Origin of the sequence: Streptomyces sp. NPDC047515 (genome assembly GCF_040643055.1) — a bacterium.
GTDB lineage: Bacteria > Actinomycetota > Actinomycetes > Streptomycetales > Streptomycetaceae > Streptomyces.
Window position 1 is genome coordinate 114,289 of sequence record NZ_JBEYTM010000004.1, and the last position, 115,343, is coordinate 229,631.

At 70.9% G+C, this 115,343-nt stretch carries 105 protein-coding genes, 3 pseudogenes and 1 riboswitch (2 of these 109 only partly in view); of the genes and pseudogenes, 40 read left to right on the forward strand and 68 right to left on the reverse strand.

Annotated elements, in window-relative coordinates; genetic code table 11:
* Together gltB and ABZ826_RS04690 are read right to left on the reverse strand one after the other, a co-directional pair.
* On the reverse strand, window positions 1-3,270 hold the 5' portion of the coding sequence (gltB, locus tag ABZ826_RS04685; RefSeq protein WP_361442102.1) for a glutamate synthase large subunit. It extends 1,326 nt beyond the left edge of the window; only the first 3,270 of its 4,596 coding nucleotides appear in the window; the start codon lies at window positions 3,268-3,270; the stop codon falls past the left edge of the window.
* 442 nt (window positions 3,271-3,712) lie between these two features.
* Window positions 3,713-4,447: a VIT1/CCC1 transporter family protein gene (locus ABZ826_RS04690; RefSeq protein WP_361442105.1), complete on the reverse strand. Its 735-nt coding sequence runs from the start codon at window positions 4,445-4,447 to the stop codon at window positions 3,713-3,715.
* A 262-nt stretch (window positions 4,448-4,709) separates the two neighbouring features.
* Here ABZ826_RS04690 and ABZ826_RS04695 point away from each other — a divergent pair.
* The 7 genes and pseudogenes from ABZ826_RS04695 to ABZ826_RS04725 all read left to right on the forward strand — a co-directional run.
* Window positions 4,710-5,765 (forward strand): annotated as a pseudogene (locus tag ABZ826_RS04695) (ADP-ribosylglycohydrolase family protein); the annotation flags it as partial.
* Between the two features lie 396 nt (window positions 5,766-6,161).
* On the forward strand, window positions 6,162-7,340 hold the full coding sequence (locus ABZ826_RS04700; protein ID WP_361442481.1) for an ADP-ribosylglycohydrolase family protein: 1,179 nt from the start codon (window positions 6,162-6,164) through the stop codon (window positions 7,338-7,340).
* The gene (locus ABZ826_RS04705) at window positions 7,282-8,469 is read left to right on the forward strand and encodes an ADP-ribosylglycohydrolase family protein (protein ID WP_361442108.1); all 1,188 of its coding nucleotides are present in this window, start codon (window positions 7,282-7,284) and stop codon (window positions 8,467-8,469) included. The genes ABZ826_RS04700 and ABZ826_RS04705 overlap by 59 nt, the downstream gene beginning before the upstream one ends.
* Window positions 8,466-9,839: an ADP-ribosylglycohydrolase family protein gene (locus tag ABZ826_RS04710; RefSeq protein ID WP_361442111.1), complete on the forward strand. Its 1,374-nt coding sequence runs from the start codon at window positions 8,466-8,468 to the stop codon at window positions 9,837-9,839. Before ABZ826_RS04705 ends, ABZ826_RS04710 begins: the two co-directional genes overlap by 4 nt.
* Entirely contained in the window at window positions 9,836-10,720 is an 885-nt protein-coding gene (rbsK, locus tag ABZ826_RS04715) for a ribokinase (protein WP_361442114.1), read from the forward strand. The genes ABZ826_RS04710 and rbsK overlap by 4 nt, the downstream gene beginning before the upstream one ends.
* Window positions 10,717-11,916, forward strand: coding sequence for a CoA transferase (locus tag ABZ826_RS04720; RefSeq protein ID WP_361442117.1), 1,200 nt, complete (start codon window positions 10,717-10,719; stop codon window positions 11,914-11,916). The genes rbsK and ABZ826_RS04720 overlap by 4 nt, the downstream gene beginning before the upstream one ends.
* Window positions 11,917-11,921: 5 nt before the next feature.
* On the forward strand, window positions 11,922-12,725 hold the full coding sequence (locus ABZ826_RS04725) for an aldolase/citrate lyase family protein (protein ID WP_361442484.1): 804 nt from the start codon (window positions 11,922-11,924) through the stop codon (window positions 12,723-12,725).
* A 104-nt stretch (window positions 12,726-12,829) separates the two neighbouring features.
* Here ABZ826_RS04725 and lgt read toward each other — a convergent pair whose 3' ends face one another.
* The 11 genes from lgt to hisI all read right to left on the reverse strand — a co-directional run bounded on the left by lgt (window position 12,830) and on the right by hisI (window position 21,803).
* Window positions 12,830-13,870, reverse strand: a complete 1,041-nt coding sequence (gene lgt / locus ABZ826_RS04730; protein ID WP_361442120.1) for a prolipoprotein diacylglyceryl transferase — start codon at window positions 13,868-13,870, stop codon at window positions 12,830-12,832.
* A 100-nt stretch (window positions 13,871-13,970) separates the two neighbouring features.
* A complete protein-coding gene (locus ABZ826_RS04735; protein ID WP_361442123.1) occupies window positions 13,971-14,789 on the reverse strand; it encodes a thioredoxin domain-containing protein in 819 nt (272 codons plus the stop codon).
* Between the two features lie 74 nt (window positions 14,790-14,863).
* Window positions 14,864-15,676: a tryptophan synthase subunit alpha gene (trpA, locus tag ABZ826_RS04740; protein ID WP_361442126.1), complete on the reverse strand. Its 813-nt coding sequence runs from the start codon at window positions 15,674-15,676 to the stop codon at window positions 14,864-14,866.
* A complete protein-coding gene (trpB, locus tag ABZ826_RS04745; protein ID WP_361442129.1) occupies window positions 15,673-16,953 on the reverse strand; it encodes a tryptophan synthase subunit beta in 1,281 nt (426 codons plus the stop codon). The genes trpA and trpB overlap by 4 nt, the downstream gene beginning before the upstream one ends.
* A 137-nt stretch (window positions 16,954-17,090) precedes the next feature.
* Window positions 17,091-17,309, reverse strand: coding sequence for a tryptophan synthase subunit(beta) (locus tag ABZ826_RS04750; protein WP_361442132.1), 219 nt, complete (start codon window positions 17,307-17,309; stop codon window positions 17,091-17,093).
* 9 nt (window positions 17,310-17,318) lie between these two features.
* Window positions 17,319-18,128 carry an indole-3-glycerol phosphate synthase TrpC gene (gene trpC, locus ABZ826_RS04755; RefSeq protein WP_361442135.1) on the reverse strand — a complete coding sequence of 270 codons (810 nt, stop codon included), beginning with the start codon at window positions 18,126-18,128 and terminating at the stop codon, window positions 17,319-17,321.
* 115 nt (window positions 18,129-18,243) lie between these two features.
* Window positions 18,244-18,690: a DUF2752 domain-containing protein gene (locus tag ABZ826_RS04760; protein ID WP_361442138.1), complete on the reverse strand. Its 447-nt coding sequence runs from the start codon at window positions 18,688-18,690 to the stop codon at window positions 18,244-18,246.
* 177 nt (window positions 18,691-18,867) lie between these two features.
* Entirely contained in the window at window positions 18,868-19,116 is a 249-nt protein-coding gene (locus ABZ826_RS04765; RefSeq protein ID WP_361442140.1) for an HGxxPAAW family protein, read from the reverse strand.
* A 127-nt stretch (window positions 19,117-19,243) separates the two neighbouring features.
* Window positions 19,244-19,900, reverse strand: coding sequence for a TIGR02234 family membrane protein (locus ABZ826_RS04770; protein ID WP_361442143.1), 657 nt, complete (start codon window positions 19,898-19,900; stop codon window positions 19,244-19,246).
* A 17-nt stretch (window positions 19,901-19,917) separates the two neighbouring features.
* Window positions 19,918-21,408, reverse strand: coding sequence for an anthranilate synthase component I (locus ABZ826_RS04775; RefSeq protein WP_361442146.1), 1,491 nt, complete (start codon window positions 21,406-21,408; stop codon window positions 19,918-19,920).
* 11 nt (window positions 21,409-21,419) lie between these two features.
* Window positions 21,420-21,803 carry a phosphoribosyl-AMP cyclohydrolase gene (gene hisI / locus ABZ826_RS04780; RefSeq protein WP_361442149.1) on the reverse strand — a complete coding sequence of 128 codons (384 nt, stop codon included), beginning with the start codon at window positions 21,801-21,803 and terminating at the stop codon, window positions 21,420-21,422.
* An 84-nt stretch (window positions 21,804-21,887) separates the two neighbouring features.
* Here hisI and ABZ826_RS04785 point away from each other — a divergent pair, with 84 nt between their 5' ends.
* Window positions 21,888-22,520: a TIGR03085 family metal-binding protein gene (locus tag ABZ826_RS04785; protein WP_361442152.1), complete on the forward strand. Its 633-nt coding sequence runs from the start codon at window positions 21,888-21,890 to the stop codon at window positions 22,518-22,520.
* Between the two features lie 16 nt (window positions 22,521-22,536).
* Here the strand turns inward: ABZ826_RS04785 and ABZ826_RS04790 are convergent, their stop codons facing one another.
* The 10 genes from ABZ826_RS04790 to hisD all read right to left on the reverse strand — a co-directional run bounded on the left by ABZ826_RS04790 (window position 22,537) and on the right by hisD (window position 30,389).
* A complete protein-coding gene (locus ABZ826_RS04790; protein ID WP_361442155.1) occupies window positions 22,537-23,781 on the reverse strand; it encodes an MFS transporter in 1,245 nt (414 codons plus the stop codon).
* A 23-nt stretch (window positions 23,782-23,804) separates the two neighbouring features.
* Window positions 23,805-24,392 carry a helix-turn-helix domain-containing protein gene (locus ABZ826_RS04795; protein WP_361442158.1) on the reverse strand — a complete coding sequence of 196 codons (588 nt, stop codon included), beginning with the start codon at window positions 24,390-24,392 and terminating at the stop codon, window positions 23,805-23,807.
* A 230-nt stretch (window positions 24,393-24,622) separates the two neighbouring features.
* The gene (hisF, locus tag ABZ826_RS04800; protein ID WP_361442161.1) at window positions 24,623-25,378 is read right to left on the reverse strand and encodes an imidazole glycerol phosphate synthase subunit HisF; all 756 of its coding nucleotides are present in this window, start codon (window positions 25,376-25,378) and stop codon (window positions 24,623-24,625) included.
* On the reverse strand, window positions 25,375-25,773 hold the full coding sequence (locus ABZ826_RS04805) for a RidA family protein (protein ID WP_361442164.1): 399 nt from the start codon (window positions 25,771-25,773) through the stop codon (window positions 25,375-25,377). The genes hisF and ABZ826_RS04805 overlap by 4 nt, the downstream gene beginning before the upstream one ends.
* Complete coding sequence (priA, locus tag ABZ826_RS04810) at window positions 25,770-26,495, reverse strand: bifunctional 1-(5-phosphoribosyl)-5-((5-phosphoribosylamino)methylideneamino)imidazole-4-carboxamide isomerase/phosphoribosylanthranilate isomerase PriA (RefSeq protein WP_361442167.1); 726 nt, start codon at window positions 26,493-26,495, stop codon at window positions 25,770-25,772. Before priA ends, ABZ826_RS04805 begins: the two co-directional genes overlap by 4 nt.
* Window positions 26,495-27,148: an imidazole glycerol phosphate synthase subunit HisH gene (hisH, locus tag ABZ826_RS04815; protein ID WP_361442170.1), complete on the reverse strand. Its 654-nt coding sequence runs from the start codon at window positions 27,146-27,148 to the stop codon at window positions 26,495-26,497. Before hisH ends, priA begins: the two co-directional genes overlap by 1 nt.
* Window positions 27,149-27,158: 10 nt before the next feature.
* The gene (locus ABZ826_RS04820; protein WP_361442173.1) at window positions 27,159-27,326 is read right to left on the reverse strand and encodes a hypothetical protein; all 168 of its coding nucleotides are present in this window, start codon (window positions 27,324-27,326) and stop codon (window positions 27,159-27,161) included.
* Window positions 27,323-27,925, reverse strand: coding sequence for an imidazoleglycerol-phosphate dehydratase HisB (hisB, locus tag ABZ826_RS04825; protein WP_351086611.1), 603 nt, complete (start codon window positions 27,923-27,925; stop codon window positions 27,323-27,325). Before hisB ends, ABZ826_RS04820 begins: the two co-directional genes overlap by 4 nt.
* Window positions 27,922-29,070: a histidinol-phosphate transaminase gene (locus ABZ826_RS04830; RefSeq protein ID WP_361442177.1), complete on the reverse strand. Its 1,149-nt coding sequence runs from the start codon at window positions 29,068-29,070 to the stop codon at window positions 27,922-27,924. Before ABZ826_RS04830 ends, hisB begins: the two co-directional genes overlap by 4 nt.
* On the reverse strand, window positions 29,067-30,389 hold the full coding sequence (gene hisD / locus ABZ826_RS04835; protein ID WP_361442180.1) for a histidinol dehydrogenase: 1,323 nt from the start codon (window positions 30,387-30,389) through the stop codon (window positions 29,067-29,069). Before hisD ends, ABZ826_RS04830 begins: the two co-directional genes overlap by 4 nt.
* Window positions 30,390-30,539: 150 nt before the next feature.
* Between hisD and ABZ826_RS04840 the strand changes: the two genes are divergently transcribed.
* The 4 genes from ABZ826_RS04840 (at window position 30,540) to ybaK (ending at window position 34,761) form a co-directional block, all read left to right on the forward strand.
* Complete coding sequence (locus ABZ826_RS04840; RefSeq protein ID WP_361442183.1) at window positions 30,540-32,141, forward strand: oxidoreductase; 1,602 nt, start codon at window positions 30,540-30,542, stop codon at window positions 32,139-32,141.
* Window positions 32,142-32,442: 301 nt separating this feature from the next.
* On the forward strand, window positions 32,443-33,480 hold the full coding sequence (locus ABZ826_RS04845) for a hypothetical protein (protein ID WP_361442186.1): 1,038 nt from the start codon (window positions 32,443-32,445) through the stop codon (window positions 33,478-33,480).
* Window positions 33,481-33,485: 5 nt separating this feature from the next.
* Window positions 33,486-34,229 carry an LON peptidase substrate-binding domain-containing protein gene (locus ABZ826_RS04850; protein ID WP_361442189.1) on the forward strand — a complete coding sequence of 248 codons (744 nt, stop codon included), beginning with the start codon at window positions 33,486-33,488 and terminating at the stop codon, window positions 34,227-34,229.
* A gap of 28 nt (window positions 34,230-34,257) precedes the next feature.
* Window positions 34,258-34,761 (forward strand): Cys-tRNA(Pro) deacylase, encoded by a 504-nt coding sequence (gene ybaK / locus ABZ826_RS04855; protein WP_361442192.1) that lies wholly within the window; start codon window positions 34,258-34,260, stop codon window positions 34,759-34,761.
* A 152-nt stretch (window positions 34,762-34,913) separates the two neighbouring features.
* On the opposite strand, the gene ABZ826_RS04860 is transcribed toward ybaK, so the two are convergent.
* The 4 genes from ABZ826_RS04860 to ABZ826_RS04875 all read right to left on the reverse strand — a co-directional run bounded on the left by ABZ826_RS04860 (window position 34,914) and on the right by ABZ826_RS04875 (window position 39,082).
* Window positions 34,914-35,648 (reverse strand): ABC transporter permease, encoded by a 735-nt coding sequence (locus tag ABZ826_RS04860; protein WP_361442195.1) that lies wholly within the window; start codon window positions 35,646-35,648, stop codon window positions 34,914-34,916.
* 34 nt (window positions 35,649-35,682) lie between these two features.
* Window positions 35,683-36,411 (reverse strand): ABC transporter permease, encoded by a 729-nt coding sequence (locus ABZ826_RS04865; protein ID WP_361442487.1) that lies wholly within the window; start codon window positions 36,409-36,411, stop codon window positions 35,683-35,685.
* A 256-nt stretch (window positions 36,412-36,667) separates the two neighbouring features.
* Complete coding sequence (locus ABZ826_RS04870; RefSeq protein ID WP_361442489.1) at window positions 36,668-37,642, reverse strand: ABC transporter ATP-binding protein; 975 nt, start codon at window positions 37,640-37,642, stop codon at window positions 36,668-36,670.
* A 156-nt stretch (window positions 37,643-37,798) separates the two neighbouring features.
* Window positions 37,799-39,082 (reverse strand): NYN domain-containing protein, encoded by a 1,284-nt coding sequence (locus ABZ826_RS04875; RefSeq protein ID WP_361442198.1) that lies wholly within the window; start codon window positions 39,080-39,082, stop codon window positions 37,799-37,801.
* 390 nt (window positions 39,083-39,472) lie between these two features.
* Here ABZ826_RS04875 and ABZ826_RS04880 point away from each other — a divergent pair, with 390 nt between their 5' ends.
* Complete coding sequence (locus ABZ826_RS04880; protein WP_361442201.1) at window positions 39,473-39,652, forward strand: hypothetical protein; 180 nt, start codon at window positions 39,473-39,475, stop codon at window positions 39,650-39,652.
* 102 nt (window positions 39,653-39,754) lie between these two features.
* On the opposite strand, the gene dnaE is transcribed toward ABZ826_RS04880, so the two are convergent.
* Window positions 39,755-43,294 carry a DNA polymerase III subunit alpha gene (gene dnaE, locus ABZ826_RS04885; protein ID WP_361442204.1) on the reverse strand — a complete coding sequence of 1,180 codons (3,540 nt, stop codon included), beginning with the start codon at window positions 43,292-43,294 and terminating at the stop codon, window positions 39,755-39,757.
* Window positions 43,295-43,577: 283 nt separating this feature from the next.
* Here dnaE and ABZ826_RS04890 point away from each other — a divergent pair, with 283 nt between their 5' ends.
* The 5 genes and pseudogenes from ABZ826_RS04890 to ABZ826_RS04910 form a co-directional block, all read left to right on the forward strand.
* A complete protein-coding gene (locus ABZ826_RS04890) occupies window positions 43,578-43,931 on the forward strand; it encodes a hypothetical protein (RefSeq protein ID WP_361442207.1) in 354 nt (117 codons plus the stop codon).
* A gap of 247 nt (window positions 43,932-44,178) precedes the next feature.
* A complete protein-coding gene (locus tag ABZ826_RS04895; protein WP_361442210.1) occupies window positions 44,179-44,838 on the forward strand; it encodes a hypothetical protein in 660 nt (219 codons plus the stop codon).
* Window positions 44,839-44,892: 54 nt separating this feature from the next.
* Complete coding sequence (locus ABZ826_RS04900) at window positions 44,893-45,711, forward strand: thioredoxin domain-containing protein (RefSeq protein WP_361442213.1); 819 nt, start codon at window positions 44,893-44,895, stop codon at window positions 45,709-45,711.
* A gap of 133 nt (window positions 45,712-45,844) precedes the next feature.
* Window positions 45,845-46,059, forward strand: a pseudogene (locus ABZ826_RS04905) (alkaline phosphatase); the annotation flags it as partial.
* Window positions 46,042-46,854 (forward strand): annotated as a pseudogene (locus tag ABZ826_RS04910) (zinc metalloprotease); the annotation flags it as partial. The pseudogenes ABZ826_RS04905 and ABZ826_RS04910, both read left to right, overlap by 18 nt.
* Window positions 46,855-46,860: 6 nt before the next feature.
* On the opposite strand, the gene ABZ826_RS04915 reads toward ABZ826_RS04910, so the two are convergent.
* Window positions 46,861-47,439 carry a dienelactone hydrolase family protein gene (locus ABZ826_RS04915; protein ID WP_361442492.1) on the reverse strand — a complete coding sequence of 193 codons (579 nt, stop codon included), beginning with the start codon at window positions 47,437-47,439 and terminating at the stop codon, window positions 46,861-46,863.
* A 37-nt stretch (window positions 47,440-47,476) separates the two neighbouring features.
* On the opposite strand from ABZ826_RS04915, the gene ABZ826_RS04920 reads away from it, so the two are divergent.
* Window positions 47,477-48,601, forward strand: coding sequence for a mechanosensitive ion channel domain-containing protein (locus ABZ826_RS04920; RefSeq protein WP_361442495.1), 1,125 nt, complete (start codon window positions 47,477-47,479; stop codon window positions 48,599-48,601).
* Between the two features lie 57 nt (window positions 48,602-48,658).
* Here ABZ826_RS04920 and ABZ826_RS04925 read toward each other — a convergent pair whose 3' ends face one another.
* Window positions 48,659-50,245 (reverse strand): Na+/H+ antiporter, encoded by a 1,587-nt coding sequence (locus ABZ826_RS04925; protein ID WP_361442216.1) that lies wholly within the window; start codon window positions 50,243-50,245, stop codon window positions 48,659-48,661.
* A gap of 241 nt (window positions 50,246-50,486) precedes the next feature.
* On the opposite strand from ABZ826_RS04925, the gene ABZ826_RS04930 reads away from it, so the two are divergent.
* The gene (locus tag ABZ826_RS04930; protein WP_361442219.1) at window positions 50,487-52,805 is read left to right on the forward strand and encodes a glycoside hydrolase family 95-like protein; all 2,319 of its coding nucleotides are present in this window, start codon (window positions 50,487-50,489) and stop codon (window positions 52,803-52,805) included.
* Window positions 52,806-52,959: 154 nt separating this feature from the next.
* On the opposite strand, the gene ABZ826_RS04935 is transcribed toward ABZ826_RS04930, so the two are convergent.
* Genes ABZ826_RS04935 through ABZ826_RS04950 form a run of 4 tightly spaced genes read right to left on the reverse strand, consistent with a single transcriptional unit; the run spans window position 52,960 to window position 55,849 of the window.
* Window positions 52,960-53,442, reverse strand: coding sequence for a GNAT family N-acetyltransferase (locus ABZ826_RS04935; RefSeq protein ID WP_361442222.1), 483 nt, complete (start codon window positions 53,440-53,442; stop codon window positions 52,960-52,962).
* Complete coding sequence (locus ABZ826_RS04940; RefSeq protein ID WP_361442225.1) at window positions 53,439-54,380, reverse strand: RluA family pseudouridine synthase; 942 nt, start codon at window positions 54,378-54,380, stop codon at window positions 53,439-53,441. Before ABZ826_RS04940 ends, ABZ826_RS04935 begins: the two co-directional genes overlap by 4 nt.
* Window positions 54,381-54,404: 24 nt before the next feature.
* Window positions 54,405-54,995 (reverse strand): signal peptidase II, encoded by a 591-nt coding sequence (lspA, locus tag ABZ826_RS04945; protein WP_361442228.1) that lies wholly within the window; start codon window positions 54,993-54,995, stop codon window positions 54,405-54,407.
* 59 nt (window positions 54,996-55,054) lie between these two features.
* Entirely contained in the window at window positions 55,055-55,849 is a 795-nt protein-coding gene (locus tag ABZ826_RS04950) for a TraR/DksA C4-type zinc finger protein (protein WP_361442231.1), read from the reverse strand.
* A gap of 540 nt (window positions 55,850-56,389) precedes the next feature.
* Here ABZ826_RS04950 and ileS point away from each other — a divergent pair.
* Complete coding sequence (gene ileS / locus ABZ826_RS04955) at window positions 56,390-59,572, forward strand: isoleucine--tRNA ligase (RefSeq protein WP_361442234.1); 3,183 nt, start codon at window positions 56,390-56,392, stop codon at window positions 59,570-59,572.
* A gap of 440 nt (window positions 59,573-60,012) precedes the next feature.
* On the opposite strand, the gene ABZ826_RS04960 is transcribed toward ileS, so the two are convergent.
* The 16 genes from ABZ826_RS04960 to rsmH all read right to left on the reverse strand — a co-directional run bounded on the left by ABZ826_RS04960 (window position 60,013) and on the right by rsmH (window position 77,973).
* Window positions 60,013-61,167 (reverse strand): DivIVA domain-containing protein, encoded by a 1,155-nt coding sequence (locus ABZ826_RS04960; protein ID WP_361442237.1) that lies wholly within the window; start codon window positions 61,165-61,167, stop codon window positions 60,013-60,015.
* Between the two features lie 49 nt (window positions 61,168-61,216).
* Entirely contained in the window at window positions 61,217-61,501 is a 285-nt protein-coding gene (locus ABZ826_RS04965; RefSeq protein WP_361442240.1) for a YggT family protein, read from the reverse strand.
* 70 nt (window positions 61,502-61,571) lie between these two features.
* A complete protein-coding gene (sepF, locus tag ABZ826_RS04970; RefSeq protein ID WP_361442243.1) occupies window positions 61,572-62,183 on the reverse strand; it encodes a cell division protein SepF in 612 nt (203 codons plus the stop codon).
* Between the two features lie 126 nt (window positions 62,184-62,309).
* Entirely contained in the window at window positions 62,310-63,029 is a 720-nt protein-coding gene (locus ABZ826_RS04975; RefSeq protein WP_361442246.1) for a YggS family pyridoxal phosphate-dependent enzyme, read from the reverse strand.
* Between the two features lie 6 nt (window positions 63,030-63,035).
* On the reverse strand, window positions 63,036-63,746 hold the full coding sequence (gene pgeF, locus ABZ826_RS04980) for a peptidoglycan editing factor PgeF (protein WP_361442249.1): 711 nt from the start codon (window positions 63,744-63,746) through the stop codon (window positions 63,036-63,038).
* A 44-nt stretch (window positions 63,747-63,790) separates the two neighbouring features.
* The gene (ftsZ, locus tag ABZ826_RS04985) at window positions 63,791-65,005 is read right to left on the reverse strand and encodes a cell division protein FtsZ (protein WP_361442252.1); all 1,215 of its coding nucleotides are present in this window, start codon (window positions 65,003-65,005) and stop codon (window positions 63,791-63,793) included.
* 277 nt (window positions 65,006-65,282) lie between these two features.
* Window positions 65,283-66,077 carry an FtsQ-type POTRA domain-containing protein gene (locus ABZ826_RS04990; protein WP_361442255.1) on the reverse strand — a complete coding sequence of 265 codons (795 nt, stop codon included), beginning with the start codon at window positions 66,075-66,077 and terminating at the stop codon, window positions 65,283-65,285.
* Window positions 66,078-66,130: 53 nt separating this feature from the next.
* Window positions 66,131-67,225, reverse strand: coding sequence for an undecaprenyldiphospho-muramoylpentapeptide beta-N-acetylglucosaminyltransferase (gene murG / locus ABZ826_RS04995; protein ID WP_361442258.1), 1,095 nt, complete (start codon window positions 67,223-67,225; stop codon window positions 66,131-66,133).
* Window positions 67,226-67,231: 6 nt separating this feature from the next.
* Complete coding sequence (gene ftsW, locus ABZ826_RS05000; RefSeq protein WP_361442261.1) at window positions 67,232-68,677, reverse strand: putative lipid II flippase FtsW; 1,446 nt, start codon at window positions 68,675-68,677, stop codon at window positions 67,232-67,234.
* Window positions 68,678-68,790: 113 nt separating this feature from the next.
* Window positions 68,791-70,218, reverse strand: a complete 1,428-nt coding sequence (gene murD, locus ABZ826_RS05005; RefSeq protein ID WP_361442498.1) for a UDP-N-acetylmuramoyl-L-alanine--D-glutamate ligase — start codon at window positions 70,216-70,218, stop codon at window positions 68,791-68,793.
* Window positions 70,215-71,285 carry a phospho-N-acetylmuramoyl-pentapeptide-transferase gene (gene mraY, locus ABZ826_RS05010; RefSeq protein ID WP_361442264.1) on the reverse strand — a complete coding sequence of 357 codons (1,071 nt, stop codon included), beginning with the start codon at window positions 71,283-71,285 and terminating at the stop codon, window positions 70,215-70,217. The genes murD and mraY overlap by 4 nt, the downstream gene beginning before the upstream one ends.
* Window positions 71,282-72,688: a UDP-N-acetylmuramoyl-tripeptide--D-alanyl-D-alanine ligase gene (gene murF / locus ABZ826_RS05015; RefSeq protein ID WP_361442267.1), complete on the reverse strand. Its 1,407-nt coding sequence runs from the start codon at window positions 72,686-72,688 to the stop codon at window positions 71,282-71,284. The genes mraY and murF overlap by 4 nt, the downstream gene beginning before the upstream one ends.
* Before the next feature lie 4 nt (window positions 72,689-72,692).
* Window positions 72,693-74,273, reverse strand: coding sequence for a UDP-N-acetylmuramoyl-L-alanyl-D-glutamate--2,6-diaminopimelate ligase (locus ABZ826_RS05020; protein ID WP_361442501.1), 1,581 nt, complete (start codon window positions 74,271-74,273; stop codon window positions 72,693-72,695).
* A 164-nt stretch (window positions 74,274-74,437) separates the two neighbouring features.
* Window positions 74,438-76,420, reverse strand: a complete 1,983-nt coding sequence (locus ABZ826_RS05025; RefSeq protein ID WP_361442270.1) for a penicillin-binding transpeptidase domain-containing protein — start codon at window positions 76,418-76,420, stop codon at window positions 74,438-74,440.
* A gap of 4 nt (window positions 76,421-76,424) precedes the next feature.
* A complete protein-coding gene (locus ABZ826_RS05030; protein WP_361442273.1) occupies window positions 76,425-76,958 on the reverse strand; it encodes a septum formation initiator family protein in 534 nt (177 codons plus the stop codon).
* A gap of 49 nt (window positions 76,959-77,007) precedes the next feature.
* On the reverse strand, window positions 77,008-77,973 hold the full coding sequence (gene rsmH / locus ABZ826_RS05035; protein WP_361442276.1) for a 16S rRNA (cytosine(1402)-N(4))-methyltransferase RsmH: 966 nt from the start codon (window positions 77,971-77,973) through the stop codon (window positions 77,008-77,010).
* Between the two features lie 379 nt (window positions 77,974-78,352).
* Between rsmH and ABZ826_RS05040 the strand changes: the two genes are divergently transcribed.
* The 4 genes from ABZ826_RS05040 to ABZ826_RS05055 all read left to right on the forward strand — a co-directional run bounded on the left by ABZ826_RS05040 (window position 78,353) and on the right by ABZ826_RS05055 (window position 84,048).
* Window positions 78,353-78,916: a carbonic anhydrase gene (locus tag ABZ826_RS05040; RefSeq protein ID WP_361442279.1), complete on the forward strand. Its 564-nt coding sequence runs from the start codon at window positions 78,353-78,355 to the stop codon at window positions 78,914-78,916.
* A gap of 268 nt (window positions 78,917-79,184) precedes the next feature.
* A complete protein-coding gene (locus ABZ826_RS05045; RefSeq protein WP_361442282.1) occupies window positions 79,185-80,234 on the forward strand; it encodes a MoxR family ATPase in 1,050 nt (349 codons plus the stop codon).
* Window positions 80,234-81,628, forward strand: coding sequence for a DUF58 domain-containing protein (locus ABZ826_RS05050; protein WP_361442285.1), 1,395 nt, complete (start codon window positions 80,234-80,236; stop codon window positions 81,626-81,628). The genes ABZ826_RS05045 and ABZ826_RS05050 overlap by 1 nt, the downstream gene beginning before the upstream one ends.
* Window positions 81,625-84,048 (forward strand): DUF3488 and transglutaminase-like domain-containing protein, encoded by a 2,424-nt coding sequence (locus tag ABZ826_RS05055; RefSeq protein WP_361442288.1) that lies wholly within the window; start codon window positions 81,625-81,627, stop codon window positions 84,046-84,048. Before ABZ826_RS05050 ends, ABZ826_RS05055 begins: the two co-directional genes overlap by 4 nt.
* Window positions 84,049-84,302: 254 nt before the next feature.
* Here the strand turns inward: ABZ826_RS05055 and ABZ826_RS05060 are convergent, their stop codons facing one another.
* From ABZ826_RS05060 to ABZ826_RS05070, 3 genes are all read right to left on the reverse strand, one after another.
* Complete coding sequence (locus ABZ826_RS05060) at window positions 84,303-84,698, reverse strand: DUF3040 domain-containing protein (protein ID WP_361442291.1); 396 nt, start codon at window positions 84,696-84,698, stop codon at window positions 84,303-84,305.
* 295 nt (window positions 84,699-84,993) lie between these two features.
* A complete protein-coding gene (locus ABZ826_RS05065; RefSeq protein WP_361442294.1) occupies window positions 84,994-85,752 on the reverse strand; it encodes a methyltransferase in 759 nt (252 codons plus the stop codon).
* Between the two features lie 102 nt (window positions 85,753-85,854).
* Entirely contained in the window at window positions 85,855-86,382 is a 528-nt protein-coding gene (locus tag ABZ826_RS05070) for an SAV_6107 family HEPN domain-containing protein (protein ID WP_361442297.1), read from the reverse strand.
* Window positions 86,383-86,549: 167 nt separating this feature from the next.
* Here ABZ826_RS05070 and ABZ826_RS05075 point away from each other — a divergent pair, with 167 nt between their 5' ends.
* The 5 genes from ABZ826_RS05075 (at window position 86,550) to ABZ826_RS05095 (ending at window position 92,623) form a co-directional block, all read left to right on the forward strand.
* Entirely contained in the window at window positions 86,550-87,338 is a 789-nt protein-coding gene (locus ABZ826_RS05075; RefSeq protein ID WP_361442300.1) for an ATP-binding cassette domain-containing protein, read from the forward strand.
* On the forward strand, window positions 87,310-89,397 hold the full coding sequence (locus ABZ826_RS05080) for a YhgE/Pip domain-containing protein (RefSeq protein WP_361442303.1): 2,088 nt from the start codon (window positions 87,310-87,312) through the stop codon (window positions 89,395-89,397). The genes ABZ826_RS05075 and ABZ826_RS05080 overlap by 29 nt, the downstream gene beginning before the upstream one ends.
* Window positions 89,398-89,426: 29 nt before the next feature.
* Window positions 89,427-90,038: a TetR/AcrR family transcriptional regulator gene (locus ABZ826_RS05085; RefSeq protein ID WP_361442306.1), complete on the forward strand. Its 612-nt coding sequence runs from the start codon at window positions 89,427-89,429 to the stop codon at window positions 90,036-90,038.
* Between the two features lie 419 nt (window positions 90,039-90,457).
* On the forward strand, window positions 90,458-91,075 hold the full coding sequence (locus ABZ826_RS05090; RefSeq protein WP_361442309.1) for a DUF4126 domain-containing protein: 618 nt from the start codon (window positions 90,458-90,460) through the stop codon (window positions 91,073-91,075).
* A gap of 30 nt (window positions 91,076-91,105) precedes the next feature.
* Window positions 91,106-92,623: an NAD(P)/FAD-dependent oxidoreductase gene (locus ABZ826_RS05095; RefSeq protein ID WP_361442312.1), complete on the forward strand. Its 1,518-nt coding sequence runs from the start codon at window positions 91,106-91,108 to the stop codon at window positions 92,621-92,623.
* Between the two features lie 96 nt (window positions 92,624-92,719).
* Here ABZ826_RS05095 and ABZ826_RS05100 read toward each other — a convergent pair whose 3' ends face one another.
* The 6 genes from ABZ826_RS05100 to ABZ826_RS05125 form a co-directional block, all read right to left on the reverse strand.
* Entirely contained in the window at window positions 92,720-93,655 is a 936-nt protein-coding gene (locus ABZ826_RS05100; RefSeq protein WP_361442315.1) for a hypothetical protein, read from the reverse strand.
* A gap of 50 nt (window positions 93,656-93,705) precedes the next feature.
* Window positions 93,706-94,623: a methylenetetrahydrofolate reductase [NAD(P)H] gene (metF, locus tag ABZ826_RS05105; RefSeq protein WP_361442318.1), complete on the reverse strand. Its 918-nt coding sequence runs from the start codon at window positions 94,621-94,623 to the stop codon at window positions 93,706-93,708.
* 99 nt (window positions 94,624-94,722) lie between these two features.
* Window positions 94,723-95,376 (reverse strand): thiamine phosphate synthase, encoded by a 654-nt coding sequence (gene thiE / locus ABZ826_RS05110; protein WP_361442321.1) that lies wholly within the window; start codon window positions 95,374-95,376, stop codon window positions 94,723-94,725.
* 101 nt (window positions 95,377-95,477) lie between these two features.
* A complete protein-coding gene (locus ABZ826_RS05115) occupies window positions 95,478-95,843 on the reverse strand; it encodes an Rv2175c family DNA-binding protein (protein ID WP_361442324.1) in 366 nt (121 codons plus the stop codon).
* A 71-nt stretch (window positions 95,844-95,914) separates the two neighbouring features.
* On the reverse strand, window positions 95,915-97,168 hold the full coding sequence (locus ABZ826_RS05120; RefSeq protein WP_361442327.1) for an FAD-dependent oxidoreductase: 1,254 nt from the start codon (window positions 97,166-97,168) through the stop codon (window positions 95,915-95,917).
* 9 nt (window positions 97,169-97,177) lie between these two features.
* Complete coding sequence (locus ABZ826_RS05125; protein ID WP_361442330.1) at window positions 97,178-97,540, reverse strand: hypothetical protein; 363 nt, start codon at window positions 97,538-97,540, stop codon at window positions 97,178-97,180.
* Between the two features lie 51 nt (window positions 97,541-97,591).
* Window positions 97,592-97,705: riboswitch (TPP riboswitch) on the forward strand.
* Between ABZ826_RS05125 and thiO the strand changes: the two genes are divergently transcribed.
* The 5 genes from thiO (at window position 97,703) to ABZ826_RS05150 (ending at window position 102,849) form a co-directional block, all read left to right on the forward strand.
* Entirely contained in the window at window positions 97,703-98,884 is a 1,182-nt protein-coding gene (gene thiO / locus ABZ826_RS05130) for a glycine oxidase ThiO (RefSeq protein WP_361442333.1), read from the forward strand. It overlaps the preceding riboswitch by 3 nt.
* Entirely contained in the window at window positions 98,881-99,135 is a 255-nt protein-coding gene (thiS, locus tag ABZ826_RS05135; RefSeq protein WP_361442336.1) for a sulfur carrier protein ThiS, read from the forward strand. Before thiO ends, thiS begins: the two co-directional genes overlap by 4 nt.
* 56 nt (window positions 99,136-99,191) lie before the next feature.
* Window positions 99,192-99,932: a thiazole synthase gene (locus ABZ826_RS05140; RefSeq protein WP_361442504.1), complete on the forward strand. Its 741-nt coding sequence runs from the start codon at window positions 99,192-99,194 to the stop codon at window positions 99,930-99,932.
* A 142-nt stretch (window positions 99,933-100,074) separates the two neighbouring features.
* The gene (pknB, locus tag ABZ826_RS05145; protein ID WP_361442339.1) at window positions 100,075-101,985 is read left to right on the forward strand and encodes a Stk1 family PASTA domain-containing Ser/Thr kinase; all 1,911 of its coding nucleotides are present in this window, start codon (window positions 100,075-100,077) and stop codon (window positions 101,983-101,985) included.
* Window positions 101,986-101,991: 6 nt separating this feature from the next.
* The gene (locus ABZ826_RS05150) at window positions 101,992-102,849 is read left to right on the forward strand and encodes a deoxyribonuclease IV (protein ID WP_361442342.1); all 858 of its coding nucleotides are present in this window, start codon (window positions 101,992-101,994) and stop codon (window positions 102,847-102,849) included.
* Window positions 102,850-103,105: 256 nt separating this feature from the next.
* Here ABZ826_RS05150 and ABZ826_RS05155 read toward each other — a convergent pair whose 3' ends face one another.
* Window positions 103,106-103,738: a sulfite oxidase-like oxidoreductase gene (locus ABZ826_RS05155; RefSeq protein WP_361442345.1), complete on the reverse strand. Its 633-nt coding sequence runs from the start codon at window positions 103,736-103,738 to the stop codon at window positions 103,106-103,108.
* Between the two features lie 154 nt (window positions 103,739-103,892).
* On the opposite strand from ABZ826_RS05155, the gene bfr reads away from it, so the two are divergent.
* Window positions 103,893-104,372 carry a bacterioferritin gene (gene bfr, locus ABZ826_RS05160; protein ID WP_361442348.1) on the forward strand — a complete coding sequence of 160 codons (480 nt, stop codon included), beginning with the start codon at window positions 103,893-103,895 and terminating at the stop codon, window positions 104,370-104,372.
* A 69-nt stretch (window positions 104,373-104,441) separates the two neighbouring features.
* On the opposite strand, the gene ABZ826_RS05165 is transcribed toward bfr, so the two are convergent.
* Window positions 104,442-104,759: a (2Fe-2S)-binding protein gene (locus tag ABZ826_RS05165; protein WP_361442351.1), complete on the reverse strand. Its 318-nt coding sequence runs from the start codon at window positions 104,757-104,759 to the stop codon at window positions 104,442-104,444.
* Between the two features lie 159 nt (window positions 104,760-104,918).
* Window positions 104,919-106,265 carry a class II 3-deoxy-7-phosphoheptulonate synthase gene (locus ABZ826_RS05170; RefSeq protein ID WP_361442354.1) on the reverse strand — a complete coding sequence of 449 codons (1,347 nt, stop codon included), beginning with the start codon at window positions 106,263-106,265 and terminating at the stop codon, window positions 104,919-104,921.
* 103 nt (window positions 106,266-106,368) lie between these two features.
* Between ABZ826_RS05170 and ABZ826_RS05175 the strand changes: the two genes are divergently transcribed.
* Both ABZ826_RS05175 and ABZ826_RS05180 read left to right on the forward strand, forming a co-directional pair.
* A complete protein-coding gene (locus ABZ826_RS05175) occupies window positions 106,369-106,425 on the forward strand; it encodes a trp operon leader peptide (RefSeq protein ID WP_078513512.1) in 57 nt (18 codons plus the stop codon).
* Window positions 106,426-106,516: 91 nt separating this feature from the next.
* Complete coding sequence (locus ABZ826_RS05180) at window positions 106,517-108,457, forward strand: anthranilate synthase family protein (RefSeq protein WP_361442357.1); 1,941 nt, start codon at window positions 106,517-106,519, stop codon at window positions 108,455-108,457.
* Window positions 108,458-108,497: 40 nt separating this feature from the next.
* On the opposite strand, the gene ABZ826_RS05185 is transcribed toward ABZ826_RS05180, so the two are convergent.
* The 5 genes from ABZ826_RS05185 to ABZ826_RS05205 form a co-directional block, all read right to left on the reverse strand.
* Window positions 108,498-109,499, reverse strand: coding sequence for a 2-hydroxyacid dehydrogenase (locus ABZ826_RS05185; RefSeq protein ID WP_361442360.1), 1,002 nt, complete (start codon window positions 109,497-109,499; stop codon window positions 108,498-108,500).
* A 198-nt stretch (window positions 109,500-109,697) separates the two neighbouring features.
* Window positions 109,698-110,726, reverse strand: a complete 1,029-nt coding sequence (locus ABZ826_RS05190) for a 6-phosphofructokinase (protein WP_361442363.1) — start codon at window positions 110,724-110,726, stop codon at window positions 109,698-109,700.
* A gap of 143 nt (window positions 110,727-110,869) precedes the next feature.
* Window positions 110,870-111,562: a response regulator transcription factor gene (locus ABZ826_RS05195; RefSeq protein WP_361442366.1), complete on the reverse strand. Its 693-nt coding sequence runs from the start codon at window positions 111,560-111,562 to the stop codon at window positions 110,870-110,872.
* Window positions 111,559-112,782, reverse strand: coding sequence for a DUF5931 domain-containing protein (locus tag ABZ826_RS05200; protein WP_361442369.1), 1,224 nt, complete (start codon window positions 112,780-112,782; stop codon window positions 111,559-111,561). Before ABZ826_RS05200 ends, ABZ826_RS05195 begins: the two co-directional genes overlap by 4 nt.
* 50 nt (window positions 112,783-112,832) lie before the next feature.
* On the reverse strand, window positions 112,833-113,576 hold the full coding sequence (locus ABZ826_RS05205; protein ID WP_361442372.1) for a lysophospholipid acyltransferase family protein: 744 nt from the start codon (window positions 113,574-113,576) through the stop codon (window positions 112,833-112,835).
* A gap of 194 nt (window positions 113,577-113,770) precedes the next feature.
* Here ABZ826_RS05205 and ABZ826_RS05210 point away from each other — a divergent pair, with 194 nt between their 5' ends.
* Together ABZ826_RS05210 and ABZ826_RS05215 are read left to right on the forward strand one after the other, a co-directional pair.
* Complete coding sequence (locus tag ABZ826_RS05210; RefSeq protein ID WP_361442375.1) at window positions 113,771-114,550, forward strand: alpha/beta fold hydrolase; 780 nt, start codon at window positions 113,771-113,773, stop codon at window positions 114,548-114,550.
* The gene (locus ABZ826_RS05215; RefSeq protein ID WP_361442378.1) at window positions 114,543-115,244 is read left to right on the forward strand and encodes a hypothetical protein; all 702 of its coding nucleotides are present in this window, start codon (window positions 114,543-114,545) and stop codon (window positions 115,242-115,244) included. Before ABZ826_RS05210 ends, ABZ826_RS05215 begins: the two co-directional genes overlap by 8 nt.
* A 66-nt stretch (window positions 115,245-115,310) precedes the next feature.
* Here the strand turns inward: ABZ826_RS05215 and ABZ826_RS05220 are convergent, their stop codons facing one another.
* Window positions 115,311-115,343: the 3' end of an endonuclease/exonuclease/phosphatase family protein gene (locus ABZ826_RS05220; protein ID WP_361442380.1), read on the reverse strand. 726 nt of this gene lie beyond the right edge of the window; the window shows 33 of its 759 coding nt (coding positions 727-759); its start codon lies beyond the right edge, outside the window; its stop codon occupies window positions 115,311-115,313.

Here is a 115,343-nt window from a genome sequence, read left to right on the forward strand (position 1 = left end):
GTTGAGCAGCAGGGTCTGCTGGGTCTCGGCGAGGCCGAGCTCCCAGGGGCCGCCCGCGTGCTTGAGCGAGGTGAGCGGGGAGGCGCCCGTTCCGCCGTCGTGGCCGGAGATCAGGACGACGTCCGCGTGCGCCTTGGAGACACCCGCCGCGACCGTGCCGACACCGACCTCGGAGACCAGCTTCACATGGATGCGGGCCGCCGGGTTGGCGTTCTTGAGGTCATGGATCAGCTGGGCCAGGTCCTCGATGGAGTAGATGTCGTGGTGCGGCGGCGGCGAGATCAGGCCGACACCCGGGGTGGAGTGCCGGGTCCTGGCGACCCAGGGGTAGACCTTGTGGCCGGGCAGCTGGCCGCCCTCGCCGGGCTTGGCGCCCTGAGCCATCTTGATCTGGATGTCGTCCGCGTTGACCAGGTACTCGCTGGTCACACCGAAGCGGCCGGAGGCGACCTGCTTGATGGACGAACGGCGCGCCGGGTCGTAGAGCCGGTCCGCGTCCTCGCCGCCCTCGCCGGTGTTGGACTTGCCGCCCAGCTGGTTCATGGCGATGGCGAGGGTCTCGTGCGCCTCGCGGGAGATCGAGCCGTACGACATGGCGCCGGTGGAGAAGCGCTTGACGATGTCGGAGACGGACTCGACCTCGTCGATGGAGATCGCCTCGCGGTCGCTCCTGCCGTTCTCATTTGTCTTGAGGGTGAACAGGCCACGGAGCGTCATCAGGCGCTCGGACTGCTCGTTCACCCGGTCCGTGTACTTCTTGAAGATGTCGTAGCGCTTGGTGCGCGTGGCGTGCTGGAGGCGGAAGACCGTCTCCGGGTCGAACAGGTGCGGCTCGCCCTCGCGGCGCCACTGGTACTCGCCGCCGATCTCCAGCGCGCGGTGCGAGGCGGCGATACCGGAGGCCGGGTACGCCTTGGCGTGGCGGGCGGCGACCTCCTGGGCGACGACGTCGAGACCGGCGCCGCCGATCTTGCTGGCGGTGCCGTGGAAGTACTTCGCGACGAAGTCCTCGTTCAGGCCGACGGCCTCGAAGACCTGGGCGCCGCGGTAGGAGGCGACTGTCGAGATGCCCATCTTGGACATGACCTTCAGGACGCCCTTGCCGAGCGCGTGGATCAGGTTGCGGATGGCCTTCTCGGGCTCGATGCCCTCGATGAACGTACCGGCACGGACCAGGTCCTCGACGGACTCCATCGCCAGGTACGGGTTGACCGCGGCGGCGCCGTAGCCGATGAGCAGCGCGACGTGGTGGACCTCGCGGACGTCCCCGGCCTCGACCAGCAGACCGACCTGGGTGCGCTGCTTGGTGCGGATGAGGTGGTGGTGGACGGCGGAGGTGAGCAGCAGCGACGGGATCGGCGCGTGCTCGGCGTCGGAGTGCCGGTCGGAGAGGACGATCAGGCGGGCACCGTCCTCTATGGCGGCGTCGGCCTCGGCGCAGATCCGCTCGATCCGCGCGGCGAGGGCCTCACCGCCGCCGCCGACCCGGTAGAGACCGGAGAGTGTGGCAGCCTTCATCCCCGGCATGTCGCCGTCGGCGTTGATGTGTATCAGCTTGGCCAGCTCGTCGTTGTCGATCACCGGGAACGGCAGCGTGACGCTGCGGCACGACGCGGCGGTCGGCTCCAGCAGGTTGCCCTGCGGGCCGAGCGTGGAGCGCAGCGAGGTGACGAGCTCCTCGCGGATGGCGTCCAGCGGCGGGTTGGTGACCTGCGCGAACAGCTGGGTGAAGTAGTCGAAGAGCAGCCGGGGGCGCTCGGACAGGGCGGCGATCGGCGAGTCCGTACCCATGGAGCCGAGCGGTTCGCCGCCGGTGCGGGACATCGGCGCGAGGATGACGCGCAGCTCTTCCTCGGTGTAGCCGAAGGTCTGCTGGCGGCGGGTGACGGAGGCGTGCGTGTGCACGATGTGCTCCCGCTCGGGGAGGTCCTCCAGCTCGATCTCGCCGGCCTCCAGCCAGTCCTGGTACGGCTGCTCGGCGGCGAGGGCGGCCTTGATCTCGTCGTCCTCGATGATGCGGCCCTCGGCCGTGTCGACGAGGAACATCCTGCCGGGCTGGAGGCGGCCCTTGCGGACCACCTTCGCGGGGTCGATGTCCAGGACACCGACCTCGGAGGAGAGCACGACGAGGCCGTCGTCGGTGACCCAGTAGCGGCCGGGTCGCAGCCCGTTGCGGTCCAGCACCGCGCCGACCTGGGTGCCGTCGGTGAAGGTGACGCAGGCCGGGCCGTCCCAGGGCTCCATCATCGTGGAGTGGTACTGGTAGAAGGCGCGGCGGGCCGGATCCATGGCATTCAGGGATTCGGGGCTCTCCCACGCCTCGGGGACCATCATCAGCACCGAGTGCGGCAGCGACCGGCCGCCGAGGTGGAGCAGCTCCAGGACCTCGTCGAAGGAGGCGGAGTCGGAGGCGTCGGGTGTGCAGACGGGGAAGATCCGGTCCAGCTGAGCAGCCCCGAAGAGGCTGGTGACGAGCTGGGACTCGCGGGCCTTCATCCAGTTGCGGTTGCCCTTGACCGTGTTGATCTCGCCGTTGTGCGCGACGAAACGGTACGGGTGGGCGAGCGGCCAGCTCGGGAAGGTGTTCGTGGAGAACCGCGAGTGCACCAGTGCGACGGCGGTGGCGAAGCGACGGTCGGAGAGGTCCGGGAAGAACGGCTCCAGCTGCCCCGTGGTGAGCATGCCCTTGTAGACGATCGTGCGGGCGGAGAGCGAGGGGAAGTACACCCCGGCCTCCCGCTCGGCGCGCTTGCGCAGCACGAAGGCCTTGCGGTCGAGCGCGATGCCGGTGCTCTCGCCGTCCGTGACGAAGAGCTGGCGGAATTCGGGCATGGTGGCGCGGGCGCCCTTGCCGAGGATGTCCGGGGTGACCGGGACCTGGCGCCAGCCGAGGATCCTGAGGCCCTCCTCGGCGGAGATCTTCTCCAGCTTCCGGACGGCCTCGGTGGAGTCGTCCGCGGGCAGGAAGGCGATTCCGACGCCGTAGGCACCGGCCTCGGGGAGGTCGAAGGCGACCTTGTCGCGGAGGAAGGCGTCCGGCACCTGGAGAAGGATTCCGGCACCGTCGCCGGAGTCGGGCTCGGACCCGGTGGCACCGCGGTGTTCGAGGTTGCGCAGTACGGTCAGCGCCTGCTCGACCAGCTCATGGCTGGCCACACCGGTCAGGGTGGCCACGAACCCGACACCACAGGCGTCGTGCTCGTTACGGGGGTCGTACAGCCCCTGCTGGGCGGGGCGACCGTCCATGGGCGACCAGGCGTCGGTACGCATGGGCTCTCCCGTCGTCGTCGTGGCATATGCAGTGCCGAGGGACGACGTTGGCCCTCTGCGAAATTTCGTGCAATTTACATGATGGGGCGCTTCTCAAGAAGCGGATAGTCCGTTCCAACATCCGGACACCGCCTGAGGCGGTGGGGGTGGGTCGCAGTCGGAGGATCGGCGCCCGGGGGACCGCAGAGAGCAGGCGTCGTTGCCTGCGGTGTGTACGGCTCTTGCCCGGCGGCAAAGGAAATGAAACCGCCGGGTAACGGCTACTTATGTGCAGCCCTGCATAGAGACTCATTTTACGCCGCGCGGAACCGGTCCGCCCAGAGGCGGACCCCAAGACGTGCGTCACACCCATGGCGGACACGTCACGCAAGGGAGCCCGCCCGGCACGCGAGGACGACACCTCCGGCCGGACGGGCTCCATGTCATGTCCCGGTCTACGTGGTCAGCCTCCGACGGCCACACCGAACAGCATGCCCAGACCGTAGGTGATCGCCGCGGCGGCCCCGCCGAGCGCCAGCTGGCGCAGCCCGCTGTACAGCCAGCTGCGCGCCGTCACCCTGGCCACCACCGCACCGCAGGCGAACAGCCCGACCAGGGCGAGCAGCACGGCCGGCCACATCGCGCTCGCGCCGAGCAGATACGGCAGTACGGGCAACAGGGCCCCCAGCGCGAACGCGCCGAACGACGACACCGCGGCGACGAGCGGCGAGGGCAGGTCGCCCGGGTCGATGCCTAGCTCCTCGCGGGCGTGGATCTCCAGGGCCTGCTCCGGATCGCGCGACAGCTGGCGCGCGACCTCGCGGGCGAGACGGGGCTCGACGCCGCGCGACTCGTAGAGCGCGGCGAGCTCCCGCTCCTCGTCCTGGGGGTGCTTGCGCAACTCGCGCCGCTCGACGTCGAGTTCGGCCTCGACGAGCTCACGCTGCGAGGCGACGGAGGTGTATTCGCCGGCCGCCATGGAGAAGGCACCGGCGGCCAGGCCCGCCAGACCGGTGATCACGATCGTCTGCTGGGAGACGGCGCCACCCGCGACGCCGGTCATCAGCGCGAGGTTGGAGACGAGCCCGTCCATGGCGCCGAACACCGCCGGGCGCAGCCAGCCGCCGTTCACATCGCGGTGGGTGTGGTTGTCACGGTGCGCCTCGTGCAGTACGGCGTCGGTCTCGATGATGGACACAGCTCTCCCCTTCTCCGGCAGCGGGTTTCACGCGCTCCGCCCCCGCTCAGCTCCATCGAAAGTACGCACGAAAAAGGGCGCCCGCCAGCAAGGCAGGCCGTACTTACCTGCCCTGTGACCAGGTAAGTACGGCCTGCCTTGCCACGTCCGGGCCATCATCCGACTGGCCCTTTTGTTGTGATTTCGGCCTCTGCCGAGGCTTCGCGTGGCACATATCGAGGAGGCACGAGAACGGGCCCGGTGCGAGCGAAGGGTCGACGCGATGGAGTCGATTGCAGGAAGTCCGGTGGAGCCTCGGACGCATGGCGCCCGGGCGGCGGTGCGGGGCGGCGCGCCCCGGGGGGACCTGGGGGACCGGGCCCGGGGCGCACTGCTCGGCCTCGCGGTCGGTGACGCGCTGGGCGCACCGGCGGAGAACCTGCGGCCGTCCGAGATCCGTCGTCGCTGGGGCCGGATCGAGGGCTTCGTGAGCGACGACCCCGCGGGCACGGACGACACGGAGTACGCGATCTTCTCCGGGCTGCTCCTCGCGCGGCACGGTTCGGCGCTGACGGTCACCCAGGTGGAGCGGGCGTGGCACCTGTGGATCGCCGACCTGGACGAAGGGCCGTTCCGCGGTGCCGGGTTCAGCGAGCGGGGCACGCTGGAGAATCTGCGCCGGGGCCTGGCCGCCCCGATCTCCGCCCAGCACCGGCACGCCTGGAGCGACGGCCTGGCGATGCGGGCGGCGCCGTTCGGCGTCTTCGCGGCGGGCCGGCCGGACGAGGCGGCGCGTCTGGTCGCGGTCGACGGGCGGGTCAGCCATGACGGGGAGGGGATCTACGGCGGCCAGGCGGTGGCGGCCGGGGTGGCCGCCGCGATGGCGGGCGCCGGGGTCGCGTCGGTGATCGCCGCCGCGCTGTCCGTCGTCCCCATGGACTCCTGGACGGCGCGTTCGCTGCGGCGCGCCGTGGCCGCCGCGCAGCGCACGTACCCCGACCGGCTCACCGGGGAACGCGCGGTGCGCTCCGCGGTGGTGGTCGGCGGCTACCCGTGGACGGACCTGGCGCCCGAGGCGGTCGGCCTGGCCTTCGGAGCGTTCGCGGCGGCGCGCGGCGACTTCCGCACGGCGGTGCTGACCGCGGTCAACATGGGCCGCGACGCGGACACGACGGCCGCGGTGGCGGGGGCCCTGGCCGGCGCCCTGCACGGGGCGTCGGCGATTCCGCGGCACTGGGGGGAGGCGATCGGTCCGGTCCGGGGCAGCTGCCTGCCGTCGATGCGGGGCTACCACGTCCTGGACATCGCGGAGTTGCTCACCCCGGACGAGGCGGACGACGCGGACGAGACGGACGAGGGCGGCCGGGGTGCAGCCCGCACACCGGAAGGCGGGCGGGATGCAACAGCCCGTGCACCGGAAGGCGGCCGGGCGCACCCCGCCGACCCCGAGCACGCCCCGTCCGCCGCCGGCCAGGAGGGCCCGACACGGGACCACCCGCGTACGGACCCGGGCGGCACGCCTCGGGCGTCCGCCGCCGGACCGGCGCACAACTCCCCCGTCGCACCCGCCACCGCACGCGAAACACACCGGACCGCCCCGCGCGACACCTACCGCGAAACCCCCGAGGAAGCCCCGCGCGACACCTCCGACGACGCCCCCGACGACGCCCCGCGCACCCCCGCTTCCCCGCCCGCCCGGCTACGCGCCCACCCCTCCCCGGGTCATCGGGCCCGGATCGAGGGGCTGTTGCTCGGGCTCGCCGCCGGGGACGCCGCCGGGTGGCCCGCCGCACGGCACCGGGCCGCCCGGATGCCCGAATGGACCCGGCGCCTCACCCGGGAGCTCGACACCTTCGCCGAGCAGAACGCCACAACCACGCTGCCCGTCCCCATCGCCCTCAACCAGCCGCCCGAACCCCTGCGGCTCGGGCCGTCCGACGACGCCGAATGGGCGGCGTTCGCCGCCGGGACCGTGCTCGCCTCGACGGCCGTTCCGCTGCACGGGCTGTCCCCCGGACACCGGATGCGGGCCGCCGTCGACGTCGCCTGGAAGGCGCTGGCGGCCGAGGTCGCCGCGGCTGCCGCCCGCGCCCCCGAGGTCGAGTCCGCGGTGCTCCCGCTGCGCGCCCGGATCTCGGTACGAGCCGGACTCGGCAATCTCGCCGCCGGGTTGCGCCCGCCCGCCACCGGCCACGACAACCCGCACTACTTCGACGACGCGGCCTGCGTACGGGCCGCCGTGCTCGCCGTCGTCCACCCCGCCGACCCGGCGGCCGCCGCCGACCTCGCCGAGTTCGACGCCCGCTACACCCAGGACGGCGACGGAGTGCACGGCGCCCGCGCGATGGCGGCCGCGATCGCCGAGGCGCTGGGCGGCGCGGACGTGGACACCGCGGTGAACGCCGCGCTCGCACAACTCCCCGACGGCACGGAGATCGCCCGCAACGCCGCCCACGCCGTGCGGATCGCCCGTGACTTCGTCGGCGAGGCGGCGGGCGCGTTCGCCCTGGTACCGGTGCTGGAGCATCAGATCGTGGACCACGTCTACAGCTACGGGATCGCCGCCGCCGAGACCGTCCCGGTCGCGCTCGCCCTGGCCACCGCGGCCCGCGGCCAGATCGCCCAGGCCGTTCCCGCGGCGGCGTGCCTGTCACGGGTGGCCGACTCCGCGCCCGCGCTGGCCGGCGCGCTGACCGGCGCGCTCTGCGGCGTCGGCGCCGTCCCGGACGGCTGGCGCGAGGCCTGCCGCACCTTGGCGGGGTGTGCGCTGCCCCGTCTCGCGGGGACCGACCTGATCGAACTCGCCGGGCTCCTGGCAGCCACGGAACCGAAGCCCACGGGTGGACAATTCGGACATGACATCCATGACGCCCGTGCGGTCCGGGGCGAGAACCACGGCACTCACACTCGATGAGCGGATCACGGGAGCGCTCGTCGGCGCCGCGGTCGGCGACGCGCTCGGCGGTCCGGTCGAGGGCCGGCCCCCCGAGCAGATCGTGGCCCGCCACGGCGGGCGGATCAGCGGCATCGTCGGCCCGTGGGACGGCGACGACTGGCGTACGGCCCGCCCCATCGCCCCATACCACAAGGGCGACGGACACGTCACCGACGACACCTTGATGAGCCATGCGCTGGTACGGGTGTACGACGCCGTGCGCGACCATCTCGACGCGTACGCGGTCGCCGACCACCTCGTGCCGGAGCTGATCTCCACCCCCCGCTGGATTCCGGAGCTGGAGGCCGACGCGCTGCCGCTCCAGCGGATCTTCCTCGCCGAGAAGTGGATCGTCGCGCGGCTGCACTACGGCCATGTCGATCCGCGCGAGGCGGGCTCCGGAAACATCGTCAACTGCGGTGCGGCGATGTACATGGCTCCGGTCGGCCTGGTCAACGCCGCCCACCCGGAGGCCGCGTACGCCGAGGCGCTGGATGTCGCCGGCGCCCATCAGTCCTCCTACGGCAGGGAAGCGGCCGGAGTCTTCGCCGCGGCCGTCGCCGCCGCCTGCGCCCCGGACGCGACGCCCGCCGGCGTCGTCGACACCTGTCTGTCGCTCGCCAAGGACGGCACCCGGTCCGCCATCGAAGCGGTGTGCGAAGTGGCCACCCGTCACCACGACTTCGAGACCGCGCTCGCTCCGCTGCGCGCCGCCGTCGCGCCCTTCGACACCGTGGGCCCCGACTACCGCGCCCCCTCCCTCGGCGCCCGCCGGCCGTCCCGGCTGCACGCCATCGAGGAACTCCCGATCGCGCTCGGCATGCTGCTCGTCGCGGACGGTGACTACCGGCACGCGGTCCTCGGCTCGGTCAACTACGGCCGGGACTGCGACTCGATCGCCACCATGAGCGGCGCCGTCGCGGGCGCGCTCCACGGCGAACCGGCGATCCCCGCCGACTGGGTGAGCACGGTCGCCGAGGCCAGCCGGCTCGATCTGCACGCCCCCGCCCGGGCCCTGGCGGGCGTCGCCCGCGAAGTGTTCGCACGGGACACGGCCCGGCGCCGCGCCCACGAGTCGGCGTTCAGCGCGCTGGCGGGTACGCCATGACCCTCCGGGTGACGTGGGTGCAGCCCGAGGACCTGGTCGGGCACGAGCTGCGCCAGGCCGCCGAGGACGGGCGGGACGCGCGGGCCATCGCCCGCCGGTGGTACGAGGCGGGCGGCGCCCCCGCTCCGGAGCGGGCGGGCGCGTCAACCCCTCCGGCCCCGGAGCTGCGCGCGCTGGCCGAGCGACTGCTCGACGAACTCGCCCTGCTGGACTCGCCGTTGGCGGCGGACGAACCGACGGACCTGGCCGCCGTCCGGGCCGCCTGTCCGAACTGGCCGGCCTCCCGCACGGGCCCGACACCGGTGAGCCACGAACGGCTGCACGCCGCCTGGCTGGGCCGGGCCGCCGGCTGTCTGCTCGGCAAACCCGTCGAGAAACTGCCGCTCGCCGGTATCCGCGCACTGGCCCGTGCCACCGGCAACTGGCCGCTGACCACCTGGTTCACCGCCAAGGGGCTGCCCGCCGAGCTGGCCGCCACCTACCCCTGGAACCGCCGCTCCGCGTCCACTTCCCTGGCCGAGAACATCGACGGCATGCCGGAGGACGACGACCTCGACCACCCTCTGCTCACCCTGCTGTTGCTCCAGCGGTACGGTCCGTCCTTCACCACCGGCGATCTCGCCCGGCTCTGGCTCGACGAACTCCCGGCCGGCCGCACGTTCACCGCCGAGCGGGTCGCGTACCGCAATCTGCTCGACGGGATCGAGCCCCCGAGCACCGCCCGGTACCGCAATCCGTTCCGGGAGTGGATCGGTGCGCAGATCCGGGCCGATGTGCACGGCTGGACGCATCCGGGCGACCCGTCGGCCGCGGCGGAGCAGGCCCACCGGGACGCGGTCCTCACCCACACCGCCAACGGGGTGTACGGGGCCATGTTCGCCGCCGCCGCACTCGCCGAAGCGGCCGGCGGCGCGCACGACGTGCACGGCTGTCTGGCCGCCGGGCTGCGCGTCGTGCCGCCGCGTTCGCGGTTCGCGCACGCGGTGCGCTTCGGCATCGCGGCGGCCCGTGGCGAGAGCGGCTTCGACGCGGTGGCCGACCGGCTGCACGCCGAGTACGGCGGGTACCACTGGGTCCATGTGCTGCCCAACGCCGCCCTGCTGGCCGCGGCCCTGACCCACGCCGACGGCGACTACTCCGACTCCATCTGCCGTGCGGTGTCGGGCGGCTGGGACACCGACTCCAACGGTGCGACCGCCGGCTCGCTCGCCGCACTGCTGGCCGGGAGCCCCGGCGCGCTGCCCGACCACTGGACCGCCCCGCTGAAGAACCGTCTCGCCACGTCGGTCGCCGGATTCGACTCCATCGGCTTCGACGCCCTCGCCGAACAGACCCACCGGCTCACCCTCAAGGAGGCACTCCGCCCATGACCGGCATCGCGGTGCTCGGCAGCACCAATATGGATCTCGTCGCGTACGTCGCACGGGCGCCGGAGCGAGGAGAGACCGTCACCGGACGGGAATTCCGTACCGTTCCCGGCGGCAAGGGCGCCAACCAGGCCGTCGCTGCAGCCCGTGCGGGCGGCGACGTGACGATGATCGGCGCGGTCGGCGACGACGAGTACGGCGCCCTGCTGCGGTCCAACCTGGAACACGCGGGCGTCGACACCGATCTGCTGCAGACGGCCGAAGGCCCCAGCGGCACCGCGCACATCGTCGTCGACGAGCTGGGCGCCAACTCCATCGTGGTGATCCCCGGCGCCAACGGCGCCGTCACCGCTCTCGGCCCCGGCGAGATGGCCGCCATCGCCGGGGCCGATCTGCTGCTCCTCCAGCTGGAGCTGCCGCTGTCCGCCATGCTGGAGGGTGCGCGCGTGGCCCATGCCCAGGGCGTACGGACCATCCTCACCCCGTCCCCCGTACAGCCTCTGCCCTCCGAACTCCTCGACTGCGTCGACCTGCTGATCCCCAACGAGCACGAGGCGGCCGCGCTCACCGGCGCCACGGACCCCCACGCGGCGGCGCAGCTGCTGCTCGGCCAGGTCCCCGCGGTCGTGGTCACACTCGGCTCGAAGGGCTGCCTGTACGCCGCCCGGGGCGGCGAGCCCGTTCTCTTCCCCGCCCCCGAGGTCACCGCGGTCGACTCCACCGGGGCCGGGGACACCTTCGTCGGGACGCTCGCCGTGGCGCTCGGCGAACGACGGCCCGTACCCGAGTCGCTGGCCTGGGCGTCGGCCGCCGCCGCGCTGTGCGTACAGCGGCCGGGCGCCTCGACCTCCATGCCGTACCGCAGTGAGATCGACGCGGCATGAACACCACCGCGCAGGCGCCGCTGACCGGGCTGCGGGTCATCGACCTCGCCACGCTCTTCGCGGGCCCCCTCGCCGCCACCATGCTCGGTGACTTCGGCGCCGAGGTGATCAAGGTGGAGCATCCGCGCAGGCCCGATCCGTCACGCGGACACGGGCCCACGAAGGACGGCGTCGGTCTGTGGTGGAAGCTCCTCGGCCGCAACAAGCGCAATCTGACCCTCGACCTGTCCAGCCCCGGCGGGCGCGACATCCTCCTCCGGCTGGCCGCCGGGACCGATGTGATCATCGAGAACTTCCGGCCCGGAACCCTGGAGCGCTGGGGTCTCGGCTGGGCGGAGCTGCACGCCGTCAATCCGCGGCTGGTGCTGGCCAGGGTCACCGGCTTCGGTCAGTTCGGTCCGTACGCGCACCGTCCCGGCTTCGGCACCCTGGCCGAGGCGATGAGCGGGTTCGCCGCGATCACCGGGGAACCGGACGGGCCGCCCACGCTCCCGCCGTTCGGGCTCGCCGACTCGATCGCGGCGCTGGCCACCGCGTACGCCGTGATGGCCGCGCTCGCCGGACGCGACAGGACCGGGGAGGGGCAGGTCGTCGACATGGCGATCATCGAGCCGATCCTGACCGTGCTCGGCCCGCAGCCGGTCTGGTACGACCAGCTCGGCTACGTACAGCCGCGCACCGGCAACCGCTCCCGGAACAATGCCCCGCGCAACACCTACCGCACCTCGGACGGGCACTGGGTCGCCGTCTCCACCTCCGCGCAGTCGATCGCCGAACGGGTCATGCGTCTGGTCGGCCGGCCCGAGCTGATCGACAAGCCCTGGTTCGGCTCCGGCACCACCCGCGCAGAGCACTCCGACGAACTCGACGAGGCGGTCGGTGACTGGGTCGCCCGGCACACGCGTGAGGAGGCGGTCTCCGCGTTCGAGAAGGCGGAGGCGGCCATCGCGCCCATCCACGGCATCCAGGACGTGATGGAGGACCCGCAGTACCGGGCCCTGGACTCCGTCACCGAGGTGGACGACCCGGAGCTGGGACCGCTGCGGATGCAGAACGTCCTGTTCCGGCTCTCGGCGACACCGGGCGCGATCCGCTGGGCGGGCCGGCCGCACGGTGCGGACACCGACGAGATCCTCACCGCCCTGGGTCTGTCGGGCCCGGAGATCGCCGCGCTGCGGGCGGAGAGCGTCCTGTGACGGCGATGGTCCCCCTCACCTTCCTGTACGTGCCCGGGGACCGGCCCGAGGTGGTGCGCAAGGCACGCGACGCGGGCGCGGACGTGGTGATCGTCGATCTGGAGGACGCGGTCGCGCCGGACCGCAAGGAGTACGCGCGGTCGGCCACCGCCGAGCTGTTGTCCGAACCGGCCGAGGACACGGACGTGCCGCTCCATGTCCGGGTCCACACCGAGGCGGATGTCGTCGCCCTGGCCGGACTGCCGGGTCTCGCCGAATTCCGGCTGCCGAAGATCACGCACGCGGCCTCCGTGCACCACATCGCGGCCGTGGCGCCGGGGGTCGCGCTCTGTCCGCTGCTGGAATCGGCGCTCGGCATCGAGCACGCCTACACGGTCGCCGCCGCCCATCCCCAGGTGCGCTCCATCGCGCTGGGCGAAGCGGACCTCCGGGCCGATCTGGGGGTACGGGACGACACCGGGCTCGACTGGTCGCGCAGCCGGGTCGTGGTCGCCGCCCGCGCGGCCGGTCTCGCGCCGCCCGCCCAGTCGGTGTTCACGGACGTACGGGACCTGGACGGCCTGTGGGCGTCCTGCGCGCGCGGCCGGGCACTGGGTTTCCTGGGCCGGGCGGCGATCCATCCGCGCCAGCTCCCGGTCATCGAGCGGGCGTTCTGCCCGACGGCGCGGGAGGTCGAGGCGGCGGCGGAGATCGTGGAGGCGGCCGTGACGGACGAGGGCGCGCTGGCCCTGCCGGACGGCCGGTTCGTCGACGCGGCGGTGGTGGCCTCGGCCCGCCGCACGCTGGCGCTGGCCACGCGGGCGGGGTGACGGCCGGGATCCGCTGCGGGCCCGCCCGTCGATCCGGCGATCGAGGACACGCGTGGGGCCCCGAACCAGGCGGTTCGGGGCCCCACGCGTGACGCACGCACGGCTCAGCCGTTCTTCGCCGCCTCCGCGGCGCCGTTCTTCTCCGGCGTCTTCGCGGCACTGTCCTCGGAGTCGTCGGCTCGCTCGGCACCGCCGTCCGCGCCAGGACCCGCGTCCGCGTCGGACGACGCGACCGCCGCGTCCACGTCATCCGGGGCTTCGCCGTCCTTCACGGCATCGGGACCTTCGCCGTCCTTCGCGCTCTCGCCGTCCTCGACGCCCTCGGCGTCCACCGCGCCGGGCTCCACGACCTCCTCGCGCCCCGGCCGCACCTTCGCCGAGATCACCATGTACACCACCGCCAACAGGAACACGATCCCCGCGGTCCACACATTGAGGCGTACGCCCAGGATGTGGTGGGCCTCGTCGACCCGCATGTACTCGATCCAGCCGCGTCCCGCGCAGTACGCGGCGACGTACAGCGCGAACGCCCGGCCGTGACCGAGCCTGAAGCGGCGGTCCGCCCAGATCACCAGCAGGGCGACACCGATGCACCACAGCGACTCGTACAGGAACGTCGGGTGGTACGTACCGGCGACCCTGTTGGGGCCCTCGCTGATCTTCAGCGCCCACGGCACATCGGTCGGCTTGCCGTACAGCTCCTGGTTGAACCAGTTGCCCCAGCGGCCACAGGCCTGGGCCAGGGCGATACCGGGGGCGAGCGCGTCGGCCCAGGCCGGCAGCGGGATCCCGCGGCGGCGGCAACCGATCCAGGCACCGACGGCGCCGAGCGCGATCGCACCCCAGATGCCGAGGCCGCCCTGCCAGATCTTGAAGGCGTTGACCCAGTTCTCACCGTCGCTGAAGTACAGCTGGTAATCGGTGATGACGTGGTAGAGCCGCCCGCCGACGAGGCCGAAGGGCACCGCCCACACGGCGATGTCGGCGACGGTACCGGCTCTGCCGCCCCGGGCGATCCAGCGCTTGTTGCCGAACCAGACGGCGACGAAGACGCCGATGATGATGCAGAACGCGTAGCCGCGGAGCGGGATCGGGCCGAGATAGATCACGCCGGTCGACGGACTGGGAATGTAGGCAAGGTCCATGGCAGGGTCGACGCTACCTTGCCGGGTGGGGCCTACCGCAACTCGCCCGACAACGTATGGGTAACGGGCCGGTCATGGATTCCCCCTGCCGGACCACCACTCAGGAGTGCGACGGCGCCGGTGTGGCCGCACCCGGCTTCTTGCCCTTGTCGGCCTCGGCGACCCACTTCTTCAGGTTCGCCGCGGTGAGAGGTTCGTTCCCCTTCTTCGGGAAGATCGGCTCACCGTTGAGCAGTACGGTCGGCGTGCCCTGGAATCCGCCGTTCCGGAACGCCGTGTTGGACTTCTGGACCCAGCTGTCGTGCTTGCCGTCGTCCACGCAGCTGCGGAAGGCGGGGGTGTCGAGCCCCGGGACCTTCCCGGCGAGCTCGATCAGCTTGGCGTTGTCTCCGAAGGTGTCGTCGGTCTCCTGCGGCTGGTTGCGGTAGAGGACGTCGTGGTACGCGGAGAACTTGCCCGCGCCCTGTGCGCAGGCCGCTGCATTGGCCGCCCGCAGCGAGCCGCTGCCGCCGAGATTGCCGTCGATGATCGTGGCGAGGTGGTACTCGACCTTCACCTGTCCGGTGCTCTCCAGCTGGTGGATGGTGTCCCGGAACACGTTCTCGAACTGGGCGCAGACCGGGCAGCGGAAGTCCTCCCAGATGGTGAGCGTGGACGGGGCGCCGTCCGCGCCGACCTGGATGGCCAGGCCGTCCTTGCCGGTCGCACCGGACGGTGCGACGACGGGGCCCGCCGTCTTGCTCTTGCCGCCCGTGTTCGCGGCGATCACGCCGACGACGGCGGCCAGCGCCAGCACACCCACCACGGCGCCGCCGACGATCAGCCCACGCCTGCGGCGCTCGTGCGCCTTCTCGCGCTCACGCTGCTGGACGAGCCGGTCTCGCGCGGCCCTTTTTCCCTGTTCGTTCTTCTCGCTCACACCCGCAGCAACGAACCGGGGAGGCACGCGCGTGCCTCCCCGGACGAGGTCCACCCGTTTGGGTTACACCCGATTCAGCGCTTTCGAACGCCTTCGGCGAGTTCGCCCGCCAGGGAGCGGACCGCGGCCAGGCCGGCCTCCTCGTCGGGAGCGTCCAGCATGCTCTTGACGAAGGCGGAACCGACGATCACCCCGTCGGCGAAACCGGCGACCTCGGCGGCCTGCCGGGAATTGGAGACGCCGAGGCCGACGCAGACCGGGAGGGACGTGGTGGCCCGGGTGCGCCCGACCAGTTCCTGGGCCTGCTCGCCGACCGACTCACGGGTGCCGGTGACCCCCATCAGTGAGGCCGCGTAGACGAAGCCGGAGCCGGCCGCGGTGATGGTGGCGAGGCGCTCGTCCCTGCTGCTCGGCGCGACGACGAAGACAGTCGCGAGACCGTGCTTGTCGGCGTGCTCGCGCCACAGCTCGGACTCCTGGACCGGCAGGTCGGGCAGGATGCACCCGGCGCCGCCCGCCTCGGCGAGTTCGGCGGTGAAGCGCTCGACGCCGTAGCGGTCGATCGGGTTCCAGTACGTCATGACGAGGATCGGGACGCCGGTCGCCTCGTACGCCTCGCGGACCGTGCGCATCACGTCGGCGATCTTCACGCCGCCACGCAGGGCGATGTCGTCGGCGGTCTGGATGACCGGTCCGTCGAGCACCGGGTCGCTGTGCGGCAGCCCCACCTCGACGACGTCCGCGCCGCCCGCCACGACCGCCTTCACGGCGGCGATCGCGCCGTCGACGGTCGGGAAGCCGGCCGGCAGGTACGCGATGAGCGCGGCCCTGTTCTCCGCCTTGGCCCGCGCGAGGGAGGAACTCAACAGCTCCACATTGCCGCTCACCTGGTGACCTCCTCTTCCCCGTCGGCCACATCGGCCTCGACGACCCCGTCGGTCCCGTCGTACAGCCCGAAATAGCGGGCCGCCGTGTCCATGTCCTTGTCGCCGCGGCCGGACAGATTGACCACGAGCAGTCCGTCCTTGCCGAGTTCCTTCCCGACCTCCAGCGCCCCGGCCAGCGCGTGGGCGCTCTCGATGGCCGGGATGATCCCTTCGGTACGGGAGAGCAGGCGCAGCGACTGCATGGCGGCGTCGTCGGTGACCGCACGGTACTCGCCGCGGCCGATGTCCTTGAGGTACGCGTGCTCCGGGCCGATGCCCGGATAGTCCAGGCCGGCCGAGATGGAGTACGGCTCGGTGATCTGGCCTTCTTCGTCCTGAAGGACGTAACTGCGCGAGCCGTGCAGGATGCCGGGCTCGCCCGCCGTCAGGGTGGCCGCGTGCTCGCCGGTCTCCACCCCGTGCCCGGCGGGCTCGCAGCCGATCAGCCGGACATGGGCGTCCGGGATGAAGGCGTGGAAGAGCCCGATGGCGTTGGAGCCGCCGCCGACACAGGCGATGGCGGCGTCCGGCAGCCGGCCGGTCCGCTCCAGGATCTGGCGGCGGGCCTCGACGCCGATGACGCGGTGGAAGTCGCGGACCATGGCGGGGAAGGGGTGCGGTCCCGCGACGGTGCCGAAGAGGTAGTGCGTGTGGTCCACATTGGCGACCCAGTCGCGGAACGCCTCGTTGATGGCGTCCTTCAGCGTCCTGGAGCCGGACTTCACGGAGATGACCTCGGCGCCGAGCATCCGCATCCGCGCCACGTTCAGCGCCTGCCGCTCGGTGTCGATCTCACCCATGTAGATGGTGCATTCGAGGCCGAAGAGCGCGCAGGCGGTCGCGGTGGCGACACCGTGCTGTCCGGCGCCGGTTTCGGCGATGACCCGGGTCTTCCCCATGCGCCTGGTGAGCAGCGCCTGACCCAGTACGTTGTTGATCTTGTGCGAGCCGGTGTGGTTCAGGTCCTCGCGCTTGAGGAAGATCCGGGCGCCGCCCGCGTGCTCGGCGAAGCGCGGGACTTCGGTCAACGCGCTGGGGCGGCCGGTGTAGTTGATCATGAGCTCGTTGAGCTCGGCGGCGAAGGCCGGGTCGGCCTTCGCCTTGTCGTACTCGACGGCGACCTCGTCCACGGCGGCGACGAGCGCCTCCGGGATGAACTTGCCGCCGAACGCACCGAAGTAACCTTCGGCGCTGGGGATCAGACCCTCCGGGTCCGGGATGAAGAAGTCAGATGACATCCGACGTGTCTCCTCGACATCGCAATGGGTGGGTTCACCGTATGCGCCGTGAGCGAAGCGCCACCACGGCCGGAATCGGTCGGGAGGTGCGGTCGTACCCATGACAGGAGTGGTGCGGGTACGTCGGCCGGGGCTCGCTACAGCGCGGACCCCGTGCGCCATCGCATGCCGTTGACCTGGCCGGGCTCGTCGCCGATCACGTACCGCACGCGCCTGCCGTGCACCCGGCGCGCGGGGGCGCGGCAGCCGCGGGGGCGGCAGCCGCGCGCCAGCGGCGCGTGCGGGTCCCGGGCAGCCGTCACCAGGGCCTGCCGCAGGCGCGGCCGGGTGCGGGGCACGGGACGTGCGGCGGTCATGGTGCGGGGTCAGCCCCGTCCGTGGCGGAGCGCCGGATGGGTGCCCGCGGCGACCAGGTCGGCGACGGCGGCCCTCGGGTCGCGGCCGGTGACCAGGGACTCGCCCACGAGCACCGCGTCGGCGCCCGCGTTGGCGTACGCGATCAGGTCGTGCGGACCGCGGACGCCGGACTCGGCGACCTTGACGATGTGGTCGGGGATCTCGGGGGCGACGCGCTCGAAGGTGGAGCGGTCGACCTTGAGGTCCTTCAGATTGCGGGCGTTGACGCCGATGACCTTCGCCCCGGCGTCCACGGCGCGCTCCGCCTCCTCCTCGTCGTGCACCTCGACCAGCGGCGTCAGACCGATGGACTCGGCGCGCTCGATCAGGGAGACCAGTGCCTCCTGGTCGAGGGCGGCGACGATCAGCAGGGCGAGGTCGGCACCGTAGGCGCGGGCCTCCCAGAGCTGGTAGGAGGTGACGATGAAGTCCTTGCGCAGGACCGGGATGTCGACCTTGGCGCGGACGGCCTCCAGGTCGGCGAGCGAACCGCCGAAGCGGCGCTCCTCCGTGAGGACCGAGATGACGGACGCGCCGCCCGCCTCGTAGTCCGCGGCGAGCGCGGCCGGGTCGGCGATGGCGGCGAGGGCCCCCTTGGAGGGGCTTGAGCGCTTGACCTCGCAGATGACGGTGACGCCCTCGCCCCGCAGGGCGGCGGCTCCGTCCTTGGCCGCGGCAGCGCGCGCCGCGCGCGCCTTCAGCTCGTCGAGGCTGACGCGCGCCTGCCGCTCCGCGAGGTCGGCGCGTACGCCGTCGATGATCTCGTCGAGCACACTCACGCGAGCGGCCCCCTTCCGGAACGGTGATGAGGGAACAGGATCAGGCATGTCAATGCTATCCGCAGGAGGGCGAAGGGCCCGAATCGAGTCGGCGAATGTCCCACTACCTGGGCATTCAAGGCGCCAACGCCGATCCGAACGGAAGATTCCGGACGATCGAGAAGATCAGCAGCACGGCCCCGATCCCCCACCAGACGACGGGTTTCGCGGCGATGCTCATGGGCCTTCCCCGGGCGGCGCGGGCCGTCCAGACCACCCAGAGGACGGCGAAGGCCGCGTAGCCGACGACGGCGAGCGCGTTGGAGCCGAGGGCGGCGGCGATGTCGCCGTGCGCGACGGCGTGGGCACTGCGCAGCCCACCGCATCCCGGGCAGTACAGGCCGGTGAACCGTAGCAGCGGGCACACCGGGTAGTGGCCCTGCTGATTGGGGTCGACGGCGCCGACGTACCCGAAGGCACCGATGACCGCGGCCATGACTCCCGCCGGAACGGCGAGGCGCCGGATCCGCGAGACGGGCACGGGGGCCGGAGGGAAGACGGGCGGGGACGGCCGGTCGGACATCGGCGGCGGTCCGGACGTCGGCGGAGGGCCGGGGGCGGGCCGGGGGCCCGGCGCCGACGGCGCTGCGGCTGGGCTGGGCGATGCGTCCACTCGGTGATTATCCCTGCTGACGCGGAAAGGCGCAGCCCGGCCGGGCTGCGCCTCGCACACCCGTGGGGTGTCGCGTTGCCGCGTGCGTCAGGAGATCTGGGCCTGCGCGGCACGCGCCCTGGCGCGGGCCATCTCCTCCGACTCCTTCGGCATGCCGAGGCCCGCGGCCTTCATCGCGAGGCCGACCACGCCGCCGAGGAGGATGACGGCGATACCGGCCCAGAAGCCGACCAGGTTGGCCGCGACCGTGAAGACGCCCGCGACGCAGAAGCCGATGAAGGAGATGATGACACCGGTCCAGGCGGCCGGGGTGTGTCCGTGGCTGCTGCCCGCCATGAGTTGCTCCTTGTTGGTGATGCGCTGTTGGTATCGCTGTACGCAAAGCTGGTGCCGCTGTTGGTGCCGCTGTGCAGAAAGCTCAGCCTCATTGTCCCGTACGCGCGGGTACGGCGTGAGCTCGGGGTCACGCCTCGCCCGTCGGGTCCTCACCGCGGTCCAGGGCCTTCCAGAGGTCCTCGGGCCGGTCCGGGTCCGGGGCGGTGCGGGCGGCCTTGCGGGGGCGGGGGGTGCCGTCCCGTTCGTACCGTCCCGACATGGTCGGCCAGAGCTTCCCGTACCGCAGGGCGAGCAGTCCGGCGAGGAGGATCAGCAGGCCGCCGGCCGCGGTGACGTAGGGCCACGCGGTGTGGCTGAGGACGCCGATGGTCGCCGCGGTGTCGCCGGTGGTCTGCGCGGCCTTCTCATTGAGCGCCGAGCTGTCGGAGGCGCCGAGGCAGGCGCTCAGTCCGGCACCGAGGCCGCTGAGGGCGAGAAGCCCGGCGACGATCAGCCGCCCGCTGCTGCGCACGGCGAAGACGGCGACGAGGGCGGCCAGGCCGACAATGGCCAGGGCCGCCGGGAGACCGGTGACGTCCTGACCGTCGGCGGCCAGCGGCAGGGAGCCGCCGCCGACGGCCGCCCGGCCCTCGGCCCAGGTCTGGCCGGAGGCGAGCAGGACGACGGTGGCGCCGGCCGCGCCGAGGAGCAGTCCGGCGGCCAGGCTGCGGCGGCTTCCCGTGGCATCGGCGGTAGCCGCTCGGGCACGGGGCTGGGGTACGGGAACAGCACTCACATACCCCACTATCCCCTACGGCCTCGTCAGCCGTGGAGCCGGTTGGCCGTATGCACCGCGCGGAGCACGGCGGCGGCCTTGTTGCGGCACTCGGTGTCCTCGGCGACCGGGTCGGAGTCGGCGACGACACCGGCTCCGGCCTGGACGTACGCCGTGCCGTCGCGGAGCAGGGCGGTCCGGATGGCGATGGCGGTGTCGGAGTCCCCGGCGAAGTCGAGGTAGCCGACGCAGCCTCCGTACAGTCCGCGGCGGGTCGGTTCGAGCTCCTCGATGATCTGCATCGCACGGGGCTTGGGGGCGCCGGAAAGGGTGCCCGCGGGGAAGCAGGCGGTGAGGACGTCGAAGGCGGTGCGGCCCTCGGCGACCCGGCCGGTGACGGTGGAGACGATGTGCATCACGTGCGAGTACCGCTCGATCGACATGAAGTCGACCACCTCGACGGTGCCGGGTTCGCAGACCCGCCCGAGGTCGTTGCGGCCGAGGTCGACGAGCATCAGGTGCTCGGCGCGCTCCTTCGGGTCGGCGAGGAGTTCGTCGGCCAGCGCCTGGTCCTCCTGCGGGGTGGCGCCGCGGTGCCGGGTTCCGGCGATCGGGTGGACCATGGCGCGTCCGTCCTCGACCTTGACGAGGGCTTCCGGGCTGGAGCCCGCGACGTCGAAGCCGTCGAAGCGGAAGAGGTACATGTACGGCGACGGGTTGGTGGCGCGCAGCACCCGGTAGACGTCCAGCGCGCTCGCCGTGCACGGGGTTTCGAAGCGCTGGGAGGGGACGACCTGGAAGGCCTCGCCGGCCCTGATGCGCTCCTTTACGTCCTCGACGGCGTCCTGGTACGCCGCGCCGCCCCACAGCGCGGTGTACGGGGGGAGCTCGGACGGCGGCAGGGCGGCGGGGGTGTTCTCGACGGGGCGCGAGAGGTCCCGCTCCATGGCGTCGAGACGGGCGACGGCGTCCGCGTACGCCTCGTCGACGCCGGTCGCGAGGTCGTTGTGGTTGATCGCGTTGGCGATCAGGAGGACGCTGCCGTCCCAGTGGTCGAGCACGGCCAGGTCCGAGGTGAGCAGCATCGTCAGCTCGGGAAGGCGGAGGTCGTCCTCCGCACTGTCGCCGATCTTCTCCAGGCGGCGCACGACGTCGTAGCCCAGATAGCCGACCATGCCGCCGGTGAACGGGGGCATCCCGTTGTCGACGACCAGGTCGTGCGGGGTGTGCAGGGTCTCGATGGTGGCGCGCAGGGCCTGCAGCGGGTCACCGTCGACGGGGACTCCGACGGGCGGGGTGCCCAGCCAGTGGGCCTGCCCGTCGTGTGCGGTGAGGGTCGCGGCGCTGCGCACCCCGATGAAGGAGTAGCGCGACCAGGTGCGGCCGTTCTCCGCGGATTCCAACAGGAAGGTGCCGGTGCGCTCGCCCGCGAGTTTGCGGTAGAGGCCGACCGGGGTGTCGCCGTCCGCGAGGAGCCGGCGGCTGACGGGGATGACGCGCCGTTCGACGGCCAGCTTGCGGAAGGTATCGAGATCCATGGCGGCTGACCCTACTGGGCGAGCGGGAGGACGTCGGCGTCGAAACAGGTGCGGTCGCCGGTGTGGCAGGCGGCACCCGTCTGGTCGACCCTGACGAGGACGGTGTCGGCGTCGCAGTCGAGGGCGACGGACTTGACCTGCTGGATGTGGCCCGAGGTGTCGCCCTTGACCCAGTACTCCTGACGGCTGCGGGACCAGTAGGTGCAGCGGCCGGTGGTGAGGGTGCGGTGCAGCGCCTCGTCGTCCATCCAGCCGAGCATCAGTACCTCGCCGGTGTCGTACTGCTGGGCGATGGCCGGAACGAGCCCGTCGGCGCCGCGCTTGAGGCGGGCGGCGATGGCCGGGTCGAGGGTGCCGGACGGCGGCGGGGTGCTGGGCGTGGGCGCGCTGGTCATGCGCCCATTGTGCCGTGGTCGCGGGAGCGGTTCCGTGCGGCGTCCACTGGGCGGACCGCGTGCGACGGTCGTACGCTGGCGAACATGTCGACCCATGCGAAGCGCGAACGACTTCTGCTCGCCGACCTGTTGGAGGCGGCGGGACCGGAAGCCCCGACTCTGTGCCGGGGCTGGACGACCAGGGACCTCGCCGCCCATGTGGTGGTCCGCGAGCGTCGGCCGGACGCGGCGGGAGGTGCGCTGCTGAGCCTGCTGAAGAACCGCCTGGAGCGGGTGCAGGCGGAGTACACGGCGAAGCCGTACGAGGAGCTGATCCAGCTGATCCGTACCGGTCCGCCGCGGATGTCCCCGTTCGGTCTGAAGCAGATCGACGAGGCCGCCAACTCCGTCGAGTTCTACGTCCACGCGGAGGATGTGCGCCGGGCCCAGCCGGACTGGTCGCGGCGGGCGCTGGACCCGGTCTTCGCCGATGTGCTGTGGTCCCGTGCGGAGAGGACGGCCCGGCTGCTGGGCCGCAAGTCCCCGGTGGGGCTGGTACTGCGCCGCCCGAACGGCCAGACGGCGGTGGCGCACAAGGGCACCCCGGTCGTGACGGTCACCGGCGAGCCGGGCGAGCTGCTGCTCTTCGTGTTCGGCCGGCAGGACGCGGCGACGGTGGGGCTGGAGGGCGACCAGGAGGCGGTGGCCCGGCTGCACACGGCGGAGCTGGGCGTGTAGGGCGTACGGGGACGGGTCAGCGCGGGAGTTCCGCGCGGCGCAACCGGGTGAAGGTCAGAGCGGCCACCGCCCCCGCCGCGGACACCGCGGCGCTGGCGACGAAGACCGGGCCCGTCCCCCATGCGGCGACGGCGGCTCCCGCGACCGGGTAGCTGAGCGGTGCGATCGCATGGGTGAAGAGCGTCGACACGGAGGTGACCCGGCCCAGATAGGCGGGTTCGGTGACCGTCTGGATCAGGGCGCCGCACAGGGAGCCGCCGAGGCCCGCGAAGAGCCCGATGCAGACGGCGACGGCTACGGCGGGGCCCAGCGAGGGCGTGTAGGCCAGGGCCGCTATGGCGACCGCGCCGATCAGCACCATCAGACACATCACGAGCCCGGCCCGCGGCACCCGGCCGCGCACGGCGAGCACCAGGGCCGACGCACCGGCGCCGACCCCGAACGCGGCGACGATCCAGCCCATGCCGGAGGCGCCCCAGCCGCGCTCGCGGGCGAGCAGGATCAGCCCGAGGTTGAGCGGCCCCGCGAAGCCCAGTTCGCTGAGGGCGACGGCCAGCATGAGCGGTCCGAGCACCGGGTGACGGCGGATGTGGCGCAGCCCGTCGACCAGGTCGTGCCAGGCGGTGCCGGACGGTTCGGCGGCTTCCCGGGCGGGCAGGGGGCTGATCCGCAGGGACAGGAGCAGCGGCAGTGATACGGCGAAGAGCACCCCGGCCGCGGCGAACGCGAGCCTCGGGCCGCCGACAGCCACCGCGACGCCGCCGAGCGGGGCTCCCACGACATTGGCGGTACGGGCGGCGAGTCCGCGCAGTCCCTGGACGCGGGCGAGCTGTCCGGCGGCGGTGATCCGGGGCGGCAGGGCGCCGACGGCCGGCAGGAAGAGGGCGTCGACCACGCCGAAGACGAGCGCGACGGCGATCAGCATCCACACGGCGGGCGAGGTGAGCAGCAGCGCGCCCGCCAGGCCCAGCACGACCAGGCAGCGGGCGGCGTCGCTGGTGATGACGACGCGGCGCGGTCCGATCCGGTCGGCGAGCACTCCCCCGCCGAGCATCAGTAAGGCCCTGGGTATGGAGCCGACGGCGAGCACGAGTCCGGTCTGGGTGGCGCTGCCGGTGCGGGCGGCGGCCCAGGCGAGCGCCATGTAGTAGACGCTGTCGCCGATCAGCGACGAGGTGTAGGCACCGAGCCAGCGCAGGACGTTGCCGTCGCGGTGGGCAGGGCGTTCGGGGGCATTCGTGGCCGTTCCGGTGACAGTCATGAGGGTCCTCTCGGGGTGTCGGCTCAGGTGTGGAACGGGAATGCGTACAGGTGCACAGCGACGTTCTCGCGACCTTCCGTGTCCCCGGCCTCGTCGCGGGCACGGCCGAGCTCTTCGTACCGGTCGATCAGCTGGTGCATCTCACGGCTGAGCGCCGAGAGCTCCTCGGCGGTGAGCCGGGCCAGGTACTCGGAGCCGGAGGCGGCGCTGCGCCACTCCTGTGGCCAGCTCTGGGCCGAGTCGATGTAGCGGCGGTACAGCTCGACATGCTGGTCGAACGAGAGCCGGCCGACAGCGGCGTGGGTGGCGACCTTCTCGGGTGCGTCGCTGAAGTCCTCCTCGTGGAAGGTCAGCCCCTTCGAGGCGGGCTGCCACCAGCGCTCCCGGCCGTCCTTGCCCTGCCGCTCGGCCTCCTCGATCAGACCGTGGTCGGCGAGCTTGCGCAGGTGGTAGCTGACCAGCGAGACCGCCTCGTCGACCTGCTCGGCGAGCTGGGAGGCGGTGGCCTTACGGGAGATGTAGAGGGCCCTGTAGAGCTTCATCCGCAGGGGGTGCCCGAACGCCTTCAGGGTCTCCAGATCCGAGATCCGGCGCATTTCATTGCTTGCCATGCGCCCTACCGTAGACAGGAAAGAAAACTTGCGCAATCTTTATTGCGCAATAAAAGTTGCAGGATTCGGCGCGGTGCTCGGCGGTCGGCGGTCGGCGGTCGGCGAGAAGAGGGGGGAAGAGGGGGGAAGAGGGGGGAAGAGGGGGGAAGAGGGGGAAACGGCCCTCGAAACGCCGATCGCCGGACGGAGCCGAAAAATCGGCTCCGTCCGGCGATCGGTGGGTGCGGCGGTCAGCGGACCGGGTGTCCGGCCTCCCTGAGCGCGCCCTTGACCTCGGAGATCCGCAGATCGCCGAAGTGGAAGACGGACGCGGCGAGCACCGCGTCGGCCCCCGCCGCGATGGCCGGCGCGAAGTCCGCGAGCCGGCCCGCGCCGCCGGAGGCGATGACGGGGACGGTCACGTGTCGGCGCACCGCCGCGATCATCTCGGTGTCGTAGCCGTCCTTGGTGCCGTCCGCGTCCATGGAGTTGAGCAGGATCTCGCCCGCGCCCAGTTCGGCGGCCCGGTGCGCCCATTCGACGGCGTCGATGCCGGTGCCCCTGCGGCCGCCGTGCGTGGTGACCTCGAAGGTGCCCGCGGGTGTGCGCCGGGCGTCCACGGAGAGCACCAGGACCTGGCGGCCGAAACGCTCGGCGATCTCCCGGATCAGGTCCGGGCGGGCGATGGCCGCGGTGTTGACGCCGACCTTGTCCGCACCGGCCCGCAGCAGCTTGTCGACATCGTCGGCGGTCCGGACGCCGCCGCCGACCGTGAGCGGGATGAAGACCTGCTCGGCGGTGCGGCGCACCACGTCGTAGGTGGTCTCCCGATCGCCGCTGGACACGGTGATGTCGAGGAAGGTCAGCTCGTCGGCGCCCTCGGCGTCGTACAGCTTCGCCATCTCGACCGGGTCGCCCGCGTCGCGCAGGTTCTGGAAGTTGACGCCTTTGACGACCCGGCCGTTGTCGACGTCCAGGCACGGGATGACGCGTACCGCGAGAGTCACCGCGCACCTGCCCGGTACGCCTCGACCTCGACCTCGACGACCAGGCTCGGGTCCACGAAACCGGACACGATGATCATCGACGCGGCGGGGCGGACGTCGTCGAAGAGCTCCTTGTGGGCGCGGCCGACCTCGTCCACGTCCCGGGCGTGCGTGAGGTACATCCGGGTACGCACGACATCCTCGCGGCCCAGACCGAGCTGCTTCAGCGCGTCGAAGGCGACCTTGAACGAGGTGACGGTCTGCTCGTACGGGCCGCCCGCGGAGATCTGCCCGTTCTCCACCGACGTGCAGCCGGCGACCAGGACGAGGCCGTTCGGCAGCTCGACCGCGCGGGAGTAGCCGAACTTGTCCTCCCAGGGGGCGCCTGAGGAGATGCGATTGACGGAGTCGGTCATTCGGAGACCACCTGCAGTGCCTCTTCGAGGGTGAACGCCTTCGCGTACAGCGCCTTGCCGACGATCGCGCCCTCGACGCCGTCCGGGACGAGCGAGGAGATGGCTCGCAGGTCGTCCAGCGAGGAGACACCGCCGGAGGCGACGACGGGCTTGTCGGTGGCGGCGCAGACGTTCTTCAGGAGTTCGAGGTTGGGGCCCTGGAGCGTCCCGTCCTTGGCGATGTCGGTGACGACGTAGCGGGCGCAGCCCTCGGAGTCGAGGCGGGCGAGCGTCTCGTAGAGGTCGCCGCCGTCGCGGGTCCAGCCCCGGCCGCGCAGGGTCGTGCCGCGGACATCCAGACCGACGGCGATCTTGTCGCCGTGCTCGGCGATGACCTTGGCGACCCACTCCGGGGCCTCCAGGGCGGCGGTACCGAGGTTGACCCGGGTGCAGCCGGTGGCCAGGGCCGCGGCGAGCGAGGCGTCGTCGCGGATGCCGCCGGAGAGCTCGACCTTGATGTCCATGGACCGGGCGACCTCGGCGATCCGCTCCCGGTTGTCGCCGGTGCCGAACGCGGCGTCCAGATCGACGAGATGTAGCCATTCGGCGCCCGCCCGCTGCCAGGCGAGGGCGGCCTGCAGGGGGTCACCGTAGGAGGTCTCGGAGCCGGACTCGCCGTGGACCAGGCGGACGGCCTGGCCGTCACGGACGTCGACGGCGGGGAGGAGTTCAAGCTTCGGCATTACAGCGTCTCGATCCAGTTGGTCAGCAGCTGGGCGCCGGCATCGCCGGACTTCTCGGGGTGGAACTGGGTGGCCCACAGTGCGCCGTTCTCCACGGCGGCGACGAACGGCTCGCCGTGGGTGGCCCAGGTGACCCGGGGCGCGCGGATCTTGGCGTTGGTGACCTCCAGGCTCCAGTCGTGCACGGCGTAGGAGTGCACGAAGTAGAACCGGGCCTCGGGGTCGAGACCCGCGAAGAGCTGGGAGTCCTCGGGGGACCGCACGGTGTTCCAGCCCATGTGCGGGACGATCGGGGCCTTCAGCGGGGCGACGGTGCCGGGCCATTCGTCCAGCCCCTCCGTCTCCACGCCGTGCTCGATGCCCCGCTCGAAGAGGATCTGCATGCCCACGCAGATGCCCATGACGGGGCGGCCGCCGGAGAGCCTGCGGCCGATGATCCATTCACCACGGGCCTTCTTCAGGCCGTCCATGCAGGCGGAGAACGCGCCGACGCCGGGCACCAGCAGCCCGTCGGCGTTCATCGCCTTCTCGTAGTCGCGGGTGATCTCGACGTCCGCGCCGACGTGGGCGAGGGCCCGCTCGGCGGAGCGGACATTGCCGAAGCCGTAGTCGAAGACGACGACCTTCTTTTTCGCGCTCTGCGTATCGCTCACAAGTCGTACCTCAGTCCCAGAGTCCCTGGATCCGCATGACGCCCGCGATCAGGCACATCACGGACGCGAGCCCGAGCAGGACGATGACTCCCTTGGGCATCTTCTGCTTCGAGAAGGAGTAGACCCCACCGGCCAGGAAGAGGCCGACCAGGATCAGGATGGTGTTGAGGCCGGTCACAGCGCGCCCTTCGTGGAGGGGAGTATCCCGGCGGCGCGCGGATCGTGCTCGCTGGCGTAGCGCAGGGCGCGGGCGAGCGCCTTGAACTGGCACTCCACGATGTGGTGGGCGTTGCGTCCGTACGGCACGTGGACGTGCAGGGCGATCTGGGCCTGGGCGACGAAGGACTCCAGGATGTGCCGGGTCATCGTCGTGTCGTACGCGCCGATCATGGGCGCCATGTTCTCGGGCTCGGTGTGCACCAGGTACGGGCGGCCGGAGAGGTCGACGGTGACCTGGGCGAGCGACTCGTCCAGGGGGACGGTGCAGTTGCCGAAGCGGTAGATGCCGACCTTGTCGCCGAGGGCCTGCTTGAACGCGGCTCCGAGCGCGAGGGCGGTGTCCTCGATGGTGTGGTGCGAGTCGATGTGCAGGTCGCCGTCGGTCTTGACCGTGAGGTCGAAGAGCCCGTGCCGGCCGAGCTGGTCGAGCATGTGGTCGTAAAAACCGACCCCGGTCGACACATCGACCTTGCCGGTGCCGTCGAGGTTCATCTCGACGAGCACCGAGGTTTCCTTGGTCGTGCGTTCGACTCTTCCTACGCGGGCCGCGCGAGTCATGCGTCGTGCTCCTTCTTGGCGATCTCATTTACAAGCGTGCGTACCGCATCGAGGAACGCGTCGTTCTCTGCCGGGGTGCCCGCGGAGACCCGCAGCCATCCCGGTACGCCGTTGTCCCGGACCAGGACGCCCCGGTCGAGAATCCGCTGCCAGGCGGCGTGGCTGTCTGCGAAGCGGCCGAACTGGACGAAGTTGGCGTCCGAGTCGGTGACGTCGTAGCCGAGCGCGCGCAGCTCCGTGACGATCCGGTCGCGCTCGCTCTTCAGCTGGGCGACGTATCCGAGCAGCGTATCGGTGTGCTCCAGGGCGGCGAGCGCGGTGGCCTGGGTGACGGAGGACAGGTGGTACGGCAGCCGCACCAGCTGGACCGCGTCGACGACGGCCGGGTCGGCGGCGAGGTAGCCGAGACGCAGTCCGGCGGCGCCGAACGCCTTCGACATGGTCCGCGAGAGCACCATGGTCGGCCGGCCCTCGATCAGCGGGAGCAGCGAGGCGTGGTGGCTGAACTCGCCGTACGCCTCGTCGACGACGACCATCGACGGCCCGGCCGCCTGGGCCGCGTCGTACAGCGCGAGAACGGTCTCGGCGTCGACGGCGGTGCCGGTGGGGTTGTTGGGCGAGGTGATGAAGACGACGTCGGGCCGGTGCTCGGCGATGACCTTCCGGGCCGCGTCGACGTCGATGGTGAAGTCCTCGTTGCGCGGTCCGGAGATCCAGCCGGTACCGGTGCCCCGGGCGATGAGGGCGTGCATGGAGTACGAGGGCTCGAAGCCGATCGCGGTGCGGCCGGGGCCGCCGAAGGTCTGCAGCAGCTGCTGGAGCACCTCGTTGGAGCCGTTGGCCGCCCAGACGTTGTCGAGAGCGACCTCGTACCCGGCGGTGCGGCTGAGGTAGCGGGCCAGTTCCGTGCGGAGCTCGACGGCGTCCCGGTCGGGGTAGCGGTTGAGGTCGCGGGCGGCCTCGCGGACGCGCTCGGCGATCCGCTCGACGAGTGCCTCGGGCAGCGGGTACGGATTCTCGTTGGTGTTCAGCCGCACGGGTACGTCGAGCTGCGGCGCCCCGTACGGGGACTTGCCGCGCAGCTCGTCGCGGATCGGGAGATCGTCGATGCGCGTGGTCGTGCGGGGGGTGTTGCTCTGCGTCACTGCTGTGGAACCTCTCCGCCGAACCTGGCCTTGAGCGCGGCGCCGTGGGCGGGAAGGTCCTCCGCCTCGGCGAGGGTCACGACATGGTGGGTGACCTCGGCGAGCGCGTCACGCGTGTAGTCGACGATGTGGATGCCGCGCAGGAAGGACTGCACCGACAGGCCCGAGGAGTGGCAGGCGCAGCCGCCGGTGGGCAGGACGTGGTTGGAGCCGGCGCAGTAGTCGCCGAGCGAGACGGGGGCCCACGGCCCGACGAAGACCGCCCCGGCGTTGCGGACCCGGTCGGCGAGCGCGGCGGCGTCGGCGGTCTGGATCTCCAGGTGCTCGGCGGCGTACGCGTCGACGACCTTGAGGCCGTCCTCCAGGTCGTTGACCAGGACGATCGCGGACTGGCGGCCGGCCAGTGCGGGCTCGATCCGGTCGGTGACGTGCTTGGTCGCGGCGACCTGACGCTTCAGCTCGGCCTCGGTGGCGGCGGCCAGTTCCTCGGAGTCGGTGACCAGGACGGCGGCGGCCATCGGGTCGTGCTCGGCCTGACTGATCAGGTCGGCGGCGACGTGCACCGGGTCGGCGGTGGAGTCGGCGAGGATCGCGATCTCGGTGGGGCCCGCCTCGGCGTCGATGCCGATCCGGCCCTTGAGGAGGCGCTTGGCGGCGGCGACGTAGATGTTGCCGGGGCCGGTGACGAGGTTCACCGGAGGGCATTCGGCCGTTCCGTACGCGAACATCGCGACAGCCTGGGCGCCGCCGGCCGCGTACACCTCGTCGACGCCGAGCAGGGCACAGGCGGCCAGGATGGTGGGGTGCGGCAGACCGCCGAAGTCCTTCTGCGGCGGCGAGGCCACGGCGAGGCCCTCGACGCCCGCCTCCTGGGCCGGAACGACGTTCATGACGACGGACGACGGGTAGACGGAGCGCCCGCCCGGCACGTACAGCCCGACGCGGTCGACCGGCACCCACTTCTCGGTGACGGTGCCGCCGGGGACGACCCGGGTGGTGTGCGTGGTGCGGCGCTGCTCGCCGTGGACGAGGCGGGCGCGGCGGATCGACTCCTCCAGCGCGGCCCGTACAGCGGGATCGAGCCGCTCCAGCGCCTCGGCGAGCGCCGCGGCCGGAACGCGGATCGATTCGATCCGTACGCCGTCGAATTTCTCCCCATACTCGATCACTGCCGCCGAGCCACGATGGCGTACGTCCTCGCAGATGGGCCGCACCGTCTCCAGGGCGGCTTCCACATCGAACTCGGCACGGGGCAGCAGGTCGCGCAGGGCTCCACCCTCGGGGAGGGCGTTGCCGCGCAGGTCGATTCGAGAGATCACACCGCAATTCTCGCAGACCGCCTCCGGCGTCCGGTCGCCCGTATCACTGGCTGATACATGTCCCGGCCATCACTCCTGACCAATAGCGTTCACGTCGTCACCCAGAGGGAACACCAGAGGGAAGAACGGCTCCGAGTGGAAGGGGCACCCGTGACCGAACCGCACGACGGCGATTTTCCGGACGGTCTCAGCGCGGCCGAGCTGGGCATGTGGCAGGCCTTCAGGAACGGCAGCACCTACGATCTGCGCGCGCGTGACCCGGCGCGGGACGATCCGTTCGCCCCGCGTGTCTGGGGACCGGAACGCAGTGTGGACGGGCGCGTCGTCGCCCGCCTGCTGCTGTCCGGTCCCCCGCCGCGGCCCGGCCGGGTCGCCGCGCTGAAGCTCCGGGGCGTGCGGATCACGGGGACACTGGATCTGGCGGGCGGGCGCGTCGCGCCGTACGTCGAGCTGACCGGCTGCCGCTTCGAGAGCGAGGTGGTGCTGCCCGAGTGCCACTTCACGACGTTGCGGATCGTCGGCTGTTCGATGCCGCGGCTGGAGGCGGCGAGGCTGCGCACCGAGGGCGATCTGCATCTGCCGCGCTGCCGCGTCGCTCACGGGATCCGGCTCACCGACGCCCAGATCGGCACCGACCTGCTGATCAACCAGATCGAGATCGGCCCCGACCGCAACGGGCGGGCCCTGGCCGCTGACGGGCTGGCGGTCGCCCAGGACCTGCAGGCGGAGCTGGTCGAGGCGCGCGGCGAGCTGAGTCTGCGCGGGGCGAAGGTCGGCGGTTCGCTGAGTCTGCGCGGCAGCCGGCTGCGAGGTAGGGAGGGGCGGCGCGCGCTGAACGCCCCGCAGCTGACGGTGGAGCGCACGCTGTACATGAGCGAGGCGTGGGTGAGCATCGACACCGGGATCCAGGGCACCACTCCCCCGTACGGCATCGTCATGGCCCCGACCCCGGCGCGCGGTACGCGTTCGCAGTTCTTCGAGTGCCGCGGCGGGGTGCGTCTGGACGACGGCCGGTTCGGCGACGCGGTCGATCTGCACAAGGCGCGGTTCGTACTGGCCCGGCACGAGGAGCTGTCGCTGCGCCGGATCGTCACCCCGGAGCTGCGCTTCAACCCGGAGCGGCCGGAGGAGGGCCGGGTCGTCCTGAACGGCGCGAGGGTCGTCACGCTGATCGACGTGTCGACGAGCTGGCCGGGGCCCGGCGGGCTGGCGATGGGCGGTTTCGTGTACGAGAACCTCGTCCCGTACGGGCACTTCCCGCTCTCCCGGCGCCTGGAGTGGGTGGCGGCGGCGACCCCGGAGTACGTACCGGAGCCGTACGAACGCCTCGCGACGGTGCTGCGCAGCTGCGGGGAGGACGCGGACGCCCGTGAGGTCCTGCTGGCCAAGCAGCGGCGGCGGCGCGAGACGCTGCCGCCCGCCGCGAAGCTCTGGGGCTTCCTGCAGGACTGGACGGTGGCGTACGGCTACCGGCCGGGGCGGGCCGCGGTGTGGATGGCGGTGCTGTGGGCGGCGGGCACGCTGGCCTTCTCCCGGCACGTCCCGGCGGCGATCAACCAGGACGAGCATCCGGAGTGGAACCCGGCGCTGTACGCCCTCGATCTGCTGGTGCCGGTGATCAACCTCGGTCAGGACGGTAACTGGCGCATGCAAGGCGGCTGGCAGTGGGCGGCGGCGGTGCTTGTCCTGCTCGGCTGGATACTGGCCACGACGGTCGCGGCCGGCGCTTCACGGCTGCTGCGCCGCGGCTGAGAGGTCGGCCGACAGCCTCTGAGCGGAATCCGGCCACGGCGGGACGGACCGACGAGCACGGGGCGACCGTCCGAGCGAGGGTCGCCCTTCCGGCGGCACCCGCTCACCGTGGCCGGGTTCCCAGGTCGAACGACTGGCCGAAGCACGGCACACATACCGGGCGGCCGACACCGAAGCGTCAGGAACAAGCCAGACTCCACGCTTTCCTTTACTTTTTATTGACCAAGCTCGATACAACCCATTCACTCGGCACCAACTCTTCACAGTGCCCCTCTGGCGCGGCCCCGACCAGCGCTTTTCAATGGTCTGCACCATGCCATTCCTTCGCGCTCTGTTCCGTACCGCGCGCACGATCCGGCGCTCCCCCCAAGGGCTCGCCGGACTGCCGTCGGACGACGCGGTGCTGCTCGACGCCCCCGACGAGCGGCTCTCCCCGGCGCTCGTCGCCGCCGCCCTCGGGGAGTACGAACCGGCCGCGAAGCTCCTCGCCACCACCCGGGACGGCGCCGAGTGGGAGAACCGGGACCGCTACCTCGGCCGGCTCGCCACCTTCGCCCGCAACCGCGACGGCTGGCTGACCGACTGGCTCGCCGCCGCGCCGCACGATCCGGACGCGCTGCTCGTCAAGGCCGAACTGGCGGTCCGCCGGGCCTGGGAGTCGCCGGTCCGGGCCGAGCAGCTGCGCGAGCTGGGACCGCTGATCACCGCGGCGGCCGAAGCCGTTCCGCGCGACCCCGTGCCCTGGCGGCTCGCGCTCGACCACGCACGCGGCACCCACGCCACGCACACCACCTTCGAGGCGCTGTGGGAGCAGGCGATCCAGCGCTCCTCGCACCACTACGGCTGCCATGTCGCGGCCCTGCGATACCTCTCCGCCGCCTGGTACGGCTCGCACCGCGAGTGCTTCGACTTCGCCGAGCGGGCCGCCGAGGACTCGCTGCCCGGCTCGCTGGTGCAGGCACTGCCGCTGCGGGCCGCCTTCGCCGTGCTGATCGAGGGACCGGCCGTACGCACCACCTCGGTGCAGGACGAACGGATCGACGCCGCGGCGGACCTGGCGATCGCCCTGTCCGCCTCGTTCGCACCGGGCGATGCCTGGCCGGCCGAGGCCCGCAACCTGCTGGTGTTCGTGCTGGTCACCCGGGGCCGCTGGGAAGAGGCGCTGGAACAGTTCCGGCGGATCGGACCGCATGCGGCCTCGTTCCCGTGGTCGTCGGTCTCCGACGACCCGCTCGGCCGGTTCCTCGACACGAGGGACGAAGCGCGGCGCCGGGCGGCCTGTGTGACGCCCTCGCCGGGCCGGGCCGACCACAGCGGGCCACACGGCCATTACGCTTGACCGTTGTGACCACCGCCCGCCTGCCTCTGTTCCCGCTGAACGCGGTGCTGTTCCCCGGCCTCGTGCTGCCGCTGAACGTCTTCGAGGAGCGTTATCGCGCCATGATGCGCGAGCTGCTGAAGACCGACGACGACGAGCCCCGCCGCTTCGCCGTGGTCGCGATCCGCGACGGCCGCGAGATCGCCCCGACGGCCACCGGAATGCCGGCCGCGACGCACACCCGCGCCGAGCGCGGCCCCGCCGACGGCTTCGGCCCGGATCCGGTCCAGACCTTCCACCGGGTCGGCTGCATCGCCGACGCGGCGAAGATCCGGGAACGGCCGGACGGCAGCTTCGAGGTCCTCGCGACCGGCACCACCCGGGTCAAGCTGCTCTCCGTCGAGGCGAGCGGCCCCTATCTGACCGCCGAGCTCGAAGAGCTGGACGAGGAACCCGGCGAGGAGGCCGGCGCGCTCGCGGAGGGTGTCCTGCGGGCCTTCCGCGCCTACCAGAAGCGGCTGGCCGGTGCGAGCGAACGGTCGCTGACGACGGGCGCGAACCTTCCCGACGACCCCTCCGTCGTCTCCTACCTGGTCGCGGCGGCGGCCGTGCTCGACATTCCGTCGAAGCAGCGGCTGCTCCAGGCACCCGACACCGCGACCCGGCTGCGCGAGGAACTGACGCTGCTGCGCGCCGAGACCGCCGTCATCCGGCATCTGCCGTCCCTGCCGGCGGTGGACCTGACCCGGGCCCCGACCCACCCCAACTGACCGACGACCGACCCGAGGACCCTTCCCCGTGGCGAAGAAGCCGAAGAAGCAGCAACAGTCAGGCGGCACCCCGGCGACGGTCGCACTGACCGCGGCCGGTACGGCGTTCACCGTCCACGCCTACGAGCACGACCCGGCGTCGGCCTCCTACGGCGAGGAGGCCGCCGAGGCACTCGGCGTCTCCCCCGACCGGGTCTTCAAGACGCTCGTCGCGGACGTCGACGGCGCCCTCACCGTCGCGGTCGTCCCGGTGGCCGGTTCCCTGGACCTCAAGGCCCTGGCCTCCGCGGTCGGCGGCAAGCGCGCCGCGATGGCCGACCCGGCGGCAGCGGAACGCACCACCGGCTACGTACGGGGCGGCATCTCCCCGCTGGGCCAGCGGAAGCGGCTGCGTACGGTGCTGGACGCGTCGGCGCGGTCCCACGAGACCATCTGCGTCTCGGCGGGCCGCCGCGGCCTGGAGGTCGAACTGGCCCCCACGGATCTGGCCTCGCTGACGGGAGCGGTGTTCGCGGAGATCGGCCGGGAGTAGTCCCGCCCCGCTGTTCTCTCGATCCGCCGGGCGCAACGGGGCCCGCCCGGCGCTTGAGGTCCGGAGGATCCGGAGGTCCGAGGGGCTGAACCCTCGGCTCCGGGAGGAGGCGGGTAGGGGCCGTTCCCCCGCAGCGGCCCACCCCCCAGACCCTAGGACCCTTCCGGCGGCACACCCGCACCCGGAGCCGCGGGCCCCGCCGCGGGCCCCGCACCCGGCACGGGTCCATCCGCGGCCCACCCCGGAAACGCACCCCACTCCGGTTCCGGATCCCGCGGCCCGAACAGCGCCGTCAACCCGAGATGAACCGCCATCGCCGCCAGCGACCACATGAGCAACGCGGCCCCCTTGGCCCGCAGCCGAAGCGGTGCGTCGAAGACCACGCCCTTGCCGACCGCCCGCGCGTGCGCGACCACATCCTGGTTCGGCCCGAGCCATACGCCCAGCCGCCAGGCGACCAGGGACCCGAGCAGTCCGCCCAGCGCCAGCCCCACCACCAGGGCGATCCCGCCGCGCCGCTGGAACCAGAAGACCAGCGCCGCGGAGACCGCACCGCATGCCAGCGCGAGGAGCACGAACGTGCCGTCGGCGCCGATCGCCTCCTCGCCCTCGCTGTCACTCAGGAAGACGGCCGTGCCGTCCGAGATCAGCGGGACCCGCGGAGCCAGCCACACCCACAGGAGTCCGAGCACGACACCCGAGACCGTCACGAGCAGGGTGACGAGAGCGGCCCGCCGTAGATCCGACCGGCGGTCGTTCTCCCCGTCGGACTCCGCCAGGACACCGGGGCCAGGGCCGCCGGGACCACCGGACCCGCCCCATTTCGGCGGGGTCTGCCAGGGGTCGTCGGACGAGGGCTGGTGAGGCGGTGTCAGAGGTGCGGTCACCCTGCCATCGTGCCAGGCGTACCTGTGCCGCGCCTCACCGGACCGCTGCCCTGCGGTACGCCCAGGTGGCCGCGGCCAGCGACAGGACACCGACGGCGGCGCAGACCGCGAGGTCCAGTGCGACGACCGCCCAGTCGGGGTGGGCGTCGAAGGACCGGGAGAGCGCCTCGACACCATAGGTCGAGGGCAGCAGATCACGGGCCCAGTCGACCGGCGCGGGCAGCCGGTCGGCCGGCAGGACACCGAGCAGCAGCGCCGCCGACATGCCCAGCTGCCCGAGCAGCGTGGCCAGCTCCTGCCGGGGCGCGAGCAGTCCCAACGCCGCGCCGAGCCCGGAGAGCGCCGCCCCGGAGAGCGGGATGACGGCGACGAGCACCCACAGGTGCGTCAGTGGCAGTCCGAACAGCACGCTCCCCGCCACGGCCGTGACGATCGTGCCGGGCACGGTGAAGGAGGCGTACGCCCCGGCCGCGCCGAGCACCACCGCGGCAGGCGGCACGGGCAGCGTGGCGTAGTGGTCGAGCCCACCGCCCGCCCGCAACTGCCCGAAGTACTGGGCGAGCAGATTGAGCGCGACGAAGGCCACCACGAGAACGCTGGATCCGGCGACGACGGCCCGCGCCTCGGAGCCGCCGTCGACGACCCCGCGCATCAGCACCATGATCCCCACGGACTGGAAGGTCGCGACGAAGAGCAATGGCATGCGGGCGACCCTGGCCCTGGAGAGCTGGGCGCGGTAGACGGCCGCGAGCGAGGGGAACAGCCGGGCCCGCGGCGCGAGCGGCGCGGCGGCCGCCCCGTCGTGACCGTGACCGTCGCCGACGGCACGGCCGTCCTCGGCGGTCCGGACGGGTCCGGTCACCGCCTGCGCGGGAACGATGCTCGTCACCTGGCGCTGCTCCTCTTCGCTCCCTGCCCGGCCACGCACGCGCAGCCGGCCGCCACTCCCGTCCCGGCCACGCACGCGCAGCCGGCCGCTCCGCGCCTCCCGCGCGTCCCGGTCGCCCCGCCCGCCCCGGTCATGACTTCACCAGCCCCATGGTCGTGTCCCCGCCGAGCGCGAGATAGACGTCCTCCAGGCTGGGCGTCGCCAGCGTGAAGTCGTCGAGTGCGGCGAAGGCCGCGCCGCCGGTCACCGCGGCGACCGCCGCCCGTGCCTCGTCGGGGCCGAGCCGCAGCACCCAACGCCGCCCGGACTCCTGGGCCGAGCCGCGCAGCGCGGCGACCTCGGGCACCTCCAGGGGCGCGCGTTCACGCCACACCAGCTCGACCCGGACCTCGCCGGCGACCCGTTCCTTGAGTCCGGTCGGCGTGTCGCAGGCGATGACCTTGCCGCGTTCGATCACGGCGACCCGGTCGAGGACCGTCTCGGCCTCGATGACGTTGTGGGTGACGAGCAACACCGTGGTGCCGCGCTCGGCCCGGCGGCGGTCCACGGCGGCCCAGACGGCGCGCCGCGCGACGGGGTCCATCCCGGTCGTCGGCTCGTCCAGCACCAGCACCGGCCGCTCGCCGACCAGCACGGCGGCGAAGCAGGCCAGCCGCCGCTGCCCGCCGGACAGCTTCTTCAGGGGGCGCCCCGCGATCTCGGTGAGGCCGAGTTCGTCGAGTACGGCGTCGCGTCCGGCGCGGGCGTCCCGTACCGCGAGGCCGCGCAGGCGTCCGGTGGTCTCGGCGGCGAGCGACACGGTCAGTTCGTCGAGGGCGGTGGACTCCTGCCCGAGGTACCCGATCAGCCGGGAGGCCCGTTCGGGGTGGCGGACGAGGTCGTGGCCCAGCACGGTGACGCTGCCGGAGTCGGGCCGCATCAGCCCGGTGAGCTGTCGAACCAGGGTGGACTTCCCCGCGCCGTTGGGCCCGAGGAGTCCGAAGATCTCGCCGCGCCGCACCTCCAGGCTGATCCCGTCGGTGGCGCGCACCTCGGGTGTGGCGGGTGCCCCGCGACGGCCGCGGGCGGCGGGATAGGTCTTGACCAGATCACGCACCACGCACACGGTCCCGGTCGCCGTCTGCGCCTGTGCTGTGCCCGTACTCACGAGGTACGAGAGTACGGGGTCGGATGCCCCGTATTGCGCCCGGGGCCGTGCCGGTCGGGCATCGACGCCGCATTCGCGGGACGGGGATGCCCGCCCGGCGGGCCCGCCGCCCCGTCAGTCGCCGGACAGGCCCGTCCGCTCCGCCGGCGGGGCGTGCTCCGCCGCGGCCCGTACATCGATCTCCCGCCAGAACCCCGCACGGATCGCATAGCGGTCGTGCTCGTCGATCTGGTCGTCCTTGTGGGCGAGCAGGCCGAACCGTGCCGCGTACCGCAGCAGTTCACCGTCGATGCGGTGCGGGATGCGCGGATACATGGTCGACAGCTTCTGCAGATGGGTGTTCTCCGGCAGCCGCTCCATCCAGCGGCGGGCGAAGACCTGACCCACCTCGAAGGGATCGCCGCCGACGGTGGTGATGTCCTCCTCGCGGTCCGCCCAGCGCTGCTCGGCGCTGGTGAGCTGCGCCAGCGTCGGGAGGGACGCGGTTTCGGCGGGCTCTCCCAGCGGTCCGCCGCGCTCCATCCAGCCCTTGTCGGAGGACCAGCGCAGCGTCGCGTTGGCGGGCGAGGGCTGCGGGGACTGCTGGGTCGACTGGACACCGGGGCCGCGCAGGGTGCCTGCCAGGTCCTTGGGGGTGGGGACACCCCTTCCGCCGGGGCCGGGCCGGTCGGCGGCGGGGCTTTCCTCGGGCGGTGGGGCGGCGTTGTCGGTGACGTCCGTGGCCTCGGCCTCCGAGGCCCGCTCGGCGGAGGCGGCGAGGGCCGCCTCGGGCAGGGGCGCGGAGAGGATCGCGGCGATCTCCGGGCGGGGCACGGGCGGCGGGGCACAGACACCGCCGGTCTCCTTGGCACGTACGGCCCCGGTGATCCAGGCCCGGTCGAGCACCCTTCGTTCATCGGCCTCGGCGACGAGGTCCTCGGACTGGTTGTAGTCGCCGTCGGCGGCCTGGACGGCCCACAGATGGACGGCGACGCCGTGTTCCTTGGCGGACATCAGGCCGGGCAGCAGATCACCGTCGCCGGTCACCAGTACCACGTCGGAGCAGGCCCGGTTCCTGGCCAGTTCGGTGAGTTCGGCGTGCATCGCGGCGTCGACGCCCTTCTGCGCCCAGCGGCCGTCACTGCGGGTGAGAGCGCCGAGCCGGACGGTCACCCGGGGCATCACACGCAGCCTGCGGTGCTCGGGCTGCGGTACGCGGTCGGGGGCGCCGTCGAACCAGTAGATCCGCAGCAGCGGTTGCTGCGTGTCGGCCTCCGCCAGCTCGCGCAGGCCCCGGATGAGGGCCGCGTGGTCGACGGTGATGCGGGAACGGGCGGGCTCTCCGGCCAGCAGGCTCGCGGCCGCGCCCAGCAAGTAGCCGGCGTCCACCAGGACGACGCAACGGTCCACGCGTTCCACCCTCTTCCAGAAGTTCGGGTGCGGTCTTGGAGGGGCTCACAAAATGGGCGCCCGGCTCGCGACGCCTGGCACGCACGCTCGCTGCATTGCCGAAATGCCCTAGTAGCTCCGCTACGAGGACCTTCCAGCGCCTTGCGATCGTACGCACCAGACGCCGCGAGCTGATCGGACTCCCATTTTGTGAGCTCCTCTCAGCCCAAGGGTTTCCTTCGAGTCTGCCCGACCACGCAGGGGTTGACGGCCGGAACTCGATCATCGGCGTGGCGGATCCGGAAAACGGCGCATGATACCTGATCGCTACGCACGGTAATGATCCAACATGCATGCTTTACACCATTATGTGAATCTGAACGCGGTCCTGGCCCCGAGAGTCCCCACAGGAGGAACACCATGGCCAAGAACAAGAACCGCAAGCAGGGCAGCCAGCAGAACCGCACGACCGGTCCGGAGCGCGGCGCGGAAGAGACCAAGTCGCCCGCGTACGACTCGCAGATACAGCCTCAGTCGCAGGCCCAGGGCAGCCCTGCCGATGTCGCCCGTAAGCACCAGCGGCGCTTCGGCCACAACTGACCGGGCGAATCGCCGGCCCCGGTCCGGACACCGGCCGGGCAGCCGAGAGGGGCGCTCCCGCCTTCGCGGGGCGCCCCTCTCGTACGTCGGCGGTGAACCGGCTCAGCCGGCCAGGCAGGACGGGCCGAGCAGCACCTTCAGGTCACCGAAGAGCGCCGGGTCGGGCTTCACCCGGTGCCGGTCGAGCCGGAGCACCGTGGTCTTGCGGGGGCCCTGGAGCTTGATCCGCACCTCGGTGTCTCCCCGGTGGTTGCTGAGGACCTCGCCGAGGCGGCTGACCATCGGCGGGGTGATCTTGACCGTGGGGATGGTCAGGACCACGGGGGCGTTGGTGCCGGCCGACGAGATGTCGGGGACCTGCATCTCCATGGCGACCAGGCGGGGCACGTCCTCGCGCTTGTCGAGGCGCCCCTTGACGAAGACGACGGTGTCCTCGACGAGCTGGGTGGAGACGAGCTGGTACGTGGCGGGGAAGAACATGCACTCGATGGAACCGGCCAGGTCCTCGACCGTGGCGATGGCCCAGGCATTGCCCTGCTTGGTCATCTTCCGCTGGAGACCCGAGATGATGCCGCCCACGGTGACGATGGCGCCGTCGGCGTGCTCCCCGCCGGTCAGCTGGGAGATCGAGGAGTCGGCCTTGTCGGACAGCACGTGCTCCAGCCCGAAGAGCGGATGGTCGGAGACGTACAGGCCGAGCATCTCGCGCTCCTGCGCCAGCAGATAGGACTTCTCCCACTCGATGTCGGAGAACTCCACGTCGAGCCCGAAGCCCGGCTCGTCGCTCTCCTCCTCGCCCATGCCGCCGAAGAGGTCGAACTGCCCCTCGGCCTCCTTGCGCTTGACCTGCACCACGTTGTCGATCATCGGCTCGTGGTGGGCGACCAGCCCCTTGCGGGTGTGGCCCATCTCGTCGAAGGCGCCGGCCTTGATCAGTGATTCGACGGTGCGCTTGTTGCAGACGACCGCCTCGACCTTGTCCAGGAAGTCGGGGAAGCTGCTGTACTTCCCCTTCGCCTTGCGACACCGGATGATCGAGTCGACGACGTTCTGGCCCACGTTGCGGACGGCCGTGAGGCCGAAGAGGATCACGTCGTCGCCCTGTGCGGCGAAGTTCGACAGGGACTCGTTGACATTGGGCGGCAGCACCTTGATGCCCATGCGACGGCACTCGTTGAGATAGACCGCCGACTTGTCCTTGTCGTCCTTGACCGAGGTCAGCAGAGCCGCCATGTACTCGGCGGGGTAGTTCGCCTTCAGGTACGCGGTCCAGTAGGTGACCAGGCCGTACGCGGAGGAGTGGGCCTTGTTGAACGCGTATCCGGCAAACGGCACCAGGACGTCCCAGAGCGCCTGGATCGCCGCGTCCGAGTAGCCGTTCTTCTTGGCGCCCGCCTGGAAGAGAACGAAGTTCTTCGCCAGTTCCTCGGGCTTCTTCTTGCCCATCACGCGGCGCAGGATGTCGGCCTCGCCGAGCGAGTACCCGGCGATGATCTGGGCGGCCTTCTGCACCTGCTCCTGGTAGACGATCAGGCCGTAGGTCAGGCCGAGCGTCTCCTTGAGCGGCTCCTCCAGCTCCGGGTGGATCGGGGTGATCTCCTGCCGGGCGTTCTTGCGCTCGGCGTAGTTCGTGTGCGAGTTCATGCCCATCGGGCCCGGCCGGTACAGGGCCGAGACGGCGGAGATGTCCTCGAAGTTGTCGGGCTGCATCTGGCGCAGCAGCGAGCGCATGGGGCCGCCGTCGAACTGGAACACGCCGAGCGTGTCACCGCGGCAGAGCAGTTCGTACGTCTTCGGGTCGTCCAGCGGGAGGCTGAGCAGGTCCAGCTTGACGCCCTTGTTGGACTCCACCATCTTGACGGCGTCGTCCATGATGGTCAGGTTGCGCAGCCCGAGGAAGTCCATCTTCAGCAGGCCGAGCGACTCGCACTGCGGGTAGTCCCATTGCGTGATGGTGACGCCGTCGGTGTGCCGCACCCACACCGGGGCGTGGTCGACGATCGGCTCACTGGACATGATCACGCCGGCGGCGTGCACGCCCATCTGCCTCACCAGGCCCTCGACGCCCTTCGCCGTGTCGATGACCTTCTTCACGTCCGGCTCGTTCTCGTACATCCCCCGGATCTCGCCCGCCTCGCTGTAGCGCGGGTGCTTGGGGTCGGTGATGCCGTTGAGATCGATGCCCTTGCCGAGGACGTCGGCGGGCATGGCCTTGGTGAGCCGGTCACCCATCGCGTACGGGTAACCGAGGACACGGGCGGAGTCCTTGATGGCGTTCTTCGCCTTGATCTTGCCGTACGTACCGATCATGGCGACCTTGTCGGCGCCGTACTTCTCCGTCACGTACCTGATCACTTCGACGCGCCGACGCTCGTCGAAGTCGATGTCGACATCGGGCATGGAGACGCGCTCTGGGTTGAGGAACCGCTCGAAGATCAGCCCGTGCTCGATGGGGTCGAGGTCGGTGATCCCCATCGCGTACGCGACGATCGAACCGGCCGCGGAGCCACGGCCGGGGCCGACCGCGATGCCGTTGTTCTTCGCCCACATGATGAAGTCCGCGACCACCAGGAAGTACCCCGGGAACCCCATCTGGATGATGACGTCCATCTCGTACTCGGCCTGCTTCTGCCGGTCCTCGGGGACGCCGCCCGGGAAGCGCCGGTTCATGCCGACCCGGACCTCCTCCTGGAACCAGGTGATCTCCGTGTAGCCGTCCGGGATCTCGAACTTCGGCATCAGGTCGCGCTTCTCGAACATCCCGGCGGTGTCGATCTGCTGCGCGACCAGCAGCGTGTTGGCGCAGCCCTCCTGCCAGGCGTCGGAGGAGTCGACGGCGTACATCTCGTCGGTGGTCTTGAGGTAGTAGCCGGTGCCGTCGAAGCGGAAGCGGTCCGGGTCGGAGAGGTTCTTGCCGGTCTGGATGCACAGCAGCGCGTCGTGCGCGGTCGCCTCGTGGGCATAGGTGTAGTGGGAGTCGTTGGTCACCAGCGGCGGAATGCTGAGCTTTTTGCCGATTTCGAGGAGCCCGTCACGGACGCGGCGCTCGATCTCGATGCCGTGGTCCATCAGCTCCAGGAAGTACCGGCCCGCACCGAAGATGTCCTTGTAGTCCGAGGCCGCCTGCACCGCCTCGTCGAACTGGCCCAGCCTCAGCCGTGTCTGCACCTCGCCCGAGGGGCAGCCGGTCGACGCGATCAGCCCCTCGGACCACTGGGCGATGGTCTCCTTGTCCATACGCGGCCACTTCTGCAGCCAGCCCTCCGCGTACGCGTCCGACGACAGCCGGAAGAGGTTGTGCAGCCCCGTCGAGTTCGCCGCCCAGATCGTCTTGTGGGTGTACCCGCCCGAACCCGAGACGTCGTCGCGCTTCTGATGCGGCTGACCCCACTGGATCTTCCGCTTGTGCTTGCGCGACTCCGGGGCGACGTACGCCTCGATCCCGATGATCGGCGTCACGCCCGCCTTCTGCGCCGAATGGAAGAAGTCGTACGCACCGTGCAGATTGCCGTGGTCCGTCATCGCGATATGCGACATGCCCATTTCATTGCACGCGTTGAACATGTCCTTGAGCCGCGCGGCACCGTCCAGCAGCGAGTACTGGGTGTGGACGTGAAGGTGCGTGAAGGGCGGCTTGGTCACGGCGCTGTGCCTCCGGGAAACGGGCGATGACGGACTGGGGGGACAGCGTGGAAGTCTACGTCTCCGGGCGGGCGGACGCCGCGTCTCGCCGACTGTGGTCGCGCGCCGCCGTCGTGACGGACGTCACCACGACAAAACGTGACACCTCACTTAATCCACCTCCGGAATATGGCGATTTTTCTGAACGTCGGTTTCCGCGCGCTTCCATTAACCCATTGCCTCACCTTCCGGCAGGGGTTAGCATCCCCCCGTTCCGAAAAAGTGAAGGAAATCGGTGGGGGATATGAACTTCAAGAAAGCTCTGGTTTCGATTGCCGCCACGACCGCGGTACTGGGGGGCTTCACCATCGGCACGGCGGCGTCCGCCAGCGCCGCGAGCTACGGATGCGGGAGCGTCGGCCACAACAACTCCGACGCCGTGCACAAGGTCGTGGTCGGCCACCTGCGCAACGGCCCGGCCGATACGTGCACGCAGACCCTTTCCGTGGCACCCGGCACCACGTTCTACGCATGGTGCGGCGTCTACAACAAGTACGGAAACCTCTGGGTGTACGGGCGTCTGGCCGGCGGCGAGACGAAGGGCTGGATCTACTCCAAGAACCTGACCCTGGAATCCGGTTCCGTAAAGATTTGCTGACCCATTTTCCAGGAACGGCCCGCCTGAATTCCGGCGGGCCTTTTCCGCTGTTCCGCTCGCGATACGCATCGACGCCGATTCACGCATCCCGCAGAGCGACGCCGTCCCATCGGGACCAGCAGGCACAGCCCATCTTCATGCTCACCAAACATGGGTAATTTCAGCGATTTTGACCATGATCCGGACAGCTGAGTCCGGGCCGACGGGCCACCTGTCACCCGGGAACCGGCATGGCAGAATTACCGCGATGAACACGCAGGCGATCGGCCTCCGGGCGACACGGGCAGCGCTCTTCACCGCGCTGTGCCTGACGCTGTCCTCGGGCGCCCACGCACTGCTCTCCTCACTGCCGCTGCCGCTGCCGCTGCTCGCGCTGATCGGTACGGTCGTCTTTCTGCTCGCCTTCGCCCTGGCGGGCGCGCGCGAGCGGGGGTTCTGGCCCATCGCCGCGCTGCTCGTACCGCTCGAACTCGCGGCGGACACCGTGTTCACCAGCGGACAGCACGCCTGCTACGGCCCGGCGGGCGGCCCCGTGGCGGGGTCGTTGCGGTCCATGGGCTGGGACCTGATCTGCGGCGGCGATTCCTTCGGCGCCCCCCTGGCGCACGTCGCACCGCCCGGCGCCGACTCCGCATCGATGACCCCCTGGCTGCTGCTCGCCGCACATGTCTCGGTGGGGCTCGTCGCGGCGGCATGGCTGTGGCGCGGCGAGGTCGCGCTGGCGCGGCTGCTGCGTGCGGTGGCCGCCTTCACGCCCCGGCCGCTGCTCGTCGCCTGCGCCGTGGACGTGGTCCGCGGGGAGCCGACGCGCCCCCGCCCGCGCCCCGCGCTGCGCACGCCGGTCATGCGCACCCGTCTTCTGACGCACTCCGTAGGACTGCGCGGACCACCGTGCCGGGCCCACTGACCCCAGTACGGCAGTCCCCATCCCTTACCCAGATCTACGGAGAGTCGATCCATCATGAGCAAGCGCAACAGCCAGCAGGCGAAGACAGCGGCCCGCGAGCGGCTGCGCATCGAGCGCGAACGCCAGGCCAAGCGGGACAAGGTGCGGCGGCAGATCACGGTCGCCGGTTCGATCGTCGCCGTCCTGGCGATAGCCGGCGGCATCGGCTACTTCGTGGTGCAGGGCAACAAGCCCTCCCAGTGGGAGGCCGCGAAGGACAAGGCACTGGTCGCGCCCAAAAACACCACCGGCAAGAACAACACGACGGTCACCCTCGGCCAGGAGTCCGCCAAGAAGACGATCATCGCCTTCGAGGACCCTCGCTGCCCCATCTGCGCCACGTTCGAGCAGACAGTCGGCCCGACGGTCGAGAAGGACCTGAAGGACGGCAAGTACAAGCTCCAGTACGTGGGTGCCACCTTCCTCGACACCAACCTCCCCGGCGAGGGCTCCAGGAACGCGCTCAGCGCGCTCGGCGCCGCCCTCAACGTGTCCAAGGACGCCTTCACCTCCTACAAGGAAGCGCTCTACTCGGCGAAGTACCACCCGGAGGAGACGGACGACAAGTTCAAGGATGACGCGTACCTCATCGAGATCGCGAACACCGTCTCCGAGCTGAAGAACAACAAGACCTTCCAGAAGGACGTCAAGGACGGCACCTTCGATCGCTGGGCGATCGAGATGTCAAAGAACTTCGACGACAACAAGTACGGCGTCGAAGGCTCCCCGTCCTTCGTCACCGACGGCAAGAAGATCACCGGCCCGGACGGCAAGAACGCGCCGATGACCGTCGACGACTGGAACACCGCCGTCGACAAGGCCCTCAAGGGCTGAGGCAGCACACCCTCACGGGCTGACGCCGCACGGAGGAGCGAGTGGGCTCTTCACAGAAGAGCGGGTGAACTCTTCGGATTCACCCGCTTTTTGACCGTACCGACCGGTGGTCTGACCGTCTGCGACCAGTCACATACCTTCAGGTGCCCGGCCGGACCGCTCCGGCCCTCACGCCTCGCGCCGCCGCGCGGTCGTCGAGGCCGCCGCCGTCGGTGCCGTGCTCGCCGCCCCGCTCGTCTCGGCGGCCACCGCCCATGCCGCGGCATCCTGCTGTGGACCCGGGTGACGCCGAACGCCGGGGCGACCCCCGGCTCGGGCAAGGGCCCCGTCGTGCGGGTGAGTTGGGAGGCCACCGCGAGCGCGGGCTCCTCCGCGTCCGCCGTGTCCGCCGAGAAGTGCGCGAGCGGGACGAGCGCCGACGCCACCGCACGCGCGGCCCGCCCCTCGGGCACCAAGCACGCCGCGGACCCCAATGAACTGACCGCGGCCCAGGCCAAGGCCATCGACACGCAGCTCAAGGAGAGACTCGCGGACCGCCGGGTGAGCGGCCCCACGCTCGCCGCCGGAGCGACCGTCCCGGTCTACTTCCACGTCATCCACTCCGGCACCACCGGCAAGCTCACCGCGAGCAACATCAGCAGCCAGATGAACGTGCTGAACGCGGCCTACAGCGGCCAGGGCACCGGCAACACCAACTCCGGCTTCCAGTTCTCACTGGCCGGCACCGACTACACGGACAACGCCTCCTGGTACAACCTCTCGTCGGGCTCCGCCGCCGAGAAGTCGATGAAGTCGACGCTGCGCAAGGGCGGCAAGAACGCGCTCGACATCTACACCGCCAACCTCGGCGGCGGCCTGCTGGGCTGGGCCACCTTCCCCAGCTCCTACACGTCCAGCCCGAGCATGGACGGCGTCGTCATCCTGGACGCCTCGCTGCCCGGCGGGTCGGCCACCAACTACAACGAGGGCGACACCGCCACCCACGAGGTCGGCCACTGGATGGGGCTGTACCACACCTTCCAGGGCGGTTGCAACGGCAACGGCGACTACGTCACCGACACCCCGGCCGAGGCGAGCGCGGCGTACGCCTGCCCGACCGGACGCGACACCTGCACCAACAAGTCCGGTGTCGACCCGATCCACAAACGGTCACAGCGTGGCGAGGAATCCGAGCGAGACCTTCCAGGCCAGCTCGGCCGACGCCTGGTCGAAGTCGGGCAGTTCGGGGTCCGTGAAGAGATGGCCCGCCCCCGGGTAGCGGTAGATCTCGACATCGGCACCGGTCCGCTGCATCTGCAGATACCAGGAGTTCAGCCAGTCGTGCGTCTCGAACGGGTCGGGGTCCGCGACATGCAGCTGTACGGGCAGCTCGTCCACCGAGGCGTTCTCCGCGATGTCCGAGGTGCCGTGGAACAGCAGCAGACCGCGCGCCTTCTCGTCGCCGAGCGCCAGAGTCTGCGCGGTGGACGCGCCGAAGGAGAACCCGGCGTACACCAGGCCCCGGTCGGAGTAGGGCGCGGCGGCCAGCACGGCCCGCCTGAGCAGTTCGTCCTTGCCCACCTCTTCCTTGAAGGCCAGGCCCTCCTCGACGGTTTCGAAGGTGTGTCCCTCGAAGAGATCGGGCACGTGCACCTCGTGCCCGGCGGCGCGCAGCCGGTCGGCGGCAGCGTGCACCGCGGGGCGCAGACCGAACGTCGAGTGGAAAAGCATGATGTTCATGAGGCCCATGGTGCCAGCTACGGTCGAGAGCATGGAGAGCGACGGGATGGAGAGCGTGCTGCGTCCGGTGATCGTGGCCGGTGGCGCGGTCGTGATCACGCTGCTAGTCGGCTGGCTGGTCGATCTGCTGCTCAGACGGGCCGACGACCGCCACCGGGAGACGCCGTTGTGGGGTCTGCTGCGGCGCTGCCGGATACCGCTCCAGCTGACCCTGTGCACGGCGCTGCTGAGGGGCACGTACACCCACACCCGGCTCGAACCGGTCGACGACCATCGGGCGGGGATCGGCCAGGTGCTCACACTGGTGCTGATCGGCGCGTCGGCCTGGCTGGTCGTGCGGATGGCGGCGGCCGTGGTCGATTCCGTCTACGCCCGGTACGCGGCGACCACCCGCGATCCGGCGCGGGTGCGGCGGGTCCGTACGCAGGTGACGCTGATCCAGCGGGTGGTCACGGCGATCGTGGCGGTCGTCGCGGTCGGCGCGATGCTGCTGACGTTCCCGGCGATGCGGACGTTCGGCACCTCGATGCTGGCCTCGGCCGGTGTCCTCGGCATCGTCGCGGGCATCGCGGCCCAGTCGACGCTCGGCAACCTCTTCGCGGGGCTGCAGATCGCGTTCGGCGACATGGTGCGGATCGGTGACACGGTGGTGGTGGACGGCGAGTGGGGCACGATCGAGGAGATCACGCTGACCTTTCTCGCGGTACGGACCTGGGACGAGCGGCGGATCACGATGCCGGTCTCCTACTTCACCAGCAAACCGTTCGAGAACTGGTCGCGCGGCGGTGCCCAGATGACCGGTTCGGTCTTCTTCCACCTCGACCACTCGGCCCCGGTCGCCGCGATGCGCGAGCAGCTGCGGGACATCCTGGGCGAGTGCGCCGCCTGGGACGGACGCAACTGGTCCCTGGCGGTCACAGACACCACACCGTCGACGATCCAGGTCCGCGCGGTGGTCACGGCGAAGGACGCGGACGACATCTGGACGGTGCGCTGTGCCGTCCGGGAGCAGCTCATCGGCTGGCTGCGCGACCACCATCCGTACGCGCTGCCACGGATCGCGACGGCGCCCGCGACGCTTCCGCCCGGTGACGAGTGGCCGAACCCGTCCCACCCGACGAACGAGAAACCGGCCGACCGTGACAGGTCGCCGCGCACGGGACGCGGCTGATCCGCCACACGTTCCAGCGGGCGCCGGCGCGCGGGCCGACCCACCGCGGGCACCGCCTCACCGCAGACTGCGTACATCCAGCTGTCGCAGCACCCGGTCGACGATCTCCGGGTCCGTACCCGCCTCGTTGCGGGCCGACAGCACCGCGTGGCGGGCGGCCGACATCATTTCGCGCTGGACGCGGTTGACCGCCCGGAAGCGTTCGGCGCGCTTCGCGTACGCCTCGCGGCGCTCCTCGTCGACCATGTCGGGACTGATCCGCGCCCCCACGTCGTACGCCAACCGCTGCAGCCGTTCCGCGACTTCCTCCGGGAACTCCTCGACCTCCTGGATCTCCTTGAGCCGTTGCTTCGCGGCCTTCGCGGCGCGGATCGCGAGGTCCTTCTCCAGCGCCTCCTCGACGTCCGTGTCCGCCCGGACCCGGAGCGTGCGGACCAGCCACGGCAGGGTGAGTCCCTGGACGACGAGCGTGGCCGTGATCACGGCGAAGGCGATGAAGACGATCTCGTCGCGTCCCGGGAACGGCTTCCCGTCGTCCGTCTTCAGCGGGATCGCCAGCGCCAGCGCGACCGAGGCGACGCCGCGCATCCCGGACCACCACATGACGACGGTCTCCCGCCAGCTGGTGGGGATGTCCTCGCTGACGTCGCGCCGGGTGTGCAGCCGTTTGGCGAGCCAGGTCGCCGGGAGCAGATACAGCAGTCGTACCCCGACGACGACCGCGACGACGGCCAGACCCCAGCCGAGCATCTGGAGCTGACGGCCGTCGGCCGTCCCGAAGACGTTGTGCAGTTCGAGGCCGATCAGTCCGAAGGCGACTCCGGTGACGAGGGTGTCGACGATCTCCCAGAAGCTGCGGCCGGTGAGCCGCCCGAGGACGTCGTCGGCGTCGGCGGTGTGCTCGGCGAGGAAGAGCGCGGTGGTGAGGACGGCGAGGACACCCGATCCCATCAGCTCCTCCGCGAGCACATAGCTCACGAACGGCACCAGCAGGGTGAGGCCGACCTGGAGCGTGGCGTCGCCGAGCAGACCCATGAGCTTGATGGTGATCCAGCCGAGCGCGAGGCCCACGGCCACGGCGACGACCGCGGAGAGGACGAGCAGTCCGAAGGCCTCCGGCAACGAGAACGTACCGCTCACCGCGGCGGCGATCGCCACGTGGTAGAGCACGATCGCGGTCACGTCGTTGAACAGCCCCTCGCCCTCCAGGATGGAGACGAGCCTGCGCGGCAGCCCGACCGAGCCCGCGACGGCCGTCGCCGCGACGGGGTCGGGCGGGGCGACGAGCGCTCCGAGCGCCACTGCGGCGGCGATGGGCAGCCCGGGGACTATCGCGTTGGCCACCGCGGCGACGGCGGCCGTCGTGATGAAGACCAGCGCCACGGCCAGCAGAAAGATCGGTCGTTTATTGGCGGCGAACTGCCGCCAGGAAGTGCGCTGCACGGAGGCGTAAAGCAGTGGGGGCAGCAGCGCGGGAAGAATGATCTCGGGCGGGATGTCCACATTCGGCACGAAGCTGAGGAACGCCATGCCGACTCCGGCGAGCGTCATCAGCACCGGCGCGGGCAGCCCCAGACGTTCCCCCAGTGGCACCGTGACCACAGCTCCGAGCAACAGCAGGAGGAGCAGTGCCATTTGGTCCACGAGGTGCCTTCCGGGGCGTGGTGAGCCGGCCACCGCGATCGGCCGACGTGGGGTTTCAAGCCTGCCACGCAAGGCCCGTAATCCGGACAACACCCCCTTCACAGTCCTCACCGGCGGACCATTCCTCCGATGTTTATGCGGTCACCCCTCTTCCGCTGCCTCTCCGGGGCGGGCAGTATGCGGCATGCGTGATTCAGGGACAGGAATCCGCACCACGTACATGACTGGCAGGAGAAACCACGTGACCACGTTCTCCCGAAGGCATTTCGTCGGCGCCGCTGCCGGAACATCCGCGCTCTGGCTCGCCGGCTCCCGCACCGCATGGGCCGCGTCGGCCCCCGGCCCGGCAGGCCGCCCGGGGGCCGACGTCCACGAGACGACCGTCCGGGACGCCGCCATGACCTGGCGCACCCTCCCCACCGGCTGGCAGCAGGCACCCTTCCTCGCCAACGGCTACCTCGGCGCCCAGCTCTACGCGGGAAAGACCGCCAACACGTTGAAGCTGATGCTCAGTCACAGCCAGGTGCAGGACCAGCGCGGCCAGTGGCGCGGCGGCATCGGCTTCTCCCGCCTTCCCATCGGGTACTTCACCCTGACCCTGGCCGGGGAGATCACCGGCGTCGACTGGACCCTGGATCCGTACGACGCCGAGCTGCGCGGCACGGTCACCACCAGCCGCGGCTCGCTGGCCTTCTCCGCCCTCGTCCAGAACGACACCGGCGCCCTGCTGATCTCCACCCGGCCCTCCCCCGGCGAGGAGTCCGCCGCCTGGTCCTTCCAGTGGCTGCAGGCGGCCACCACCCGCAACAGCGGCAAGCCGGATGACTACACGCCCAACCCGGACCCGCGCGTCGGCGACGGCTTCGTCGAGCAGCCGCTGCTCGCGGGCGGCGGCTGGACCACCGCCTGGCGCGAACGCCGCGAGGGCACCGGCCGGCTGCTCGCCGCACACCTCGTGTACCGCTTTCCCGGCCGGGTGTCGGAGGCGACGACCGCCGCGCTCCGTGCCGTGGACCGCACCCTCGCCACCGACCTCGACCGACTGGTGGACCGACACCGCGGCTGGTGGCATGCGTACTACCGGCGCAGCTTCCTCTCCGTGCCGGACAAGCGGCTGCAGAGCTTCTACCTCATCCAGCTCTACAAGCTCGCCGCGTCGACCAGGGCCGAGGGCCCGACGATCTCCGAATGGGGCCCGTGGTTCCCCGAGGTCGGCAACAACTGGACCGCGGTCTGGTGGAACCTCAACGTCCAGATCGGCATGGCACCCGTCCACGGCTCCAACCACCCCGAACTCGACTCGGTGACGGGCGCCTTCCGCCGCTTCGAGCACAACCTCCCGGCCTCTGTCCCCGTCGACTACCGCGACGGCGAGAGCTACGCGCTGGGCCACCCCTCCGACTGGCAGCTGCGCGCGGGGGACACGTACGACGTCGGCGCCCCGGGCTCGGACCACGTCTCCGACAACTTCGGCAATCTCACCTGGGCCCTGCACAACGTCTGGCAGTCCTACCGGCACTCGATGGACCTGTCCGTGCTGCGCGACGTGGTGTACCCGATCCTGGCGAAGGCCATCAACTTCTACGCCCACTTCCTGCACGAGGGCCCCGACGGCAGACTGCATCTGCTGGAGACCCGCTCCCCCGAGTACGCCAACGCCGCGGACTGCACCTACGACCTCTCGCTCGTCCGCTGGGGCGTGCGCACCCTCATCGCCTCCGCGAAGCTGCTGCGCAACGCCGACCCCCGGCTGAAGCGCTGGCAGGACATCGACCGCAGGCTCACCCCGTACGCCGAGGACCCGGTGGCCGGCGTCATGATCGGCAAGGACGTCCCGCTCGCGGACTCGCACCGCCATCACTCGCATCTGCTCTGGCTCTATCCGCTGCGCGAGCGCAACTGGGACCGGACCGGGGACCGCGGGGTGATGCGGCGCTCCATGGACCACTGGGTCTCCATGCAGCAGCTGTGGCACGGTTACAGCTACGCCACCGCCTCGTCCATGTACTCGGTGATGGACGAGCCGGAGAAGGCTCTCGACTTCCTGACCTTCTTCACCGATCTGAAGGTGGTCGCGGACTGCCAGATGACGGTCAACACCATGTACAGGGAGGGCAAGAACCTCGCCCTGGAAAGTCCGCTGTCCGCGGCCCAGTCGATGCTCGACATGGTGGTGCAGAGCCACGAGGGAGTCGTGAGGGTCTTCCCCTCCGTCTCGGACCGCTGGGCGGACGCGTCGATCGCTTCCCTGCGCACCCAGGGCGCGTTCCTCGTGGACGCGGACCGCTCCGGAGGTGCCACGCGCTGGGTACGGGTGCACAGCGAAGCGGGCGCGCCGCTGACCCTGGACCACTCGATCACGGGCCGGATCGACGTGCGCGACGCACACGGGCGACCGCTGCGCTGGCGGGAGACCGGGCCGGGCCGGATCGCCCTGAGCCTGCCGCGCGGTGGCACGGCGGTGGTCACTGCGCACGGTGCGCGCTCCTCCGGGACAGAACCGCGCGACGTGCCGTCGAACGGTACGTGGACCCGCTGGGGTCTGCCGGACCGCCCCTGACGACCGCCGGGGTGCCGCCGCGTCCGTACGACCGGAGCGGCACCCCTGCGCCGGGGCCCGGCTCCGGGGTCCTTCGTCCGGTCGAGCCGGATCGGTGCCGGGCCCCGCGAGCCCGGCGGGGTCCGAACGAGAGCCCCCGGTCCTGCGAAGTGCGTCAGTCCTGCAGAGTGCGTCGCATGGCGCGGTGCGGGATCCCCGCGTCCGGGAATTCGGGACCGTACGCCGCGTACCCGAGCCGCTCGTAGAAGCCGAGCGCATGGGTCTGGGCATGGAGGTCGACGGCGGCCAGACCCAGCTCGCGGGCCGCGTCCTCGATGGCCCTCACCAGCGCCACGCCGACACCGAGGCCGCGCGCCCGCTTGACCACCGCCAGCCGGCCGAGCGAACCGACGGCGAGGTCCGTGCCGGTCTTGGCCACCGCGGCCGGGCCGTGCAGCAGCCGCCCGGTACCGAGCGCCGAACCGTCCGCCGCGACGGCGATCACATGCACCGCGTCCGCGTCGTAGGCGTCGTACTCGATCTCCTCGGGCACGTTCTGCTCGCCGACGAACACATCCTTGCGGACCTGGAAACAGGCGGCGCGGTCCCGCTCGTCGACGACGGTACGGGTGGTGTACGGGGCAGGCGCGCGGCTCATTCGCTCTCCGCGGTGATCTTGTCCAGGGCCTGCTGGAGGTCGGCGGGGTAGTTGCTGGAGAACTCCACCCAGCTGCCGTCGGCGGGGTGCTCGAAGCCGAGCCGGACGGCGTGCAGCCACTGCCTCGTCAGGCCGAGGCGCTTGGCCATCGTCGGGTCGGCGCCGTAGGTCAGGTCACCGACACAGGGGTGGCGGTGGGCGGACATGTGGACCCGGATCTGGTGGGTGCGGCCCGTCTCCAGCTTGATGTCCAGAAGGCTGGCGGCGCGGTAGGCCTCGATGAGGTCGTAGTGCGTCACGGAGGGCTTGCCGTCTGCGGTGACGGCCCACTTGTAGTCGTGGTTGGGGTGGCGCCCGATGGGGGCGTCGATGGTGCCGCTCATCGGATCCGGGTGGCCCTGCACCAGTGCGTGGTACTTCTTCTCGACGACCCGGTCGCGGAACTGCGCCTTCAGCAGGGTGTAGGCGCGCTCGGACTTGGCGACGACCATCAGCCCGGAGGTGCCCACGTCGAGACGGTGGACGATGCCCTGGCGCTCGGCCGCTCCGGACGTGGAGATCCGGTATCCGGCAGCGGCGAGACCACCGATGACGGTCGTGCCGGTCCAGCCGGGGCTCGGGTGGGCGGCGACCCCGACCGGCTTCACGATCACGACGATGTCGTCGTCGTCGTGCACGATCTCCATGCCCTCGACGGGCTCGGCGACGATATGCACCGGAGCGGGTGCCTGCGGCATCTCCACTTCCAGCCAGGCACCGCCCCGCACCCGCTCGGACTTCCCGACCACCGAACCGTCCACCTGCACCTTCCCGGCAGCGGCCAGCTCGGCGGCCTTGGTGCGGGAGAAACCGAACATCCGGGAAATGGCGGCGTCGATACGCTCGCCCTCCAGACCGTCGGGTACGGGCAGGGTGCGGACCTCGGGATACGTACTCACCTGACCGAGTATGCCTTGCGCCCGCTAGTCCTTGTGCACGGTGCCGTCGGGGTCCAGGCCCCTGAAGGAGAGAAGCACGATCAGGATGCCCCCGCAGACGATCGCGGAGTCCGCCAGGTTGAAGACGGCGAAGTGTTCGACGGAGATGAAGTCCACCACCGCGCCCTGGAAGGTGCCGGGAGCGCGGAACAGGCGGTCGGTGAGGTTGCCGAGCGCTCCGCCGAGCAGCAGACCGAGCGCTATGGCCCACGGCAGGCTGTAGAGCTTGCGGGCGATCCGGGCGATCACGACGATCACGGCGGCCGCGATGACGGTGAAGATGACCGTGTACGCCTCGCCGACACTGAACGCGGCGCCCGAGTTGCGGATCACCTCGAACCTCAGCCAGTTGCCGATGACCTCGACCGGAGGGTGGTGCTCCAGCTTCGCGACCACGAGCACCTTGCTGATCAGGTCGAGCAGGAAGGCGAAGGCGGCCACGACGAAGAGCACCGCGATCTTCCGCTTGCCCCTGCTCGGAGCGGCCTCCTCGACCCGGCCACCGGCCTCGTCCCCTTCGGTCCCCTCAGCATCGGGGATGTCCGGCGTACCGATGATGCGCTCCGCCTCTGCCACGTGAGTCCCTCAACCCTAGGTTCCTGACTGAGGACGAGGGTACGACACACCGCCTCGGATCAACCGCGTCGCTCCTGTTTCTGTTTGTCCTCGACGCAGAGCGTGGCGCGGGGGAACGCCTGCATCCGTGCCTTGCCGATCGGATTGCCGCAGACCTCGCACAGCCCGTATGTCCCGGCGTCGAGCCGGGCCAGCGCCCGCTCGGTCTGGTCCAGCATCTCCTGGGCATTGGCGGCGAGCGACATCTCGTGCTCGCGGGTGATGTTCTTGGTGCCGGTGTCCGCCTCGTCGTCACCCGCCCCGTCGCCGGAGTCGCGCATCAGCCCGGCGAGCGCGGCACTCGCTGCCTCCAGCTCATTGCGCAGCCGCGTGATCTCGCTGCTCAGCACGGACCGCGCCTCTTCGACCTCTGCCGGCGTCCAGGGGTCCTCACCCGGCCGGACCGCCAGCTCGCCGGGGACTGCCGTGGCGACTCCGCGGGCCGGGGGCACGGGCCCGGCGCCCTTGCCGGGGGTGCGGGTCCGGGCCGCGCTCTTCTTGGCTACCACCGTGTGGGCTCCCGTCTGCTCGGCGGCCTCGGCCGCCTCCGTGGCCGCCGCAGCGGCCTTCTTCGAAGCCTTGTCGGCCGCGCTCTTCTTCGCAGGCGCCTTCTCGGCCGACGCCGCGTGCTCGGCAACCGCGTGCTCGGCGGGCGCCGTCCTCTTCCGGGCCGCGGTCTTCCTCGCGGCGGTCTTCTTCGTTGCGGTCTTCTTCGTTGCGGCCTTCTTGGCAGCCTCTGCGCTCGTGCTCCCGGCCGCCGCACCCGTGGATCTCGCTGACGCCGACTTCTTCGCGGCGGTCTTCTTCGCCACCATGGCCGCGGCCCCTTCACATATTGTGATCTTGCACGCGAATCGTGCTGGGACGATAAATCGACCCCAGCCCCGCGGCAACGGGGCACGCCGCCGAATCGCCCCTCCCCGTGTCCGGATGCCGACGCGTCTGAATCCGTTGTGCCCAGCTCCCCGCCGGGTAATCCGCCTCCTGTCCCCCGCCGGGACTCCGTACGCCCGCGTCTGCCCATTCGGGTCACGCCCCGCCCCACGGGTTAAACCGGTCGGCCGTCGCCCGGACGGGCCCGTACACTGGCCACAGCGAGAGGCGTGGATGGGACGAGTAGCGTCGTACGCAGCCAGGAGCGACCCGGGGACGGTGGGAGCCCGGGGGCGAGCGCGTCGTGAAGATCACCCGGAGCCGTCGGAAGAACGCCGCAAGGCAAGTAGAACCGGCATCGCGACCCCAATGAGGGGGCCACGGGCACACACCCGGGGCCAAGGAGGGTGGTACCGCGGGAGCCGATGAGGCCCTCGTCCCTCCGACGGAAGTGGAAAACGTCCGCCGGAGGAAGTCCGCCCATGACATCGCCGCAGTACCGCCAGGTGCCCGCCCAGGTCGACCTGCCCGCGCTGGAGCACGCCGTGCTCGATTTCTGGCGCGAGAGCAAGGTCTTCGCCAAGAGTCTCGAACAGTCCGAGGGCCGCCCCGAGTGGGTCTTCTACGAGGGTCCGCCGACCGCCAACGGCATGCCCGGCGCCCATCACATCGAGGCCCGCGTCTTCAAGGACGTCTTCCCCCGCTTCCGCACCATGCAGGGCTACCACGTCGGCCGCAAGGCCGGCTGGGACTGCCACGGACTGCCGGTCGAGCTCGCGGTCGAGAAGGAGCTGGGCTTCAACGGCAAGAAGGACATCGAGGCGTACGGCATCGCCGAGTTCAATGCCAAGTGCCGCGAGTCCGTGACCCGGCACACCGACGCGTTCACCGAGCTCACGACCCGGATGGGCTACTGGGTCGACCTCGACGACGCGTACCGCACGATGGACCCCGAGTACGTCGAGTCGGTGTGGTGGTCGCTGAAGGAGATCTTCAACAAGGGCCTGCTGGTCCAGGACCACCGCGTCGCCCCCTGGTGCCCCCGCTGCGGCACGGGCCTGTCCGACCACGAGCTGGCCCAGGGCTACGAGACGGTCGTCGACCCGTCGGTCTTCGTACGCTTCCCCCTCACCTCCGGCCCGCTGGCCGGCGAAGCCTCCCTCCTCGTCTGGACGACCACTCCCTGGACCCTGGTCTCCAACACCGCTGTGGCCGCGCACCCCGACGTCACCTATGTCGTCGCGACCGACGGCGAGGAGAAGCTCGTCGTCGCGCAGCCGCTCGTCGAGAAGGCGCTGGGCGAGGGCTGGGAGACCACCGGCCAGACCTTCACCGGCCGCGAGATGGAGCGCTGGACGTACGAGCGTCCGTTCACCCTGGTGGACTTCCCGAGCGTCAGCGAGGGAAGCGATGGACACAGCCCGGCCGAGGCCCACTACGTCGTCAACGCGCAGTACGTGACGACCGAGGACGGCACGGGTCTGGTCCACCAGTCACCCGCCTTCGGCGCCGACGACCTCGTCGTCTGCAAGGCGTACGGCCTCCCCGTCGTGAACCCGGTCCGCCCCGACGGCACCTTCGAGGAGGACCTGCCGCTGGTCGGCGGCGTCTTCTTCAAGAAGGCCGACGAGGCGCTCACCGAGGACCTGGCCGCCCGCGGCAAGCTCTTCCGACACGTCCCGTACGAGCACAGCTACCCGCACTGCTGGCGCTGCCACACCGCGCTGCTCTACTACGCGCAGCCGTCCTGGTACATCCGTACGACCGCCATCAAGGACCGGCTGCTCGATGAGAACGAGAAGACCAACTGGTTCCCCGACTCGGTCAAGCACGGCCGCTTCGGTGACTGGCTGAACAACAACGTCGACTGGGCGCTGTCCCGCAACCGCTACTGGGGCACCCCGCTGCCGATCTGGCGCTGCGAGGACAGTCACCTCACCTGCGTCGGCTCGCGCGCCGAGCTGAGCGAGCTGGCCGGCACCGACCTCTCCGGCCTCGACCCGCACCGCCCGTTCATCGACGAGATCACGTTCACCTGCTCGCACGAGAACTGCCAGCTGGAGGCGTACCGCGTCCCGGAGGTGATCGACGCCTGGTACGACTCGGGCTCGATGCCCTTCGCGCAGTGGGGCTACCCGTACAAGAACAAGGAGATCTTCGAGAGCCGCTACCCGGCGCAGTTCATCTCGGAGGCCATCGACCAGACCCGCGGCTGGTTCTACACGCTGATGGCGGTCGGCACGCTGGTCTTCGACAAGTCGTCCTACGAGAACGTGGTCTGTCTGGGCCACATCCTCGCCGAGGACGGCCGCAAGATGTCCAAGCACCTCGGGAACATCCTTCAGCCGATCCCCCTCATGGATCAGCACGGCGCGGACGCGGTGCGCTGGTTCATGGCGGCGGGCGGCTCCCCGTGGGCGGCGCGCCGCGTCGGCCACAGCACGATCCAGGAGGTCGTCCGCAAGACCCTCCTGACGTACTGGAACACGGTCGCCTTCCAGGCCCTGTACGCCCGTACGTCGAACTGGGCGCCCACCGCCGCCGACCCGGCCGCGGCGGACCGCACGATCCTGGACCGCTGGCTGCTGAGCGAGCTGAACGCCCTGGTGGATCAGGTCACGCAGGCTCTGGAGGGTTACGACACCCAGCGCGCCGGAAAGCTCCTGTCCGCGTTCGTCGACGACCTGTCCAACTGGTACGTACGCCGCTCGCGCCGCCGCTTCTGGCAGGGCGACAAGGCGGCCCTGCGCACGCTGCACGAGGTCATCGAGACGGTGACCAAGCTGATGGCCCCGCTCACCCCGTTCATCACCGAGCGGGTCTGGCAGGACCTGGTCGCCCCGGTCGCCCCGGACGCCCCCGAGTCGGTCCACCTCTCCGCCTGGCCGAAGGCGGACTTCGGGGCCATCGACCCGGCCCTCTCCACCCAGATGGCGCTGGTGCGCCGCCTGGTCGAGCTGGGCCGGGCCACCCGCGCCGAGTCGGGCGTCAAGACCCGTCAGCCGCTGTCCCGGGCCCTGGTCGCGGCCTCGGGCTTCGAGTCCCTCTCCCCCGAACTGCACACGCAGATCACGGAGGAGCTGAACGTCTCCTCGCTCGCCTCGCTCTCCGAAGTCGGAGGCTCGCTGGTCGACACGACCGCGAAGGCCAACTTCCGCGCGCTCGGCAAGCGGTTCGGCAAGGGCGTCCAGGCGGTGGCCAAGGCGGTCGCGAACGCCGACGCGGCGGCTCTGTCGCTGGCCCTGCGCGAGGGCACGGCATCGGTCGAAGTGGACGGCGAGACGGTGACGCTCGCCCCCGACGAGGTGATCATCACCGAGACCCCGCGCGAGGGGTGGTCGGTGGCGTCCGACTCGGGCGCGACGGTCGCCCTCGACCTGGAGATCACCCCGGAGCTGCGACGCGCGGGCCTGGCCCGTGACGCGATCCGCCTCATCCAGGAGGCCCGCAAGAACAGCGGCCTGGACGTCGCGGACCGTATCGCCGTCCGCTGGACGTCGGCCTCCCCCGCCACCGTGGAGGCCCTGACCGAGCACGCGGCCCTGATCGCGGACGAGGTCCTGGCCCTGGACTACGCACAGGGCGAGGCGGACCCGGAGTACGGCGCGCCGTTCGAGGACGAGGGCCTGTCCCTGACGTTCCGCCTCCGCAAGACGGAGCAGTAGCCCAGGCGCATCGAAGGCCCGCCCGGAACAGGGCGCTTTCCAGGGGTCGTCGCAACACGTGGTCGGTTGTTCAGGCCGCGAGCAGTTCATGCAGGCGCTCGGCCGGGGTTTCCCAGCCGAGCGTTTTGCGTGGGCGGCCGTTGAGCTGAGCCGCGCCGGCGTCAAGGTGTTCGCGGCTGTGGGTGGGCGGCCCTCTCGGATCCCTGTTTCGACAACCACTGGAACCCAAGCAGGTGTTCCGGGCGGGCCTTTCTGCGTGCTCCCGGCGCAGCCCGGCCCCGGCCTGCGGGAAGGAACAGGAAGGGAACGGGTCTCACCGGAGCGCCCCATCCGCACACCGCCCACGCCCCCGTCCACGGCGAAAGGGCCGGGCCCCGGGGAAACCCCGGGGCCCGGCCCTCAGCCTGCCGACGGCTACGCGCTCACCGCGCGCACCGGGCTCAGTTGTCGTCCTCGTCGATCAGGAACCCACGCATCGGCGACGGGGCCTGCTGCATCGGCTGCGGCGCCTGCGGCCGCACCGGCGCCATCGGCTGGGTCATCGCCGGCGACATCTGCTGCTGACCGCCGTACGAGGGCCCGCCGCCCATGGACGGGTTGCCGCCCATCGGCGGGTTGCCGTGACCGCCGTGGTTGCCGCTCCCCATGGTGTGACCCATGGCGCCCGCACCGGCCGGAGCCAGCGAGGGCGACGGCGGCAGCGAAGCGGTCGCCGGGGTCCGCGGCGGGGCCAGCGAGTCGTCGGCCTGGGTCTCCAGCTGACGCAGCTGGCTCTCCAGGTAGGACTTCAGCCGTGTCCGGTACTCGCGCTCGAAGCCACGCAGGTCCTCGACCTTGCGCTCCAGCGTCGCGCGGGCCGACTCCAGCGAGCCCATCGCCACGCGGTGCTTCTCCTGCGCGTCCCGCTCCAGCGCGTCCGCCTTGGCACGCGCGTCCCGCTCCAGTCCCTCGGCACGGCTGCGCGCCTCGCCGACGATCTTGTTGGCCTCGGAACGGGCCTCCGCGATCGCCTGGTCGGCGGTCTGCTGCGCGAGCGACAGGACACGGGCGGCGCTGTCGCCGCCGGGGCCCTGACCGGGCTGCTGCATCTGCGGCGGCGGCTGCATCTGCTGCATCTGCTGCATCTGCTGCTGCGGGGCGTGACCGCCCATGGGGCCGCCCATCGGGCCACCCATGGGACCGCCCTGCATCGGACCGGGGCCGTGCGGGCCCTGCGGGCCGGGGCCGTGCTGGCCCTGGGGACCAGGACCGTGACCGCTGGGACCGGCGGGCAGCTGCGGAGCACCACCGGGCAGCTGGGGGGGACCCATCTGCGGGGGCTGCTGCTGGACCGGCGGACCCGATATGGCGGCGGGCACAGGTGCCCCCGGCCGGTCCTGCGGCTCCGGCTTACGCATTCCCTGCTGCTGGTTCTGCGCGGCGGCACGCGTGGCGGCGGCCAGCTTCGCGCGCAGGTCCTCGTTCTCACGGAGCAGGCGCGTCAGCTCGGACTCGACCTCGTCGAGGAAGGCATCGACCTCGTCCTCGTCATAGCCTTCTCGGAGGCGGACGGTCGTGAACTGCTTGTTCCGCACGTCCTCGGGGGTCAGCGGCATCTCTTCTTCACCTCTACGTAGTCGTCGGCAGTCGGCAAGACCGTATCGCTCACAGCCTGGTCACAATGCTGATCAGGATGTAGACGATGATCATCAGAACGAAGAAGGACAGGTCGAGTGCCACGCCCCCGAGACGCAGCGGCGGGATGAACCGCCGCAGAAGCTTGAGCGGTGGATCCGTGACAGTGTAGGTGGCCTCAAGTATGACCACCATCGGCTTGCCGGGCTGCCATGAACGTGCGAACTGGAAGACGTAGTCCATGACCAGCCGGAAGATCAGCACGATGAGGAAACACATCAACGCGATATAGACAACCTGCAGTGCGACGCCCATTTCGCGCTTCCCTCTCCCCTGGCTCTCGTAGCTCCGGCCCTACGGCCGGGTCGTTCCCGGTGTCGTGTTCTCAGCTCTGGTTGAAGAATCCGCCCTCAGCAATGCGGGCCTTGTCCTCCGCCGTGACATCGACGTTAGCAGGCGACAACAGGAACACCTTCTGCGTCACGCGCTCAATGCTGCCATGGAGACCGAAGACGAGTCCTGCAGCAAAGTCGACAAGTCGCTTCGCGTCCGTATCGTCCATCTCCGTGAGATTCATGATCACCGGAGTGCCCTCACGGAAGTGTTCCCCGATGGTACGGGCCTCGTTGTAGGTCCGGGGGTGCAGCGTGGTGATGCGGTAGGGCTCCCGCTCGGACACAACCTTGGGCATGATCACCGGTGCGTTCTTCTCCATGTTCGGGCGTTCAGGTGTGATGGATGCCACGGGTGCGATTCGGGCGGGTCGCTCCCTTTCCGCCGGGATCTGAACCGGCTCCCGCTGCGCGGGAGGCTGCGCCACTCGTACCGGTTCGTCCCGTTCCCGCTCCACTTGATGCGCGGGCTGGTGCCGCCGCCGGTCGCGCTCGGGCTCCGGCTCGGGTTCGAATTCGTCATCGGGGTCGAACCCCGGACCGTCGTACCCATCGTCCTCCACGAGGCCGAGGTAGACCGCCATCTTGCGCATCGCGCCGGCCATGCTCTGAGTCCTCCGCTCTGTGGTGGATCGGCATCTGTCACCAAGTGCCCCGCGATCCACTGAGGCCTGCCCGCCATAGGCGGGAATGACCATATTTTCTGCTGTGGTCCGACCTGCTTGGCGACGTTACCCGAGCCTCGGTCGGACTCCGAGTACCGCCGTACCGACGCGCACATGTGTCGCTCCGGCCGCGACCGCATCCTCGAGGTCCGCGCTCATCCCCGCAGAGACCATGTTCGCAGCCGGATGGTTCCCGCGCAGGCGGGATGAGAATTCCATCAGCCGGTCGAAGGCGGCGCGTTGCCGTCCCGCGTACGGTCCGGCGAGCGGCGCGACGGTCATCAGACCGCCGAGTCGCAGCCCGGGTGCGGAGTCGACCGCGGCGGCCAACTCCTCGATCCCGCCCGGCGCGACACCGCCCCGGTCACCGCGCTCGCCGCTCTCCGCGTCGAGCGCGACCTGGATGAGGCAGCCGAGTTCGCGCTCCTCGCGCACGGCCGCCGCCGACAGGGCCGTGACCAGTTTGACTCGATCCACTGACTGCACGACATCGGCATAACTCGCCACAGAACGAACCTTATTCGTCTGCAATTGACCGACAAAGTGCCAGATGAGCGACAGATCCGCACATTCGGCTGCCTTGGGGGCCGCGTCCTGGTCACGATTCTCCGCGACATGACGCACACCGAGTTCATGCAGAATCCGCACATCGCTCGCGGGGTAGGTCTTGGTGACCACGATGAGGGTCACTTCTTCCCGTTTGCGACCGGCGGCGATACAGGCGGAAGCAATGCGTTCCTCCACCCGTGCCAGATTTTCGGCGAGTTGAGTCCTACGATCCGTCATGCCCTATCAGTCCAACCAGACATATCCGGCGAGCCGCCCGGTGGTGCGGTCGCGGCGGTACGAAAAGTGATCGCCCGATTCGAGGGTGCAGACCGGCGATGCCTGCCGGTCCTCGACCCCGAGGGCTTCGAGCTGGGCCTGGACCCCGGCGGTGACATCCACGGCCGGGGTGCCCCAACTGGTCTCGGACCAAGCGGCCGGGACGCTCTCGGCGACCTCGGCGCGCATCCCCGCGGGGACTTCGTAGCACCGCCCACAGACAGCCGGTCCGGTGCGGGCGATGATCCGGTGGGTCTCGGCACCGAGTCCGACCATGGCCTCGACCACGGCGGGGACCACTCCCGCGACCAGACCGGGGCGGCCCGCGTGCGCCGCCGCCGCGATCCCGGCGACCGGGTCGGCCAGCAGTACGGGGGTGCAGTCGGCGGTGAGCACGGCGAGCGGCAGCCCGCGCCGAGCGGTCACCACCGCGTCCACCGCGGGGATCTCCGCGGCGTCGCCCCACGGGCCGTCGACCACCGCGACGTCCCGACCGTGCACCTGATTCATCCAGACGACCTGCGCCGGGTCCAGACCGAGGGCCCTCGCGGCGCGCTCCCGATTGGCCAGAACGGCGGCGGGGTCGTCTCCGACCGCGCCGCCGAGGTTGAGCTCCTCGTACGGAGCGGCGCTCACCCCGCCCCACCTGTCGGTGAAGGCGAAGTGCGCGCGATCCACTGAGGACACTGAAGGTGCTGCGGGACCTGCGTGATACGGACCTATCACTTCAAGAAGTCCGGAACATCCAGCTCTTCGACCGCGGAGTCCTGGTAGGGACGGGCCGGCGGGATGTGCGGCGGAGTGACCGGGGGCAGGTGGCTCTCATTGACCGCCGGTACGGGCTCGGCCTGGGCCGGGGGCTCCTCGCGCGGCGGCACGGAACCCAGTCCGCCGGTCTGGCGCACGGGCTCGGCGGTCCGGACCGGCGCGACCGACTCCTCGCGCTTGGCGGTGTTCGCGCCCAGGACGTTCTCGCGCCGGGCCGGCGGCTGCCCGCCGTCGAAGCCCGCCGCGATCACGGTGACGCGGACCTCGTCGCCCAGCGCGTCGTCGATGACCGCACCGAAGATGATGTTCGCCTCGGGGTGCGCCGCCTCGCTCACCAGCTGGGCGGCCTCGTTGATCTCGAAGAGACCGAGGTCGCTGCCGCCGGAGATGGAGAGCAGGACACCGCGGGCGCCGTCGATGGACGCCTCCAGGAGCGGCGAGGAGATCGCCATCTCCGCGGCGGCCACCGCGCGGTCGTCGCCGCGGGCCGAGCCGATGCCCATGAGTGCCGAACCGGCCTCGGACATGACCGACTTGACGTCGGCGAAGTCGAGATTGATCAGGCCCGGCGTCGTGATGAGGTCGGTGATGCCCTGGACACCCGAGAGCAGCACCTGGTCGGCCGACTTGAACGCGTCGAGCACGCTGACCTGGCGGTCCGAGATGGACAGCAGCCGGTCGTTGGGAATGACGATGAGGGTGTCGACCTCTTCGCGGAGCTCGGCGATGCCGTCCTCCGCCTGGTTCGCGCGTCGCCGGCCCTCGAAGGTGAACGGGCGGGTGACCACGCCGATCGTCAGGGCGCCGAGCGAGCGCGCGATGTTGGCGACGACGGGTGCGCCGCCGGTGCCGGTGCCGCCGCCCTCTCCGGCGGTGACGAAGACCATGTCGGCCCCCTTGAGGACCTCCTCGATCTCCTCACGGTGGTCCTCTGCCGCCTTGCGACCGACGGCCGGGTTGGCCCCGGCGCCGAGTCCGCGGGTGAGTTCGCGGCCGACGTCGAGCTTGACGTCGGCGTCGCTCATCAACAGGGCTTGCGCATCAGTGTTGATCGCGATGAACTCGACGCCCTTGAGACCGACCTCGATCATTCGGTTGATGGCATTGACACCACCGCCGCCGACACCGATGACCTTGATGACTGCGAGGTAGTTCTGCGGTGCTGCCACGTCGAAGGCCTCTCGCCTCGAGTTACGTGTCGTCGCTTCGCGGTAGTCCCGCCGCGACGACGGATGCCGATTGGGACGGTCCGAAACGCCGACCCGAACCCTAACGTTGAAGTTTAGGGTTACCAGTGTGTCTGCTTCATGGACTCTTCCGAACAGGACACTAAGTCGACAAGCGGCGCCCGTTCAACGAACACGCCGAACCTCCCGTTTTTCTTTTCACCCTATGTGATCACCCGTAGCGCTGACCAACCAGGGTGCTGGCCAGGCCAAATGTGCGTCAACTACCCGACACGGCAGGGGCGGTGGGTGCACTCACGTCGAAGTGTCCCGCTTTGGGAGAGGCTTTCATGAGAGCGGCGAGGACTCTCGCCTTCACCGACCCGTCCTCACCACTGCCCCAGGCCACCGTCCGACCCCGGGTGAGCTCCAGCGAGACCGAATCGTACGAGGTGACCCGTACGACCTCGGTATCCCTGGCGATGCCGCCCGGAAGGCCGCCCGCGACCCGGACAGCCTCCCGCACCAACCGGGCGCTGCCGAAGCGGCGCAGGCTCGCGGACCGATCAGGCGTCAATTCCAGCAAAGGTACATGACCGGGCGATTTGTCCACTGTTGCGAAGCGCACGCCCTTCGCGTCCACTTCAATGAACTTTGCGTCCTTTTTCATCAACAGGACCGGCTGTCGTTCGGTCACCTCGAGTCGGATTCCGTGCGGCCACGACCGCGCGACATCCACCGAGTCGATACGGGGCAATTTCTGGCGCAACCGGCCAGCGATGGCATCGGTGTCCACAGAGATCAGCGGGGCACCGATCGGCACCGCCGCGGCGGCCTCCACCTCGGCGGGAGTCAGCACGTCGACCCCGCTGATCCGGACCTGTTCGGTACGGAGCCACGAAGAGCCGTAGAGCGCCCAGACGGCGCCGGAGCCGAGCAGCAGCACCAGTACGCCGATCACGATCAACTGTCTGCGGCTGGGCATTCTGCGTCCCTGCGGGCGCGGGCGCGACGGGCGGGCCGGGGAGTCCTCCCGCTGGGCTGCACCGCGCTGGGCGGTCGTCGGTCCGGCCACGCTCGCTCCTTATGCCGGGTCCGGGGGCGCCGCCCCCGGACCCGTCTGCCGCCTCACGCGCCTCGGCGTGCGGCAATCGCCTCGTACACCATGCCGACGAGCAGGTCGTCGGCGTCCCGGCGGCCGAACTCGGCGGCCGCGCGGGACATCTCGTACAGCCTGTGCGGATCCGCGAGCACCGGAAGGACGTTGCCCTGCACCCACTCGGGGGTGAGCGCAGCGTCGTCCACCAGCACACCGCCGCCGGCGTTGACCACCGGCTGGGCGTTGAGCCGCTGTTCACCGTTGCCGATGGGCAGCGGGACGTAGGCGGCGGGGAGCCCGACGGCGGAGAGTTCGGCGACGGTCATCGCGCCCGCCCGGCAGAGCATCATGTCGGCCGCCGCGTACGCGAGATCCATCCGGTCCACGTACGGTACCGGGATGTAGGGCGGCATCCCGGGCATGTTGTCGACACGCGGCAATTCGTTCTTCGGACCGACCACGTGCAGGATCTGGATCCCGGAGCGCTGCAGCAGCGGGGCGACCCGCTGGACCACCTCGTTGAGATGGCGGGCGCCCTGCGAGCCGCCGGAGACCAGCAGCGTCGGCAGGTTGGGGTCGAGGCCGAAGGCGGCACGCGCCTCGGGGCGGACCCGGGCCCGGTCCAGGGTGGCGATGGTCCGGCGCAGCGGGATGCCGATGTAGCGGGCACCACGCAGCTTGCTGTCGGGGGTGGAGACGGCGACCCCGTGGGCGTACCGGGAGCCGATCTTGTTGGCCAGGCCCGGCCGGGCATTGGCCTCGTGGACGACGATCGGCACCCCAACCCGCTTGGCGGCGAGGTAGCCGGGCAGGGCGACGTAGCCGCCGAAGCCCACGACGCAGTCCGCCTTGGTGCGTTCCAGGACCTGCTCGGCCGCCTTGATGGTGCCGCGCAGCCGTCCCGGGACGGTGATCAGTTCCGGGGTGGGCTTGCGCGGCAGCGGTACGGCCGGGATCAGGGCGAGTTCGTACCCCCGCTCGGGTACGAGCCTGGTCTCGAGTCCGCGCTCCGTGCCGAGGGCAGTGATTCCCACGGTCGGGTCCTGCCTGCGCAGGGCGTCCGCGAGGGCAAGCGCGGGCTCGATGTGGCCGGCGGTCCCCCCACCGGCGAGTACGACATGCACCGAAATTCACCGCTCTCCGGACGGACGCTTCTTGACGCGCCGTCTCATCGTCTTCCATCTCACCCCGGGCCTCCGCATGGCCAGGGCCGCCTTCGCGGCGGGATCGTCCCGCGCGAACGCGATCAGCAGCCCGACAGCGAACATGGTCGGCAGCAGGGCCGACCCTCCGTAGGAGAACAGCGGGAGCGGGACACCGGCGATCGGCAGCAGGCCGAGCACCGCACCGATGTTGATCACGGCCTGCGCCGTGATCCAGGTGGTCACGCCTCCCGCGGCATACCTCACGAAGGGGTCCTCCGTGCGTCCGGCCACGCGGATACCCGCATAGCCTAGAGCCGCGAAGAGGGCGAGCACCGACAGTGTCCCCGCCAACCCCAGTTCCTCCCCGGTGATGGCGAAGATGAAGTCGGTGTGCGGTTCGGGTAGTTGACCCCATTTTTCCACACTCGCACCGAGCCCGGAACCGAACAATCCACCGGACGCCAGAGCGTAGATCCCGTGCACGGCCTGCCAGCAGGAGTCCCCCGGGCCTGGTTCGCTGGCCCCGATGCAGGCGAGCCTGGACATCCGGTTCGGGCTGGTCTTGATCAGCACGAACGCGATCATTCCGGCGAACGCGAGCACCCCGGCGAAGAGCCTGGTGGGTGCCCCGGCCAGCCAGAGCAGTCCGAACAGGATCGCAGTGAGAATGATCGCAGTGCCCATGTCACCGCCGAGCATGATCAGCCCGAGGAGCATGAAGGCGACGGGAACGAGCGGAACGAGCATGTGCTTCCACTGCGTCAGCAGCCGTTTGTCCTGTTTACGGGCGAGCAGGTCCGCGCCCCACAGGACCAGGGCGAGCTTGCCGAACTCACTGGGCTGGAGCTGGAACGGCCCGCCCAGATAGAGCCAGTTCCGGTTGCCGTTGATCGACATCCCTATCCCTGGCACCTGGACCAGCGCCATCAGGAAGACGGATCCCATGAGCAGCGGATAGGCGAACGCCCGGTGGAGTTTGACGGGCATCCGGGCAGCGAGCGCCATCAGGCCGGCGCCGATGACGGCGGCGAGGAATTGTTTGCGGAAGAAGTAGGAGCCCGGCAGGTGCAGCTCCAGGGCCTTGATCATCGAGGCGGAGTAGACCATCACCAGGCCGAGCACGGTGATCAGCAGGCCGGCCCCCAGGATCAGGTAGTACGCGGTCAGCGGGCGGTCCCAGGCCCGGCGTGCCTGCTCGTACATCCGCCGCACGCCACCGCCGCGCGGGGCACGGGGGGTGCCGGTGGAGCGCCCCTTGGGGCGCGCCACCGAGGGGCGCCGGGGGCCGGCGACCGACCTGACCCGCAGGGCGGGACCGAGCGGTGCGCCGGGGCCCGCGCCCGCGAGGAGGGGCGGGATGAACGCCCGGCTGGTCGCCGCGCCCCGTGAGCGGTCCCCACGGGGCGCGGCGGAGCTCTCTTCGGCCGGCATTGTCGCTGTCCCCTCCAGTGCTCGTGCCCGGGGCCGCAGCCTGGGGCCGGGGCCCGTGGCGCGGCTGCCCGCACCCGGTCGTCCGGGACAGTACGGCGCGGAGGCCGGGCCCGTCAGGCGCTCTCGGCGGCGAGCGCGCGGACCGCGTCCGCGAACGCCTCGCCCCGCTTGTTGTAATTGACGAACATGTCCATCGAGGCACAGGCCGGGGCCATCAGTACGGTGTCCCCGGGCCGGGCGAGCCGTGCAGCCTGGTGGACCGCCTCGGACATCGCCCCAGTGTCGGTCCGGCCGAGGTCGACCACCGGGACCTCGGGGGCGTGTCGCGCGAGGGCTTCGCGGATCAGCGCCCGGTCGCGACCGATCAGCACAACGCCCCGCAGCCGCCCGGCCGCCCCCGTCACCAGTTCGTCGAAGGCGGCACCCTTGGCGAGGCCGCCGGCGATCCAGACGATCGGGTCGTAGGCGGCGAGGGAGGCCACGGCGGCATGGGTGTTGGTGGCCTTGGAGTCGTCGATGTACGCGACCCCGGCGACATCCGCGACGTGCTCGATGCGGTGCGGGTCGGGGCGGAAGGCCCGCAGTCCGTCCCGTACGGCCGCGGGCTCGACACCGAAGGCGCGGGCCAGGGCCGCGGCCGCCAGGGCGTTGGCGATGTTGTGCGGGGCCGGCGGGTTGACGTCGGTGACCTCGGCGAGCTCCTGGGCCTGCTTCTGCCGGTTGGCCACGAAGGCGCGGTCGACGAGGATGCCGTCGACGACGCCGAGTTGGGACGGGCCGGGTGTGCCCGGCGTGAAGCCGATGGCGCGGCAGCCCTCCTCGACATCGGCCGCGCGGACCAGGTCCTCGGTCGCCTTCTCGGCCGCGTTGTAGACGCAGGCGATGCGGTTGCCCTCGTAGATCCGGCCCTTGTCCGCGACGTACGCCTCCATGGAGCCGTGCCAGTCGAGATGGTCGGGCGCCAGATTGAGAACCGCCGCCGAGTGGGCGCGCAGCGAGGGCGCCCAGTGCAGCTGGAAGCTGGACAGCTCGACGGCGAGTACGTCGTACTTCTCGTCGCCGAGGACGGCGTCCAGGAGGGAGACGCCGATGTTGCCGACGGCGGCGGTGCGCAGCCCGGCCGCCTCCAGGATCGAGGCGAGCATCCGTACGGTCGTGGTCTTGCCGTTGGTGCCGGTGACCGCGAGCCAGGGTGCCGGTTCCCTGCCGTCCAGACCGCGCAGCCGCCAGGCGAGTTCGACGTCGCCCCAGACCGGGACGCCCGCCTCGGCGGCTGCGGCGAAGAGCGGCTTGTCGGGCCTCCAGCCGGGGGTGGTGACGATGAGCTCGGTGGACTCGGGCAGGGTCGCCCCGTCGCCGAGGCGCACGGTGATGCCCTGCGCCTCCAGCTCCGCGGCCTGCGTACGGGACCGTTCGTCGTCCCCGTCGTTGACCACCGTGACGACGGCCCCGAGGCCGTGCAGCACCTTGGCCGCCGGGATTCCGGACACTCCGAGTCCCGCGACGGTGACGTGCTTGCCCTGCCAGTCCTGGTTGCTCACTTCTCGGCTGCCCATCCCGCGTAGAAGAGACCGAGTCCGACGATCACGCACATGCCCTGGATGATCCAGAAGCGGACCACGACAAGGACTTCGGACCACCCCTTGAGTTCGAAGTGGTGCTGGAGCGGCGCCATCCGGAAGACCCGCTTACCGGTCATCTTGAAGGAACCGACCTGGATGACCACGGACATGGTGATCATCACGAAGAGGCCGCCGAGGATGGCCATCAGGAACTCGGTACGGGAGCAGATCGCCAGGCCGGCGAGGGCGCCGCCGAGGGCGAGCGAACCGGTGTCTCCCATGAAGATCTTGGCGGGTGAGGTGTTCCACCACAGGAAGCCGAAGCAGGCGCCCATCAGTGCCGAGGCGACGACCGCGAGGTCCAGTGGGTCGCGTACCTGGAAACAGGCGTTGGGATTGGTCAGGGTCGTCGCGTTGGCGCAGGACTCCTGGAACTGCCACAGCCCGATGAAGGTGTACGCGCCGAAGACCATCACCGACGCACCGGTGGCCAGCCCGTCCAGACCGTCCGTCAGGTTCACGCCATTGGACATGGCGAGAATCATGAACAGGGCCCAGACGACGAACAGCACCGGGCCGATCGACCAGCCGAAGTCCGCGACGAACGACAGCTTGGTGGAGGCCGGGGTGTTGCCGCGGGCGTCGGCGAACTGCAGTGAGAGCACCGCGAAGGCGATACCGACGATCAACTGCCCCGCCATCTTCGCCTTGGCCCGCAGGCCGAGCGAACGCTGCTTGACGATCTTGATGTAGTCGTCGAGGAAGCCGACGAGACCCATGCCGGTCATCAGGAAGAGCACCAGCACACCGGAGAAACGCATCTCCTCGCCGGTGATCAGCTTCGCCGCGAGGTACGCGATGATCGTCGCCAGGATGAAGGCAATACCACCCATGGTGGGCGTGCCCTTCTTGGACCCGTGGGTGCGCGGGCCGTCGTCCCGGATGAACTGGCCGTATCCCTTGCGGGCCAGCAGCTTGATCAGCAGCGGAGTTCCGACCAGGGTCAGGAAGAGCCCGATGGCCCCCGCAAAGAGGATCTGCCTCATCGGCCGGCGACCTCGCCCTCGGACGTGTTCTCCAGCAGCGTCATGACGACCTGCTCCAGGCCGACCGACCGGGACGCCTTCACCAGCACGACGTCTCCCGGGCGCAGTTCACTGCGCAGCAGGTCGACGGCAGCCTGTGCGTCGGACACGTGCACCGACTCCTCACCCCACGAACCCTCGTTGTATGCGCCCAGTCGCAGCCAGGAGGCCTCTCTGCCCCCGACCGCGACGAGCTTGCTGACGTTGAGCCGGACGGCAAGCCGTCCGACCGCGTCGTGCTCGGCGAGCGAGGCGTCGCCGAGCTCGGCCATGGGGCCGAGCACAGCCCACGTACGCCGGCCCTTCCCCATGGCGACCAGCGCGCGCAGCGCTGCTCTCATGGATTCGGGGTTCGCGTTGTAGGCGTCATTGACGAACGTCACGCCGTCCGGACGCTCGGTGACCTCCATGCGCCAGCGGGAGAGGGTGCCCGCCTCGGAGAGCCCTTCGGCGATCTCGTCTGCGGACAGGCCCAACTCATGGGCGACGGCGGCCGCGGCGAGCGCGTTCGACACGTGGTGCTCACCGTACAGGCGCATGGTCACGTCGCTGCACCCGGTGGGTGTGTGGAGCTTGAAAGTGGGGCGGCCGTCGTCGGTGAGACGGACGTTCTCGCCCCGTACGTCCGCATCCGCGGCTTCGCCGAAGAGCAGCACCGGGGCTTTCGTACGGGGGGACATGGCACGCACGAGCGGATCGTCGGCGTTGAGCACGGCACGGCCGTCCTCGGGCAGCGACTCGACCATCTCGCCCTTGGCCTGGGCGATCTGCTCCCGGCCGCCGAACTCGCCGATGTGGGCGGTGCCGACGTTGAGGACGAGGCCGACACGGGGCGGGACGAGACCGGTGAGATAACGGATGTCGCCGATGTAGCGTGCGCCCATTTCGAGCACGAGGTGGCGGGTGTCCTCCGTGGCGCGCAGCGCGGTGAGCGGCAGGCCGATCTCGTTGTTGAGGTTGCCCGCCGGGTAGACGGTGGGCCCCTTGCGTTCGAGGAGCTGGGCGATGAGGTCCTTCGTGGACGTCTTGCCCGCGGAACCGGTGAGGGCGACGACGGTGGTGCCGAGGCGGCCCACGACGGCGCGGGCGAGCGCGCCGAGTGCGGCCACGACGTCGTCGACGACGATCGCCGGAACGCCGACGGGGCGGGCGGCCAGCACGGCTGCCGCGCCCGCCTCGACGGCGCGCTGCGCGTAGTCGTGGCCGTCGACCCGCTCGCCGACGAAGGCGACGAACAGGCTGCCTTGCTTCACCTCTCGGGAGTCGATGACGACGGGCCCGCTGACGGTTGCTGCCGGATCGGGTATGTCGTGCGACTGCCCGCCGACGATTTCGGCGATCTCGGCGAGGGAAAGGGCGATCACTTGGTCATCCCTGACTGTTGTTCTCGTGGGTGTGGGCGCGGTGGGCGGCGCTCTCGGTGCCGCTGTGCCCCAGGGAACGCTCGATGGCCGCGCGCAGGACCACGCGGTCGTCGAAGGGGCGGACCACGCCGTGGATGTCCTGGCCCTGCTCGTGGCCCTTGCCGGCGATCAGCACCGTGTCACCGGGCTCGGCGCGGGCGACTGCGGCGGCGATGGCGGCGACCCGGTCGGCGTCGACCAGGACGTCGCCGCGCTCGTGCACGGGCACCTCGGCGGCGCCCGCGAGCATTGCGGCGAGGATTCCGAGAGGGTCCTCGGAACGGGGGTTGTCCGAGGTCAGTACGGCGGTGTCGGCGAGGCGGGCCGCCGCGGCGCCCATCGGGCCGCGTTTGGTGACGTCGCGGTCGCCGCCGCAGCCGAGGACGATGTGCAGCCTGCCCTTGGTGACCTTGCGCAGGGAACGCAGGACGGACTGGACGGCGTCGGTCTTGTGCGCGTAGTCGACGACCGCGAGGTACGGCTGTCCGGCGTCGACGCGTTCCAGCCGGCCGGGGACGCCCGGCACGGCGGCGACGCCGTCGGCCGCGGTCTGGGGGTCCAGGCCCGCGACGGCGAGCGTGACGATCGCGGCAAGGGTGTTGGCGACGTTGAACGGGCCGGGCAGCGGCGCCCTGGCCGCGATCCGCTCGCCCTGGGGGCCGACGACGGTGAAGGTGGAACCCAGCGGCCCCACTTCGACGTCCTCGGCGCGCCAGTCGGCGTCCGGGTGGCCCTCGGCGGAGAAGGTGACGACCGGGACGGACGCCTCGGTGATCAGCCTGCGGCCGTACTCGTCGTCGAAGTTGACGACGCCCTGCCGGCTGCGCCGCGGGGTGAAGAGCTGCGCCTTGGCCTGGAAGTAGTCCTCCATCCCGGAGTGGAACTCCATGTGCTCCGGGCTGAGGTTGTTGAAGACCGCGACGTCGAAGACGCAGCCGTCGACCCGGCCGAGCACCAGGGCGTGGCTGGAGACCTCCATCGTCACCGAGTCGACCCCGCGTTCGCGCATGACGGCGAACAATGCCTGCAGATCGGTGGCTTCGGGGGTGGTGCGCTCGGACTTGATGCGCTCGTCGCCGATCCGCGTCTCCACGGTGCCGATCAGCCCGGTGGCGCGCCCGGCGCCGCGGAAGCCACCCTCGACGAGGTACGCGGTGGTGGTCTTTCCGGAGGTTCCGGTGATGCCGATCCGGAGGAGGTCGGCACCGGGCTGTCCGTAGATCTCAGCGGCGAGTTCGCCCATCCGGCCGCGCGGGTCCTCGGTGACCAGCACCGGCAGTCCGGTGGCGGCGGCACGCTCGGCGCCGGCCGGGTCGGTGAGGACCGCCGCCGCGCCGAGACCGGCCGCCTGGGCTACGAAGTCGGCGCCGTGGAACCGGGCGCCCGGCAGGGCCGCGTACACATCACCGGGGCGGACCGCCCGCGAGTCGTGGGTGATGCCGGTGACCTCGCCGGTTCCCGGCGGTTCGACTCCCAGCCGGGCCGCCAGCTCACCGAGGGGTGTCGGCCTGAGCCGATCCGGGCGGGGCGCTCCCGGGTAGTTCACAGGGGCGTCCTTCTGGGTGGTTTGGAACTGATCAGCGTGGGGCACGGCGGTGAGCGTACCGGGCGCACCCGGCCTCCCGCGAAGTGAGGGCCCGGGGTTCTGGTGCTTCCCGTTCCGGTTCCCGGGATCGGGGGTGATGGTTGTCACTGGCTGGTTTCCCGTGTTCACTCGCCGGGCTTGAAGGACACCGGCAGCCGTGCTGACTCGCTGCCGGACGGTGGGGTCTGGAGGGTCTTCAGAGCGAACTCCATGACCTGTTTGTAGATCGGCCCACAGATCTGACCGCCGAAGTAGCTTCCCTTGGTCGGGTTCTGGATCGCGCAGTAGACCGTGATCTGGGGGTTGTCCGCGGGTGCGAAGCCCGCGAAGGACGCGGTGTAACCGTGGTAGCCGCCGCGGACCGGGTCGACCCGGTTGGCCGTACCGGTCTTGCCCGCCACGCGGTAGCCGGGGATCTTGGCCTTCGTTCCGGTGCCCTCCTCGTCACCGACCACCGACTCCAGCATGGCGGCGAGCGTCCTGGCTGTCTTCTCGCTGACCACCCGGGTCCGTTCGGGAGCGGGGGCGGCCTTGAAGTGGCCGTCGGGGCCCTTGGTGCCGCGTACCAGCGTGGGCGCGATACGGACCCCGTCGTTGCCGATCGTCGAATAGATGGAGGCGGCCTGCATGGCGTTGAGGGAGAGTCCCTGGCCGAACGGGATCGTGTACTGCTGCGAGGTCGACCAGTCCTTGGGCTTGGCTAGGATGCCGGGGGTCTCGCCCGGGTAGTCGAGACCGGTCGGCGAGCCGATCCCGAATTTGCGCAGGTAGGAGTAGAGGACCTGGTTGGCCTCGGCCTGGCTCCTGCCGAGTTCTCCGGTGGCCAGGATGGTGCCGATGTTGCTGGACTTGGCGAGTACGCCGTTGAGCGTCAGGTACCAGGTGGGGTGGTCGATGTCGTCCTTGAAGAGCCGGTCGCCGCGGTGCAGCCGGTTGGGGACGGTGACATGGGTGCCCGGGGTCGCGACCCCCTCCTCCAGCACGGCGGCCATGGACATGACCTTGCTGGTGGAGCCGGGCTCGTACACGTCCTGGAGCGCCGCGTTGCCCAGCGAGGCCGCGTCGGCCTGCGAGAGGTCGTTGGGGTCGAAGCCCGGCGCGTTGGCCATGGCGAGGACCTCGCCGGTCCTGGTGTTCTGCACGACCACGTAGCCGCGGTCCGCCTTGGACTTCTTCACCTGGTCGGTGATGGCCTGCTGGGCGGCCCATTGGATGTCGCGGTCGATGGTCAGCTCGATGTCGGACCCGGCGACGGCCGGGACCTCCTGGGTGCCCGCGGTGGGCACCCGCCGACCGCCGGACTGGGCGTACTTGATCTTGCCGTCCTCGCCCGCGAGCTCCTTGTCCAGCTGCGATTCGAGGCCGCCCGCACCCTTGCCCTCGGCGTTGACGTAACCCAGTATCCCGGCGGCGAGCCCGCCGTTGGGGTAGACCCGCTTGGTGGTCGACTCCTGGAAGATCCCGGCCAGCACATTGGCTCCGGGGCCACCGGCTGCCTTGTCCTTCGTGGCCTTCTCGGCGAAGACGGACTTGAGGTCCTTGATCTGGTTCCAGACCTGCGGGGTCCGGCGGCGGGCCAGGACGGTGTAGCGGCCCTTCTTGGACAGCTTCGCGGTCAGTTCGGCGGCATCGGCGCCGAGGATCGGGGCAAGGAGGGCCGCAGCCTGCTGGGGTGCGTCGGGGACCTTGCTGAACTCGGGCGTGAACATCGACGGGTCGGCGGTGATGTCGTACGCGTCGACGCTGGTGGCCAGCGCGATACCGCTGCGGTCGGTGATCTGACCGCGCTCGGCGGAGATCGTGTAGCTGAGGTAGCGGTTCACCTTGGCCTTGGCCGCGTACGCGTTGGCGTCGACGGCCTGGACCTGGAGGAGCCGGACGACGAACGTCAGCATGACGAGCGTCAGGGCGAGGCTGACCAGGCGGAGCCGGGGGCGCGGGCTGCCGAGGCGGAGCGGGGACGCGGGGCGGCTGCGGGGCGTCCGCCCGCGGGAGGCCGGGGACGACGGGCGGCGGCCGGCCGGCCGGGGGCGTCCCTGGCCGCCGGCGGCGCCGCGGGGGCGCGCGGGCCCGGGGACCCGGCGGCGCGGTGGTTCCTTGGGAGGCACTGCGTCACCTGCCTGGGCTCGTCGAGGGCTGGTCTGCCGGGGCGCGCGGCCCGGCTGGCGGGGCTGCGGAGGGGCCGGGCGTCACAGCGGTACCGGAAGGGGTGGCCGGCGCCGAGGGCGAGCCGGGGGACGTACGGGGCTTCCGCGGCGGTGCTGTGGGGGTCGGCTGGGCACTCGTCTCGGCGGGTACGCCACGGACCTTGCCGTCCGGGTCGAGGAAGGCGGGGCTGCCGCCGGGCACCATGCCCAGTTGGCGGGCGCGGCGCTCCAGGGCGTCCGGCTCCGAGTAGTTGTCGACGTCGTTCTGGAGGGCCTGCTGCTCGTCGGTGAGCTGGGTGGTCTTCTTCTTCAGCTCGCTCAGCCTGAACGATCCTTCGTTGAGGGCCGAGTTGAGCACCAGGAGCGTGATCAGCCCGCCGCCGAGAAGCAGCACGACCAGCAGGACGAAGGGGGTACGGGCCGCGTTGCTGGGCCCGGACGGCATCAGCCGGGCGAGCCGCGCCGCCCGCCCTCTCAACTGCGCGGCCGGTCTGCTCACCGTGCCGCCCCCGGCGTCTGCGGTGTCCGGGTCCCCGGTCGCCGGGCACTCATCGTTCCTCCTCGCGGATCCGCTGGGCGCCTCGCAGCCGGGCGGGGGCGGCACGCCGGTTCTCGGCGACCTCCTCCTCCGTGGGCAGCTCCGCGCCACGGGTCAGCAGCTTCAGCCGGGGCTGGTAGCGCTCGGGCACGACCGGCAGGCCGGGCGGCGCCGTGGTGGCGGCACCCGCCGCGAAGACCTGCTTGACCAGCCGGTCCTCCAGCGAGTGGTAGGAGAGAACGGCGATGCGACCGCCGACCGCGAGACTCTGCACGGCGGCCGGAATGGCCCGCTCCAGCACGGTGAGCTCGCCGTTGACCTCGATGCGCAGCGCCTGGAAGGTGCGCTTGGCGGGGTTGCCGCCGGTGCGCTTGGCCGCCTGGGGCAGCGAGTCGCGGATCAGCTCGACGAGCCGGGCGCTGTTGCTGAACGGCTCCTTCTCGCGCTCGCGCACGATCGCGGAGACGATCCGCTTGGCCTGCTTCTCCTCGCCGTACGCCCGCAGGATCCGTACCAGCTCTCCCGCCGGATAGGTGTTGAGCACCTCGGCGGCGCTGATGCCCGTCGTCTGGTCCATGCGCATGTCCAGCGGGGCGTCCTGGGCGTACGCGAAGCCGCGGTCGGCCTCGTCCAGCTGCATGGAGGAGACGCCGAGGTCGAACAGGACGCCCTGGACCTTCGGGACGCCGAGCCTGGCGAGCACCTCCGGCAGTTCGTCGTAGACCGCGTGCACCAGGGTGGCCCGGTCGCCGTACGGGGCGAGCCGCTCGCCGGAGAGCCGCAGCGCCTCCTTGTCCCGGTCCAGCGCGATCAGCCGCGCGGAGGGGAAGGCCGAGAGCAGTGCTTCGCTGTGTCCGCCGAGCCCCAGGGTGCAGTCGACGACCACGGGCTGCTGCGGGCCCGGCACCTCCAGAGCCGGGGCCAACAGGTCCAGGCACCGCTGGAGCATCACCGGGACGTGTCGGGTCTGGCTCATGTGCCCTCTCAGGCTCAGGTCCCGGGTGGCTCCACGTACGGCCTGGTCCCCGCCCGCTCGGAAGGGGAGGTCGGCCGGCGCCGGGGAAGGGGCGTCGGTCGACCGGCGAGCGGGAGAGGGCCGGACCGTACGTACGCCGCACACACGGGGGAAATCTACGGGATGTGCAGGGTGTCGGTAACTTCCCGTCACTTTAGTCCACCCTGCCATTCGATCGATTCCCGATCAATCAGCCCGGCAGCGCGTCGCCCCGGCCTCTGTTCACCCGGCCGGACCAACGACGGCAGGCTTGTGGGTTACCTCACAACAAGCCTCGTCGACGTTCTTTGTTCCTTCCCGCACCACGACGGAGCCCCTGGTGAGGGCTAACGTCATAGCCATGCCGACTTCCGCACACTCCCCCGCCGAGCCTTCCGCACCCACTGCCGACCGGGCCCGCTCCGGAGGAACGGTCACCGATCACCTTGTCGAGGCGAACACCCGGTACGCCTCCGCGTTCGAGGACCCGGGGATGGACGCCAAGCCGGTGCTGCGCGTCGCCGTGGTCGCCTGCATGGACGCCCGGCTCGACCTGCACGACGCCCTCGGCCTGTCGCTCGGCGACTGCCACACCATCCGCAACGCCGGCGGTGTGGTCACCGATGACGTCATCCGTTCGCTGACCATCAGCCAGCGAGCCCTGGGCACTCGCAGCGTCATACTGATCCACCACACGAACTGCGGCCTGGAGTCGATCACCGAGGAGTTCCGCCAGGAGCTGGAGCGGGAGGTCGGCCAGCGTCCGGTCTGGGCGGTCGAGGCGTACACGGACGCCGACCAGGACGTACGGCAGTCGATGCAGCGCGTGCGCACCTCGCCGTTCCTGCTGCACACCGACGACGTCCGCGGCTTCGTCTTCGATGTGACCAGCGGCCTGCTGCGCGAGATCCTTCCCACCTCCTGACCGCCCGGACGGTGTCCGTCCGGGCGGCCCGGGAGGGTGCCCGTCGGAGCCGATATCCCCACCCGAAGCCGACATACCGCCCCCACTTGTCCACAGGCGAGTGACACGAAGCGGTAACGGCAACAAGAATGCGCATGTGACATCTCGCCGGACGTTTCCGGAGGGGTGTCCGTGTTTCGGGGTGGGCCGGGCCGCCGCACGCGCGCCTGCCCGTGAATGGGGTATCCCCTGCTCCTGGTGAGCGTGGGGCAGGGCCGAGGAGGGCCGGGTGACGACCTATGACGATCGAGCGAGCCTCACAGATCTGACCACGACCGCGGAGCGGGTGCGCAGGTCGATGGAGAGTGTGATCGAGGGCAAGCCCGAGGTCGTACGGCTTTCGCTGACCGTGCTGCTGGCGGAGGGACATCTCCTCATCGAGGATGTCCCCGGCGTCGGCAAGACAATGCTGGCCAAGGCGCTGGCGCGGTCCATCGACTGCTCGGTGCGACGCATTCAGTTCACACCGGACCTGCTGCCTTCGGACATCACCGGTGTGTCAATCTTCGACCAGCAGCGGCGCGACTTCGAGTTCAAGCCGGGCGCGATCTTCGCGCAGATCGTGATCGGCGACGAGATCAACCGGGCCTCGCCGAAGACCCAGTCGGCGCTGCTGGAGTCGATGGAGGAACGCCAGGTCACCATCGACGGGCACACGTACGAGCTGCCCGACCCGTTCATGGTGGTGGCCACCCAGAACCCGGTCGAGATGGAAGGCACGTATCCGCTGCCCGAGGCCCAGCGCGACCGGTTCATGGCGCGGGTGTCGATCGGCTATCCGAGCGCGGAGGCCGAGCTGCAGATGCTCGATGTGCACGGCGGGCTCTCGCCGCTCGACGATCTGCAGCCGGTGGCGCACGCCCATGACGTGGTGAAGCTGATCGACGCGGTACGGACGGTCCATGTGGCCGACGCCGTGCGGCGGTACGCGGTGGAGCTTGTCGGGGCCACCCGCGGCCATCCCGATCTCAGGCTCGGCGCCTCGCCGCGAGCCACCCTGCATCTGCTGCGCGCGGCGAAGGCCTCCGCGGCGCTGAGCGGCCGGGACTACTGCCTGCCGGACGATGTGCAGGCCCTGGCGGTCGCCGTACTCGCGCACCGGCTGCTGCCGACGGCGCAGGCCCAGCTGAACCGCCGTACCGCCGAGCAGGTCGTACTGGAGATCCTCCAGCGGACACCGGTACCGACCGCCGGTGGCGGCGTCACACAGGTGCAGCCCCAACACCGGCCGGACCGTCCGATGCACGGCCGGCAGCAGCCCGGCGTACGGCGGGCGTGATGACGGCCGGGGGGCCGGCCGCCATGGACGACGGCGACGACAGAGGCGGTCTGCGGGCCGCGCTGAGCGGGCTGACCACGCGTGGGCGGTCCTTCCTCGCGGCCGGTGTCGCCGCGGCGGTCTGCGCCTATGTGCTGGGCCAGGCCGATCTGCTGCGGGTCGGGCTGCTGCTCGCCGCGCTGCCGCTGGTCTGTGTGGTGGTGCTCGTCCGCACCCGCTACCGGGTCGCGGGCACCCGGCGGCTCTCGCCGTCGCGGGTGCCCGCGGGCACGGAGGCGCGGGTCCACCTGCGGATGGAGAACGTGTCGCGGCTGCCGACCGGGTTGCTGATGCTGCAGGACCGGGTGCCCTACGTGCTCGGGCCGCGTCCCCGGTTCGTGCTGGACCGGGTCGAGGCGGGCGGCCGTCGCGAGGTGTCCTACCGGGTGCGGTCGGATCTGCGCGGGCGCTACCCACTGGGCCCGTTGCAGCTGCGGCTGAGCGATCCGTTCGGGATGTGCGAGCTGACCCGTTCGTTCAGCGCGTACGACACCCTCGTCGTCATTCCGCGGACCGAGCCGCTGCCGCCGGTACGGCTGGCGGGCGAGGCCGCGGGATACGGCGAGGGGCGGCAGCGTTCACTGGCGCTGGCCGGCGATGACGACGTGATTCCGCGCGGCTACCGGCACGGCGACGATCTGCGCCGGGTCCACTGGCGTTCCACCGCGCGCTACGGCGAGCTGATGGTGCGCCGCGAGGAGCAGCCGCAGCGGGCCAGGTGCACGGTGCTGCTGGACACCCGGCGGATCGCCTATCAGGGGACGGGGCCCGACTCCGCCTTCGAGTGGGCGGTCTCCGGGGCGGCGTCCGCGCTGGTGCACATGCTGGAGCGCGGCTTCGCGGTGCGGCTGCTGACCGACGGCGGGAACGCCGTTCCGGGCGAGAGCACAGGGGGCTTCGCCGGATCGACGCAGGAGTCCGCCGACTCCGCGGGTCTGATGATGGACACCCTGGCGGTGGTCGACCATTCCGACGGGGGTGGTCTGTCGCGCGCGTACGACGTGCTGCGCAGCGGCAACGAAGGGCTGCTGATCGCGTTCTTCGGTGATCTGGACGAGGAGCAGGCGGCGGTGGCGGCCCGGATGCGGCAGCGCAGTGGTGGCGCGGTCGCGTTCGTACTGGACAGCGCGGCCTGGACCCAGGGCGGCGCCCCGCCCACGGGGTCGGACGCGGACATCGAGCGGCGGCTGCGGCTGCTGCGCGAATCCGGCTGGACGGCGGTGGCGGTGGCGCCCGGGGCCGGTCTCGCCCGGTACTGGCAGCAGGCGGCGGGGCACCCGGGCGTGACCGCGCAGTCAACCGCCGTCGGCGGCGGCACAGGTGACACGACAGGTTTCTCCGGGGGATGGTCATGAGCGGTCGTGGTCGGCTGACGCTGTGCGCCTTCGCGGCGACGTTGATGGCGGCGGGCTCGATGCTGCCGCTGGTCGAGCCGGCCGGGTGGATTCTTCAGGCCGCGCTCCTGCTGGCGGTCCAGAGCGGGGCGGGGGTGCTCGCCCGCCGGGTGCCCATGCCCCGGATGCTGGTCGTCGCGGCGCAGACACTGGTCACCCTGGTTCTGCTCACAGTGGTCTTCGCCAAAGGGCAGGCGTTGGTCGGTGTCCTGCCGGGTCCGGAGGCCGTCCAGCGGCTCGCGGATCTGCTGACGTCGGGCGCCGAGGATGTCGGAAGGTACGCCGCTCCGGCGCCCGTGACGGACGGCATCCGGTTGATGCTGATCGGCGGTGTGCTGCTGGTCGGTCTGGTCGTGGACGCCCTCGCGGTGACGTTCCGCAGCGCCGCCCCGGCGGGTCTGCCGCTCCTCGCGCTGTACTCGGTCGCGGCGGGACTGTCCGAGGGAGGAGCGGACTGGCTCTGGTTCCTGCTCGCGGCCGGTGGCTATCTGCTGCTTCTGCTGGCCGAGGGCCGGGACCGGCTCTCCCAGTGGGGACGGGTCTTCAGTGGTGCGTCCGGGGCCCCGAGGGGTTCGGCGGTCGGTGCGGCGGTCTCCGGCGGCCGCCCGACAGCCCCGGTCCGCACCGGCCGCCGCATCGGTGCGCTGGCGCTGGGCGTCTCGCTGGTCGTGCCGGCGGCGCTGCCCGCGCTGGACGGCGGGCTGCTGACCGGTACGGGGGGCGGGAACGGCAAGGGCGGAGGCGGCGGCACCATCTCCGCGGTGAATCCCCTGGTCTCGCTGCAGAACAATCTGAACCAGCCGGAGAACCGGCAGGTGCTGTCCTACCGAACCGACTCCGGTGACCCGCAGGGCTTCTATCTGCGGATCCTGGCCCTGGACCAGTTCAACGGGAACGAGTGGCGGCCCTCCACGCGCCGTCTGCAGGACGTGCCCAAGCGGCTGCCGACCCCGGAGGGCCTGGGCCCGGACGTCCTGGTCACGGAGGTCAACTCGACCATCTCCGCGTCCCGCTCCTACCAGCAGACCTATCTGCCGCTCCCCTACCCCGCGTCCGAGGTCCGGATCGGCGGACGCTGGCGGTACGAGCCGAGGGGGCGGACGCTCGTCGGTGACGGCGGGGAGACCACCCGCGGCGCGCAGTACCGGGTCTCCAGTCTGGTGGTCCAGCCGACCGCCGATCAGCTCGCCGCCGCGGGCCCCCCGCCGGTCGCGCTGCGACGCGAGTACACCCGTGTTCCCGACTCCCTGCCGAAGGTGGTCAGGGAAACCGCGGACAAGGTGACGAAAGGCGCCGGCAACGCCTACGAGCGGGCGGTGAAGCTGCAGGACTACTTCGCCTCGGAGGGCGGTTTCAGCTACAACACCTCGGTGACCTCGGGCACCGGGAGCGCGGCGATCGGACGGTTCCTGGAGGAGAAGCAGGGCTTTTGCGTCCATTTCTCGTTCACGATGGCCGCGATGGCGCGGACGCTGGGCATTCCGGCCCGGGTCGCGGTGGGCTTCACTCCCGGCACCGAGCAGCCGGACGGCTCGGTCTCGGTCGGACTGCGCGATGCGCATGCCTGGCCGGAGCTGTATTTCGAGGGCGTCGGGTGGACCCGTTTCGAGCCCACCCCGACGCGGGGCACCGTCCCGCCCTACACCCAGCCGGACGCCCCTGCCGGTGGCGCCGTGGACCCGGTTCTGCCGGAGAGGGGCGCCTCGGCCGCCCCGACGGCCGCCCCGTCCGTCTCGGACAGCTGCCCGGCCCAGCTGCGCAAGCAGGGCGAGTGCGGTGGCCCGGCGGCGCCGGGGGTCGTGACGCCGACCGATTCCGGAACGCCTCTGGGCACCGTTCTCGGTCTGTCCCTGGTCGCCGTGGTGATCGTGATGCTGCCGTTGCTGCCGCTGCTCTGGAGGCTTCGGGTGCGCAGGCGTCGGCTGGGCTTCTCCGCCGGGCGGACGCGGGCGGACGCGACGGCCAGAACGCTGGCGGCCTGGCAGGAGATCATCGACACGGCGTGGGACCACGGCATCGAGCCGGACGACTCCCGGACGCCCCGTAAGGCGGCGGCCCGGGTGGTGCGCCTGGGTCGGCTCGAACCGGACGAGGCCGCCGCGGTGCACCGGGTGGCCGGGGCGGTGGAGCAGATGCTCTACGCCCGGGAGCCCCGGTCGGGCACCGGGCTCGCCGCGGATGTGGAGGCGGTACGGGCCGGCCTGCGGGCATCGGCCGGCCGGCTCGCCCGGATCCGCGCAGTCGCGGCACCGCGCTCGGCCATTCGGGTGATGTGGGCGGCGTCGGAACGCTGGGCAGCGTTCACCGCTGAGGGGGCGGCGCGGTTGCGCCGTGGCCCGTGGACGGGTTGGCTGCGGCGACCGTCCCGCCAGCAGGGGTGAAGGGGGGCGTGGACCGCGGTCCACGCCCCCCTGGCCCCAGTCGCCGTACGGCCGGGTGAGCGGGGGTGTCCCGGGACCCGTCCGGTTGCCTCGTCGTCCCGCTCGCCGATCCGGCCTGATCCGAACGAGAAGTCCTGGTCCCGCGTCCCCGAGCGGTCGGCCGGCTCGAAGCCTTCTCGGCCCGGTCGCGGCGGACACAGGTGAGGGGCGGTCGCGAAAACGCGACCGCCCCTCATCCAAGAGTGTCCGAGACCCTACTGCCCCTGTTCGTCACGGCGGCGCTGCCACCGCTGCTCGATCCGATTCATGACGGTCCGGCGTTGCCTGGGCCGACGGCTTCCGCCGCTGCCTCCGGCTGCCTGCTGCTGCTCGCCGGGCTTGGGGGCTTTGCGCCAACCGGTGACCGCAAGAACCGCACAGCCGAGCATGACGAGGAACCCCACCACGCTGATCCAGATCTGCTGGGCGACCATTCCGGCCATGAGGAGCGCGATACCCACCAGAAAGCCTGCGACCGCCTGGTAGACCCGTCGCCGGGTGTACGTACGCAGCCCGCTTCCCTCGAGCGCTGTCGCGAACTTGGGATCTTCGGCGTACAGCGCTCGCTCCATTTGCTCGAGCATTCGCTGCTCGTGCTCCGAGAGCGGCACGGAGTCCTCCTCGTCGTCGGCCGCGGGGGGCGACCGGTATGCGGCCCTTCCAGGATAGGCAGGGAATCGCCCCCGTGAAACCCGCCCTCTTTGCCAATCAGCCAGTCCGGGCCGCCACGACGGCTCAGCTGCTGAGGCGTTGATTCCCCAACCTCCAATCCGTCATGCCGGATGGTGTCACCCGATCATACGTGGCGAAGCCCCCGATCGGGGGTCCTGAGACGTACTCCATCTGCGGTTGCGTCCCTGATCAGCCACGCTACGGCCGAGCTACCACCGGTCGGCTGCCTCGCGCTCAGGCGCGCTTCGTGCCCAGAACGTGCAGCTGCGTCGCAACCGAGTGGAAGGCGGGCAGTTCGGCGGCAGCCGCCTCCAGCTTGAGCAGGGCCTCCATGGCACCGGGTTCGGTGTCCACCAGGACGCCCGGGACGAGGTCGGCGAAGACCCGTACGCCGTGGACCGCGCCGACCTCGACATCCGCCGCGGAGACCAGCTCCGTGAGCTGCTCCACGGTGTAACGCCGGGGCACCGGGTCCCCGTCGCCCCAGCGGCCCGCCGGGTCACTGAGCGCCTGCCTGGCCTCGGTGAAGTGCCCGGCGAGTGCCCGTGCCAGGACGGCGCCGCCGAGCCCGGCGGCGAGCAGGCTGAGCGCACCGGACGGACGCAGCGCCTCGACCGCGTTGCGCACGCCCTCGGCGGGGTCGTCCACGTACTCCAGGACTCCGTGGCACAGCACCGCGTCGTAGCCACCGCGCTCCACCACGTCGAACAGGCCGTGGATGTCGCCCTGGACGCCGCGGACCCGGTCGGCGACCCCGGCCTCGGCGGCACGGCGCTCCAGGGCGAAGAGCGCGTTGGGGCTGGGGTCGACGACGGTGACCCGATGGCCGAGGCGCGCGACCGGGACCGCGAAGTTGCCGGTGCCGCCGCCGGTGTCCAGGACATCCAGGGCGTCCCTGCCGGTCGCCTTGACCTGGTGGTCGAGGGCGTCCTTCAGGACCTCCCAGACCACGGCGGTACGGAGGGAGGCGCGGGGGCGCAGCTGGTCCGACACGGCAGATGACTCCTCGGCACGGTGCCGCCGCTGACGGCGGAGCGTGAACAGTGCAGGTGGTGCAGGTGCTGTCCACCCTATTGCCTCGCACCGCCGTCACCGTCATCGCGCGTCGGGCCGCTCCTTCCGGGCCTGCGGGAGCACCGGCTGAAGGACCAGCAACCGCTCGACCAGACGCAGGAACATCGCTACGTCCCGCAGCAGGTCGTCGGCGTCCCGCCGGCTGGCCGCGCCCGGTATACCTGCTTCCGCTCGGGCCCTGCGGCGGGCCCCGGAGGCGAACAGCGCGCTCCATTCGGTCAGCTCCGGAGCTATTTCCGGGAGGACCTCCCAGGCGCTGCGGATCCGCTCCCGGCGCCGCCTGGAGGTCTCGGGACGGCCCCGCGCGGCGAGCACGGCCGCGGCGATGCGCAGCGCGGCGAGGTGGGCGGTGGCATACCGCTCGTTCGGCACACCGAGAACGGCGGCCTCGTCGAGGCCGGTGCGGGCCTGGGCGAGCAGGTCGAGGGCGGCCGGCGGCGCCGTGGTGCGGCGCGGAACGGGATGGACGTCGCGTGCCGGACCGGTCAGTGAGGGGGCAGGGCCGGCCGCGCGGCGCCGGGGTGCCGCTGCTGCGGACGATTGGGCCATGACGAAACCTCCTGTCTCGTGCAACGGCTCCGTGGCCGTATGTATCCATCGTGAGGGGCACCACTGACAATCGGCCTCAACTGGCCTCTGGCCTGCCCTTTTGCTTCGACAGCGAGTTCGGGCTACCTTTTTGGACTGACCGGTCAGTTCAAAACAAGGGGGAGTCTGTGGACAGCCCGCACGGGGCAGCCGTCACCGCCGAGGATTTCGGGCTCAAGGGGCCGCGCGGCTGGGCCTTCCGGGGCGTGGACTTCGCGGCCGACCCCGGCTCACTGGTGGCGATCGAAGGCCTGTCCGGTTCCGGCCGCACCTGCCTGCTGCTCGCTCTCACCGGCCGGATGCGTCCCACCGAGGGCCATGCAGAGATCGGCGGGCTGCGCCTGCCCCGCAAGATGGCCGCCGTGCGGCGCCTGGCCGCATTGGGCCAGGTACCCGGGGTCAACGAACTCGACCCGGCCCTCACCGTCGCCGAGCACCTGCGCGAGCGGGCCCTGCTGCAGCACCGCTTCGACGGTTCGCTGCGCGCTCTGCTGCGCCCGCGCTCCGAGCGCGTCGCCGCAGCGCGGGGACGGATCGACACGGCCCTGGCCGCCGCCGGACTCGACACCACCACCCTGCCCAAGGCCGAGCGGACCTCCGTACGGGATCTGGAACGGCTGGAGGCGCTGCGGCTGTCCATCGCCCTCGCGCTGATCGGCGGGCCCCGGCTGCTCGCGGTGGACGACACCGACCTCAAGCTGTCCGACGCCGAACGCGCGGAGGCCTGGGAGCTGTTGCGGTCCATCGCCGACGACGGGACCACCGTGCTCGCGGTGTGCAGCCAGGCACCCGAGGGCGCCATCACCGTACGTACCGACACCACGGCCGCACCGGCGGACACGCAGGATGCCCCGGCCGAGGACACGACGACCGAGGAAGGACCGGCCGATGCGTTCGCCGAGACTGGCCGCCCTTGAGCTGAAGCGTTTCGGCAGGGGGAAGCTGCCGGTCGCCGCGCTGATTGCGCTCCTGCTGCTGCCGCTGCTCTACGGCGCCCTGTACCTGTGCTCCTTCTGGGACCCCTACGGCCGCCTCGACAAGATCCCGGTCGCGCTGGTCAACAACGACAAGGGCGTCACCGCGGACGGGAAGCGCGTCGCGGCCGGCGACGAGATCACCGGCAAGCTCCTCGATTCCAAGACCTTCGAGTGGCACGAGGTGAGTTCCGCCGAGGCGCACAAGGGCGTCGAGAACGGCACGTACTACCTCTCGCTCACCATGCCGTCGGACTTCAGCAAGCGGATCGCGTCGAGTTCGGGCGACTCCCCCGAGACCGGCGCGCTCCAGGTGCGGACCAACGACGCCAACAACTACATCGTCGGGCAGATCTCCCGGTCGGTGTTCTCCGAGGTGCGCACCGCCGCGTCGACCAACGCCTCGCGCAGCTTCCTCGACCGGATCTTCATCAACTTCTCCGACCTCCACGACGCGACGGCGAAGGCCGCCAAGGGGGCCGACGACCTCAAGGGCGGCATCGGCAAGGCGAAGAAGGGATCGCAGGACCTCGCCGACGGGCTGAAGAACGCCAAGGACGGCAGCAGCAACCTGGCCGGTGGCATCGTCAGGCTGAACAAGGGCGCGGGCGACCTGGAGACCGGCTCCCGGCAGGTCGCCGACGGCACCCAACTGCTGGCCGACAAGGTCAACGGGGTGGCGGGCGACGTACGCCCGTTCCTGAAGGACAACGGCAAGTCGATCGGCGACACCGCCCGGCTGGTCGCCGATTCCGCGCAGACCGTACGGGACAACCTCGGCCTGCTGGTGGAGGCGGCGCCGACCGCGGCCACCACCGCCCGCACGGCCTCCGACGACCTGGCCGAGGTCTACCGCACCAGTTGCACGGAGCAGTCGCCCGCCGACCCCTCCGTCTGCCCGCCGCTGAAGCGCGCGAAGACCGCGGCGGCCGATGTGTCGAAGGTCGCCGACGATGTGAACGCGCTGGTCACCAACCAGAATGGCGATCTGAGGAAGCTGCGCACCCAACTGACCACATTGCAGGAGCAGGCCGACGGCCTGGCCGAGGCCGCGCCGCATCTCGACGAGGACCTGAAGTCCGCCGTGGAGAAGGTCAACGCGCTCAACACAGGCGCCCACAAGGTCGCCAAGGGTGCGAACGAACTGCACACCGGCCTGGCCACAGCCAGGACGGGCTCGGCCGACCTGGACACCGGCGTGAGCAACCTGAAGAAGGGCGCGAACGACCTGGACAGCGGGCTGATCCGGCTCGGCGACGGTTCGACGAGCCTCGCCCAGGGGCTCAACGACGGCGTCGGCAAGATCCCCGACTACGACAAGAAGGACCGCGACGCGCGTACCGAAGTCATGGCCGACCCGGTGCAGTTGGCCTCCAAGTCGCTGCACGCGGCGCCCAACTACGGCACCGGCTTCGCCCCTTACTTCATTCCGCTCTCCCTCTGGGTCGGCGCGATGGTGGCGTACATGCTCATCCAGCCGCTCAACCGGCGGGCACTCGCCGCCGGGGCCTCCGCCTGGCGGATCGCCTTCGCGGGCTGGCTGCCGGTGGCCGCGCTCGGTCTGCTCCAGGTGGCCGCTCTGATGTCCGTACTGCACTGGGGACTCGGGCTGCAGATGACCAGGGCCGCCGGGACGATCGGCTTCCTGGCACTGGTCACCTGCTGCTTCGCCGCGATCGTGCAGTGGCTCAACGCCCGGTTCGGGGCCGCGGGGCGCATCCTCGTGCTCGCGGTGCTGATGCTCCAGCTGACCTCGGCCGGGGGTACGTATCCCGTCCAGACCAGTCCCGGGTTCTTCAACGCGATCCACCCCTATCTGCCGATGAGTTACGTCGTCGACGGGCTGCGCCGGCTGATCACGGGCGGCGGTCTCGGACCGGTCTGGCAGGGCTGTGCGGTGCTGCTGGCCTTCACGACGGGGGCGCTGGCCCTCACCGCGGTCTCCGCGCGCCGCAAGCAGGTGTGGACCCTGGACCGGCTCCACCCGGAGCTGAGCCTGTGAGCGCGCCCGGACCTGTGAGAATCGGGGGCATGGAAAGCAGTAGCACCACGCGCCGCCAGGCCACCCGGCAGAGGCTCTACGAGGCGGCCGTCACTCTCATCGCCGAAAAGGGCTTCTCGGCGACCACGGTGGACGAGATCGCCGAGCGCGCCGGGGTCGCCAAGGGCACGGTCTACTACAACTTCAAGAGCAAGACCGAGCTCTTCGAGGAGCTGCTGCGCCACGGCGTCGGGCTGCTCACGGCATCGCTGCGCTCCGCGGCCGAGGCGACCGGGGCGCGCGGCGGCACCCGGGTCGAGGCCCTGGACGCGATGATCAGGGCCGGTCTGGCCTTCATCGACCGCTATCCGTCCTTCACCCAGCTCTACGTCGCGGAGCTGTGGCGCACCAACCGGGCCTGGCAGTCGACCCTCCTGGTAGTGCGTCAGGAGGCCGTGGCCGTGGTCGAGGGGGTGCTGCGCGAGGGCGTGGACAACGGTGAGCTCAGCGAGGAGATCGACATTCCGCTGACAGCCGCGGCCCTGGTCGGGATGGTGCTCGTGGCGGCCCTGGACTGGCAGGCGTTCCAGCCGGAGCGATCGATCGACGATGTGCACTCGGCGCTGTCGCTGCTGCTGCACGGGCGGGTCAGCGGGCGCTGACCCGCGGTGCGGGGTCGGCCGGCCGTGCGTCGGCCCGTCCCCCGCGGTCCGGCCGTCCCCGCGACGACCTGGCGCACCGACGCACGGAAGGCGCCGGTCCGGCGAGGCTCGATCCCCCCGAGCCTGCGCCGGACCGGCGCCTTCCGTGCTGCCGGAGAGCCTTCCCCCGTGCCCCGTTCTCCCCCGTGGTCCCCGGGCCCTCCGTCGTGCTCCCCCGTTCCGGAAGGGGTACCGCGCCCGTTCCGCCGCCCCGTGCCGGCGGTGCCGGGCCGCGCCCCTCCCCGTGTGCTCCACTCTCCCGTCAACGCAGGTGGGAGCCCATCCGCGTACCTACTCATCTCATCGCCTAGGTACGGATACTCAGGGCTGCGCGCCGAACCCCACCCCGGCCCGCGCGCCCTCTGGTTACGATCGCCTCCGTGTCCGTACTCCCCCTGGTGTTCACAAGCGGCTGGGCGAGCGGGATCAACGCCTATGCGGTGGTCCTGTTGCTCGGTGTCTTCGGCGCGACCGGCCTCTCCGACGAGGTGCCCGCGTCGCTGCAGCGCACCGATGTCCTCGTGGTGGCCGGTGTCCTCTTCCTCTGCGAGGTGGTGGCGGACAAGATCCCGTACGTGGACTCCGTCTGGGACTCGGTGCACACCGTCGTCAGGCCGGTCGCCGGTGCCGTCGTGGCAGCCCTGCTGGCCGGGGAGAACGGTTCGCTGCCAGAGCTCGCGGCCGGTGCCATCGGTGGTTCCACCGCGCTGATGAGCCATCTGGTGAAGGCGGGCACCAGGATGGCGGTCAACAGCTCCCCCGAGCCGTTCAGCAACATCGCGGTGAGCACGGCCGAGGACCTGGGCGTCGCAGGAATCGTCACCTTCGCGATATTCCATCCGCTGGCCGCCGCCGTCATCGCCGGGACGCTGCTGCTGCTCGGCATCGTGACACTGCTCTTCCTGGCGTCCCGGATCCGCCGGTTCCTGCGCCGCAGGGGCCGGCGCCGCGAGGAGAAACGCCTGGCCGGGGCGGCTTCGCACTGGCCGCCGCCGTGAGTGTCACAGGCGGCCGTTAAGGTCACTGACATGGCACGAATTGCGGTGATCGGCGCCGGGATGGGCGCGATGGCGGCGGCTGCCCGGCTCGCCGTGGCAGGCCACCGGGTGACGGTGTACGAGCGGTCGGAGACCTTCGGCGGCTCCGTCGGCCGGCATGCCCATGAGGGCTTCGCCTTCGACACCGGTCCCACGCTGCTGCATCTGCCCGCGGTCTACCGCGACTTGTTCGTGAAGACGGGCAAGGAGCCGCTGGAGCAGTGCGTCACCCTGACCCAGGTCGATCCGGCGAGCCGCCACGTCTTCGCGGACGGCACGGCGGTCTCCCTGCCGAATACCTCACGGGCCGGGGTGGTCGCCGCCCTGGACGCCGCGCTCGGGAGCGGCGCGGGCGCGGCCTGGGGCGAGTTCCTCGACCGGGCGCGGGATGCCTGGGACCGGTCGAGGCGTCCGCTGCTCGAAGAGCCGTTGCGCGCCGACTGGCAGGTGCTCGGACGTGATCCCTATCCGGCGCTCCGGCAGCGCAGGCTGCTGCGTCCGGCCCGGCGGGCGGACACGGTGACGGAGATCGGGGCGTGGGAGCTCTCGGACCCCCGGCTCGCGGCCCTCCTCGACGGATATGCCCTGTCGTACGGACTGGACCCGCTGCGCGCGCCGGCGGCGGCCGCCCTGCTGCCGTACATGGAGGAGACCTTCGGCAGCTGGTACGTCTCCGGCGGGATCCGGGCCCTGGCGCAGGCGGTGTACGAGCGGTGTCTGGCCCGGAAGGTGGAGTTCGTCTTCGGCGGCGAGGTGGCCCGGGTCGTCGAGAAGGACGGCCGGGCGGCGGGTGTCGAGCTGGCGGACGGAACAGTCGCCGAGGCCGCCCATGTGGTGCTGGGGGGCCGTCCGCATCCGGGGCTGGTGCCCGGTCAGGAGCTGTGGCGCGACGGCGACGTGGCGGTGCAGCCGCGGCCGGGGCAGGGCGTGCTGCCGGGCCGGTTCCTGGTCCTGCTGTCGCTGCGCGGCGCCCGGCCCGCGGATGCCGTGCACCGGACGCTGGTGCACCCGGCAGACGGCGGGGCGGAGCGCGAGGCGGTGTTCGCCGGCAGGCTCGCCGACCGTCCCACGGTGACGGTGCTGCGCCCCGACGACCCGTCGACTCGCCCCGACGACGCGCACGAGGCGGTGACACTGATGGCGACGGTCGCCCCGCACGGGGCGGTGGACTGGACGGACGCGGCGTTGCGCGAGCGGTGTGCCGACGCGCTGATCGAGGCGGCCGGCGCGGTCGTGCCCGGCATACGGGAGCGGCTGCTCCATGCCGAGGTGCGGACCCCGGCCGAGACCGCGGCGGAGACCGGTGCCGAGGGCGGCTCGGTGCCCGCGCCGACGCTGGCCGGTGCGCAGGGCGCGTATCTGCACCCGGGCAATCGCACCCGACTGCCGGGGCTCTACATCGCGGGCGGCTGGTCGCACCCGGGCGGCGGGCTCGCCCACGCGGGAATGTCGGGGGCGCTGGTCGCCGGGCTGATCGTGGAGGGGGACGGGTTCCGGGGCTCCCAATGAGGCGGGGGAGGCCGACCCGCGGCGCGCCGGGGGTGCGGGTGCCTCCGGTCGCCGTCCCGCCCCCGGCCTGCCCCGCAGACCCTGGCCGGGCCCTCGTCAGTAGCGGTACTGCTGTTCGTCGTAGCCGTTGCCGTTGCCGTTGCCGTAACCGTTCGGGTACGTGGCAGGCTGCTGCGCGGGCGCGGGCGGGTACTGCTCGCCCTCGCGCTGTTGCGGCACCCAGACACCGCCGGGCGGGGTCTCGGCGGCGTACTCCTGGGCGTACGGGCCGGCGGCGTACTGCTGCTGGGTCCCGTAGCCGTCGAAGCCGTTGCCCTGGCTGTCGTACGAGGCGTACTGCGTGGAACCACCGGTGGTGCCGGTCCCGATGTACGGATCGGAATACGCGGCGTACTGCTGCCGGTCGGTGCCGTAGTCGTACTGGTCGGCCACGGAGTCCTGTCCGCCAAAGGCGTCGTGACCGGCGTACGGGTCCTGGCCGTGCGCCGCGTACGCGGGGTGGTCGGCGTAGGGCTCATGGGCGGCGTACTGCGGCTGCTGCTCGGGCTGCGGACCCTGCTGCGACTGCCGGTGCTGATCGCTGTAGACGCCGTACTGCCCGGTGTCGTCCGGCAGCGGTTCCGGCGCGTAGACCGTGGCCGCCTGTGCCGCCGCGGCCTCGGCACCCGTCCGCTGCGGGACCTGCCCGTCGTACTCCATCTCCAGGTCCGACACCTCAAGGGTGGGCTCGCGGCGCGCCCGCTCGCCGCCACCCCGGCGGCGGCGGCTCGCGCCGGGACTGCCCCCTATCGCCCAGCCGGTGGAGAAGCCCCGCCGGAAGGACAACGTGACGTAGGTCTGACCGGTCGCGAACGCGATCGTGCCGATGGCGATGACGAACACGGACGGCATCAGCACGCCGACGACGACACAGCCGAAGCCCGCGAAGGCGAGCAGACGCCAGCGCAGGCGCGCCTTGTACTGCAGGAGCACCTCGCCGAGCAGCCACAGCGCGACTATTCCGAACGCGATGTAGAGGACCGTCCAGCCCATGCCCGCCCCCTCCTACGGCCACCGCCCCGGGTCGTGGCGGGTACGGCCGGTCACGACTGCTTGTGCAGTCCGAGATTCTCGTAGATTTCGAGCGTCGCCGTCGAGTTGTTGAGCGTGATGAAGTGCAGTCCGGGCACACCCTCGGAGCGCAGCCTCGCGCAGAACCGCGTTGCGAAGTCGATTCCAATGGAGCGTACAGCGGCGGGATCGTCCTTGGCGGCGAGGATGCGTTCTTTCAGAGAGGAAGGGAAAGACGCGTTGCTGAGCTGCGCGAACCGGTCCAGTTGCTTGACGCTGGTCAGCGGCATGACCTCGGGGATGATCGGCGTTTCGCAACCCGCCGCGACCACGCGGTCACGCATCCGCAAATAGTCCTCCGGATTGAAGAACATCTGGGTGATGGCATAGTCGGCACCGGCGCGGCACTTGTCCACGAAATGCCGGATGTCGGTGTCCCAGTCGGTCGAGCGGGGATGCATCTCGGGAAATGCCGCGACGCCGACACAGAAATCGCCGGATTCCTTGATGAGCCGGACGAGATCGGCCGCGTACCGCACGCCCTGCGGGTGCTCGATCCACTCACCCATCGGGTCGCCGGGCGGGTCTCCGCGCACGGCGAGGATGTTCCGGATCCCGGCGTCGGCGTACTGCCCGATCATGTTGCGCAGCTCGGCGACGGAGTGGTTGACCGCCGTGAGGTGCGCGACCGGGGTGAGGGTGGAGTCGGCGGCGATCTGCTGGGTGGCCTTGACCGTCCCGGCCCGGGTGGAGCCGCCGGCCCCGTAGGTCACGGAGACGAAGCTCGGCCCCACCGCCTCCACGCGGCGGAGCGCGTTCCAGAGATTCCGCTCGCCCTTCTCGGTCTTCGGCGCCCAGAACTCGAACGAATACGAGGTCTTGCCGGTCGCAAGGAGCTCACGCACCGTACGCGCGTGATCCGTCCTGGTGGAAGATGTGCCAAGGGCCATATGGGCAGGTTAACCAGAGCGCGACGACCGCAGGACCAGACCAGCGTTAATTGTCCGAATTGACTGGTTGTTTGTCCACCCCTCGGACATCTGGCCGGATCACACTCCGGTGCGTGCCCTGATTCGCTCGGCGAGCTCGGCGGTGGCGGCGGCGGGGTCGCCGGCCTCGGTGATCGCCCGTACGACGACCACCCGGCGGGCTCCGGCGTCCAGCACCTCGTCGAGATTGCCCGCGTCGATCCCGCCGATGGCGAACCACGGGCGCCGCGTGCCGAGCGAGGCGGCGTGGCGCACCAGGTCCAGCCCCGGGGCGGGCCGGCCGGGCTTGGTCGGGGTGGGCCAGCAGGGGCCGGTGCAGAAGTAGTCCACACCGGGCTCGGCGACGGCCGCGTCGACCTCGGACTCCGCATGGGTGGAGCGGCCGATCACCACCTCCTCGCCGATGATGGCGCGGGCGGCGGGCACCGGCAGGTCGCCCTGGCCCAGATGCAGCACGTCGGAGTCGATGGCGTGCGCGACATCGGCCCGGTCGTTCACCGCGAGGAGCTTGCCGTGGCGCCTGCAGGCTTCGGCGAGAACGGCCAGGTGTTCGAGCTCCTCGGCCGCTTCCATGCCCTTGTCGCGCAGCTGGACGATGTCCACCCCGCTGGAGAGGACGGCGTCCAGGAAGGCGGGGAGGTCACCCTGCCGCTTGCGGGCGTCCGTGCACAGATACAGCCGGGCGTCGGACAGCAGCGCGCGAGGCGTGGACATGGTGCGATTCCCCCTGGAGAGCGTTGTGGAGCGGTTGTCGGGACGGTGCGGGTGCGGGCCGCGCGATACCGCGGGGCCCGCACCTCACCTACGGCCGGCGGTCAGACGGCGAGCGCCTGGGCGCGACGCTTCACCTCCGTGCCGCGATTCTCGCTCAGCGCCTGGGCGGGGGTGCCGGGCAGGGTCGGGTCGGGGGTGAAGAGCCATTCCAGCATCTCTTCGTCGGTGAAGCCGTCGTCCCGCAGCAGCGTCAGGGTGCCGGAGAGGCCCTTGACGACCTTGTCGCCCGCGATGAAAGCGGCAGGCACCTGCAGCGCCCGGTTCTCACCACGTCGTACGGCGATGAGCTGGCCCTCCTTGACCAGCTGCCGCACACGCGTCACCTCGACATCGAGCATTTCCGCGATGTCGGGGAGGTGGAGCCAGGCAGGGACGAGAGCATCGATCTTTGCGTCAATCTCGGTCACGGGGACAAGCGTGCCATCCCGGACCGACAGTCGGTAGCCGGGCCGACCGTACGGGGGTGCCGGGTACGCCGTCAGGGGGTCGCCGACTTCAGCGGTACGGAGGGGTCCGCGACCCGTGCCGGATCGAGCCGCGCCCCCGCTTCGATGAGCCTGCGCCCCTGCGCCAGATCGCGAGGACGGCCGACGGCGAGGACCGCGACCAGGACGCCGTCGCGCAGCCAGCACACCGACCAGGAGGGGTCCGTCGGATCGCCGCGCCACAGCAGGGTGTCGGCCGCCGCGTAGTGGCCCGCGTACTGCACGAACCGGTCGAACTGCTCGGACCAGAAGTACGGCACGGGGTCGTACGTCCGCGGCGCCGGACCGTCCTCGGCCATTGCCGCGATGATATTGGCGGCGGCGGTGCGCGGGCCCTGGAGGGCGTTGTCCCAGTGGTGGACGAGAAGGCGTTCGCCATATCGGGCGGAGGGGAACGAGGCGCAGTCGCCGACCGCGTACACATCGGGCAGCGAGGTGCGCAGCGCGTCGTCGGCGGTCACCGATCCGTCGGGGCCGAGCGCGATGCCGGAGCCGGAGAGCCAGCCGGTGGCGGGCCGTGCGCCGATGCCGACGACGACCGCTCCGGCCGGAATCGCGCGGCCGTCCGCGAGGATCACGCGGCCGGGTTCGATGCGCTCGACCCTGGCCCCGGTGAGGAGTTCGGCGCCGCTCTCGGCGTACCAGGCCGCCACCGGGGCGGCGACCTCGGCGGGCATCGCGCCGGCGAGCGGCCGGTCGGCGGCCTCGACGACGGTGACCGCGCAGCCCGCAGCGCGGGCCGCGGTGGCGAACTCCGCGCCGATCCAGCCCGCGCCGACGACCACGACGCCGTGCCGCTCGTCGAGGACGGGCCGCAGTCGTGCCGCGTCGTCGAGGGTGCGCAGCAGATGGACCCCGGGAACACCTTCGGCACCGGGCAGGACGATCGGTTCGGCGCCGGTCGCGACCACCAGGACGTCGTAGGGAACGGGCCCTGACGGCGTGTCCAGCTCGTGCGCCCCGGGCCGTACACCGGTGACTTCGCGCCCCAGCCACAGATCGATGTCCAGTGCCTCGAAGTCGACGTCGAAGGCGGAGCCCTCGGCCGTGCCCAGCAGTACCGCCTTGGACAACGGGGGCCGGTCGTAGGGCTGGTGCGGTTCGGCACCGATCAGGGTGACGGGACCGGTGAAGCCCTGCTCCCGCAGGGCCACCGCCGTCTGCACTCCGGCCATGCCCGCGCCGACGATGACGACACATCGCCCCGTCCGCCGGTCCGGCCGCTCCGACTGCTGCTGTTCGCTCACCCGTACACCTTAAGCATCTGACGCACCGTCAGGAAGGGGGAGCTCCTCCACCGTGCTCGTACCGCTGCCGTCCTGCGACTCCCATTCCCACCGCTCGTCCAGCCGGACCCTGCCGTCCGCGAGGTCGACCACGGTGGAGACACAGTGGCCGGAAGATGTCGTTCCGTCCTGCTTCAGCTGGACATACCGGAAGTCGAGGGTGTCGCCGGTCCGGGTGCCGACGAGATGGCCGCGGACCACGTCGCCGCCCGCGTACTCGGCCCAGATCCGGCCGTTCTCCTCGTGGTACGTGAAGCGCGTGCGGGTGCCGACCTGGCCCGGGGCCTGGTCGGCGACCGGCGAGAGGACGAGTCCGTCGAGCGAACGGGCCACGGTGGCTGCTCCCTTACTGGGTCCGGCGGGCGGGGTTTAGGGTGACCAACGTAAAACACTCGCGGGAGCCCGGACGCACCGGGCTGAGAGGGAGGCTGGGGCGGCCTCCGACCGTACGAACCTGATCCGGGTCATGCCGGCGAAGGGAGGGGCTGGACGCCCATGCGTTCTTCTCGGAACGGAATCGGATCCGACGTCCTCGTCATCGGGGGCGGGATCATCGGTCTGGTGACCGCCTGGCGGGCCGCGCAGCGCGGACTGCGCACCGCGGTCGTCGACCCCGAGCCGGGCGGCGGGGCCGCCCGGGTGGCGGCCGGCATGCTGGCCGCCGTCACCGAACTCCACTACGGCGAACAGATGCTGCTGGGCCTCAATGTCGCCTCGGCCGCCCGCTATCCGGACTTCGCGGCCGAACTGGAGGCGGCGAGCGGGCGGGAGACCGGCTTCCGCGCCTGCGGCACGCTGGCCGTCGCGCTGGACTCCGACGACCGCGCCCATCTGCGGGAACTGCACGCCCTGCAGCAGCGTTCCGGCCTGGAGTCGGAGTGGCTCACCGGCCGCGAATGCCGCCGGCTGGAGCCGATGCTCGCGCCGGGCGTCCGCGGCGGTCTGCGGGTCGACGGCGACCACCAGATCGATCCCCGCCGACTGGCCGCCGCGCTGCTGGCCGCCTGCGAGCGGGCCGGGGTGGTCTTCCACCGCGCATGGGTGGAGCGCCTGACGGTGGTACACGACCGGGCCGCCGGAACCGTCCTCGCCGGGGGCACGGAACTCACCGCCGACCAGGTCGTGCTCGCCGGGGGCAGTCTGAGCGGCCGGCTCCCGGGACTGCCGGACGAGGTCGTGCCGCCGGTCCGTCCGGTGAAGGGACAGGTGCTGCGGCTGACGGTGCCCGCGGCGTACGCGCCCTTCCTCACCCGGACGGTCCGGGCCGTGGTCCGGGGCAGTCACGTCTATCTCGTACCGCGCGAGAACGGCGAACTGGTCGTCGGCGCCACCAGCGAGGAGATGGGCTGGGACACCACCGTCACCGCGGGCGGTGTCTACGAATTGCTGCGGGACGCCCACGAACTGGTGCCCGGCATCACCGAACTGCCGCTCACCGAGACCCTGGCCGGTCTGCGCCCCGCCTCCCCCGACAACGCCCCGCTGCTCGGCCCCACTGCCCTGCCCGGCCTCCATCTCGCCACCGGCCACCACCGCAACGGGGTGCTGCTCACCCCCGTCACCGGTGATGTCATGGCGGAGCTCCTCACCCGTGGCGAGGTGCCCGAGGTGGCCCGCCCCTTCACCCCGTTCCGTTTCTCGCCCGCCGCCCCCGTACGTCAGGAGCAGCCCGCATGACCGAGCCCGCGCCCCTCTCCCTGCCGGCTTCCGCCCCCGAGCACGCCCCCCTGTCCGTGTCCGTGAACGGCGAGGTCCGCCTGCTCGCCGCGGGCACCACCCTGGACGCCCTCGTCGCCACCCTGACCGCCGCGCACTCCGGCGTCGCGGCCGCCGTCAACGAGACCGTCGTCCCGCGCGGCCAGTGGTCCACCGCCGTGCTCGGTGACGGTGACCGCGTCGAGGTCCTGACCGCGGTCCAGGGAGGCTGACCGTGTCCCACGACCTCTTCACCCTCGGCGACACCGCCTTCGGCTCCCGGCTGATCATGGGGACCGGCGGGGCACCCAGCCTCGACGTGCTCGAACGCTCGCTGACCGCCTCCGGCACCGAACTGACCACCGTCGCGATGCGCCGCCTCGACCCGACCGTGCAGGGCTCGGTGCTCTCCGTGCTCCGGCGGCTCTCCATCCGCGTGCTGCCGAACACGGCGGGCTGCTTCACCGCGGGCGAGGCCGTGCTGACCGCCCGGCTGGCCCGCGAGGCGCTCGGCACCGACTGGATCAAGCTGGAGGTGGTGGCCGACGAGCGGACCCTGCTGCCCGACCCGATCGAGCTGCTGGACGCCGCGGAGACCCTGGTGGACGACGGCTTCACCGTGCTGCCCTACACCAACGACGATCCGGTGCTGGCCCGCAGGCTCCAGGACGTGGGGTGCGCGGCGATCATGCCGCTCGGCTCCCCCATCGGCTCCGGCCTCGGCATCCGCAACCCGCACAACTTCCAGCTGATCGTCGAGCAGGCCCGGGTGCCGGTGATCCTCGACGCGGGCGCCGGAACGGCGTCGGACGCGGCGCTCGCGATGGAGCTGGGGTGCGCGGCGGTGATGCTGGCGTCCGCGGTGACCCGGGCCCAGGAGCCCGAGCTGATGGCCGCGGCGATGCGGCACGCGGTGGCGGGCGGGAGGCTGGCGTACCGCGCGGGCCGGATCCCGCGCCGGCACTTCGCCGAGGCTTCGTCCCCGGTGGACGGGCGCGCGGTGCTGGACCCGGAACGTCCGGCGTTCTGACCCGCCCGGTCCCGGCGGGCCCCACCGCGGGCCCGCCGGGACGCCTTGGGGCGCATGTCCCTGTCACGGCTCGGCTGCAGTACTGCCCCGGGTGTGCCCCGGCGCGTGGGCGGTGTCCGTGGCTGCTCGTAGACTCGCATGCGTGGATACGACCCTCCAGGACCCTCTTGTCGGGCAGGTGCTCGACGGCCGCTACCGCGTCGATGCCCGCATCGCCGTGGGCGGCATGGCCACGGTCTACCGGGCCGTGGACACCCGGCTCGACCGGGTGCTCGCCCTCAAGGTGATGCACCCGGCGCTCGCCACCGACGTCTCGTTCGTCGAGCGCTTCATCCGCGAGGCCAAGTCCGTGGCCCGGCTGGCGCACCCCAACGTGGTCGCGGTCTTCGACCAGGGCGCCCAGGGGCAGTACGTCTACCTCGCGATGGAGTACGTCGCGGGCTGCACCCTGCGCGACGTACTGCGTGATCGTGGCGCCCTGCAGCCGAGGGCCGCACTGGACATCCTGGAACCGGTTCTCGCTGCCCTCGGCGCCGCGCACCGGGCGGGCTTCGTGCACCGCGACATGAAGCCGGAGAACGTCCTCATAGGCGACGACGGCCGGGTCAAGGTCGCCGACTTCGGGCTCGTACGGGCGGTGGGCGCCGTCACCAACACCACCGGGTCCGTCCTGGGCACCGTCTCCTATCTCGCCCCCGAGCAGATAGAACACGGCACGGCGGACACCCGCACCGATGTGTACGCCTGCGGTGTCGTCCTGTACGAAATGCTGACCGGGTCCAAGCCGCACGCCGGTGATACCCCCGCCCAGGTCATCTACCAGCACCTCAACGCGGACGTCCCGGCCCCGTCGGCCGCCGTCGCGGGTCTCCCCGTCGAGCTCGACGACCTGGTGGCGAGCGCCACCGCCCGCAACCCCGAGGTCCGCCCGTTCGACGCGGTGGCGCTGCTCGCCGAGACCCGGGAGGCCCGCTCCGGGCTCACCGACGCGCAGCTCGACGCCGTACCGCCGCAGGCCCTCGCCGGGGCGCACGACGCCGCCGAGGACCGCACGAGCGTGATCCCCCGGCTGCTGCCGGCCGACCAGGGCGTCGCCCACCACACCAGCCGACTGGAAATGCCCCCGCCGATACCGCCGCAGCCCGCGCCTGAGGGCCGACGCGGTCCGCGGCGCTCCGTCCTAGCCGTGATCGTCGCCGCGCTGCTGGTGCTGGGAGTCGGCACCGGTGTCTGGTACATCAACTCCGGACAGTTCACCCGGGTCCCCTCGCTGCTCGGGCAGACCGAGAAGGCCGCCCAGAAGCGGCTCTCGGACGCGGGCCTGGAGCTCAAGGGCGTCAAGCGGGACTACAGCGACACCGTGGCGCGCGGCAAGGTCATCAGCAGCGACCCCGCTTCCGGCGCCCGCATCCGGGGGAACGACGTGGTGACGCTCGTCGTCTCGCGCGGCCCCGAGATCGTGAAGGTGCCCGATGTCCAGGGCCTCGCGCCGGCCGACGCCAAACGCGCGCTGGAGAAGGTCGGCCTGGTGCCCGGCATGGTCACCAAGGAATTCAGCGACGAGACGGACCGGGGCGAGGTGATCCGTACGGACCCCGAGGCGGGCACCGAGCGCCACCCGGACTCCGCGGTCGCCCTGGTGGTCAGCAAGGGCGCTCCGGTCGATGTCCCCGATGTCACCGGGCTGTCCGTCGAGGACGCCACCGCCGCGCTGGACAAGGAGGGGCTGAAGGCCGAGGTGCTGCCCGACCGGGTCAATTCCCCCGAGGTCGCGGGCGACATCGCGCATCAGTCACCGGCCGAGGGCAGCCGTGCCGCCGAGGGCGACACCATCACGCTCACGGTCTCCAAGGGCCCGCGGATGATCGACGTCCCGGACGTCACCGGCAAGAATCTCGACGACGCCAGGAGCGAGCTGGAGGACGCGGGCTTCGAAGTCAAGGTCGACCGCCCGTTCCTCTCCTTCAGCGACACGATCGCGAGCCAGTCCGTCGCCGGCGGTCGGCAGGCCCCCGAGGGCAGCACCATCACCATCAAGACCAAGGGACTCTAGATCCACATGCGCAACCCCGTCGGCGGCCATGTTCCCGTGGCCGGCGGCCTCGCCAAAGTCGGCCTCCCCTACGCCCGCGAGATGGGGGCGGAGGCCGTCCAGGTCTTCGTCGCCAATCCGCGCGGCTGGGCGACGCCCGTCGGCAACCCGGCCCAGGACGAGCAGTTCCGCGCCCAGTGCGCCGCCGAATCCATACCCGCCTACGTCCACGCCCCGTATCTGATCAACTTCGGCTCGCACACCGAGGCCACCGTCGAGAAGTCCGTGCAATCGCTGCGTCACTCGCTGCGCCGGGCCCGTGAGATCGGCGCCCTGGGCGTCGTGGTGCACACCGGATCGGCGACCGGCGGCCGGCCGCGCGCGCAGGCCCTCGCCCAGGTACGCACGCACCTGAGGCCGCTCCTGGACGAGCTGACGCACGACGACGACCCGTACCTCCTGCTGGAGTCGACCGCCGGGCAGGGGTTCTCGCTCTGCTCGCGGACCTGGGACTTCGGCCCGTACTTCGACGCGCTCGATGCCCACCCCCGGCTCGGTGTCTGTCTCGACACCTGCCACATCTACGCCGCGGGCCATGATCTGACGGGCCCCGCGGGCATGCGGCAGACCCTGGACCTGCTGGTGGAGACGGTGGGTGAGGGTCGACTGAAACTGATCCACGCCAATGACTCCAAGGATGTGGTGGGCGCCCACAAGGACCGGCACGAGAACATCGGCGCCGGGCACATCGGCGAGGAGCCGTTCCGGGAGCTGTTCTCCCATCCGGCGACCGCCGGCGTACCGCTGATCATCGAAACGCCGGGCGGCAAGGCAGGCCATGCGGCGGATGTGGCCCGGCTGAAGGGACTGCGTGACCGGGACTGAGCACCTCACGCACCCCTGTTCTCACCGATGAATACCCCATGGGGGTAATCGGTTACACCGACCACGCCATGCACACCGGCCACACGGGCCATCCCCCGGGCAAGGTCGGTTGGGCCATGGCCGCCCGCACCACCCTGCGCTGCCTCACAGGCTGCGCCATCGGCGAGATCGTGGATGATCGGCCGGGGCAAGGGCCACGCGGTGGTGCACCGGCACCACCACTGAGGACGACCGGACGGGACCGGCAGCCGTCAGGTCAGAGCTCGGGGCCGTCCCCGGGCTCCTCCTGGTAGGAGTAACGCTGCTCGCGCCACGGGTCGCCGATGTTGTGGTAGCCGCGCTCCTCCCAGAAGCCCCGGCGGTCGGCGGTCATGTACTCGACGCCGCGGACCCACTTGGGCCCCTTCCAGGCATAGAGGTGCGGCACCACGAGCCGGAGCGGAAAGCCGTGCTCGGCGGTGAGCAGCTCACCACCCTTGTGGGTGGCGAAAAGTGTTCGGTCCGAGGCGAAGTCGGAGAGCCGCAGATTCGAGCTGAACCCGTATTCGGCCCAGACCATCACATGGGTGACGTTCGGCGCGGGGGGCGCGAGTTCCAGGATCGTACGGGCGAGAACCCCGCCCCATTCGGCGCCGAGCATGCTGAATTTGGTGACGCAGTGCAGGTCGGCGACGACCGAGGTGAACGGCAGCTCCGAGAACTCCTGATGGTTCCAGCAGTGCTTCTCGCCGTCCGCTGTGGCACCGAAGACCCGGAACTCCCAGCGGTCGGGCTTGAACTTGGGAACCGGCCCGTAGTGGGTAACCGGCCAGCCACGCTGGAGTCGCTGTCCCGGCGGAAGCTCGGACTGCTCTGACGCGCGGTTTTCCCGGCTTTCCGGCTGACCCATGCCTCCATGGTGACAGACAGGCAGGGGTGGTCCCGACCAGAGCAGGGGCAATTCAGGCAACTCATACTAAGCATGCACTTACTGGACGATCACCTGGTGCGATGCGAGGATGCCGCCAACTTGCCCCGTTCACCGGTTGGAAGGAGCCTCTGCGATGCAGGGCGACCCCGAGGTCCTTGAGTTCCTGAACGAGCAGCTGACCGCCGAATTGACTGCCATCAACCAGTACTTCCTGCATGCAAAGATGCAGGACAACTTCGGCTGGACGAAGCTCGCGAAGTACACCCGCTCCGAGTCGTTCGACGAGATGAAGCACGCCGAGATCCTCACGGACCGCATCCTCTTCCTCGATGGGCTGCCCAACTACCAGCGGCTTTTCCATGTACGGGTGGGGCAGACCGTCACCGAGATGTTCCAGGCCGACCGCCAGGTCGAGGTGGAGGCGATCGACCGCCTCAAGCGCGGGATCGAGCTGATGCGCGGCAAGGGCGACATCACGTCCGCAAACATCTTTGAATCGATCCTGGAGGACGAGGAGGACCACATCGACTACCTCGACACCCAGCTGGAGCTGGTCGAGAAGCTCGGCGAGCCGCTCTACATCGCGCAGCAGATCGAGCAGCCGGACAGCTAGGGCCTCTCGTTCGGATCATGCCGGGCTCGCGCGCCCCAGGACTTCACGACGGCCAGGACCCCGCGAGGATCAGGCCGCTTCGGCGAGCCGGATTCCCGGAGCCGTACCCAGGGCGATGCCCGCAGCGGTCCCCGGACCGGACGCGGGGACGCCGTCCACGGCGGATTCGTCGGCCGTGCCGGGCGTCCGCTTCCGGTCCAGCAGTTCGCGGCGGGGGCAGGAGCCACGGCCGAGCATCGACTGGATGGCACGGACACAGCCGCCGCAGTCCGTGCCCGCCTTGCAGGCGGAGGCTATCTGCCGGGGCGTGCACGCGCCGGCGTCCGCATGTTCCTTGACCTGCTTCTCCGTGATGCCGAAGCACGAGCAGACGTACACGCGGTTCACCTCCCGGCGGGATCGGTCGTTGCTGCCACCCCGTAATCGGTGAGGCTAACCTAACCTTACCCGGCGCCGGGAGCCCGTGAAAACCTCCGAACGCCCTGTGGGGCACGGATCACATCGATCCGTGCCCCACAGTCGTACGTGCGCCACCTGCGGTGATGCCTACTGGTCCCGGTACATCTCGGCGACCAGGAACGCCAGGTCGAGGGACTGGCTGCGGTTGAGCCGCGGGTCGCAGGCGGTCTCGTAGCGCTGGTGCAGGTCGTCCACGAAGATCTCGTGTCCGCCACCGACGCACTCGGTGACATCGTCACCGGTGAGCTCGACATGGATGCCGCCCGGGTGCGTACCGAGGCCCTTGTGCACCTCGAAGAAGCCCTTGACCTCGTCCAGGACGTCGTCGAAGCGACGGGTCTTGTGGCCGGAGGCGGCCTCGAAGGTGTTGCCGTGCATCGGGTCGGTCACCCAGGCCACGGTGGCACCGGAGGCGGTGACCTTCTCGACCAGGTCGGGAAGCTTGTCGCGGACCTTGTCGGCGCCCATGCGGACGATGAAGGTCAGCCGGCCGGGCTCGCGCTCGGGGTCGAGGCGTTCGATGTAGCCGAGCGCCTCGTCGACGGTGGTCGTCGGGCCGAGCTTGATGCCGATGGGGTTGCGGATCTTCGAGGCGAACTCGATGTGCGCGCCGTCCATCTGACGGGTGCGCTCACCGATCCAGACCATGTGGCCCGAGGTGTCGTACAGTTCGCCGGTGCGCGAGTCGGTGCGGGTCAGCGCCGACTCGTAGTCCAGCAGCAGGCCCTCGTGCGAGGCATAGAACTCGACCGCCTTGAACTCGGCCGGGTCCGTACCGCACGCCTTCATGAAGTTCAGCGCGTTGTCGATCTCGCGGGCGAGCGCCTCGTAGCGCTGGCCGGACGGCGACGACTTCACGAAGTCCTGATTCCAGGCGTGCACCTGGCGCAGGTCGGCGTAGCCGCCGGTGGTGAAGGCGCGGACCAGGTTCAGCGTGGAAGCGGACGCGTGGTACATCTGCTTCAGCCGCTCCGGGTCCGGAACGCGGGCTTCCTCGGTGAAGGCGAAGCCGTTGACGGAGTCGCCGCGGTAGGTCGGCAGGGTGACGCCGTCGCGGGTCTCGGTCGACTTGGAGCGCGGCTTGGAGTACTGGCCGGCGATCCGGCCCACCTTGACCACGGGCACGGAGGCCGCGTAGGTCAGCACGGCACTCATCTGGAGCAACGTCTTCAGCTTGGCCCGGATGTGCTCGGCCGACACGGCGTCGAAAGCCTCGGCACAGTCACCGCCCTGCAGCAGGAACGCCTCGCCCTTGGCGACGGCTCCCATGCGGGCACGCAGCTGGTCGCACTCGCCCGCGAAGACGAGCGGCGGATACGACGCGAGGTCCGCGAGTACATCGCGCAGAGCCTCGGCATCGGGGTACTCGGGCTGCTGCGCCGCGGGAAGGTCTCGCCAGGTGTGGCCACCGGCGACGGAGGTATTGGCGTTCACGGTCACACCGACAACCCTACGGGGTCCGGCGGCGCGTCCATCCGTACGCTCAACAGTTGAGACACGCGCTCGCAGGACCCGGGCATCCGTTAGGGTTCGGAGCATGTTCGCGCAGACAACCCAGAACTGGTGGTGGACCGCTCATCCGGCGGCCCACTGATCGATCGCGCGACAGACCACGCGAAGGCCGCCCGAGGGGCGGCCTTCTCCGCGTTTCGGGAGCCGTTCCTCCATCCGGAAGGAACACTCCGATGTCTCAGCCTCACCGCACGGACCTCGTCATCGAGAGGCTTCTGTGTGACGACTCCCCGCCGTTCGCGCTGCTGCGCAGGCGTACCCCCGGTCACGACCACGACACGGTCGAGGTGCTGATCGGCCGGGTACGTGAAGCGGACCGGCTCGCCGACCTCCCGGTCGGTCCGCTTCCCTCGCTCGCCCTGGTGCCGTTCCGGCAGATCGCCGAGCGTGGTTTCGATGTGCGTGACGACGGGACGCCGCTGTCCGTGCTGGTCGCGGAGGAGGCATACGAGCTGCCGCTCGCCGAGGTGCTGGACCATCTGCCGACCCATGGCGTACGGGTCGAGGGCGGGGCCTTCGATGTCCCCGACGAGGAGTACGCGGGGATCGTCCGGCGGGTCATCGAGGACGAGATCGGGCAGGGCGAGGGCGCGAACTTCGTCATCCGGCGGACCTTCCGGGGCGAGATCCCCGGCTTCGGCCGGTCGGACGCCCTGGCCCTCTTCCGGCGGCTGCTGGCCGGTGAGCGGGGCGCGTACTGGACCTTCGTCGTGCACACGGGCGACGACGGGGCCGACGAGCCCTCCTCCTCGGGGCTGCGGGCGACGGGCGGGAGGACGCTCGTCGGCGCCAGTCCCGAGGTGCATGTGCGGATGTCCGGCGGGACGGTCGTGATGAACCCGATCAGCGGTACGTACCGCTATCCGTCCGAGGGCCCGACCGCCGAGGGTCTGCTGGCCTTCCTCTCCGACCGCAAGGAGCGGGACGAGCTCTCCATGGTGGTCGACGAGGAACTCAAGATGATGTGCACCGTCGGCGACATGGGCGGCGTGGTGGTCGGCCCGCGGCTCAAGGAGATGGCCCATCTCGCCCACACGGAGTACGAGCTGCGTGGGCGCTCCTCACTGGATGTGCGGGAGGTGCTGAAGGAGACCATGTTCGCGGCGACGGTCACCGGCTCACCCGTGCAGAACGCCTGCCGGGTCATCGAGCGGTACGAGCCCGGCGGGCGCGGCTACTACGCGGGCGCGCTGGCCCTGCTGCGGGAGGAGCCGGGCGGGGCCCAGAGCCTGGACTCGCCGATCCTGATCCGTACCGCCGACATCTCGGCCGACGGGCGGTTGCGGGTGCCGGTCGGGGCGACGCTCGTACGCCACTCCGACCCGGACAGCGAGGTCGCCGAGACCCATGCGAAGGCGGCCGGGGTGCTGGCCGCACTGGGGGTGCGGCCGGGCCGGCCGCGGGACGGGGCCGCGCGTCCGCAGCTGGCCGGCGACCCTCGGGTCCAGGCGGCGCTGGAAGCCCGGCGGGACGGTCTCGCGCCGTTCTGGCTACGGATGCAGGAGCGTACGCACGAGCTGTCCGGCCACGCTCTGGTGATCGACGGGGAGGACACGTTCACCGCGATGCTGGCCCATCTGCTGCGCTCCTCGGGTCTGGAGGTGTCGGTGCACCGCTACGACGAGCCGGGGCTGCGCGAGCGCGTACGGGCGCACGAGGGCCCGGTCGTGCTGGGTCCCGGCCCCGGGGATCCGGGCGACACGGCCGATCCGAAGATGCGGCTGCTGCGCGGGGTCGCCGCGGAGCTGGTCCGTGATCACCGGCACGGTCTGCTGGGAGTCTGTCTGGGCCATGAGCTGATCGCGGCGGAGCTGGGGCTGGAGATCGTCCGCAAGGCCGTGCCGTACCAGGGCACGCAGGCCCGGATCGACCTGTTCGGGCGGCCGGAGACGGTCGGCTTCTACAACAGCTTCACCGCGCGCTGCGACGACGGGGCGGTCACCGAGCTGGCGGCGCACGGCATCGAGTCGAGCCTGGACGCGGCGACCGGGGAGCTGCACGCGCTGCGCGGGCCGGGCTTCGCCTCGGTGCAGTTCCATCCGGAGTCGGTGCTGACGCTGCGCGGGGTGACGATCGTGGCCGGGCTGCTGGCGGGGCTGCCGGTGGCCGGCTGAAGGGCCGGCCGGGGCCCTGGCGGAGCTCCGGGGTCCCGGCTCACCGGGAGAGCACGGGGACGAGGACGTTGTCGCTGCGGCGGCCGGCCAGATAGTCGGCGACGTTCTGGACGGTGGCGTCGATGATCTGGGCCACCGCGTCCTGGGTGTAGTACGCCTGGTGCGAGGTCACGATGACGTTCGGGAAGGTGACGAGCCGGGCGAGGGTGTCGTCGTCGATGCCCTCCAGGGACTTGTCGAGGAAGAAGAGCCCGGCCTCCGCCTCGTACACGTCGAGTCCCACGCCCAGCAGACGGCCCGCGCGGAGCTCGGTGACCAGTGCCGTCGTGTCGATGAGTCCGCCGCGACTGGAGTTGATCAGGATCGCGTCGTCCCTCATGTGTGCCAGGGCGTCCTCGTCGATGATGTGCCGGGTCGTGGGCAGCAGCGGGACGTGCAGGCTGATCAGGTCGGACTCGGCCAGGAGCCGCTCCTTGTCGACGTACTCCATGCCGAGGCCGACGCAGGCGGGGTTCTGGACGACGTCCCAGCCGAGCAGCTTCATGCCGAAGCCGTGGGCGATCCGGGTGAAGGCCTCGCCGATCTTGCCCGTACCGATCACGCCGGCCGTGCGCCCGTGCATGTCCCGGCCGAGGAGTCCGTCGAGCCGGAAGTCGAAGTCACGGGTGCGGCTCGCGGCGCGGATGACACGACGGTTGACCGCCATCGCGAGGGTCCAGGCGAATTCGGCGACCGAGTAGGGCGAGTAGTACGAGACCCGGGCGACCCGCAGCGCGAGCCGTTCGGCCACATCGAGGTCGATGTTGTTGAAGCCGGTGGAGCGCTGGGCGATCATCTGGGTGCCACCCGCCGCGAGGGTCTGCAGGACGGCGCTGCCCAGGTCGGCGTTGACGCTGGTGGAAATGATCTCGTAGCCCGCCGCGATGGGTGCGGTGTCCCTGGTGAGGAAGACGTCCAGGCAACGGACCTCGTGCTGTCCGGCGAAGGCCTTCTCGATCAGCGGCTTCTCGTCGGACTGCACGCCGAATGCCAGGATTTCCACGACTTCTCCCGTACATCGCATGGATCAGGGGACATGGGCCGGTCATCGCGAATATACGGCCCATGTCCCGGGCGCGCCGCCCGGTCCGCGCCGCGCCGTTCAGAGGCTGTCGGGGTGGCCTCCGACCGGAAAGCGGACGCGGTCTGGTGCGTGCGTGCCAGGGCATGGCCGCCCGATCAGAGGTCACCCGACAGCCTCTCAGCCGAAGAAGACACCGGCCTCCGCGTAGAGGGCCGGATCGACCGTCTTCAGCCGGGCCGTCGCCTCCGCGATCGGCACCCGCACGATGTCGGTGCCCTTCAGAGCCACCATCGTGCCGAAGTCACCGTCCCGCACGGCGTCGATGGCGTGCAGGCCGAAGCGGGTGGCCAGCCAGCGGTCGAAGGCGCTCGGCGTGCCGCCGCGCTGCACATGGCCGAGGACGGTCGTTCTGGCCTCCTTGCCGGTGCGGCTCTCGATCTGCTTCGCCAGCCATTCGCCGACGCCGGAGAGGCGGACATGACCGAAGGAGTCGTGCGATCCGTCCTTGAGAATCACCTCGCCCTGCTGGGGCACGGCCCCTTCGGCGACCACCACTATCGGCGCGTAGCTCGCCCTGAAACGGGAGACCACCCAGGCACAGACCTGGTCGACGTCGAAGCGCTGTTCCGGGATGAGGATGACGTTCGCACCGCCGGCCAGTCCCGAGTGCAGCGCGATCCAGCCCGCGTGGCGGCCCATCACCTCGACGACGAGGACCCGCATATGGGACTCGGCCGTGGTGTGCAGCCGGTCGATCGCCTCGGTGGCGATGCCGACGGCCGTGTCGAAGCCGAAGGTGTAGTCGGTGGCGGAGAGGTCGTTGTCGATGGTCTTGGGAACGCCGACGCACTTGATGCCGTGCTCGTCCGCCAGGGTCGCCGCCACACCGAGGGTGTCCTCGCCGCCGATCGTGACGAGCGCATCGACCTCGTACTTGGCGAGGTTGTCCCTGATCCGGCGTACGCCGTGCTCCGCGCGGAGCGGATTGGTGCGCGAGGAACCGAGGACGGTGCCGCCGCGCGGCAGGATGCCCCGAACCGCGGGGATGGAGAGCGGCACCGTCTCGCCCTGCAGCGGGCCGCGCCAGCCGTCCCGGAATCCGATGAAGTCGTAGCCGTACTCCTGCACGCCCTTGCGGACTATGGCACGGATGACCGCGTTGAGCCCGGGGCAGTCCCCGCCTCCGGTCAGTACTCCGACCCGCATGGCAGCATCCCTTCGCCGAAGTGAGCCCCCCGGCCACCACGCTAATCGTGATCCAGGTCACTCGGGGATGGGGCGGAAGGTCAAATCCGTTGCGTTACGGGGCGGTTGGTCTCACAGATGCGGAGCTGCACGCTCCGGCGCGTTCAGGCGTCGTCCAGGCCGCGCTCGATCGCGTACCGCACGAGCTCCACCCGGTTGTGCAACTGGAGCTTGCCCAGGGTGTTCTGGACATGGTTCTGGACGGTGCGGTGCGAGATGACCAGACGCTCGGCGATCTGCTTGTACGAGAGCCCCTTGGCGACCAGCCGCAGCACCTCGGTCTCGCGTTCGGTGAGCTGCGGGGCCTTGGGTTCGTCGGACGCGACGGGTGCGGGGTCGGAGGCGAGCCTGCGGTATTCGCCGAGGACCAGTCCCGCCAGGCCCGGCGTGAAGACGGGATCGCCGACGGCCGTGGACCGCACGGCCTCGGTCAGCTCCTGCGTACTGGCCGACTTGAGCAGATAACCGGTGGCACCCGACTTGACCGCTTCCAGCACGTCGGCGTGCTCACCGCTCGCCGAGAGCACCAGTACCCGGAGGCCTGGGTGGGAGCCGACGAGTTCCTTGCAGACCTGTACGCCGGGCATGCCGGGCAGATTGAGGTCGAGCACGAGGACATCGGGCACGGCAGCCTTCGCCCTGCGTACGGCCTGCGGTCCGTCACCGGCGGTCGCCACGACCTCGAATCCCGACTCGGAAAGATCGCGGGCGACCGCGTCGCGCCACATCGGATGGTCGTCGACCACCATCACCCTGATGGTCCGCCCCTCGGCGCCCTGGGTGTTCTCCGTGCTCATCCGGCTGATCCCGCCTTCCCCCGTGAAACCTTCGGTACCTTCAACTCGACCTCGGTGCCCTGGCCGGGCACCGAAATCAACTCCGCCGTGCCGCCCAGGTCACGCAGCCTTCCCCGGATCGACAGGGCGATCCCCATCCGCCCCTCCCCCTCGGCCTGGGCGAGACGGCCCTCCGGGATGCCGGGCCCGTCGTCCCGGACCGTCACGATCACCTCGTCCGGCCAGTCCTCCACCAGGATCCAGGCCTGGGCGTTCTCTCCCGCATGGACCCTGACATTGTCCAGGGCGGCACTGACAGCAGCCGCCAACTCCCGTGCGGCGGCGGGGGCGAGCAGCACCGGAGCTCCCGGCTCCGCGAAGCTGGTCCGGGAGCCGGCGTGCGGGGCGAGCAGGGAACGCAGATCGCAGTCGGCCTGCCCGGACGGTTCGTCGTCGACCTCGACGCTACGGACGACGGCGCCCTCGGCGGCGTCCTCGGAGACCCGGGTGGTGGGCAGCAGGCCGCTGGAGACCAGGGTGCGCAGGGCGACTTCCTGCTCACCGGCCATCCGGCCCAGTTCGGCGGCCTCACCGCCCAGCGCGGTGCCGCGGCGCTGCACCATCGCGAGGACCTGGAGCACGCTGTCGTGGATGTCGCGGGCCAGCCGTTCCCGCTCGCGGGTCGCGGCCTCGATCTCCAGGGCGCGGGCCAGGGTGCGCTCACTGGCCCTGGCCACCTCGACGACGTAGCCGATGGCGATGGAGGCGACCCAGACCAGCAGGACGTTGTGGAAGGTGTCCCGGCTGGGCTCGCCGCGCTCGATGATGTTGGCGACGGCGACGAAGGACGAGGCGACGGCCGCCCAGCGCCAGCCGCCCTTGATCGCGAAGGCCAGTACGGAACCCGCCGTCCAGATGGACGGCAGCGTCGGCCCGTCGACGTGCTGGGCCTCGAAGTCGGCGAGCGGGGTGAGGAGGATGCCGACGAGCGCGAGTGTCAGGTCGGCGCCGAGGAATCGCTTGGTGCAGGCGGCGGCGCCCGCGACCTTCGGGAGGGTGCCGAGCGTCCACGCCGCCATCACCACCAGGAAGGCGATGGCGACCCACGGCCGGTCGTACCTGTCCCGGCCGAAGACGGCGAGCAGCACCGCGTAGAGCATCGTCAGAACGCGGTACGCCGTCAGCGCATGCCACAGCGGCTGCTCGACCGACATCCGTACGACCCGCTCGCGCCTGGCCACGTCCCCCACCCCCGGACGGAATCGACGCGGTGCCGCGCCGAACCGTTCCGTCACCCTTGCGTTCCGGACTCTTTCCCCACGTGCTTGGCCTCCTCCGCACGGCGCTTCGCCTCGTCCGCGATCTGCCGCTTGGCGGCGGTCGCGTAGATGTCGACGTACTCCTGGCCGGAGAGCTTCATGATCTCGTACATCACCTCGTCGGTGACCGAGCGCAGGATGAAGCGGTCGCCCTCCATGCCGTGGTAGCGGCTGAAGTCGAGCGGCTTGCTGATCCTGATCCCCGGCCGCATCAGCTTGGGCATCACCTGGCCGGGCGGCTGGATCTTCTCCGTGTCGATCATCGCGACGGGGATGACGGGCGCTCCGGTGGCCAGCGCCACCCGGGCGAGCCCGCCGGGCTTGCCGCGGTAGAGACGGCCGTCGGGCGAACGGGTGCCCTCCGGGTAGATACCGAAGAGCCCGCCGCTCTCGATGACCTCGATGCCCGCCTTGATCGCCGCCTCGCCGGCACCGCGGACACCGGAGCGGTCCACCGGGAGCTGGCCGACGCCCTTGAAGAAGGCGGCCGTCAGCTTGCCCTTCACGCCGGGCGCGGTGAAGTACTCGGACTTGGCGATGAAGATGACCTTGCGGTCCAGGACGGCCGGCAGGAAGAACGAGTCGGAGAACGACAGATGGTTGCTCGCGAGGATCGCCGGTCCTTGCGCGGGAATGTTCTCCAGGCCCTCCACCCATGGCCTGAAGGCGAGCTTCAACGACCCGCCGATGGAGAACTTCATTGCGCCGTAGATCAACTCGGGTGCCTCCTGTGTGCTGTCCGACTGACCTTAACCCGTGCGGCCGTCCGTGCTCCCGCCCGGCACGGGGTCGGGGCGGCCGCCCCGACCGTGACGCCCCTGGTCGGTGTCGGCCCGGTCGCGTACGGTGAAGCAATCCTTCTTCACTCCCCCTTTCGCTCCCCTTCGAGCCTCATGAACAGGAGACCCCGGTGCCGGTCCTGCCTGGAGCCGAGCCGTTCCGCCACGAGGGCGGAGAGGTCGGCGTCCTTCTCTGTCACGGATTTACCGGTTCCCCGCAGTCGCTGCGTCCCTGGGCCGACCACCTCGCGGAGCGCGGGCTGACCGTCTCGCTGCCGCTGCTGCCCGGACACGGCACCCGCTGGGAGGACATGCAGCTCACCGGCTGGCAGGACTGGTACGCGGAGGTGGACCGGGAGCTGCGCGCCCTGCTGGAGCGGTGCAGCCAGGTCTTCGTCTTCGGCCTGTCCATGGGTGGCGCGCTGACGCTGCGGCTGGCGGCGAAGCACGGGGACGCGATCAGTGGCCTGGTGCTCGTCAATCCGGCCAACAAGGTGCACGGTCTGTCGGCGTACGCGCTGCCGGTCGCCCGCCACCTGGTGCGGACGACGAAGGGGCTGGCGAGCGACATCGCCCTGAAGGGCTCCGACGAGGTGGGGTACGACCGGGTGCCGCTGCACGCGGCGCATTCGCTGCGGAATTTCCTGCGTCTGGTCGACGCCGAGCTGCCCCAGGTCACCCAGCCGATCGTCCTGCTGCACAGTCCGCAGGACCACGTGGTGCCGCCCGCCGACTCGGCCCGGATCCTCAGCCGGGTGTCGTCGACGGACGTCGAGGAGATCCTGCTGGAACAGAGCTACCACGTCGCGACGTTGGACCACGATGCGGAGCGGATCTTCGACGAGAGCTTTTCGTTCATCGACCGCCTCGCTCCGAGCGTCGGAACGAAGGGGAGCACGTCAGGTGGCTGAGCACGACGCGGAGCGCGCGGGCGGCGGGGAGGAGCGCGAGCCCCTTCCCGCGGAGGGTGCTGCCCTTCCCGCGGAGGGAACGACCGTTCCCGACGACGGCACGGGTCCGCAGGACACCGCTGCCCAGCCGGTGCCGCCGGGCGCCGACGCGGACCGGTCCGCCGATCCGTCGATCGACGAGGACGCCGCATGGCAGGCGATCGTCGCAGGGTACGGCGCGGAGCCGCCGGACCCGCCGGGCGCCAAGCCGTTCAGGTCGGTCGAGGACCTCGCGCTGCTGGAGGACGACCAGTCGGGTGTCCTGGATCCGGACAAGGGGATCGGCAAGAAGACGCCGAAGCCGCCGGAGAAGCCGCTCGGCAGCTCGATCGTGTTCGCGCCCGGCGTCGCCGGTCCGCGCGACTACGAGGTCGCGGAACCCAAGGACAGTGATCTCGACGACAGCGACGAGGGACACTTCGTCCCCCCGGAGCCGCCGCCGCTGCCGGAGGCCGATGTCACGGCGAAGTTCGCCTGGCTCGCGGTCGTCGGCGGTCCGGTGCTGATGCTGGTCGCGGTGCTGCTGCGGTGGGACATGACCTGGTGGCTCACGACGGTCTGCGTCGGCGGCTTCCTGGGCGGCTTCGTCACCCTGGTGGCGCGGATGAACGACGACGAGGACGACGACGACCCCGGGCGCGGAGCGGTGGTCTGAGGACGGAGGCACGACCCACCGGGCGCGGGCATCTCCGCCCCGAGGCACGGCGGCCGGCCGCGCTGCTCAGGGCCTGGTCGCGGGCACTCGCAGCGCCGC

Coding starts and splice junctions, on each gene's coding strand:
- thiS (WP_361442336.1), top strand. CDS start 98,881: ATGACCGAGCCCGCGCCCCTCTCCCTGCCGGCTTCCGCCCCCGAGCAC.
- bfr (WP_361442348.1), top strand. CDS start 103,893: ATGCAGGGCGACCCCGAGGTCCTTGAGTTCCTGAACGAGCAGCTGACC.
- ABZ826_RS04890 (WP_361442207.1), top strand. CDS start 43,578: ATGAACTTCAAGAAAGCTCTGGTTTCGATTGCCGCCACGACCGCGGTA.
- ABZ826_RS04895 (WP_361442210.1), top strand. CDS start 44,179: ATGAACACGCAGGCGATCGGCCTCCGGGCGACACGGGCAGCGCTCTTC.
- ABZ826_RS04725 (WP_361442484.1), top strand. CDS start 11,922: ATGGTCCCCCTCACCTTCCTGTACGTGCCCGGGGACCGGCCCGAGGTG.
- ABZ826_RS04975 (WP_361442246.1), bottom strand. CDS start 63,029: ATGACGGATCGTAGGACTCAACTCGCCGAAAATCTGGCACGGGTGGAG.
- ABZ826_RS05055 (WP_361442288.1), top strand. CDS start 81,625: ATGAGCGGTCGTGGTCGGCTGACGCTGTGCGCCTTCGCGGCGACGTTG.
- ABZ826_RS04880 (WP_361442201.1), top strand. CDS start 39,473: ATGGCCAAGAACAAGAACCGCAAGCAGGGCAGCCAGCAGAACCGCACG.
- ABZ826_RS05195 (WP_361442366.1), bottom strand. CDS start 111,562: ATGAGCACGGAGAACACCCAGGGCGCCGAGGGGCGGACCATCAGGGTG.
- ABZ826_RS05100 (WP_361442315.1), bottom strand. CDS start 93,655: ATGGGCTGGACGGTCCTCTACATCGCGTTCGGAATAGTCGCGCTGTGG.
- trpB (WP_361442129.1), bottom strand. CDS start 16,953: ATGTCATCTGACTTCTTCATCCCGGACCCGGAGGGTCTGATCCCCAGC.
- rsmH (WP_361442276.1), bottom strand. CDS start 77,973: ATGAGCCAGACCCGACACGTCCCGGTGATGCTCCAGCGGTGCCTGGAC.
- metF (WP_361442318.1), bottom strand. CDS start 94,623: ATGGCCCTTGGCACATCTTCCACCAGGACGGATCACGCGCGTACGGTG.
- ABZ826_RS04950 (WP_361442231.1), bottom strand. CDS start 55,849: ATGGTGGCGAAGAAGACCGCCGCGAAGAAGTCGGCGTCAGCGAGATCC.
- ABZ826_RS05095 (WP_361442312.1), top strand. CDS start 91,106: ATGGCACGAATTGCGGTGATCGGCGCCGGGATGGGCGCGATGGCGGCG.
- rbsK (WP_361442114.1), top strand. CDS start 9,836: ATGACCGGCATCGCGGTGCTCGGCAGCACCAATATGGATCTCGTCGCG.
- thiE (WP_361442321.1), bottom strand. CDS start 95,376: ATGTCCACGCCTCGCGCGCTGCTGTCCGACGCCCGGCTGTATCTGTGC.
- ABZ826_RS04960 (WP_361442237.1), bottom strand. CDS start 61,167: ATGCCGCTGACCCCCGAGGACGTGCGGAACAAGCAGTTCACGACCGTC.
- sepF (WP_361442243.1), bottom strand. CDS start 62,183: ATGGCCGGCGCGATGCGCAAGATGGCGGTCTACCTCGGCCTCGTGGAG.
- ABZ826_RS05150 (WP_361442342.1), top strand. CDS start 101,992: ATGCGCAACCCCGTCGGCGGCCATGTTCCCGTGGCCGGCGGCCTCGCC.
- ABZ826_RS04720 (WP_361442117.1), top strand. CDS start 10,717: ATGAACACCACCGCGCAGGCGCCGCTGACCGGGCTGCGGGTCATCGAC.
- thiO (WP_361442333.1), top strand. CDS start 97,703: ATGCGTTCTTCTCGGAACGGAATCGGATCCGACGTCCTCGTCATCGGG.
- ABZ826_RS05040 (WP_361442279.1), top strand. CDS start 78,353: ATGCCGACTTCCGCACACTCCCCCGCCGAGCCTTCCGCACCCACTGCC.
- ABZ826_RS05180 (WP_361442357.1), top strand. CDS start 106,517: ATGTCTCAGCCTCACCGCACGGACCTCGTCATCGAGAGGCTTCTGTGT.
- ABZ826_RS04790 (WP_361442155.1), bottom strand. CDS start 23,781: ATGACTGTCACCGGAACGGCCACGAATGCCCCCGAACGCCCTGCCCAC.
- mraY (WP_361442264.1), bottom strand. CDS start 71,285: ATGAGGCAGATCCTCTTTGCGGGGGCCATCGGGCTCTTCCTGACCCTG.
- ftsW (WP_361442261.1), bottom strand. CDS start 68,677: ATGCCGGCCGAAGAGAGCTCCGCCGCGCCCCGTGGGGACCGCTCACGG.
- ABZ826_RS05190 (WP_361442363.1), bottom strand. CDS start 110,726: ATGCGGGTCGGAGTACTGACCGGAGGCGGGGACTGCCCCGGGCTCAAC.
- ABZ826_RS04845 (WP_361442186.1), top strand. CDS start 32,443: ATGGTCTGCACCATGCCATTCCTTCGCGCTCTGTTCCGTACCGCGCGC.
- ABZ826_RS04775 (WP_361442146.1), bottom strand. CDS start 21,408: ATGGATCTCGATACCTTCCGCAAGCTGGCCGTCGAACGGCGCGTCATC.
- ileS (WP_361442234.1), top strand. CDS start 56,390: ATGACATCGCCGCAGTACCGCCAGGTGCCCGCCCAGGTCGACCTGCCC.
- lgt (WP_361442120.1), bottom strand. CDS start 13,870: ATGGACCTTGCCTACATTCCCAGTCCGTCGACCGGCGTGATCTATCTC.
- hisI (WP_361442149.1), bottom strand. CDS start 21,803: ATGACCAGCGCGCCCACGCCCAGCACCCCGCCGCCGTCCGGCACCCTC.
- ABZ826_RS04795 (WP_361442158.1), bottom strand. CDS start 24,392: ATGGCAAGCAATGAAATGCGCCGGATCTCGGATCTGGAGACCCTGAAG.
- ABZ826_RS04750 (WP_361442132.1), bottom strand. CDS start 17,309: ATGACCGCCGCACGTCCCGTGCCCCGCACCCGGCCGCGCCTGCGGCAG.
- ABZ826_RS04965 (WP_361442240.1), bottom strand. CDS start 61,501: ATGGGCGTCGCACTGCAGGTTGTCTATATCGCGTTGATGTGTTTCCTC.
- ABZ826_RS04765 (WP_361442140.1), bottom strand. CDS start 19,116: ATGGCGGGCAGCAGCCACGGACACACCCCGGCCGCCTGGACCGGTGTC.
- hisB (WP_351086611.1), bottom strand. CDS start 27,925: ATGACTCGCGCGGCCCGCGTAGGAAGAGTCGAACGCACGACCAAGGAA.
- ABZ826_RS04760 (WP_361442138.1), bottom strand. CDS start 18,690: ATGTCCGACCGGCCGTCCCCGCCCGTCTTCCCTCCGGCCCCCGTGCCC.
- ABZ826_RS05155 (WP_361442345.1), bottom strand. CDS start 103,738: ATGGGTCAGCCGGAAAGCCGGGAAAACCGCGCGTCAGAGCAGTCCGAG.
- ABZ826_RS04785 (WP_361442152.1), top strand. CDS start 21,888: ATGTCGACCCATGCGAAGCGCGAACGACTTCTGCTCGCCGACCTGTTG.
- ABZ826_RS05140 (WP_361442504.1), top strand. CDS start 99,192: ATGGGGACCGGCGGGGCACCCAGCCTCGACGTGCTCGAACGCTCGCTG.
- priA (WP_361442167.1), bottom strand. CDS start 26,495: ATGCCGAAGCTTGAACTCCTCCCCGCCGTCGACGTCCGTGACGGCCAG.
- ABZ826_RS05080 (WP_361442303.1), top strand. CDS start 87,310: ATGCGTTCGCCGAGACTGGCCGCCCTTGAGCTGAAGCGTTTCGGCAGG.
- ABZ826_RS04805 (WP_361442164.1), bottom strand. CDS start 25,773: ATGACCGACTCCGTCAATCGCATCTCCTCAGGCGCCCCCTGGGAGGAC.
- ABZ826_RS04705 (WP_361442108.1), top strand. CDS start 7,282: ATGACATCCATGACGCCCGTGCGGTCCGGGGCGAGAACCACGGCACTC.
- ABZ826_RS05070 (WP_361442297.1), bottom strand. CDS start 86,382: ATGGCCCAATCGTCCGCAGCAGCGGCACCCCGGCGCCGCGCGGCCGGC.
- ABZ826_RS04920 (WP_361442495.1), top strand. CDS start 47,477: ATGGAGAGCGTGCTGCGTCCGGTGATCGTGGCCGGTGGCGCGGTCGTG.
- ABZ826_RS04915 (WP_361442492.1), bottom strand. CDS start 47,439: ATGGGCCTCATGAACATCATGCTTTTCCACTCGACGTTCGGTCTGCGC.
- ABZ826_RS04710 (WP_361442111.1), top strand. CDS start 8,466: ATGACCCTCCGGGTGACGTGGGTGCAGCCCGAGGACCTGGTCGGGCAC.
- ABZ826_RS05050 (WP_361442285.1), top strand. CDS start 80,234: ATGACGGCCGGGGGGCCGGCCGCCATGGACGACGGCGACGACAGAGGC.
- ABZ826_RS05085 (WP_361442306.1), top strand. CDS start 89,427: ATGGAAAGCAGTAGCACCACGCGCCGCCAGGCCACCCGGCAGAGGCTC.
- ABZ826_RS04900 (WP_361442213.1), top strand. CDS start 44,893: ATGAGCAAGCGCAACAGCCAGCAGGCGAAGACAGCGGCCCGCGAGCGG.
- ABZ826_RS04935 (WP_361442222.1), bottom strand. CDS start 53,442: ATGAGCCGCGCGCCTGCCCCGTACACCACCCGTACCGTCGTCGACGAG.